We start from the raw sequence: 111,604 nt of genomic DNA, 5'->3' as shown, positions 1-111,604 counted from the left end.
CACCGCGTCGCCCGCGTCATGGCCGAAGCAGTCGTTGATCTCCTTGAAACGGTCACAGTCGAGATAGAGAACGGCGACCCGCTGCTCCGTCACCGTGGCCTCGCCGAGAGCACGCTTGAGGCGCGCCTCGAACTGCAAGCGGTTGGGCAGACCCGTGAGCGCATCGTGGGTTGCCTTGTGTTCGAGCGACGCGTTTTCGTTGCGCAGGTGGTTTTGCCAGTCTTCGAACTCATCGAGCAAGGCGTTGAAGTCGTCGCCGAGCTGGTTCAGTTCAGCAATCGCCGCGGGCTCGACCCGTCGCTCGAACGCGCGTTCGCGCCGCACTGCGTGGGCGACACCGGCCAGCGCGCGCAGCGGGGCAACGATGTTGCGCACCACGCGCTTCGAGCTGACATAGGCGCCAAGTACGCTAACGGCGAGGCAGGCCAGGATGCCGCCGACGCCGCCGAGCAGGAAGCCGAAGAACTGATGCCCCTGGCCACGCATTTCGACGTAACCGACGACGAAGCCGTCGTGCAGCACCGGTACGGTGACGGGTCCGGGCAGCGCAACGTCGGCGACTGCCCGCTCGAGCCGGGCGATCGCACCGGCGGCTGGCGCGCGCCAGGCCGCGAACGGGCGGCCCCTGCTATCCGTGACGACGATCTCAGCCACGTCCTCTTCCTTTGCGATCAGCTCGATCGCCTGGGCCGCTGCGACACGGTCGCCGAATACCAACGCCGCCTCGACCGTATAGCCGAGCGAGCGTGCCAGCAGGTTCAGGTTGTTGCCGGAATAGGCCCGCAATGCGATCACAGCGACCATGATCAACGATACCGTGGCCATTGTGACGGCGACGAACGCGAGACGCAGGTGCGCGCGGCGCAACACGGCTTGCAGCGTCGGGCGCGGCGTGGGCGAAGGGGAAACGGGGGGCGCGGGCTGTGTCATGGCGTCACCGGCCGCCGCGCGAGGTTGAGTACATTCGGGTGGACTCGTACGCCGCTACGCGCCACGGCATCGAGATTGATATCGAACGTGACGCGTTCGCCGTCGACATTGAGACAGAACATGCTGCCTGCGGTGCAGGACGGATCGTGTTCCGCAATCGTCAGGACAGGATGGCCAGCCACGGCAACGCCGACCTGCTGCCGCTCAGTGTCGCTCAGATCGCCTAGATACACGACCTGGCAGGTTGCGCCGAGGGTGGAATCATCAAACTGGACGTGCTGCACCTCGAGCGGCGTCGAGCCGGCGTGCAACGTGTCGACGAGGCCCTGCGCGTAGTCGGGCCGGCCCGTCACGCACAGACGCAGGTGCGCGGGCGGCGTCGGCCAGCGCGTAAAGCTGATGATGCCCAGCACGACCTGGCGCACGGCGGCGTCGCGTGGCGCAATGGCGGGATCGGTACGGCTCGCGCCAGTAACGGCGTGCGCCGTGCTGGCTGGATCGATTGTATTGGCGGGTGTCTCGGCGGGCACCGCCGGTGCCGCGCCCAGCGCGCAAGCCACTGCAAGCAAGACACGGCGAAGCGAGGCCGACCGGCCTGGCCGCCCGGACACTCCCAGCGCGGCGATCTCCGTCGCGCACCCTGGCGTCATTGCAGACGCGCGACAGGCACCCGCCGCGCGCACGCTCGCATTCATGATGGAAACACCTGTTGGCGTCGCTCCGCGCGCTGCCTTCTGGCTCCTGCCATCTGCGGGCCTGCACCAGCTTGTGCGCATAGAAATGCATCTTAGGCGCAAAGTCACACAATCAACCAGTTGTAAGCACCGGTTTTCTTCGTAGCCATCGACGATTGCCGCTGTGCAGCGAATTGATCTGCACATTCGCGGGTTAAAGCGGTCAGTGCAGGTTGCCGTGCAGCCCGTTTGAGGCGCCGCATTCGCGTAGCCAGGCGGAATTTTATGGCTCACCTCGTTTGGAAAATGAAGACCCCGCCACATCTAACCGCGTAACTGGCTAATGGGAGTGGGCACCGTTCCGGCGCGGCCCCGGACCACCCGGCTTCAGGACCTGTGTTTTCGCTGCGCAGTCTGACCCCAGGTGGCGCTCAAAGAGATCAGCAGCGCAAGTCTTTGCGGCTCCGTGTCCCGTATCCGGTCGTTAAACCGTCCTTACGCACAGATATCCATCGGGCGATGGCTACGCCCGGATGGCCCGATCGGCCGGATCGGATTTGACGTTTTCCCGGCTGCCATTCGCTGTGGAAGTTGCACTGCAACAACCTGCTTGTATGGGCCACCTGACAACGCCGGTCAATACCGACGCAGAAGAACGGACTCGCGAAAATCTCGTGCAGCTACCCGTCATGACACCGCGAATAGAGCACGCGTCTGATGGTTTCCCGGTTGTCGAACATGCCGATGTCCGTAAGCTCAAATGCTGATATCACGGCACCGGCGAGAGGCGCCGTACATCGCTGTTCCCGTCCTCGGTGACATAGAGGTTGGCGTTTGAATCCATGGCAATGTGCGCCGGGGTATCGAATAGCGCGGCCGGGCCGACGCCATTGGAAGTGCCCCACGTTTGATCCGGCTGGCCGGCGAGCGTGGACACCACGCCCGAGGGCGTAATCATGCGAACCTCGTTGTTGCCGCGGTCAACAACAAACATGTAGCCGAACTTGTCGACTACGATGCCCGCCGGGCCGTATTGAATCGGCGCGTGTAGCGGATCGTACGGGCCCGTGGAACCGAACGTCGCCGCGCTGGCGGCACCGTTGGTCGAACCAGCACCACCGGTTCCTGCCACCGTTGTGACCCCGGCCTGCGTAACCTTCAGCACCTTGTTGGCCCCGACGTCCATGACGACGACGTTTCCAGACGGATCCACCGCGACGCCGGTGGGCCAGTTGAACGTCGACGTCTTCGGACCACCCGCGAGCGTGGTGACGGCACCTGCTGCCGAGATCTTGCGGATCGCGCTGTTGCCCCCGTCGGCGACGATAATGTTGCCGTTCGCGTCGACCGCAACGTCAACCGGTGCGCTAAAGGTTGCCGCACTGCCGGAACCATCCGCGCTGCCTCGCGTGGGCGAGCCGGCTACCGTCGAGACAGTGCCAGCGGGCGTGACCATCCGGATCGCGTTGTTACCACTGTCCGCAACGAGGAGATTGCCATTGGCATCGAACGTCATGCCCTGGGGCGCATTGAACAGAGCCGATACGCCCTGACCGTCGGCATACCCCGCGCTCACCCCGCCTGCGAATACCGACATCACCCCCGCCGGCGTGAACCGGTAAATCGCATTCCCACCCGCGACATACACGTTCCCGCTCGCGTCCAGTGCGATCCCCGTCGGCCCACAGATGACCGCCTGAGGACTACAGTTCTCGTTGAGGATAATCCCCCCGGCCCCGCAGGGGACTTCGATGCCGCAGGACGTGTTGCTCCCGACGACACCGGGATCGACCACCGTCGCCGCGCCACCAAAATTCGAGACCTGCGCCTGCGCGCTCGCCCACGGATCCGGTGGGTCGTTTGTCGAAGTCGACGCACTCTGGGACGTGGCGCCGGGCGGGTCGCTGCCTCCACCGCCTCCGCACGCGGCCAGCAGCATGACAACGACAGCGGCCTGGGCGAGGTTCATGAGCGGGCATGTGAGACGGTGCGTTGATTGCCGCATTCCGGCTTTGTGCATTTTGGTCTCCTCAGCGTTTTCCGCCTGCATTCGACATGCGGCGAACGTTGAGGATAGTGGGCGCCGCACGGTCTGCGCATGATGCATTTGCACCATTGTGTGTGCCGGCCTCTGACGCACAGCGACATGGGTTGAATCTGTGGTCGATGCCGGACATTTCGTCCAACCGGAGCGACCTGCCGCGCGGGTGGACGACGGACTAGAAGCCGGCGCGTCGAAACTCGTCGGTCAATTCCACGTTGTTGCGCACACCCACGCGATCGTGTATCGCTTGCAGATGATTGCGAACCGTCGCAGGCGAGAGTGTTAGCGTTTTGGCGATGTCCTTATGGGTCAGGCCGGAGACCACGAGCTTCGCCACTTCGAGCTCCCTGGGCGAAAGGTAGTCAACCGGCATGCGTGCGCGCGCCCGCACAAAGACCATGTCGTGCAGCACATCAATCAAGGCAATCACCGCGCGACCCTGAAACCGTGACGGCACGCGCGAATTGATCAGGCCCACCAACGCCGCCGGCAAGGCGCGGTGCATGAGGGTTGGCCACTCGTGACGCAGCAGGTCGCGGAACCCCGGTTCGACAAAATGGAAGTCACCCACCGCATCGCTGATCGCAAGATGCCACGCGACACCACCCGCGTGCGGGCGGATACGCTCCATCTGGAATGTGAGGCTCGTGTTCAATGCCTCCCTGAGATGGGGAAAGACGAGTTCCAGCCGTCTTCGCTGCGTTTCGTCGAACCGTTTGTCCGGATACGCACCGTAAAGCGAAATGACCTGCAACAGGCCGTTCTCGCCCGTCCTGCTCGCGACAATCAGTCCCTGCATGTGACGGTATCGGCGTACATAATCCAGCATCCCTGGGTCATGGTTGCGCGCGCAGACTTCGTGTAGCTCAAAATTCGACACCTTGTCGAGGTGCGTGAGGCACCACGCGGCCACCGGGTCATGTTCCCTCACGGCCTCGTAGTCTCTCAGGCTCTCGGGCGAATCGTTATACAAAAATGGTGCGTGATACTTCGCACCGCGCTCGTCATGGCGCGTGGTTCCCCAGCGCGCCGCGTCAAACGGCACCACGCGCTTGAGCAGCGTAAGCGCATGCTCCTGGAAGGACTCGAAGGGTAGCTCGCGGGCTGCGCGATGCAACAAAACAAGCAATGCGCTGAATTCATGCACGGGTGCCTCCGTTATCAACTCCAGCTTTCCCCCGGCTGAAAACGGCAAACACCGACATCGAATCTTGTATTCGGTCTCTATCTTGATAGCAGAAAAATGACGACACCCCAAGCACTTGCCGCTCGTCTCGCTTTGCGCGCAGACGTCTGAACGGGTAGTGGACAAATCAACACTTCCATCAGAAGATTTCGACCTTAACGAGACGTGCCCCTGGCACGATGGCCCGGTTCGTCCTTCCGACGCATGCGCCGACCCGATCGTCAGGAAAATGAATGAAACAGCGACCCGGAATTCGACACGATTCTTCCCAGACTGCCAATGAGGCGATCCAGGCCGAGAGGCCGTTTTGGGTCGGCCGGTTTGCGTCAGGTGGCCAGGTCAGGCGCCCGAGTCAAGTGTCCAATAATGGCCGGTTTGCTCATGTTTTCGATCATTGGCGCCCTGCGGGGCCGGCGCAGTTCGCTATCGCAACTTGCCGAGCCACAGCGCCGTGAGTGTCGAGCGACTCCGAACGTTGAATTCAGTGTCGACCGATTTGATATGGACATGCGGCTCGTATGCTGTTGGCTTACCAGGTCCGGGTTCGCCTGGCAAGCGTTCATTTGCCCGATTTTCCCTCCGGCCCGGCGGCCGCGTTGGCCGCATTCTCCCCGCCTTCAGGCTGTTTCGGTGGAGCGACGTCACCGCCACGCACTTCACCTGCCCCTTTCGCCTTTTTGAGTTCGGCTTCCATCTTGCTGTAGATCCTGTCAATCGCATCGCCCCCTTGCGCTTCGGCGGGCCAATGCAGCAATTGCCCCCACAACGTGTTACGGTCCGCGGCCTTGCGCCATGCTTCTGACGTGGGGAAATTGGCTATCTGCTCGTCCCACTCCGTCAACATGCCCCACTGTAAGCACTCGAGCTCCGCAAAGCGGCCGACACCTCGAATGCCCCTGAATTCATCTTCGGGCAGGAAATCGGGCTTCCAGGGAACCTTCGCAAGGCCGTAAATATAGCCAATGGGACGCTCCTTCAAATCGCCAGGATCGTTCGCGCGAAACATGCCTGCCGCCGTAGCCGCAGTCATGCCGATCGAGCTGGTACGCGCGACCACCTCCATCAGGCACTCCGGCGTGAATTTCGCCTTGTCCCACTGGTGCGAATCGGCAAACATGCCAGCGATGCGCGCGAAGTATCCAGCGCGCGAAAGCGGGTCAGGCGGATACACGCCAACGACTTCATCGAAGCGTCCCTTGCGGATAGCGGGCAGGTCGAGCGTACCAACCAGATTGGTAATGAGCGCGTACACGAATCTGCGCTCCACCGCGCTCTCCTGCAAGCCTTTGAGCTTGGGAAGCATGCCCGGCGTCACGAACGTATAGAAGTTGGTCTCCTTCTCGCCGGATTCATCGCGACGCTTGAGAATCGGATCGAACTCGTCGAACAGAATGACCACCCGCGAGAGCATCGCCAAGGCGTCGAATACGGCGCGGGCACGCCCTTCGACGTTGGCCTCGCCGCTCTTTGCCAGATCGCTCGGCGTCACCTCCACCAGCGGTAAATCGCAGGTGCGCGCAAGCGCTTCGATCAACATCGTTTTTCCTGTTCCACCAGGACCGTGCAGCACCAGCGAACTCCTCACGTCACTACCGGCTCGCGTCACATGCGCACGCATCTTCTGCATCGTCATTGCCAGCGACTCACGGCCAATATCATGCTCATCGCGCTCCAGCTCGCACACCCCTTGCTGGGCGAATCCATAGTCCGGGTAAAAGAGCTGGCCAAGTTTCAGGCCTTTCGAGGTCGGATGGCGCACGGTGAAATGATCGAGAATCATGTCGTTGATGCCTTCGTCCAGCATTCGATTCAACGATGCGAGACTTTCCACCGCGTCGACCGTGGCGTTCACGTCTTCTTTCGCGCGCCGGTGATCGAACTCCTTGTACCAGCCTCTGATCGACTCTTCTTCGCCGTAGGCGCACTGGCGTTTGAAATAGTGAAACATATGGCTCACGCGCTGCCGGTCGATAGGCACATGGGCAACACGAATGAGTTCCGCCACTGCGCCCAACTGTTCCTCAGTATGGACGGTGTACATGCACTCTTTGTGCTCGTGGAAAGGGATGAGGCCGGTGAGCGTGCCGTCCGCCGACAAATCGGAGCAGATCAGGCCCGCTGCGAGCTTCAGGCGTTCGAGCTCACTCGACTCCGGTTTCTTGCCGAGCGTGAGCGCATAGGCAGGCGCCGCGTATGCGACTTCACCCGGCTCCCACGTTCGTGTGTCGGTATGATTGGCTGCGGCAAGCTGCGTGTCGATCACCGACGACAAATACCGTTTGCTCGCGCCCATGCTGTGGCGCACCCCCTCTGCCGCGTCGCGAAACAGCTTCGCGACTTCCTTCATCCAGTCCGGGCCGACGAATTTTTTGTGCGCATCCTGGGTCAATGCACGTCCACGTCCGATCGCATTGAGCGCGAACGCATGCCCGGTCTGCGACGGCCAGTCTCCCTCGTTGGGCGCGTGGGTGGGGAGTTCCTCGGCAACGATCTTCAGATTCTCCGCCAACGCTTCGAGGCTACTCTTGACGATGCCATGGAACTCTTGAGTCAGCGTGTCCAGATTGAAACGGCGACCGATCAAGGGCGTGATGTTAAACACCACGTTGTGCTCGGCTAACGACAGTTCCGTTTCCAGTTCCCGCAGAAGCCTTGCCTTGTCGAGTTCCCGCCACGCTTCCGGGATGCCCGGATAAGCCAGTGTGCCAAGATAAGCGTTGGTACGGTCCAGATACTCCAGCAGATCGGCCGTCTGTTCGAGCACCTTCGCGAGATCGCAGAGCGCGCGCACACATTGACAGGTCGAATACGCCGTCACCCAGCCGTCATCGCCACCACGCGCCCCGCCGATGCACCAGTCCGGTTCGGCCGCCGTGAAAATCTCGCGTACGACCCAATACCACGAGCGCATGGTCGCCCCTGAGGTCGCCAGGTGGCCAGTCGCAATGCACATACGCATGCCTTCCGCCGCGGCCAGCACGGGCGCGTACTCCTCCTTCAACTCTTCGATCGAGACGTCCTTGACACGGTCCTCGATGTTTGCAACGCTGACTTCGACTTCCTTTCGATTCCGTGCATACTGCAAACGCACGCGCGCACATTTCCAAACCTCATAGCGCTGCTTTGCGGCGGGCTCCAGAACCGTCAGCGCCTTTCGCCCCTTGTTGCGCATCTCCGCGCTCGCTTTCCTGATCTTGTCGAGTGCCCGCAAGTCGTCCATATGCGCTTCGAGATCGTGCGGCGGCTCGACACGCGACTCGCGGCGCTGCGCGTCGCTCATTGCGCCAATGGCGCTCGACCACGGCACTACCGGCTTTGGCATAACGCTCTCCTCCGGCGCGCGAAGCGCCTTCGCAATGAGTCTGCAACACCTCGTGAACGAAGCCGTCGCTCGCCTTCTCTGCAAAAGTACGCGAGAGCGCGGACGACACTTCGCAGTCCTGCTTATTCGCCCCGATATGAATGCCGTTGCGCAGCGTCGCATACGCGAAGTATTTAAGCGCGCGTTCGCGCAACCCGCCGGGTTCGGCGGTCTGACCTGAACGCTGCAAAAACGTTCTCGCGACGAGACCGCCTGTTGAGTGAGCGGATAGACAGCGGCGGAAATCGTTCTTGCGCGCGTCATTGAAGCCGCAAAACGGATCGGCGGTGGTTTCACCGATATCCACCTGATTCGTTGCGAACCCACGCATAGGGATGATGGGGTCGTACGAATCCGGGCTCACGTTGGACATGGGCATGCGCTTCTCCCGCGCGGAGCCGCGCGACATCGCTCACGTGAAGAGCGTGTCGATGGGAAATGCGGCTTTCACTCGATGGCGAGCGGCGCGCGGACTGCCTTGATGCCCGAAATTCGCGAATCGGGGCAATGAAACGACCCGACGCGACGCGTCTGATCCTAGTATCGAACGGGAAGCAGACCTGAAATGTGCGGTAGCGCACATTACTCTCGCGCGTTTTCCGGCCCTAAGCGCAATTTCAGGCGCTGCCTGTGGGTCTGCGGGCCTGCGGGCCAGGACATCCCGTCCGCCAGAATTGCACGTGGTTTACGCAACCGCCGGATCAAAGGCCAACGGTCAGCGCCAACCATCGGCCACTATTGCCGCGTGAGCATCAGGTTCAGGTTCTGAACCGCAGCGCCGGATGCCCCTTTGCCAAGATTATCGAAAACCGCGGACAGCAGAACGTGCCCGTGTTCCTCGTCGGGAAATACGCTTAAACGCATGTCGTTCGTACCGTTCAGCACCTGCGGATCGAGGTGCTTCAAACCGCCCGATTCGTGCAGTGGCAAAACACGCACATGGGCCGCCTCGGCATAGTGGCGTGCAAGGCATGCGTGTAACGTGGCGCCATTCACGCCGGGGGCCAGCAACCGAAACGCCAGGGGGACCGTCAGCACGATGCCCTGGCGGAACGAACCATACGCGGGAACGAAGATGGGACGCTGCGCGAGCCCGGCGTGCCGCTGGATCTCCGGGGTGTGCTTGTGCGCGAGTTCCAGACCATAGACCTGGTATGAGGGCGCGTTGGCAGCGTCCGGTCCCTCGTGTTCCTCCACACCGGCACGCCCGCGTCCGGAGTAGCCGGATACCGCATGAATGCTGATCGGGTAGGTGTCCGGGATCAGCCCGGCCTGCGCCAACGGACGCAGCAGACCGACTGCGCCGGTCGGATAGCAACCCGGATTGGTGACCCGACGGGCGTTCGCAATCCGCTCGGCCTGCCCCGGCGTCATCTCCGGGAAACCGTAAGTCCAGTCCGGTTGCGTGCGGTGGGCGGAGCTTGCGTCGATAACCCGGACAGCAGGATTGACGATGGCGCCCACGGCCTCGCGCGCGGCGGCATCCGGCAAACAGAGGATGGCGATGTCGCAGGCGTTGATGGCTTCTGCGCGACGCCGCGGGTCTTTACGTTCCGCAGCGGCCAGGGTGAACACGCTGATGTCGGTCCGGTTGCGCAGCCGGTCGTGGATTTGCAGGCCGGTGGTGCCCTGGTCGCCGTCGATGAAAACTACGGGAGAGCTCATACGTGGATGACTCCGCTGACTGTGAGTGGTAACGGGGGAAAACGAGGGGGAAAGCGAACCCCTATGTTGCGCGGACGGTTAGAATAGAGAAAGTTGAATTTCATAACGTTGATATTCAGGTTTTCTGAATCTGGACGCCCACATGCGAGAGATCAGCCTGGACCGCTTGCGCACGCTGGTCGAAGTTTCCGACCGTGGTTCGTTCGTCGATGCGGCGCGTGCGTTGCACCTCGCGCCGCCAACGGTCAGCCTCCACATCGCCGAACTCGAAGACCGCATTGGCGCTCCGCTCCTGTCACGCAAGCGCGGACATGTGGGGCCGACGGCGATAGGCGAGGTGCTGGTGGAGCGTGCGCGCCGACTGCTGGCCGACGCGGAGCAGGCCCTGGACGATATTCAACGCCAGGTGGAAGGACTCGAAGGGCGCGCGCGGCTGGGCGCGTCCACGGGTGTGATCGCGCACTTGCTGCCGCAAGCGCTGGAGGTCCTGCGCGAGCATCATCCCGCCATCGACATTCAGATCGCAGTGCTAACTTCGCAGGAAACCCTGTCCCGGCTGGTGGACGGGACGCTGGATGTCGGGCTCGTCGCACTGCCTCAGCCCCCGGTGGCCGGGCTCGTGATCAAGCCCTGGCGCCGCGACCCCGTGATGGCCTTCGTGCCGGCGCATTGGCGGTGTCCGGCCCGCGTCACGCCTGAATGGCTCGCCGCCCAGCCGCTCATCCTCAACGACGCGACCACGCGTCTCTCGCGCCTCACTACGGAGTGGTTCGCGACCGCGGGGCACCATCCCGCGCCGCGCATTCAGCTCAACTACAACGATGCGATCAAGAGCCTGGTAGCGGCAGGTTACGGTGCAACGCTCCTGCCCCACGAGGCCACGACGCCCTTACCCGACGGGCGCATTGTCATGCGCCCGCTGCGCCCGGCGTTGTGGCGACGGCTCGGTATTGCCCATCGTGCAGGGTACGTCGAGCGTTCCACGCAACATGTGCTGGACGTGCTGTGGGATTTGCGATTGGCGTAGGCGTTGCCATTTTCTGCGCAGGTGCCGCCCATGACGCCTCCGACGCGCATCACAAGCGACCTATCCTGAGCCATTCGAGAGCGGGATGCTCGCCGGGTACCGCTTGAGGAACGACTTCATGCGCCAGTCTCAAGCCTCGGGCCGAGTTGGCGAACCAGACGACCGCATCCTGCGTCGTACGGTTGGCGAGAACGAAAGCCCGGAACCCCGGATTGTTTCCCCAATGAAAGAAGCCATCCTGGAAGGGTTCGAGACCCCAACCCAATCCCCAGGCAACGTTGGGATCGGGCGGGTTCCGGCCGTGGAGGTGTAGCGGCGCGGCGGTTTTGTCACCATTTCGCGTTGGTTTTAACACCGTTGGCCACAGTCAGCTTTGCGAGAGATTTGACACTACTTGGGCTTACCGTCGGCAGTCAGGAAATCAGCGCCGCTGGACAGGGATAGCCCTTGGGCTGCCATACCGTCTGAGGTCAGTGCTCTGAAGCGACACCTACAGCCGGCGTGAATCGGTGGAAGACGCTCCCAGATCTTGTCGGTGTAGTGAAAAACGCGCTGATGCCTTTTTCGGCATAGCGCGCAAGTTTCGGCATCGTCGATGCATATCCATTGCCAATACGGCCGGGTATCGATTGACTCTAAGGCTCGTTCTGCTCGGCGTTTCATTGCCGACCGCATCTCTGCGTCGAATCCCGGAGGTCTGCGCGCCATCTCCATCTCCTTTGCTCTGAAGTTTGGATGATGCCATGCCTCTAAGAGCAGCCGCCAGCACGCTTGAGCCGCCTGACCGGCTCAGATGGCGCGCGGCGTCGGATCGATCGTTGCGTTCGCCAGACAGTGCCCCTTCCCGAAAATCGCGTCGATCAGCGGCGCGACGATCTTCGCCCAGCGCTTGCCCTCGATGAGCGCATTCCCTGTCCGCGTCGAGATGGTCTCGGTCGCAGGCCCCCCGAATAGCGCGTTCCCACATTCGTCGTAGGCGACGGCCATGCTTTTCGCGCGACTCTCGGCACCGAAGCTGGCCTGCGCCAGCATCGCGACGAGCAGCACGGGAGTGACGACGAGGCACATCAACCACAGACCCACGAGTTGCAGGCGGCTCATTGTGCTTCTCCCTGGAGGATGGGCTGGATTCGGTCGGCCGCAATCACTGCGGGCGTCGGCGCGGTGGGGTTGGCGAGGTATGCCAGTGCCTCCTGAATCGACGGGAGGTTCGGATCGATGCTGGCTTTCGCGGAGACAGCCATCTGATAGGTGTTCCAGAACTCCGCGATGATCGAATCTGGCGGGATCTCTACCGTCGGCACGGGATTGACCAAAGCGCTGCCCACCGGGACGCCCGAGGTAGCAAGCGCCTTCAGCAGCATTCGCTCGCTCGTCGTGAAGGCCAGATAGAACTGCATCGGCGTGAGCAGGCTGTAATAGCCGCCCGCCCCAACCCAGGCACCGTCAATGAACTGGGGAGTCACCCCAGGCGTCATCGTGGGCTCGATCAGCGTGCTGTTGTCGTGGATAAAGGGGCTGTCGACGACTCCCGTCAAATACCCCTTGGCATCGTATAAGAACTGAACCGGCATGATCTCCCTCACTGGACACGAACGAACTGACCGGCATTCCCGGTCAGGTACACGTATTGGCTGGTCGGCGCGGCCCCCGTCCATACAGCGCCCGTGATCACGGCCGCCGCCGCGCTGGCCACGGTCAGGCCCGAAACCAGCACGGCGATGGTGCCGTTGCTGGCAATCCCCGTCCACGCGTTGGAAGCGACGGCCACAACCGACCAGTTGATCCCGTTGGTGCTGATTGCCACCACCGTATTGCCGGAACCCGCCAACGACGCGCCGATAGCGATGAACTGACCGTTGGTGAAGATGATTTCAGACCATGCAGCATTGCCGGGCAACGTCCCGATCTGCCAGCCGCCAACCTGCGCATCGTTGCTGGCGTTCAGGCTGCCGACCGTGCCCGTCCAACCGGCCGGCGTTGTGGGATCCAGGCGGTACATGAAGTTACCGCTGGTCTGGTAGCCCGTCACGTTGCCGTAGCTGTTCACGATCGGGGTCGCGCAGGCCGGGTGGGCGGCGCTTGACCATGTGTTGTTGGTCGTGATCGAGTTGGCGATAGCCACGGTCACACCATTGCCGTAGGCAACACCTGTGATGCCGCTAATCAGGGGAATGGCCGAGCTAGCATTGGCATAGTTGCCGTTGCTGTCGTACAGGTTGTTTGTCTGGGCCTGCCACGTATTCGGATACGCATTGATGAGGTATGAGAGGCCGATCCCCCATAGATTCCCATGCAGGCTGTCGTAGATGAACTTGCTGCCATTGCTGCAAGCCCACAGGCCGCCAGGTGCAGTGTAGTAAGGCACGTTGCTGCTGTCCTGCGGCAGCCCTGCATTGGTATACGCGTAGATACTCCATGTCGTACCGTTCGCGCTGGTGTAAATCACATTGCCAGTACCCGATGCATACGCGGTCGTGTAGTAAAACGCCGCCGAGACCGGATCATAGGAGACGTAGCCGGACGCGTTTGCGACCGGCAGCGTCCGCGATGTCCACGTCTTTCCATCCGTACAGGTTGCGTAGGTGGCCGAACCTACCGCGTGCGCCACGAAGATGCCAGCGCCGAATGCGATCGATTGCCACTTCTGGGACGACGGCAACGTCGACGCGGTCCAACTGGTCCCGTTGGCGCTGTAGTTGGACACCGTCGATGCTACCGAGCCACCAGCGACCGCGCACCACACGCTGTTACCGTATGCCACGCTTTGCCACGTCGCGGAGGTCGCCATTGACGCGGCCGTCACAGATGTGAATGGCACGACCTGGGTTACCGTCGACGTGTATTCAGCCCAGACGGCTGCGATGGTGGCCGCTGGTGTCGAAGAGTTCCACTGCGTCAGGATAAAGAGGCCCAGCCCGAACGCAATCGATGTCCACAGCCCCGATGCAGCCAGCGCGCGCGAAGTCCACGTAATTCCATCGGGGCTGGTGAACATCACCGCGTTCGCGGTGCCATTCTGGACGAGCGCGAACAGACCGTTTGCATACGCCAGCGAACTCGGGGTGCCGCCCGGACTGCTGATTGCGGTGTATGCGGTCCATGAAACGCCGTCCGGGCTGCGCAGGACTGCGCCTGAAGTGGAGACGGCCACGAAGATGCCGTTGCCGTACGTCACCGCCGCGAAAGTCAGATATGTGGTCGGGATGTTGCCCGCGCTCCAGGCCGTTCCGGTTGCGCTGTAAGCCGCGTACATGCCGGATGACGAGCCCTTGCCAATCATCGTGAAAACGCCGTTCCCGTATGCGCAGCCCGTCCAGATGGCCGAGTTTGGCAGCGTGGCTGTCGCCCACGTAAAGGAGGCACCCGGCCCGATCGGCAGGTAGTAGGCCGTGCTGGATGCCGTGGCGATCGTGCCGATCACCATACCGTTACCGTAGACGACACTGGAGAGAACGGCCGGAGTTGCAAGCGACGTCCAGTTCACACCGTCCGGGCTGTACGCACACACTGCAGACGTGGCACAGAACGCCACGAAGTAGCCGTTGCCGAAGACGACATTCGTCCACTGCTGGCTACTCGGCATCGCATACTGGTTCCAGGTGTAGCCGTCGCTGCTCACCTGGCAGTTCGCCTGGGCCGAACCGTTGGCCCCGACCGCGACGAAAATGCCGTTGCCGAAGGCGATTGACGAGGCATAGACACCCGCAAACGGCGCAGTGTTGTAGATCGCCTCATAGGTGGTGGCATTGGTCGGGTAAAGCCCCGAGAGAATGCTGTAGATCGCGCGTGCGACCGGCGTCTTCGTTGCCTTGAACGTCGCACCACCTTCGAACACCGTGGCGAAGCCGCCAATCGGGATGTTGGTCAGGCCGATCCCGTTTGTCAGGAAATCGCTAAGTAGCATTAGACCAGCCTCCAGGTTGTTCCGTTAAACCAGATAGTGAATTTCTGATCGGCGACGTTAATCGTGAGGCTGGCGTTGTAGCCCATGATCGTCGATCCGTTGTTACCGAGAACCCACGGGTTTCTTCCCCAGCTCCCGTTTACGTCCTCAAAGGTCAGCGACTGACCTAACGTTGGGCTGGCCGGCAGCAGACATGTGAACCGGCTGTTGGCGGTGTCCACCAGATACTCGCCCTTGGTCAGAATCGTCGCCGCATTGATGTACTGCGCGCCCGAACTCGACGCTGCGGTGGACGTTTGATACAGGAGCACCCAGTTGCCTGCACCGTCACACACAAATTCAGCGCTGGTGGCCACTGGCAACGTGAAGGACGCGCCAGCCGAGCCGCCAACGAACTTGTCAGCGGCGTTGGGTGTCAGCGTGATCGTGCCGCCGTTTGCGAACGCAGAAAAACGGAAGCCGTTCCAGAGTCCCGCCGTCGCTGCCAGGTTCAGCGTGCCGGTTCCGACGAATTTTTCAGTGTTGCTCGATGCGGTAACCGCAACCGTGCCTGAGAGATTCGCAACCGGTTCGCTCGACTGCACGCCAGAAGCGCCGACGCGCAGACTGCTGTCTGCCAGTTGCAGCCCGAGGTTTCCATTCGTGACCTGAAAACCGTTGCCAGCTCCGAATGCAAGCTCACCGCTGCCGTCGATCGACAGGGGGCCGGCGCTAGCAAGCTTCAATGCAAGACTGCCGGCAGAGTTCTGCAAACCGCTGCCGATGCCGAGCGTGAGATTTCCATTTGCATCGGTCGCGAGTGGGCCGAGCAGCTTCAGCGCGAGGTTGCCACTTACGTTCTGAAGCCCGGCACCGATACCCAGGCGCGCGAGCGCGCCGAGCTGCGACAGCACGATGCTGTTCACGAGGAAACTGTTGGTCGGCGCATCGTAGGTCGCCGTAACAATCGACGCGGGCGCGATGTCCCCCGATTGAAGAGCGGTGCCGTCATCGCGCACGAGCGGCACGGCGCCCGCGCCAGCGTTAAGCGTGCATGCGCCCGTGTTCGCGTGTACCGCGCGAAACTTGACCGTCTGCCCGGTGGGATATGAACTGACGGCTGGATTCAGCGCGACGACGTAGGCATTGACGGTGCCCGTGTCGATCAGGTATTCACCGGCACGCGCCTCGATCAGCGTTTCGATGGCCGTGAGCAACTGATTCGTTTTCGAGCTGTCGAGCGTGAAGCCCAGACCCTCGATCACCCCAGCGACTTCCTGCTGTATCGAGTTAAGCCAGGCCGCCGTGACCAGCGTACCGAGAATATCGTTGAAGGGATCGCCGTCGACGAACAATCCGTCTGGCGTGTCGATGCGCTGCATGTCAATCTCCGATCGTGAAGTGCGTGCCCGCCGCGACGATGTCGTTCAGCCACGCCGTCAGTGTCGCGATCTCGTCCGCGCTGAGAGCCGATCCATCGCTATGGCGAATCCGGATGCGCAGGTAATACATCACGGCACTGGGAATCACCAGCAAGTCACCGGCTCGGCTCGTTCCCGCACGAAAGCCCCGCGGTTCGTCGAGCACGGCGACGTAGCCGAGCGATGCCAAGAGGTTCGTGATGTACGGCAGGGACAGGCCGCCGGTCGCGTTGATGCGGGCATAGACGACCGTCTGCCGTTGTTCGACGGTGGCGCCCGCCGGCGGCGTGATCTGGTAGAGGCGCTCCCAGTCGGCGAGAAACGCCTCGCCACCAAAGAGCCAGGGATCTGGCGAGAGGATCGCATCTGCGCTGGCCAGCGCATCGTCTAGTGCGTTGCCGTCGCCAGCGAGCTGGGCGGTGATTCGCGCGCCGGTCGCGTCATAGCTCACCGGCGGCAACAGACGGGCGAGCAGGTCTGCGTGTTTCAAAGCGGCACCACCTGCACATTGCCGAGTTGCAGCCACTCGATCGTCTCCCCACTATTTTCGGGAGTGACGTTCGCCGTCGGTGTCTGGATCGCACGATCCACGACACCGTTGAGCGTGCTGATGAGTGCCTCGGCCTGGCTGCGGATCATGGGATCGGCTGGGCGGAACGCTGCCATCCAGTTCGCGAGAGTGGTCTGCACGGTTGGCTGCATGTCTTCAGGCTCGCCGCTTGAAACCTGAAGCGCGACGAGGAAATCGATGCTGCGGATCACCGGACCACCGACCCATACATCTGCGATGCCAGCCGGGCGCAGCGTGTCGATATGGGTCTTCACGGCGTTAATCGTGGAGGCAGACGGGAGACCACTGCCGGACGTGATGAGCACGTCGACCGTGCCGGGACCGCGCCGTAACGGATAGACGTAGGCCGCTGTAACGCCGCTCACGTCCATCGCCCAGCGGCGATAGTCGTAAGCATTGCCACCGGCCGGCGGGTGGCGCAAGAGATCGAGCAGGCGGGCCAGCAGCTCATCGTCGGTCTCGACATCGGTGCCGCCCACCATCGAAACGACGCTGGCCACGCTGGAAAAATTCTGCGGGGGCGACGAAAGCGCGAGCGCAGTACCCTCATCAAGATTGCCGGCGCTTCCCGCAACTACCGCAATTGCGCTCACAGTGCCGGTGCCATCGGCACCGAGCGCGGCGGCAGCCGTGGTCTGGTACTGCGTCCCATCGGGTGCGAGCACAATGAGACCCGAACCAGCCTGCTCGTTCGGCTGGCCGTTCAGCAGAATGGTGCCTTCGGCCGCCTTGGCCTGCTTTTTCGACAGGCCGTGCAGCGTCGCATGTCGCGCGAGCATGTCCGGATCGGCGCTATCGGGAAAGATCTGGCGCGCGATCCATTGCTGATGGTCGTAGAGCCCGGAGACGGCGCTCGCGGTGGCCGCAGCTCGAATGCCATTGTCCGAGTCTGTCGTGGTGTCCGCATCGGCATCCTGATTGGCGATGTCGCGCAGGATGTCTGCCTCGATTGTGGCGAGGTCCGGTACCGGGTAGCTCATCAGATCACCTTTACCGCGTGCTGGAACGTCTGTGTGTCGCCTGTCGGATCGACGACAGAAATCGAGAGCACAAGCCAGCCGCCCTCGGGCTGGCTCGCGGTCACCGTAATGTTTTGCGCGCGCGCGTCATCGAGGAGCGGCTGAAGCGCCTGCTCAGCGTACTGTTGCGCGAGCATGGCAATGCGCGGGACGTCCTTTGAACGCCTGAGCGTATAGAGCAGCGAGCCCAGCGCGGTATCGCGCCAGTACGAGCCAAGGGGAGTCTGAAGGCGCAGGTAGACGGCGTTCGCGAGCGTGGTCGTTCGCGTGCCGGTGTAGTCGCCTGTGGAGGGATCGAGAAGCGCGTCCATGCGGCCATTCTCGGCGCATGGACCTCTGGGATATCAGGTGAAAGGCGTCAGTGCTCGGCTCTTTCCGGAAACTCCGGGTACTTGCGTCGCAGCTCTTCGAGATACTCGTAGCCCTTCCATGTCATACGGCTCACATAGACCTTGGCGGGTTTTTCCTTGGGATCAAGATGGCCGTGAACGAACTCCGCTTCGAGGAGGAGTACATAGTGGAGAAGGACTACGTCAGGCTCAATGTCGAGATAGTCGTTCAGATCCCGTTCGACCGCCTTGTCCTTGAATATCGAACTCTGCGCCTCGATGTTCTCAAGCAGCGACAAAAGGAGTTCCTCGTTTCGTTTAGCGTCCATATCGTTACCGTCGTTGTGAAAGCAACATTATGCCGATAACGGTGGTGTCGTTCTTCCTCCCAGACTGTCGATGTGGGGATGGTCCACAAGGCTCTTGTCGCCAGCTACAACGTCACCCGTTACCTCCACCGAGCCATCAACGGACATCTGACCACTCGTGTTCATGTGCGGCGTGTTGACGGTGAATGACGTCGATGCATCGATTGTGGCGGTCTTCGTTGTAATGTTGACCGCATCTTCAGCATTGATGTTCAAGGTCTTCGTGGTGAGGTTCATCACCCGGTTGCGGTTCAGGATGATTGAGTCGCCTTCGTCCGTGTAGATGGCCACTTCGCCGCCCTTGAGCCCCTTGATGCGATACGAACCATGTTCGGTCGCGACAATGATGCCGTGGGCCGTGCGGCCTCCGATCGGGAGCACGACTGCCATCGTGCCCGCGAGTGGCACGGACGTGAAGCCATAGTGCTGGAACAGCTCGTTCGCTTCGAGCTGCTCGCCAGCGAGACCCGTACCGTCGACGAACTGCACGCCAGATGGCGTGCTCACGTCGGCGATCACAGCGCGGAACGCGAGGCGAACACGCGCAATCGCCCGGTTGATATAACCGTCAACCTTGTGCCACATTGATGATCTCCTCCGCTGCGCTCTTCTTGCCGCCTCGACGCTTTTTCTGGTGCGGATGTGCGTCAAGTGTCCACACGCCGTCTTCCTTCAGCGTGAGCGTGGTCGTGGTGCCCATGCCACCGCGCCCCTTCGAGAAGCGCCGCCCCATCATGAAGAAGATGGCGTCGATGCCGTGCGGCTCGGAAATGACGTGCACCCGTTGGCCCGGCTTCCAGAGCACACCATCTGAAGTGCGATGGCCACGAACGTGCGCGGTCAATGTCAGGCCGGACAGTCGCGAATCCATCAGCAGCTTTCGCGACCGCGATTGCGCAACAGCAGCGCTGTCACATTCATGGTCGACCACGATATGCGGCCGGTACACGCTCACACTGCTGTCGGTCGCCGTCGCCTTCAGTGCATTGCGCCCGGCTTCAACGGATGTTCCGTGAGCCTGCCCAAGGACCGTAACCTGTGAGTAGCGTTCGGCCATGCTTCGGTTGCGGCGCAGGCTGATGACGTTGTTGCCGTCGCCGTTGCGGCGCAGGATCAGCGTTGCTACCGGCGGCGTCGTGTAGTCGGGTCCGCCGATGACGAGCGTGCCATCCGGGTCGCACCACGGCCACAGACCGTTTGCCTCGGCGACATTGGCGAGGACGTGCCATGCTGTGTCACCCGGTTCAACGTTGATTTTCTCGGTCGTGTAGGTCGAATCCGCATCAACGCGAATTTTGGTGAGGCCGAGTGGCCGCACAACGTTGGCCATTACCTGCTCAAGCGTCACTTGCCGTGATACGAAGATAGGCGCACTGGAGTCCACGAGGATCGCCGCGTTGTCGCGGCCCGCGAGCGCGAGCGTGTCGCGATTCTTGCCGACTTCCTCATCGATCGTGTCGATGCGGCCGGCGAGGACCGTGTCACTGCCGAGGCGCAGCTCGATCGTTGCACCTTCCACGACTTCGGACGGAAGCGTACCGCGCGGATGCGCGAGATCCACCCGCCAGGCATCAGCGGGCGTGAGAAGCTCCGAGTCGATCTCGTAGCTTGTCCAGTCGTCGTGGACATGGCCGCCGACGAGCAAGCTGATCTTGTCGTTGTCTGCTGTCGGATTAGCTTGCGTAGGCATTGAGCACGGTTCCGGGAAGGACGAAATTTGGATTGCGGATGGACGGATTCAGGCGGGCGAGTTCGTCCGCGCGCGTGTAGTCGCCGTACCACTGGAATGCGAGCAGCGTCAGATTTGCAGGGGCGTCAACAGCGCGCGTGGTGAGCGCGGGTTGCGCCTCGATAGCGTTAATCCCGGCCGTCTGAACTGCGAGTGCGATGCTTTTTAACGCATCGACAATGGGCAGCGCAGTGGGCGTCGCATAGACCGAGCGGTGCTGGACGATCGTTGCTTCGATCGCGGTGCGCGTATCACTGACGATCTGCTCGATGTCCGGTGGCGAAAGCGTTGGATCGTCGTACTCGGCAATCAGGATGTCGGAGGCAGTCTGTGCGAGCTGCAACGCAGCAGCGAGCCGGACAACGGTCTCCACCAGCGCCACGTCCGCTTCGTTTGCTCCGGCCGGCGAGAAGGACGCGGGCACGGTCGAGGCAGCGTCGTAGCCGCTCGCACCGGTGACAACGACAGCGGCTGGAACGAGGGGCATCGCGGTGCCGCCTGCGATGCTGTTGCCTGGCGTGGCACCTCCGCCTGATGAGCCGCTGCCCGACGAGCTGCCGTCGGATGAGCTACCGCCCGAAGAACCACTGCCGGAAGAGCCACTACCTGAAGAGCCACTGCCTGACGAGCCGCTCCCGGAGGAGCCACTACCGGACGAACCCGTGCCCGAAGTTCCGCCGGCCGACGTGCCATCGCCAGACGAGCCGCCGCTCGATGAACCGCCTCCGGATGAGCCGCCACCCGACGAGGAGCCACTGCCGGACGATGTCGTCGTCGTCGAGCTGGAGCTGCCACCGACGCCTACGCTCATGACCCCGGTGGCCGTGTCAACCGATGCCGTGCCGTCGTTGATGCTGCTCGGCAACTCTACGATGGTCGAAAACTGGCTGGCCAATCCCTTCCACTCGGCCGCGATGGTATCGCCGTCGAAATCGCGCAGATCCGCAATGCCCGACAGGCAGCTCATGACATCTGCGGCGAATGCCTGCGGGTAGTTGATCAGGTCAAGCGCAGTGCCGATTACGCCCTGGACCTGCGTGCGAATCGCGCCGAGCGTACCCGTCACCACCGCGCGCAGCGCATTCAGTTCCTGCATGCCACTCTTGACGGCCGCGATGGCGTTGGCGAACGCCGCGAAGCCGCCCGACTGTGCAGCGGCGGCCAGCGCACCGATCGACTGCGCCTGCTGGGCAGGCAACTGCTTTACAAAGAACGGATTGCTCGGCGTCGACTCGTCGAACCGGAGATGGACAAGGCAGTGGTCCGGGTTGTCCGCGTCGTGCTCGACCTCATAGTCGTCGAGCTGCGCATTCGCAATACTGCCGAACACGGGATGAATCAGCTCTCCGGAGCCTGCTGTGTCGAGCGCCTGAAGGAACGTCCGCAGACGGTCGTCGTAGTCGTCGCCCCAGAACACGGCAACGAGCGAGCAGCGGCGCGCGCCCGCGCCCATGTCTTCGATGTCGGCACCGTCGATGTACGGGTATTCATGGTGCGCCGTCGAGCGGCGCCGCGCGTCGCGCGTGCGCAGTACGTCGAACTGCACGCCGCGAAACGACGCGGTCTGAAGATTGTTCTCCCAGCTCATCAGTGCCTCCGCGCGGCTTCGAGCGACATCTGGTTAATGCTCTCGTAGATCTGCCGGCCGTCCAGCTCGACCTTCACGTTCACGCTCGCGGGTTGGGGCGCGGGCTTGGCCGCCTCGGCCTTGAAGATCGCATCGCCGAGCATCTTGCCCAGCTTGTCGCCAAGCAGGTCGCCACCCAGACCACCAAGCAGACCCCCGATGATGCCGCCGGCTGCCGTGCCCACAACCGGGAATGCCGACCCGATTGCGGCACCCGTGGCGGCGCCACCGAGCCAGCCGCCGATGCCGCCCGCAGTGTGACCTGCAATGCGCGTGTATTCGCTTTTCTTTTCATTGCTCGAAAGCGAGTCGTTGCCTGCCGTCTGCCACGCTTCCGCGCCACCGATGAGCATGGACAGCGCAGCGGAGCCAGCGGGACGCAGAAAGCGCGCGAGCAGCCCACCTTCACCGACCGTGCCGCGCGCGACGGAGCCGAGCACCGACGAACCAGCCTTCGCTGCGCCACGCTCGGCCGCGCCCGCACCATGACCTGTGACAAAGCGCATCAGGCCGACTGCCATCAGCACGCTGGTCAAACCCTCAAACGCCACCTTCGTGCCCATGATGGCCGACATGAGACCGGGGTACTTCTCGGCGTACTGTGAGACACGATCAGCGGCATTACCCACGACCTTGTCGAACCCGCGAAGCGAATCGAACTCACCCAGCTCGGCGAGTGATTTCGCACGCTGCGTCTTGAACGAATCGGTGCTTTCCATCGTCTGCGCGTCAGCCTCGCCCATACCACGCGCGTTGAGGACCGACGCCTTGATCTGGTCGTAACGCTCCCGGTTATTCAGGTAACCCATCATCGCGAGCATTTCCTGCCGGTTGTGGATCACCTTGCCGATTGCCGAGCCCGCGATCACCTGTTCCATGCGCTCGTACAGCTCGCGCTTTTCGCCGTCGTCTTTCGTCGTCGCCAGCTTGCCCTGAATGATCTGGTAATTCTTGTCCTTCGCCATGACCTGATTGATCAGTCCAGCGAATGCCTCCAGCGGCCCCTTTCCGTGCTGGATCGCTTCGGCGTAGCGCACGGAAAGCGTGGCACCGAGTTCCTTCTTGATCTTGCGAGACGTGTCCTGCGCATTCAGATGCTGGAGCAGGTCGAGCGTATTGTTCCCGGCTTCATCGGCGGTGCCGGCCGTCGTCATCGAGACTTCATTGAGCGCGATGAGCGACGCAATGCCATCCATGCCATTCATGCCAGCGTTCTTCGCGGATGCCATTTGTTGCGGCAGCCACTTGGCCATCTGGCGAAGGTGGAAGCCGCCCATGTGGCCGCCCTTGATCGAGGCGTCGAGCACATCCTGAATCTGGTCTTCGCGAATGCCGAAGGTCTGGATGCTGCGCATGGCCACATCGCCCAGCTCGGTCGTGTCAGAGCCGGTGCCCGTGGCATAGCGTTGCAGCAACGGCATGAGCCGGAAGACGGACTCATGCGAAATTGCATTCTGGCCGAGCATCTGCGTCATCGCTTCAACGACCTGTTCCGGCGTACCACCACCGGCCGCGATTGTCTTGCGCACGACTTCGTTAAGCTCTTTCATGCCACGAATGCGGCCGGCTGAGTCCTCTTCGTTAAACGCCGTGTTAGCCATCAGCGCCAGGCTGCGATCGTAGTCCATCGCACGCCCCGCAGGACCTGCGACGGCGTGGGTGGCGGCGGCGCCCGCAAGCGCAAGCTCGCCCGTGCGCACCAGGCCGCCCCCGATCCGTTGCCCGAACTGGATGCCGCGTTCGGCGCGCGAGAGGCGGCCGATCTCGGCAGTCAGCTCGGCCACGCGCGAGCGCATGCTGCCGAATGCACGGGCCTGCTCCTCGGCCGAGAGCTGTCCCGATTCCGCGAGGCGTTCATAGGCGCGCTGGGTGCGCTCGATCTCGCGCTGGATCTCGTGTTCGGTGCGCACGCCAAGCGTACGCAGTGCCTCATTAAATTCAGACTGCGCGCGCAAACGCTCATCGATCGAACGGTTGGCCGCGCGTGCGATCGCATTCTCGGCGGCGATCGCGGCTCGCTCTTCCTGGTAGTATGCGGCTGCCGTGCCGGCGATACCGCGTTGCACCGCAAGCTCCGCGCTGGCTGCGGCTTTTTCCTTCGCGGCATAGGCGGCCACCGAACCGGCGACGCTATGTTGAACCGAGAGTTCGGCGCTGGCCGCTGCCTTTTCCTTCCCGGCATACGCCACCGCCGATGCCATGACGCTGCGCTGGATCGCGCGCTCACCGGTGACCGCCACTTCCTGTTTGCCGACGTAGGCGCTCGCGGAAGCCGAGACGCTCCGCTGGATGATGCCTTCCGCAAACGCGGCGGCGTTGCCGCCCTCGGCATACGAGGCGGCCGAGGCCGAAACACTCTGCTGGATCGTGCGCTCCGCGAGCGCAGCGGCGCGGGCACGCTCGACATATGCGCTCGCCGAGCTGTTCAGGACCTGCTGGACAGTACGCTCCGCGTCGGCCGAGCCGGAGACGCTGCGCTGGACCGTACGCTCGGCGCTCGTGGCCGCTTTTTCCTTTGCGGAGTAGGCAGCGGCGGACTCGTCGACCGACCGCTGGATGGCGCGCTCAGCCTGCCCGGTGGCCTGTTCACGCGCCACCGCGCCGCGCAGGCTCGCATCCGTGACGGCATCGACGCTGCGGGTCGCCTCGCGGCTTTGTCCGACCACGCCACCGAGCGTGCGACGCAACGGGCCGGACAGCTCGTCGCGCTGCCGGAGCAGAAGGGATACCGAAAGATCGCCGGACATGACTAGTTCTCTTTGCGCCGGCGCTGGGACTTGATCCGGCGTTGCTTGATATCAACCCGCTCACCAGACCTGCTACCTGCCGAACTGCGGAGGGTTACGAGGCGGTGTACGGCAGCCACATAACCCTCCAGTTCGACTGGCGTCATGCCACGGATGCGGGACTCGTCGATTCCGTGGCTAGCGAGGAAGGCAACGGTGAGGCGGTATCCCGCGAGGGCTGATTCAATGCCTTCCGCTTTTTTTTGAGGTCCTTCTCCGCTGCCGCGAGCACATCGAAGTCGTCGTCGACGAGATTCTTCGAGAGGAAGTCGTACGTCATCACTTCGGCCGGGATTGTGCCGACGTGCACGATGGTGCGTGCGAGCATGGCCGCGTGCAGCTTCAGCGGAGCGTCCGCTCCGACTTCTTCGAGCGCGGCAATGTTGTCGCCGATCATCGGCAGACGGATTTCGAAATCCGTGTGCACGGCACCTTCGTATTCGATGCCAAACGTCAGGGTTCCGGTTCCGGTAATCATTCGTCGATCTCCCGCAGTGCGTTCATCTTGATGTCTCGACGGCCTTCATTCTCGACCGTGTACTTTGCGCCCACGCTGGTGCTGAAGCAGTCCTGGTAGGTGGTGCGCGTTCCGCCAGGCGCGTTGGGATAGATCGTGATCTTGGCGCCTTCGATGCTGCCCCAGTCCATCTCGCCGGACACCGGGATGACCACTGTGACGGACAGCTCGATTTCCTGAATGCCCTTCGAAAAACCCTTCGGGCGGCCGGTGCTGTTCATCGTCTTGACGAGCTTGCGGCCCGTCTTCGTCTGGACGTCGATGTCGGTCACCTCGACCTCGGTACCATCGACTTCCATCACGATCGCGCCAGCGTATTCTTCCAATGCCATGTCGGTTCTCCGGTTGCGGCGTTACAGGATGAGGTCGATCACGGCCGCGAAGACGTGCAGACCGGACACCACGTTGCAGGGAATCTTCGCGTTCATCTGGCCGGCGTTCTGCAAATCCTGCTCGACGATGAACGCATCCTTGTACGTGTCGACGTTCTGGATGATCTCCAGCGCTTCGGCCTTGTAGGCGACGTCGAGCAACTCCGAGCGCACCTTCACAGCCGTTTTCGCGTCGTTTTTGGCACGCGGGAAACGCAGCGCGATGCGTTGTCGCCATGCCTCGCGCATGTAGTCGAGCGTGCGCATTGTGGTGATGTCGAGCAGAGCCGGATCGGCAACGCCCTGCGCATTGACCGTATACGTCGAGATCGCGCGCACGATCTGCACCACGTTGCCGGGACCGATCTCGAACGGCGTCACGCCGTTCCAGAGTGCACTCTCCTGTTCCGTACGGCTCGGTCGCGCCGTCACATCGGTCACGTCCAGTCCGGCCAGCGGCAACGTATCGAGCGGCATGGCCGGGTCCTGCTCGGACGCGATCTCGGCAGCGTACGCAGCAGCGATCTGCCACGCGGGCAACACGGAACCGTTGTGCCAGCCCAGCGTGATGCGGCCACCATTGATGCTCGTCGCGAGCGTGGTGGCGGTCGCGAGCGTGCCGGGCCAGCCCGCGACGCCAATCGCGCCGCGCTGTTCCATCGGCCCCGACACTGCGTCGAGGTGTGAACGCAGTGCGGTGAGCGCGGTGGTGGTCGAGAACGGGCTCGCGATAATGTCGTGCCCAGCCGCGAACACAGCGGCGAGCGCGTCGCTGATATCCGGGTCATTCTGGCCGCCCGACATGGCGGTCACGGTCCCGGTGATGCCATCGGTTTGCGACGTGAAGGACAGGCCGATCGCGTTGCTTGCTGCGCCCTTGTTGCGCGCGGAGATCACGACCTTCGCCGGGGTTTGCGCGTCGACGCTGGCCGTCACCGGCAGGTCCGGCTGGTTCGCGAACTGGGCCACGAGTGCCGCCGCGATCGCAGCGGGGGTATCGTTGCTGTTGACCGCCACCATCGCCGGGACACCGGCAACCGTGATGCTCACCGAGCCATTAGCCGTCGCGGTGCCGTCGAGGACCACAGAGCCGGTCGCGAGTACGCCGGCCGCATCGTCGTCGACCGCGATCATCGTGAGCGCGACATAATTGTTCGCGGTCAGACCCGCCTTTGCCATCAGGTGCGCGATCGAGCCCCGGCCGAAATACGCCGCCGCGTCGTCGGACGAGAAAACATTGACTGCCGTAAGCGCGGGCACGGAGCCCGTGGTCAGCCGCTGCCCGACATAGAGCACGAGCTGGGGATTGCCCGGCAACGCGTTGACCGCGTCGCTCGTGTTGAATTCGAAATAGTCCCCCGGCTTGCGCGTGCTCGACGGGATGCTGTTAAAACTGATGTTCGCGCTGGACATGTCTGCTCCTTTTTAACGGCGAACTGCCATCAGGCTTCGGACGCGACACCGCGCGCCACGGCGGGCGAGCTGGTATTCGCATTCGAAGTGCTCGACGACTTGCCGGCGGCGGCCGTCGTCCCGACCACCACCAGATCGCCCTCTGCAATCCGGCGACGGTAGTAAGCCGACGCAGGCACTTCCTGCTCCTGCACGTCGGTGATGTACTTGCGCGGGGAACCTTCCATCGGAACGTTCACACCAGCGGCTGCTTTGACTTTCATTTCGACTCCTGTGAGGGGGGCAAGGTGACGATGTCCTGCGCCAGGGGCAAGCCGGATTCCGGTGCACCATTAACGAAGGTGTTCAGCTCGACAGCCGTAAGATCAGGCGTGGCCGGATCGAGCTGGCCCTTGTATAGGGCGAACAGCGCATCGAGGCCGCAAGTCGGATCGCTGGCGACGACGGTGGCCGGATCGACCGGCTGGGGAAACGCGTGGCCGGCGAGCGCATGCTCGATCCACGCCGTATGGAATTCGAGTGCGAATACCGAGAATGCGTCGCGTTGGAGCTTCGTGTTGAACAGCGTTCGCACGGCGCCGGGCGCAAACTCCTGGATGGGCAGGGACAGGTCTTGCTGCGCGAGCAGGCGACGCACGGCCCAGATCAGCATGTTGGTGCCGACCTCACCCATACGCGCACCGCCCTGGCGGCTCGCCGCCTCGCTGCGCACGCTGTACGCACCCACCATGACGATGAACGTGCCTTCGGCTTTCCAGCTCTTTCGACGAGCGTCGACTGCCGACGTCTTGCGCACGCCCCCAAACGTGACCCATGCAGCAGGGAGATTGCGCACGACATCGGCCAGTCCGTCGTCGTCGAACTCGCCCCCGTAAGTGCTCACCTGTCGCACCATCTGGCCGAGGCCACGCTTCAGACGATCGACCATCGCATTCTCGACGGCCGTGATGATCGGGACAGGCGTGACCATCAGAACGCTCCGCGATCGCGCTGGCTGAAGATCTTCGTGCCAACGTTGAACTCGACAGTGTTCACCGGCTGCACCTGACCCACGGCCGTCACGCCAAGCGTGACCTTGCCAGCCGCAGCCAGTTCGAGAAACCGCACGGCGTCGCGGTAGCGGTCGCGGATGTCGTCGGACAGGCGCGTGCCACCTACGCAGAGCTGATAGCGCGCGATGTCGCAGCACAAGGTAACGAGAAACCGGGGCACGGGCGCGAGCGGCAACTGATAGCGACCCGACAGATACGTATCCATCTCGGCGCTTGCGGTGTCGAGCGCATCGCCGAGAGCGTCCGGATCGATTGCACCGGACATCTGGCGATCCGTGATCGCGACCACTTCGTCTTCACCGAAGCGGCTCACCATGTCGGTCTGCGCGGCGTAGGCCATCGCTTACTTCCGGCCCGCGTGCGGCTTGCTGGCTGACGTTCCGCCATGCGACTGGGCCGATTCGGCGGCGGCAGCACGAAGGGTTTCCACCTCGGTAGCCGCTGCGGCCGCTCGCTCGGTCTGGGCGCGCAACTGTTGCTGGAGGCTCGCGACGTATTCCACGGGACTCTCGGTCCAGACGAAGTCAACCGGCAGTGCCCCGATCAACTCGTCGACGATCGATTCCTTGCGGCGCAGCTCCAGCAATTCGTCCGCACTGGGAACGTCCAGTTCGACCTGACGCACCTGAAGCATGCGATCGTGGGCGAGTTCCTTGATCTGGTGCTGCGTGAGCGCCGACGCGGGAATATTGACGGCGGTTTCACCGAACAGAAGACCGGCGCGACGGTAACCGTTGCGCTTGGCCGCGACGACCACAACCTTGATTTTTTCCGACACAGGTAACTCCTGGGTGATATTCGGGATATGCACCGCCGCCCAGACATTGCCCGGCGGGCAGCGGATCGCTCTTCCTCCGCGCTTACCGGCTCGCGCGGCAGTGCTCGCTCATAGGGTATGGGTTAATCCGTACCGTCCGAGCCCCACGCGAGCTGCCAGAACCCGTAGGCACCGGCCGCGCGCGCTTCCGCGCCGAACTTGAACTTCTTGCGCATGAAGACGCCCTCGATTTCCGGGTCGGTCTGCTGCACAAAAACCGGTGCCTTGCGTTGCTGGTAGATGAACGGCTTGACCGGCTTGGTGGTGTCGAGCAGATACCAGGCGGTGTCCGAGGTCAGTCGTGCGTCGCACACGACCTTCATCGTTCCCTTGTACGGGTTCGGCATGCCGTCGTTCAGACGGTCGTTGATCATCAGCGCGTTACCGATGTCTTCGAGCGCGGGCGGAACGAGCAGGACGTTCGGGCTGACGTTCAGCGGCCGGCCTTCGTTGTCGGTCACCTTGCGCAGCTGCGTGCGGCCGACGCCAAGGCTTGCGATCGCTGCGGCCTGCGAAGCGATCGAAAGTTTGACCGTGCCGCGGTTGGACCACGGCTGACCCATCACCGGGTGCGCGTTGGAAAAGAACGACTGGCCGTCGTAGCACGCGTTTTCGAATGCGCCGTTGACCACGGAGAAGATGATCTCGTCGGGCAGTTGCTTGGCCGAGTAGCCGGCGCTCTGCGCCATCGGCGCATAGATGCCGAGGTTGTCGTCCTCGATGTCGTTGCGCTCGACCTCGACGGTGGCTTCCCAGTCGTCGTTGACGACGGTGTAGCCGTGGGCGATCAGTGCCTTCACTTCCTTGTCGCCGATCCACTGCTTCATGCGCGGGAAGTTTTCGAGCCACGCATAGACGTTCTCGCGGCTGCCCGAGGGCACGAGCATCGCGATCTGGTCCCACACGGTGGGCGCGGCCTCGAAGGCGTTGTTGAACGTGGCGTTCAGGTTCAGAAAGACGGCCTGAATCGTACTGGCATTGACGAGCATGCTTTAGCTCCCTCTAGATGAATGTCGACGGGTGGGTTGGCCGTTACAGCACCCAGACGCCGCCCGCGTCCACGCCGAAGACGAGGCCGGCCGCCGAGCGGGTATTGGTGCCGTTGGTGGCCGCGACCGTCTGGTTGTCCTCGACGTAGCAGAGCTTGCCGAAGCTCGCCTGCGTGACCGGATCGTCGGCGGCGTTTGCCCACTGGAACAGGAGGCCGCGACGCACATACACGCTGATGGCGCCGGCCGCGCCACCCGTGTTGTCGACCGAGACTTCGGAGCGGCCGAGGTAAGTCAGCCCTTCGGCGGTCTTGCCCTCGATAGCGTTGCCGTTGGCATCCGCGCAGACGAGCACGCCGGCTCGAATCACGGCGTTGGCCGCGACGGGCACGGCGACGATTTCACCGTCCTTCAGCGGTGTGTTGCGATCAGCGGTCGTGGCGGTCATTGCGCAGCTCCCGGAGCGGACTTGAGAACATCAGCCGGCTTGTTGCCGAACTGCCGGCACACGGCGACGAGCGTGGGATCGGATACTTCCGGTTGTGCGCCGCCGTTCGGCTCGCGGCCACCGGTCTGCTGGCCCGTGAGGGCAGCGAGTTTGGGGGCCGATTCGACGAACGACTTCAGCGCACCGAGGTTGCTCTTGCCCAGTTCGCGCGCCCACGCTTCCTGGGTGGGCAGCAGCTTGCCGGCCGTCAGCGCTGCCTCGATCACTTCATCGAGTTCGCGGCCCGCGACCTGGCTCGTGAGCACAGCCACTTGCGACTGAAGGTCGGTCAGCGCCGACAGCGGGACGTACTTCGACGGATCGGGCTTGCCAGCGGCAGCCGTCAGCGCGGCGATCTGCGCCTGTGCATTGACCTTCTCGGCGGTGAGTGCCGCCACCTGTTGAGCATCGCTCGTCGCTTTCGCGAGGTGCGCGTTCAATGCGGTGACAGCCTGGTCTTCAGACGCCTGCGCATCGAGCCCGAGGGCCGTGAGCAGTGCCTGCAACAGCTTGTTCATCTGAGGCTCCTGAATTGAAGGAAAAAAAGCGGAAAGTGCAACGGCCTGCATACCGTCCAGACCGGGGTTGTTCGTGAGCGCAGCCATGCGCATACGTTGCACGTCGCCGGTCCGGGCGTTGAATTCAAAAACGGGAGAGATGAAGCGATACTCGCGATCGGCGATCGCGCGGGCGGCGGCTGGCGTCCATTCGACATCCGTGGCGAACAGGCCCTGGCCTTCGCGCCATTCGAGGTTCTTGAACCATCCGGCGGCAGGCGCAGGCTGTCCGTTCTGCTGCGCGTTCAGCGTCTGGTGCTCGTAGTCGATCACCATCGGGTTGGCCTGTTGCGCGGCAAGCGCGACCACCGAAGCGGCCTGATCAGCACCGCAAACCCATTGCGTACATGCGGCGAGCGACGCCGGCCGACCATCGACGGACGAGAAGCGGCCAGCCGGAAGCAACTGGATCGACCGGCCAGTGAGGTCGGTGATTTCGACGGTCAGGGCGGCGACTACGGAGCCCGAGGTGCGTTTCTTAGCCATGCCGTCATTCTGTTGATCGGCACGGCTTCGAAAGAGTGGAACGGTGTCAGTTTGGAGGCGTCACCCGGCTATCGGGTGAGCGTGCGGAATCTGGATGGTGATCCGGCGCGTTTTAACGGGGGTTTAACGGGGTCGGCGCTACCAAGGATGGGGAATGGCGCATCTGGCACCCTCCAGCGGCTCAAAACGGCTGTTTTCGAAACCGGTCAGCCGACCACGTTGCGCAGATAGTTTGCCATCGCTTCCTCGATCGCGACACCGTCTGAAGGCGTGATGGCGAGAAACGGTCGCGCGGGGATTTTCGAGCCGGGATGGTTGACCTGTTTCGCGAAGATCCCACCGAAGTGGAGCGCCTTCGCATTCTTCGGCCGGATCACGTGCGCGCGCGTCTGGCCTCCAAACTGGTGGATCGCCGCGTAGACGACATTGGTGCCCACGCGCGCGCTGGTCGCGTCGTAGGCCGGGGTGATGCTGGAGGCGAGCCGCCCGGACGCCTGAAGGATCTTCAGCGAGCGGGCGACGCGCTGTCCGATCTGCAAGCTCCATGCGCCAGACTTCAGCACACCGCGCCCCTTGCCGAGCTGGCCACCCACGCGCTGCTGCAACGTGGACGGCTTCAGGCCAAGCCAACGCGGCCGGCCCTGCTGGGCAAAGTTCTCCTCGACCGCATCCCACATGATGTCCGATATTTCCCGCATCACGGGGCTCGCATCGGCGACGGCAGCAACCAGGCGGTCGAGGGTGGCCTCCAGCCGGCTGGTGTCAATTGTGATTTCGATCATGGGCTATACTCCAGTTACACCGATTGCAGTCGTACAGGCTTCCGACTGACGCGTCCAAAGGAACTGCACGGTGGCCCGCAACGAGTCGGCGTCGCGGGCCTTTCTATTTGCGGTATGCCAGAAAGCCGTCGCGCTGCTTTTCAATGTAGCGCCGACGCGCGTCCGGGCCGCGATCGGCATTCGACATCATTGCGGTCGACGCTGCCCAGCCATCCTGCCCAAATTCGAACACGCTCAGCCCGTATTGCGGACCGTGCTGTCCGTCGACGAGCCACGACTTGATGTAGCGACGCTTGAGCAGCCACTTGTCAGGCTGACTGCGACTTTGTTCCCAGCGCAGCCAGATTTCGTCGGGGGCCTGTACGGCTCGGGCGAGCAGCGCCATGTACGGGCCGCGACCATCCTTGTCCGCTTTCCAGCTGCCATCCCCCGCCTTGAACAGATCGTCGGAGATGGCGAGCCGGGCATGAGTGGCGTCTTCATAGACTTTCGTCTGGCCGTACCGGACACCGAACTCGTGGAGGAACGCGTGCGCGTACTGCTCGGGTCCCAGATCACCCGGCAGCAGGCTGGACGCCGGCACGTGCGTCGGCACAGGCAACTCCGGCAGGTCGACGCCCACAGGAAATGTGCGCGGCAGCGTATCGAGTGGGGGCGGCGTGAAGGGGCGTTGCCATTCGCGACCCGGATTGAAGCCGAAGCCGGGGTCGGGCAGCACCTTCTTTCCGGTCGCCGGGTCGGAGTACGCGAGCGCCGGCCGCTTCACACCCGTGCGATCGACGATCTCGACCTCGACGATACGCCCGTCGCTGTTGCGCACCGGCACGCCGTTCTGCTCGACGTACGCTCGTGCACGCGTACGCACGCGGCACCGGCAGTTGTAACCGTTCGGCGGATAGAACGTCGCCCAGAAAGGGTCGTCGTACCGGTAGATCGAGCCGGACAGCGCGGCGTGGGCCGGGCGCGTGCGGTTGTCGAGCACGGCCACATACTCCCAGTATGGCCGCTCGCCGACGCTCTCCATCTGCGCCGCGAACCGGCCGGCCATGTACGACGACTGCATGTTGGTCTGGAAGATCGTATTGAGCCGGCGCGGCGTCAGACGCCGCCCCTGGATCTCGCCCGTGGCGTCGTCAACAACGTCGCCGCGCCCCAGCCATCCTTTCTTCTGCAACACGGGCATCAGCTCGTCTTTAAACTGCGTCAGCGTCTTGCCGTTTTTTAACGCATCCGTGAGCGCCGCGCGAACGTCCTGGAGCACGTCAACCTTCATTACGCCAGCCACGGTGAACGCGCGGGCATGCGCCTCGGCCCACACGTCCTGCCACTTGAACCCGAGCTGGTATCCCTTCGATTCGAAGTATCGGATCGCCTGCTCGGGCGGCAGGCCGATCGCATACTGCAAGTCAATTCCCGCCATTGACGCGGCCCCAGATGTCGGCGACGAACATGGCGCGCGCCAGCAGCTCGGCCAGCGCACCCTCATCCATGTCCGGCTGCGCGGTCAGCAGCGCCTCGATCGCACTGTCCGGCGTCTCGCCGTTCCGGATGGCCTGAATGACGGGGGCAAGGAGCTTGTCCATCCCTGCGGCGAGAGGCGCAGCGGGCAAGCCGCTGATCGTGTCGTCGAGCTGGGCCTGATCGGGGTAGATCGTCTCGCCATGTGCATTCTGGACAACGGGACGATAGGTCAGGCGAACCTGCTTCGCAGGCGGCGGCGTTTCAGGCGCTGGTGCCGGCCGGAACTCAGGCGGCAGCGCCTGAAGCGGCTGCGGGATCACGAGCACGTCATCGCCGTCCTGCGCCGCCGGGATCGAGAGCTTTTCGCGCGCCCAGTCAACCGGCACGGGCAGGCCCATCGCGACGAGCTTCGGCAGCGAGTCCGCGTACAGCTTCATGTCCTCGGGTTCGCGCGTCTCGAACACGAGTCGCGGGAGCCGGCGAAGATCGGTCACGCCCTTGTTCAACGCGACGATCGGATAGATCAGATCGCGCGTGATCGTTGCTTCGAGCTGGCGTGCGTCCGAGACCATCAGATCGTGCCGGACCTCGTTATGCACATTGCCGAGCGCATGGGTCGACGACTTGCCATCGGCCTGGCTCGTGAGCGTGCCGCCGAGGATCACCTTCGACTGTGATCGCTCCATGTAGTCGATCAGCGATAGATGCGGCGCATGGCCAGAACCCGACGACGCTTCCTTGAAATCGATCTGCATTTCCTGCGGGATGATGCCGGCCGCGTTGTGTCCGATCCCGGTCACCGCACGCAGCAACGTGCTCTTCTCATCCTCGCTCGCACCGGCTGGATATTTCCCGAGCCGCAGCGGAATGCCATAGATTTCGAGAAACTCCATGATGTCGCGCACACCGTAATTCTTGAACAGGTACGGCCAGACGAGCACGCGATGCAGGCCGCTGCGCGAGACGTACCCCGACTTGGCGCGATGGCGGTGGAGAATCCAGCCAAACTGCCACAGCGGCTGCCCCATCACCTCGATACCTCGCAGACGGATATCGTCGCGATCGTCCCACGGCGTCATGAACCACCGTTGCGGCCGTCGCGTGATGGCCTGTGGCAACCACATACCCTCGACGCGCTCCCATGTGATTTCCAGTGCCGCAAAGCCGTGCCCGATGCCGTCCAGGCTGTCCAGCAGCATGTCCTCGAAGAACGTCATGTCCTGCAAGCATTCACGCACCCATTGCGCCAGCTTCTTTTCAGTGGCCGACGCGTTGCGCGGTGGCTGGACATCCCAGTCGAGCGTGAGCAGCACGCGCTTGCGCTTGCTCATCTCGGCGAAGATGTGCGCATCCTTTTCCTCCATGTCGGTGAACAGATCCGACTGCGGCAGCAGGTATCCCAGCTCGGCCGATTCAAGGATGCGATACAGCTTCTGCGGCGTGAGCCCCAGCGAAGGATGCTCTTCGTAGCTCGACTTCAGCCAGCCGAGCTGCGCAGTCTGCTGCTGGTCGAGCACCTTGCGCTCGATCGGGTTGCCGTTGATGTCGACGATCTGGCCCATGTCTTCCTCTTACCAAGCGCCACCGCCGAAGCGATGGCCGTCCGTTTCATTTCGCGCACCCTTTGTCGCAGGGGTGTATTCGAAGGTGGCGCCGCCGCGAGAGACCGCGATCGCCCACAGCAGATGCAGCCCGCAGAGACCGTCGTAGTGATGCCCGCTCTGTGGTTCGGGCCACGCGTCCAGCTCGGCGAGCAACGCGGTGAGCGCGGGATGCATCAGGATCGACGGCGCGAGCCGGTCCGTGACGAACGGCTCCAGCGAATCGATGCGGACCTCCTGCGGGACGCTCGCCGTCATGCCGACGAGCGGCAGCGGCACGCCGACATCGAGGCCGGCCCGGATGAAGCTCTGGCGCGAGTGCTCGTACGCGTTGTTGTTCTCAAACGCGATCGACAGACACCGGAACTCGCGCTGTAGCGCGATCAGGTCGGACTCCAGCTTCGACGGCACACGGCGTTTGATTTCCGCGTGCATCACGTGGAGCTTCTTCGCGACCGTGTCCCAACCACCGACGAGGAGCGAAGAAGGGTCGGACGTTTCACCCCGGCCCATTGAGGGATCGCATGCCCCGAAAATGCGCCAGTACGGCGAGCGCTGCGCCCAGTAGGTAATGTGCCCGAACACACGATCCTCGTCGGCGCGCGGGTCGCCCTGCATCTCGGTTGCGAATGCGCGTGGCGACTTTGCGCGCTGGCGCATGAGCCAGTACAGCGATCGCACGGAGGGCCATGATGTCACCGCGCCTTCGTCCATCGCGGTGCGGTGCTCAATGTAAAACCGGTGTGACGGCAGCTCGGCGTCAGCGACGACGTCGCCGCGCGTGGCCGCCTCGCTGATCGCATCCTTGTCCGCATTCAGCATCAGGGCCTCGCACTGCTCCCACAGATCCATGTGCGTGGGCATCGTCTCGATTGCCCGGAAGTGATGCACGACGTGCCCGATGCTGCGCTTCGCGCGCGAGATCGGATCATCCTTGTCGAGCACCGTGCCCACCCCGACATACTTGACCGTGCCGTCGGGCGGCCCGAGGTAATCGATGGCCTTTTCGAGCCACGTCCACCGGTTCTGCCGCTCGGTCGGGCTCTTCGCTTCAGAGTCGGTGATCAGATCGTCGCCGAACAGGACCTTCGGGCGACTCGCGCCGTGGAACGTGCCTCGAATGGCCTGCTCGGCGCCGAAGGGTTCGACCTTCACGCCCGTGCGCGAAATGAACTCCCCGACCTTCCACATCGGCCCCTTGCCACAGACCTCGGGGAAATCCAGCGCGAGCGCAGCGTTAGCGGTCAGCTCGGTTTTAACGACTTCGAGCAGCTTGGTCGGCAATGACGTCTCGGCCCCGAGCAGGATCAGGTAGTCGAGGAACGCCGGGGCATTGCCGGTCCATCCGGTCTCGCGTCGCACATCCTCGCGTTGCAGCAGCGCCTGCACGATGATGTATACCGGGCCGATCTTGGTGGTGAGCGACGATTTCGCTTCGCCACGAGGCGCTACCCACCACTCGCGCGTTCCGCCGGGTTGACGCAGCAGCTTCGCGAACCGGTTGCAGAAGTGCCCCTGAAAGAGCGACGGCGTGCCCCGGATGTGATGGGGAAAATACGTGTAGGCGAAGAACTCGTAATCGCCGTCGACGAGCACGCGGCGGCGGCGCGCGAGCCTGGCGTCCGGCGAAGGGTCGAGGCCGGTGGCGTGCGCCTCGATGTCAAGCCGCAACTGGGTGGCCAGTTCGGACAGCTCATCTCGAAACTGCTTCTCGGTAAATTTTGTCGGCATGTCAGTCGACCCTGCGAGGCTTGTCGATGCGCATCACGACGTGCTGCGAGCCGCAACCCAGCTTCGCGCAATCGTGGTCCTGCGGCAGCTCATCTTCAGGCGCCGCGCAAATGACGATCTGGGACGGCGTGTCATACGCCGTCCCGAGCCGTCGAATGCCTGTGGCCAGCGTCCACCAGTTAGCCATAGGCGATGGCCAGCTCATCACCAAACGGGCCGAGGATCTCAGCGAAGGTGGCAATGTGGTCGGGATGCCGTTCCTTGATGAACGCAGCGAGGCGCTGCACGACGCCCATAGCTACGGCCAGCTCGTTCGTCTCGGGCAACACCCGCTTCGATGCATTGATCGTCTTGTTGTATGCGTCAGCCAGACTTGCCAGCATCGAGACTTTTTCCGCTGGATTGATCTCGGCGGTTTCGAGCTGATAGATGGTCGCCTGATACTGCGCGATCAGTCCGGCGAGCATCTGGCGGGCGGCGCTTTCGACGCCGCCACCCGCCATCAACTGCGCGGCCTGTGCCTTCTCCCAGTTGTCGCCATTTGACTGCGCGTCGTCTTTCCAGCGGCGCACGGTCGAATAGGACACGCCATGCATCGACGCGGCGATTTCAAGGGACAGGCGATCGAAAACAAACGAGCGCCTGACCTTGTCGCGAAGTTCCTTGGGGTGCGCCATGTGCCTTTACAGACCGAACTTCGCACGCACGAGCGAGATGCCGGTGGCGACGATGCCACCCGCGACACCACCCGCCACGCCACCGGCAACGGCACCATTGCGGATCGCTGCCTTCTCGATCGTCGACATGCGTGCGGACAGGTCCGTCAGGTTCGTGTCGATCTTCTTGAGCAGCGTGAGCGATTCGGTGTCGGAGCCCGTCGCCGCAGTGGTGGGCGAAGCGCTGCCGGGAGCCGCAACGCCTGTCGCACCGTTCGTTTCCACCGCCACCGTTGCGGCGGCGGCCGGCACGGCGACGCCAGCCGCCGCACTGGTGCCCGCTGCCGGGGTACTTGCGTCGACGGCCGGCGCTGCCGCAACGGTCGAGACGATTGCTGCGGGCGCGTCGCTTGCCGGTGCGGCGACGGCTGCGGGCGCGCTGGCCGTCTGCGCCTGGCTGTTGAGCGCATTCGCGGCTGCGATCATGATCGCAGCGAGTTGCTCCGGCGCGATCGCGTTGCTGGTGGTGCTCGTGTTGGTCGTGTCGCTCATGAGGTTTTCGCCTTCATCAGATAGGCTTGCATTTGATTGATCTTCGCGTCGATCTGCTCGAAAAGCTTGCGCGTCTCTTCGCGTTCGTCCTTCACTTCGTCGCGGCTTGCGTACTTCATCGCCACGGCCTCGCGGAAGGATGCGAGGTCTCTGGCGAGACCCGCGATCGCTTCGCGGGCCTCCCGGTTGTCACTCTGGACACGCTTTACCCATATGCTGCATCCGGCCAGCGCCACCGCCCACAATGCGGCAACGATGGCGGTGATGATCGTGGTACCGTCAAGGGTGAATTGCATATTTCAACCGTTGTCTCTTTTCGCGTCGTGTTTGGCACTCGATGCAGAACCGGCATCCGGGTACTGCATCGCGGCGCGCCTGTGGGATCTCCACACCACAGCTTTCGTCCGCGCAGAACTGCAATGACTCGACGTGCGGCTGTAGCGGGCGTGTACCTGCTGCGATCACGAGTTCGCGGTATAGCTCCTCGATGGCGCTCGCGTGATCGAAATCGTCTGGCATAGAACTCCCTGCTAATGGGTGGCCGACGTCGTGTCGGCCGCTTGCGATGCCGCTTGAGGCTGGAGATTGCGGATCGCCTTCAGTTTGTCTTCGGTGTTGTGGGCGCGGTTGGCGTAGTCAACGAACCAGTCGAGGATGTCGGCTTGTGATACCCCGGAGTCAACGGTGGCATCGGTGGCGGATCGGCCAGGAGCGTTGCTGGAATGGGTGCCTGCCTGCAAGGCGGCGTCACTATCGTCGGCAATGCCGGCGGCTGCGTTCCACAGCCGCACAAAACCACGAGAGAAAGCGCAGTCATAGGCAGTAGCAGCAGGCGCAGCAACCAGAGCTGTGCCCGAGTGCGGTACCTGTGCAACGCGAGGTTGAGTGACGTCATCGATTTGCTCCTTGATGGCCGTGGCGCGCACGGCGCCGTTGGACTGGTCATTGAGAAAGCCCGCTTCCGCTGCCTGCCCACGCGTCACGTCAGCGGCGTACCGCCCGAATGCATCACTCGCCGCCGATGCCGAAGCCTGCTGGCTGGAAGCCTTGAAGTCGGCGAGATTCTTTTCGCCAATGGCCTGCGCGACGCTGTAACCGTGCTCGTAAGTTTTTGCGAAAGCAAAAGCGAGGAGGACTGCGAGCACGATGCCCGCGACCAGCTTTGCGTATTTACTGATCATTTCCATTCGGCTCTTCCTTGATGGGACGACCACGCCATGCGCCAAGCGCCTGGATGATTGCGGAATAGCCACCGACGCAGCCGAGGTAGACAAGCCAGATGTCGAACGTGAGCTGGTGGGTGAGGCCCTGAAAGACGAACATGGCAGTTGCGGTAGCGGAGGCCACATTCGGCCAGAGCTTCGCGTGCGAGAGCTTGCCGTCTGCGCCCTTGACGAGATCAAGGATGGCCATCACTTGCTCCGGGCACGATTGCGACGCTTCTCAGCGGCACGGCGTGCAGCCCGCACACCGGACGGCTTCCGACCCGGCGCGGCGGGTCGCTCTCGCACGTCGTTCACGGCAGGCACCGTGCGCGAATAACTGGCTGCCACGCCGATCATTCCCGCGACGAGTGAGAAGAGGCGTCTCATGCGAGCGCTACCTTGCCGCCCGCCTCACGGTACGCGGCGACGAGCATCGAAATCGCGTTCTGATGCTGGCCGTAGCTGTTGCCGGGAAGCGATGCCCAGATGGGCGAGCACGCATAGATAGCGAGCGTGATCTGACCGTCGAGGATGAGCGGGATGGCCTTGCGTTCGCGGATCTGCTGGATCGCGATCAGATCCTGTGAGACCGGACTGAAGTCCGGAAGGTGCAGTTGTGTCGCGTAGGGCTGGAAGTAGCGCGCGAGCAACTGATAGCGGCCCGCTGCCGTCGAGTTCAGCTCACGGTTGAGGATGTTCGGATGCGCGACATAGTTGCCGAAGAGGCGCACGTCCGGCGCGATCGACTTCCCCTCGCGAATCATCGGACCGTGCGAGCCGACCAGCACGTTGTAGCCGTCGTCGCTATGCGCAAGCGTGTACGCGTCGATCTCGCTCGCGGCAATCATGTCGAGAAATGCGACGATGTTCGGACCGCCTGCGGCGTCCGCTGAAATACGCGCCATTGCGCTCTCCTTCAATCGGTGTGTCGATGAGGAGATTTTCGATACTGGGGGCTTGATACGACAGGCTGGTCCCTGTCAGTAGAAAAGCAAACGCCCCGCACGAGGCGGGGCGTCTGATCGAGCGCAGCAAGGTCAAGTCAATACATGCCGAACACGAGATAGCTCACGAGGAGTGCGAGAGCCGTGCATAACAACCAGATGATGGTGGCGCCGTCCTTCGAGTAGCCATTCGCCACGAAGCGTTTCGTGGCAACTGGGAACAGGCTAAGAAATATCACCAGCGTCATGATCATGAATTGGTCCTCGCGTTTCTTTTTGCTGGGAACCAGATCGTAACTCAAAGGCAATCTCACAGAAACGTTAAGGACGGTGAGATTTTTAACGGTCAGAACAGCGCGCCCTGTTCGGTCGGCGTGCCTCCATCGTCGTCGTGCTTCTTCAGGATGCGCCAGACGTGTCGATCCGAGAGCCGATACTTCTTCGCCAGCTCGGCCACGGCATGCAGCGCGCTATGCTCCCGCGTGATGCCGTCAAAGTCCGCGCGGATCTCCCGATAAAGCAGCTCACGCGCAGCCGCCTCGCATTTCGGAATGTAGAGCATGTCACCGCCGAAATGCTGCGTGATGGCATCGGCCGCTTCGCCGCCCACGATCTCCGAAAGCGCTTCGTACCGGATCTCGCCCAGCCGCGACTTTCGCAGCGCCACGGGAAAGGTTGTGCCACCGAGCTGCTCGACGAGCCGAACAGCAGCCGGGAGACCGATCAAGCGCACGAGCACCTGCACGACGTCGGGCAGCAAGTGCTTCACGTTGTCCAGTCTCATCGCCGTGCCTCCCTGCGCTTCGAATCGATCTGGAGCGCCGCGATCAGTTTCGCCAGCGCGTCGCCGTTACAGAACTCAATGGCGTCGACCTTGCAGATACGCTTGACCATGCCGTTGACGTAGTCCCACGACCGACCCGCATCAGCGAGCAACGCCTCGATCTTGGCCAACTGGGCAGCGCGACCAGCAGCGACGCGCGGGCGCCGGCCGCCACCGGTCGGTTTGAAACCGCTACGTTCAAGGTGCGCGAGAACGCGGGCCGCCGACGCGGGCGTGAGATCCCTGGCAGAGTCCACATCGCCCACACTGCGTAGCATCACACGATACGTTTCGTCGTCGAGCCCCAGTTGCTGCTTGGCGATGTGAATCTTCGCCAGGGTCGATTTGGCGATTGCCATTACGACCTCCACCAGCGTCGCAGTTCCTTGCGGCAAAGGCACACGAAAAAGCCGATGCCGAACAGGATCACGAATGCGTCAAACATGGCTGGCTTCCTCCAGATTGACGTCGACTGTGATCGTTGAGCTTCGCGCGCCAATTGACACTAGCGATACCGACGTGTTTTCACGATGAAAGTGACGAAGCATCGACGACGTTGCGCTCCATGTGGGCATGTAATACGTGAACGTCTTGTCGAGATCAGGAAAGAGGCGCGCGGCGCGGCGCTTGCCGAAGTCTTTCAGGATTTCCGCGCGTTGGCTGGGTTTATACAGGCTGGCTCTCGTGGGGCGGTAGAAGCGACGGCGCTCCTGAGTGTCGTCACGCAGCCATTCGCCCCTGAACCAGCCGTTCACATACACCATCAGATCAAACTTTCGAGCCTTGACCTGCTGGACATAAATCGTTACGTCGTATCCGTCGCATTTCAGCGCGACGGCCCCGTACGGATACGATAGCTCCTTCTCGATACGCTCGATGTCGTCTTTCGAAAGCTTTGTCATTTGAATTCTCAGTAGTTGATCACGAGCTAGGTACACGGCTATGGGGGCCGTGTACCTATTCATCCGTTCAACGGATACGGTGTTGGGTTACGCCAGTGATGCCAGGCGGGCAAAGCGGTTGGGCTGGCGTGATAAATCCGGTTCCCTTTTCTCCGGTGACACGCATGTGCTCGACTTCCACCTTTGCCGAATTGATGATGACCTGCGCAACCTCCGCGACGACTTTGGCTCTCTCGATATCCATCGGGTTGCTTTTGTCGTTAAGCGATTCAAGGGTGGAAAAAAGCTGTTCACGTAGTTTGGCGATCGTGCTCATTGATCCTCCTTACAAGGTTTCGTTTCAGCGCAATCACTTGCTGTAGATCTTCAGGCAGATTGGTGAGCGACTCCCGACCAATCGCCCACAGATACATTTCGGATTTCGCAATCCCGCTCACGCTTGCCTTGTGCTCGATGCTTGCCCTCGATCGGCCAAGTACGCGTACAAGCTCGTCGATGTGCGCATCCGGATAGAGCCGTCGAAGTGTCTCGACTTCCTGTTCCGTCCACGCGCGGCGGCGCCGCTGTTTGCAACGCACGTCCATTGCGTCGTGCGCTGTTGACCCCGCAAGCCCCAATTTGCGAGCCTTACCGCCGATGCTCTTCACGGTTCGCCCGATCGTGCGCGCCATGTCGACGGTTCTCATGACGGGAAACATCTCGCGCAGCCACTGGACTTCTGCCTCGCTCCACTCGCGGCACCCACGACGCTCGCGCCAGTCCGTGGTGAGCCCAAGACTTCGCACCTTGAAACTCACCGAACTCTGCGAGCGGCCAAGTGACCTTGCCAGTTCTGAAAGGGGAACCACCCCATACCCCTCACGAATAAGGCGAACGTCTTCCACTGAATAAATTCGCATGGCTTTTGTCACCGTCTGGCTCAGATGGCCGCGAGGTCAAGGCTGATCGGCCGATACTGCTCGGTGCCTTCGTCGCGTTCATAAAAACGCACATATGGCTTGCTGCCCGTGATACGAATGCTGTCGACGATGGCGCGCATGGCAGTGGCCCATTTCGGGTCTTCGATTGCGAGCCGACGCAGGCCGAGGATGCGCCCGGTGTTCACGTTGCCTTCCTTGTCGACCTGGAATGCTTCGTTGATGAGTGCCTTGATCTTGTCGCTGCTGCCAGCCGTCCATTCGCGGATGCATTCGTCGATCAGTTCCTTCGCGGCCTGAAGTCGCTCGTCGAACTGGATGTGCTCAGCGATCTGCCGCACAATCTTGTAACGACCGTCGAACGTAATGAGCGTGATGTTGCCCTTGTTGCCTCCGACCTTGACGCCGTACTGTTCATTGCTCGTCTCGACAAAGGCTGCAATGTCGGTGAATGTCCGGTTCTTGAACTCGGCCAACGCGGACTGAAGGCGCTTCGCCTCGCCGATGAGGCTCCCAATGGTCTGGTCGCGGAGTTGGTCGACGGGTTTGACCATCGCTTCGGGAACCAGACGGCCACGTGCATCAGTAACGTAGCCAGCGGGAATGTGTTGTTGCGTCATGGTTATTTCCTCGTATTGAAAAAAGAGTTCATGTCTTTGGTGAGTGCCCGCATCTTGCCGAGTGCGTCCTGGACCGTGGGGGTGACCGTCCTTTCCTCCTCGGACCTGGGAGGCGGGGGTACGATCTCCTGTGCTGGCGTGATGCGAGCGAGAGGCGTGCCGAGTCCTGCGTGTCCCTGGCGCTGTCGTTCGGTTAGTGATTCGGCCCGTGATTCCACGCGGTCGATGAGCCCAGCCAATACTTCGAACAGATAGCCGTGGCTCTTCAGGGGCAGATTGAGCCGTCCGTCATCGCGCATGACGATCATGTGTTCGAACCCCTGACGCCAGTATTCGATCGGGCACACCCACGTACGGCCGTTGCGTTCGAACTGGGCCGCGCGAATCAGCGGCGCCAGTTCGCGGATCAGCGTGGCCATACGCGAGTGGCTCATCTGACTCTTAGGCGGCGCGAACAGCCCGACGTAGCGCAACATCGGCTTCACGAACGAATCGCCGGCCGGGTGCACCTCTATGATTGCCGCGAGTGCGTCGCGCGGCGCGTCATCGGCCAGGACAACGTCCAGGCTCATCGACGCGCGGCAGTTTGGGCAGCTGAACAGCGGCATCGGCATCAGTGCACCTGTCTGCTTTGCTCAGATTCGAGCTGCTCTTCGAGGTGCGCTCTCAGCTTCGGACGGTCCGCGAGATACTCGTTAAGTCGCTCGACAACTGCGATCGCATCATTCTGGATATGCGCGCGCAGAACGCTTTCCATTGCGATTGCGATCTGCTGGCCAGCCTCGTCGGCCGACGTGAGCCTGGCGAATTGCGAAAGCAACGATTCGTTGGCGATGTGAAGCGCGCGGCGCAACTCGTCGATAGTGTCGAGATCGTCCGGATTGACGATGGTCGGTCCAGTAACGATTGTCAAATGCATTGTAATCCTAATAGAAATGAATATTTCGCGTTCCTTTTGTCACGATGGATTTGGCGTTAGTGGCCCGTCTCCTGCCAGATCACACGAACATCGCGTACGTGAAATTGGCCTTTTCGCATGCGGCTCGGGCCAGTCCCAGCCTCGTAGTAATACGTCGCATCGCCGCGTGCGATCAGTTCGGCGCAGCGGGTGCACGTCTGAATCTGGACAGTCGGAATAGCGCTGCTGGAATGCTCCGTGCCGATCACAACGTAGCCTTGCTCGGTCAGCTCCTCGATCGCGCAGGCGATCTTCAATGCGCCTTTCCACATCTCGCCGTTGAGCGGCGGAGTCTGCGGCTGTATTGCCTGAATGGTGCTGTTCATTGCTTTTCTCCTTTGACGGGGCGATTCGGACACGTACGGCACGTGCGCCAGTGGCTCAGTTCGAGCGGATTGTTGAGCGGTGCCCGTCGAGCGGCATAGGACACGCATACCGTCAGCTCGATCTGCTGCCCGGTATGCGTGCACTGCACCTGGCCGAACACGCGCAGGACGCGTGCGGCGACTCGATCGGTTTTTCCAGCGTACTTCCCTGACAGCACCAGTGATATCGTCGTATGAGATACCTCAAGGCGCTTCGCAACAGCTGATTGCGACGATGCACCTACGGCGTCGCGGAGCATCTGGAACCAGTCGGCATTAGCACGCGTCATGGTCAGGCTCCTCTTGCCAGACAATTTTTCCGATATTCGGGTCATAGAGGCTTTTCGTGCTCTGGATCATCGGCGGGCGTGGACCGGTGTATTTCGATTGCAACAGTCGATACCTCGTCGCCTTCGCGGCTACGCCTTGCTGGCGTGAATGCCCCATTTCGATCACGGTGATGTATCCGGCGACGCAAAGCAGTTGCAGGTACTTCTTGGCCGTGGCTTCCGCTACCGTGGTTTCACTCGTCGACGCACGCATTGCCAGTTCGGCGGCCGTGAAGTCGCCAATGATGCGCATGGTGCGCCACATGTTTTCATTGCCAGTCGTACGCAGGACGTTGCCCTTTTTGTCGAGGCGCGGGGCTTCGACGCCGACGTCGCGAACCAGCTTGTAGAGCTTTTCAGCGAAGCGCTTCTGCGCCTTGTTCGTGTGCTCGATGAAGCCGCCCTTCGCGAGGCCCTGGACATAGGTGTAAATGGTGTAGCGGTCGGCTTTCGTTGCGCGCTCGATGTCCGTCACTTCGAAGCCGTCGCGACGTTTTCGGATCGCTTCCCATATACGTTGTCGAGGTCCACGACCCCCTATCAATTCAAGATGAGCCGGTTTTCTAGCCACCGAAACGACCTCCAATATGGTGGGCTGCGACCGCACAGATGATCACGGCGATTACCGAGCAGAGAATAAGAATGGTGTACTCCATCAGCTCGACCCAGTCGTGCGCGAACACAAGGCACGCGGCAATCGCAACGAGGCCAAATCCGGATGCGAGCATGACGACGGTATTCAGGCGTTCGGCAGCGCTCGCGTCGACCTGCGTGGGAGGCATATAAGGTTTAACCATGTCCCATCCTCACGCGCGGCGCTTGGGCGCTTCGCCCGTATACAGTTCGCGCTTGCCCCAGGATGCGAGATCCATAACATCCGTTCCGGCGAGCATGGACTCCTCCTGAATGCGCTCAAGATTCACGCACACACGACGAACCGAGCCGTGGGCCAGTTCCACGAGACGCGCGAGCAGGTCATCAGTGATCTGAACTCGCGGGCAGTAGAAGCTCGTGAGCTGACGGGCATCAGCGAGGGTCACTGGTTGCGCAGGAACCCATGCCAGCACTCGGCCATGCATGCGCTCCCACTTCTTGAGCTTCGCGGGCAATCCTTCCTCACCGATCATGAGGATCGGTGCCTGGCTCGACTCGTAGAGATCGCGAACCAGTTCGACGGCGTTGCGGTCGACGAGGTGATCCATCTCGTCGATGATCAACGGGCGGCCACTCGCCGCGAGTTCTTCCGACACCTGATCCGCCATTTCAGGGATAGTGCGGGCTGGCTTGATGCCCATCTCGAACAGTACGGCAGTGAGGAAGTGCTTCTTTGTCCAGACCGATTTCGCCTGAACGTATCGGGCACGACGTGCGTTCGCAACGTAGTTTGCGGCCATGCTCTTGCCATAGCCTGACGGCCCGTAAAAGCAGACGAGACCCGGCAGGTTCGCGCTGCGGGAAAGAGCGCGTTCGATCGCGAGATCGCAGAGCCCGAGGTTGGTGATCTGCGCGATGCCGCCAGCAGCGGGTTTGAGGGTTGCTTCGTGTTGTGTCATTATTCGTCCTGTCAGGTATTACCGTTGACCGGCGAGCTGCCACTCGCCAGCTTCTTGTTCGCGGCGCTTACGCGCCGTGAATTCCTTGCTTTCCCCGTAGAGTTCGTGGAACTTCATGTCCTTTTCGGTGGGTGTCCCCCCTTCGTTAATGAGTTGATCGATCGCGTGCCAACGTCGGACGCGCTGCTCCTCGTCTTCTGGCATCTCAATGACAGTCGCCACAGGCATGGCGAGAACCGGCTGAAGTTCAGGTGTGACCTCCACGGCCTGAACGTCAATGACTCGGGCGTCGAGCGCTGCGCGTGACACTTCGCCGAATCCTGGAATCGTCAAGGTGTCCGGCGTCTCGATGGTCAGTGCCGGAGCACCATGCCGCTCGGCCTCGATCTCGTCGCGGTGTGCGTCGAGCCGCTTCAGACGGGCGTCGGCACGCTTCTCGCGGGCCTGTTCAACGAAAGACATCGGCATGTAGTGGCGCTGGTTAGCGCCGAATTCCGCTGTGCAGATGAACCGGCCATCGATGTCATGGACCCACACGTGCTGTGCGTCGTGAATATCGAAAGCCACCTGGACCTGCTCGCCGTGGAACTCTTCAAGCAGACCGCTGAAGTAACGGTTATTGAAGAGCGCGATCTCGCCACGCGACACCGTGCGTTCGACGCGCGGGCGGAAGACATTCTGCGTTTCAGCAGCAGTCAGCATGACCGGCTCCCAGCCGCTTGCCCGGTGACTTTCGTATGCCTCGCGTGGCGACATGTGACGGCGCTTGCCGGTGACCGGATCGTTGATCTGCGCCAGCGAGCGATGCGGCTTGTCGTTGTACTCGTCGACTCGCTGCGTGCAGAACTGGACGAAGCTTTCCCAGCCCATCAGTGGCATTACGCCGCCCTTGCGAACCGCTGCGCGCGTGATCTTGTACTGGGCAAGCCGCGCCTCGCGGTCCATCGACGCGCCGATAAAGCTCGGCAGTAGCTTCGCGCCCTGAATCCAGATCGTTTGATGCGAGCGTTCGATCACACCCTTGGCCTGCGAGTTGTACGGCAGCGAGTGGGTGACCTCGAAACCGAGCAAACCCTTCAGGCCGGTACCTTCGCGCTTGAGCAACTGGTTGTCATAGCCCGAGCCGTTGTCGACGTAAAAGATGGCCGGTGCCCCGCGATTGATGGCGGCGTGACTGATCGCCTCCAGCACCGCGAGGCTCGACTCTGCGAGGCCGACCGAAAACCCGACAGCCATGCGAGTCGCAATGTCGATGATCGTCGTGATCTCGGGGCGGAATGGCCGGCCATGCAACGGATGCTGCACTTCCGCATCGAAGGTGTGACCGTCAGCGCTCCAGACATCATTCGGTTGCAACTGATCGAACGTGCGGCGCACGAATGGGCGAATGTTCTTCAGCTCGCGCGGACCCATGCGGCCGACCTCGCGCGAGACGTTGCCGAGCTTGCCCAGGAACCTGCGCACCTGGTGGATAGTCGGGAACGACCAGCCGTTATCGCGCATACGGTAGGCTTTTTCGAACTCGCGATATGCCAGTTCGACGGACGGCTTTTGCGGCAACTGATAGAAGCCGAGGAACGGCTTTGCCCACGCGGGAATCGTGAAGTCCGGCTGGACCTTCTTCGGCGCCAGATCGCCAGCCTTTCCCATCGCAAGCCAGCGCTTGAGCGTGCGCACGCTCGGAAAGCCGTCGCCCTTGCGGCCGCGTTCGTCGCGTGCGGCCTTGAGCATCATGACCATGTGATCGTCGAGCTTTCCAGCTTTCGCTTCCGTGAGGAGCGTGATCATCGCGGCTTCGCGCGAGATATGGCACTGCGCGGTCAGCCGGTCGAGCGTGGTCAGAATGCCTTTGCGCGCGTCGGCGGTCAGACGTTGGGCGTCGGTTTCCAGCAGTTCTCGTTGGCTCGGTTTTGCAGACGGACGATCAGTGGCGGTGATTGATCCCGCACCGATCAAATGCTGTGCCGCTTGTGTCCTGATCGCCGCCATGATGTCGGCCGGTGGAAAATATTCGCGCCGTACACCTCCTCGACCATTCGTTTCCCTGTATTGCCAGCCAGATCGCTCGGCGAAGAGAATGACGTTCGCTTTGGTCGTTGGAAGGCCGGGGAGTCGCAACGTGGCGATGTCGGCTGCCGTGTAATGCGTCTTCACGGTACGGCTCACTTTGCGTTGCGGCGGATGCGATGGAGCAACTGACCGAGAACCTTCTCGTCCATCTGCCCCTCGATAGCCCGCGACTTCGCCTTGATGTGTCGATCGAGCACAGCCATAGCGCCAAGCTCTGCACACAATGCCTCATCGACAGTCAGCACGCGGCGATCGAAGTGCAACGCCATCCATTCGAGCGGTCCGACGTCATCACAGATGCTCATCAAGGCCATCCACGCGTCTACCGGAACTCGCCTGTCCGACTGGCTGGGCGCTGCCCATTGGTCAAGATGTGCCTTGGTGACGGGGCGGCCCAGTTGCTCGGTAAGCCGGTCGGCCAACCGCTCCCGTGAGAGCCCTTTTCCCGTAGCGCTGTCCATGAGAGCGGCGAGCGAAGCACGTACAGCACTATCCAACGGATTGCGCGCATTCGTATCGCAGTCTGCGGCGACCGGCGCCACCGAGAAAACCTCAAAGTTCAATGCCATCTGACCGGGCAATGCTGCGGGGGCGTGAATTCGTCTCTTGTTCATTACATTTTCCTCACATCGATACAGTTGAAGGCGTGACCGAAAACTACGCGCTGCAATTAACGTCGGAAGGTGTATCGGAGCCGCTATACTTCTGGGCATAGCGCGGGCGGATTCGACGGCCATCGGCAGTCCATCGGTCCGGCCAGAGTTCGTGGGGGGGCACCTGCAAGAACTCGGCGATTGCGACCTCACCGGAGAACACGGGGCGCACTAGGGCATTGCGTACGGTGGATGCAGGAAGGGCACACTTAAGCGCGAGCGCGTTCATCGTGATGCCACGTTTCCGGATTGCCGCTTTGATGTCCTCCTTGTGCCAACCGCGCTGTTTTTCGATGCTCATGACTGATCCCTTTCCGGCGGTAGCCGGTTTTTTTGGCGTCCGTTAGTCCCGAACGTCACGTTTAACGGGATCATAAACGTATCGATACGCTTTGGCAATACGCTTTTAATCGATACACATGGCAGAGAGGGTGGATCTGAGCGATGTCAGTGGAGAGCCCGTCGCTAAAGGCGGGGATGGGTTTTTGGGTGTTTTCGAATACTGTATCGAGGAGCAATACACATTGAGCGCGGCAACTGTATCGAAATCTGGCCTGCTCACAGCTGCCGAGATCGCCCGTCTGCAACTACCGGGGTTGCCGACCACCAAGGCCAACGTGATCGTTCGTGCCGAGAAGGAGCATTGGTACTTTGAAGAGGCAACGGGGCTTGGTGGCCGCCGAAAGCTCTTCGCAGTGCCGGAGCGCTACTGGCAGGGCGTCGCAACACCTCACGGCGCCCAAAACGAGCCGGGTGCGCCGACGCCAGTGGATCAAGAGGGGCAGTCGCACGGGAAGGACGTGGCTCTGCGTGAAGCAACGGATTACGTTCGCAAAGCGCGGGCGCAGGGGGGCATGAGCGACGCCGAATTGGTCCAAGAGATCGTCGTTGGCGTCGAGCGATGGCTTGAGCGGAACAAACTGAGCCCGTCCGCTGAAAAGAAAGCTGCGCTTATCTCTTTGTTATTTAAGTATTTTCAGACTGAGGGCGCACTTGATGAAGAGAAGCTGGATCAACTCCTCACTGCTGTTGCTTAATGCCGCACCGTGACGCCCGTCACAGACATCGGTGAAAGCAGTTCGCAATCTCGATGCTCCGAAAAATGAAAGAACGGGGTCGCGGAATGACGACGGCAGTAAAAGGTCAGCTTGCCGTGCTGATCGAAGAAATTTTGCAGCAAAATCAACGAGAGCCGCTTGATTGGGGCTCTACGCAGCAACAAATGCTTTGCGAGGTAGTGCAGGCGGAGCGAGACCCAGCTAATGACCCCATCTATAGGTCACCCGGCCGATTGAGGCCTGCGTTCGCAAGCGCCGCCGTTTTTTTTGCACTCTGTGCCAAATTTTGCGCGAAATTTGGGCGGGAATTGCCGACTTCAGTTAGTTTGACCGATGTGGATAAGCGGCTGCGCGCGGCGCTAGCCGCTTGTTTTTTCGCGTTTTTTTCGCTTTTTCCGTCTAACACTCACTGTGCCAATCTGAGCACCACCCCATAGGAGGTCTTCCGCGTCGTCGCCCTGCCGCGTATGGATGCGCGGCAAAAACCACTGAGCGTAGCTTGCGGCCGACAATCCTCCGCGCGCCAGTACGTGTCGAACGAAACCGATGTAGTCGGACGCCGTGGTCAGCAGGGACCACGAGGCATGGGCCGTTTGCACGCGACGCTTGGGCACCGGCTCGCCCTCCCATTCGTGCCCCTGCGCGTGATTGCCCGCGAAGCGTTCCTGCCACGCCAGGCTCGAGTGGCGCATGCCCAACGGCTCAAACACGCGCTCTTGCGCCAAACATTCCAGCGAACAGGCGCTGACGGTCTCCATCGCACGCTGAAGCCACGCAAACGCGCTGCTGCCGTAGCTGAACCGTTCGCCAGGCGCGAAGTACGTGCGAAGTGGCGCCTCGTCGCGCACGATATTCGGCAGGCCGCTCGTATGGGTCAGCACATGCGAAGCCGTTATCCTGCGTGAATCCGAATCGCCGGGCACATACTCGCCGCAGATGTCGAACAGCGGTTGTTGCGGGTCCAGCCGCTTTTCTTCGAAAAGTTGCAGGGCGATGAAGGCAACAAGGGGTTTTGTGAGCGAGGCCGCCTCAAAGACGGTCGCGGCGTCCACCGCAGTATGGTCGTGGGCCCCGCGAATGCCGCAGTGATATTGCGCGCCCGGCAATCCTGCGCGAAGAACCGCGAGCGACACACCGGGAATTTTTCCGCTCGCAGTGGTTTGCGCAAGGAATCGTTCGAGATCAGTCATGGGTTCACCCCCGGCAGCATTTTGGCGGATTGTACCGACCGTGGCATGGGCGAGACAAACATCCGGCGCGCGAGGCCGTCGATTGTCACCGGTCTGCAATGTGGGCTGGCTACGCTAGCGGCTTCTCCCCGCGCGCCCGCCTTTCGCACGCGCCCACAACAAAAGCGCCCATGCAAGTCACCTGCGTCGCCGTTCTCGTCAATGTCGTGTTGATGGCGATGCAATTCGTCACTGGCTGGATTTCCGGCTCGGATGCCTTGCTGGCCGATGGCGCGCATACCCTGGTCGATGCGCTCGGCGACGGGGTCGTTGCGGGCGCAATCTATTTCGACCAGGCCATGCGAGCCGGGCGTCCGCACAAGCTGACGCCGGTCGCCATCGTGCTTGCCAACCTGCTCATCGCGGCAACCGGCGCCGAACTCCTGAGCGCGGGCATGCTCCCGAATGCAGTCCAGGGCGCCGGCGCGCGCCCTGCCGCCGCTTTGGCCGCATTTGCCGTTTCCGTCGCGAGTGTCGCCGCCAAGGCGGGGCTGTTCCTTTATTTACGAGCGGCGGCGGCGCGTGTGAAACCTCACGACGGCGACAGTCTCGCGAGCGCGCTCAATGCCGGCGCCTGGCATGCGTGCGCGGATTCGGTTTCTTCCGTTGTCGCCGCGATTGGCGCAACCGGCATGCTGCTGGGGCTGCCGGCCCTCGACCGAAGCGCAACGGCGCTCATCGGCGCGCTGATACTCATGGCGGGCCTGCAACGCAATGCTTCGGCACTGCGTTCGCTGTTCAGGCGTCTCGCCCGCATGGGCAGGACGAGGCGCGCCCAGGCGCACGCGGGCCAGCCTGAGCCTACGTCGTCGCAAGCCTGAACGTCAGGTCCGGCGAACGCTGGGCGATCGACGTCAACACCGCCACCCGGGATGCCCGTTGCGGTCATCTGGCATGGCCCGATCGATTCAACTGCATTCACGCTCGATGTGCGCACTCACCCTGTACTCCTCGGGCGTGCAGTTTCGCTCACGGCGAAAAGCCCGCTGAAGCGCATCGACTGAGCGGAACCCACTTTGCACAGCGATCTTTTCCTGCGGCCATCCGGTTTGCTGGGGCAACGCTGCGCCACGCTCCACGCGCCCCCCGGCGACATCGCATATCGGTATCCCTTGCGCGCCGACACCTCATCGGCCAACGCTATCGTCCCTGTTGCGAGTCTGAAGAGGTCCATAGCGCCTCCAGGGCTTCTCATCCGGGAGAAGACTGCGGGCACTCCGTGTTGAACCAATAGTCGACCAGGCGCTGCGCCGCCTGTAGATCGTCCGGATAGTATGGGTCGTCGTTCCAGGGTGATGGGTCGTAGCCCGCTTTGCGCAGCGCCGCAAGCTCGCTTTGGTGTTGCGCCATCGTCACAGGCGCATTGCTTCTCAGCGCGGCCAGGTCACGACACTCCGTCGGACTCAGATAGGGGCCGCCTTGTGGCATGCCTGGGGCGGCGCAGCCCGCCAGCAGGAGCGCCAACGCAGCAAGCGTCGAGCGGTTCGTCGGGCGTTTTTCCATCGTGCATCTCCAGGCGTCGGACAGGCGCAACGCAAGCGGTGCGATACCCGTGGTCGCGCGATCTCCAGCATGCACGCATTCGCGCCTGAGCGCGCAGACGGTGAGCCGTCTCGCCTGATTGAATGGTCACTGCCGTCGCCCTCGTGAAAATCCGCGACGTCACGCCGCTCGATGCGAAAAGCGATCCCCGAGTTCGCGCAGCCAAGCGAGAAAAGTATGGATTGCCGGGTCCTTGACCCGCGCATTGCGGACATAGCTACAGTAGCGCCAGGCGGGCAAGGCCGGGCCGTCGAACGGAAACACGAGACGGCCCTCTTCGACATCGAGCGCGACAAGCGCGGTGGGCCCCATGGCAATACCCAGGCCGTCAATGGCGGCCTGCAAGGTCAAATAGAAGTGGTCCAGTTGCTGCGAATGGCGAGCCGCAAGCCCGGGGTTGCCGCTCGCCGCCAGCCATTGCGCCCAAAGGCCGGGATAGGTCGCCGTGTGCAGCAGGGTGTGCTGCGCCAGGTCCGACACGTGGCGTATCGGGTGAGACTCCAATACCTTGGGTGAGCACACCGGCAAGCGGACTTCCGATAAAAACTCGCTGACCGCATATCCCGCGGACTTCTGCTCGCTGCCGCGAATCGCCACGTCGCATTCGTCGCCGAGCTTTTCGATCGGCTCATCGGACGTCGTCAACCGCACCTCCACCGCCGGATGGGTGAGCTGGAAGCCGGAAAGCTGCGGCAACAGCCAGCGCAACGCGAAAGTCGTTGGCGCGTTGACCCTCACGATCTGTTGCCGCGTGCTCCGAAGCTGCTCGTTGGTCGCGAGCGCAATGCGGTCCAGCGCCGCCGAGATCTCCGCCAGGTACGTGCGTCCCGACGCCGTCAGCAGGACCCTTCGGCCGCGGCGCTCGAACAGGTCGTGTCCGAGCCAGTCTTCCAGTTGCCGCACCTGCCGGCTGACGGCCCCGTGCGTGACGCAAAGCGCCTCGGCCGCCGCCGAAAAACTCTCCGCCCGCGCGGCGGCTTCGAATACGCGCAGCGCGTTCAACGGCGGCAGGCGACGGGACATAACGAGATTTCCTATGTGACTTTTCCTGACAAGCCACGTGAGTATACATCGCTTTTCGGAGGCGCTTTCGAACCTTATATTGAGCCACGTCGCAGCAGCTCCGGTTCTGGATCTGTTTGATTAACTCACCAGGAGAATGGTCGGATGTCGAATGTCGTCGTGGTCGGTGCACAATGGGGCGATGAGGGAAAGGGCCGGATCGTCGACTGGCTTGCGGAAAAGGCGGACATCGTCGTCCGGTACAACGGCGGGCACAATGCCGGGCACACGCTGGTGGTGGACGGGCAGACCTACAAACTGGCGCTGCTTCCCAGTGGCGTGGTGCGCGGCAAGCCTGGCCTGATCGGCAACGGCGTCGCGCTCGACCCCGAAGCGCTGCTTGCGGAGATCGGGCGCATGGCGGCGATGGGCATTCGCGTGACGCCGGAGGTGCTGCAAATCGCCGAGACGGCCACGCTCGTCCTGCCGGTCCATCGCGCGATCGACGCGGCCCAGGAACGGATGCGCGCGAAGCCCATCGGCACCACCCTGCGCGGCATCGGCCCGGCGTACGAGGACAAGGTTGGGCGGCGCGGCTTGCGCGTGTGCGACCTCGCCGAGCCGGCACTGCTGGCCCAGAAACTCGAGGCCCTGCTCGCGCACCATGCGGCCTGGTTTCGCGGATTGGGACTGGAGCCGTTTCCGCTTGAGCCGATGCTGAGCGACCTGATTGCCATGGCGCCAAAGATCCTGCCCTTCGTGGGCCGCGTCTGGGAGCAACTCGACCACGCCCATTCGTCGGGCAAGCGCGTGGTATTTGAAGGCTCGCAAGCGGTCATGCTGGACGTCGATTGGGGTAGCTATCCCTACGTGACCTCGTCGAGCACCATCGCCGCCGGCGCGGCCAGCGGCACGGGCATTGCCCCGTCGCGCGTGGGGCGTGTGCTTGGCGTCAGCAAGGTCTACGCGACGCGTGTTGGCGAAGGCCCTTTCACGTCGGAGGTGACCGGCGCACCCGGCGACGTGCTCAGGCAGCGTGGCGGCGAGTACGGGGTCAACACCGGCCGCCCGCGTCGCTGCGGCTGGCTGGACACCGTGCAACTGCGCCAGAGCAGCAAGGTCGCGGGCATCGATCTGCTTGCGCTGACCAAGCTCGACGTGCTCGACGGCTTCGAGTCGGTCTATCTGTGTGTGGGCTACCTGCTCGATGGCGTGCGCATCGACTACATGCCGGCCACGAGCGCCGAACAGCAGCGACTTGAGCCGGTCCTCCAGCGCTTCGACGGCTGGGACGGCTCGACACGAGGCACGCGCGCGTATGGCGATCTGCCGAAGCAGGCCGTGGCGCTGATCGAAGCGATTCAGCGCGAGGTCGGCGTTCCCGTCGCGATGGTCACCACCGGCCCTGAACGCGACGATGCGATTGTCCTGCAATCGCCATTCGCATAAGCGTGCGGCCTGAAAGCCTGACCGGATATGCCGGCAAGCAGGACGGCGGGAACGGGACGCCATGAGCGGCCGTTGTCGGGCAAGGCGAAAACCGGCAGCCATTCGAGCGGCCGCTTATCGCCGTCTATACTGGGCGCTGGAAGGGTCTGCGCGGGGATTGTGCCTCTGCGCAGCAAATAACGGCGCAAGCCGTCGTGCTCAATCGACAGTCAGGCTTCGCTATAGGCGCGGGAGTTTCCATGGAAATCAAATGCATCGCTGGGTTCGCCGTAATTACAAAGCAGCCGGATGCCAGTGCATCCCTGTATCAGGAGAAACTTGGCTTGCCGCTGGAGCGGTTTGACGCATCGCCCGATTATCGTTTCATGGACAAGTTTCCCGGAGCCAATCACTTTGGCGTGTGGCCTCTGAATATGGCCGCTCAGTCATGCTTCGGGCAGGATGCGTGGCCGACTGCTATTCCCGAGCCAACCGCAACGATTGAGTTCGAACTCGCGGATGCCAAGGCAGTCGAGTCGGCCGTTCAGGAAATGAAGGTCAAGGGTCAAGTTTTTATTCATGAAGCAAGGACAGAACCTTGGGGGCAAACAGTCGCGAGATTCATCAGCCCCGAAGGCGTGCTGGTCGGGTTGAGCTTCGCGCCATGGCTGCATGAGCCAAAGGCCTGACAATGCATCTCCGGACGCCCTCCGAAGCACAAGAAACGGGTCGCTTGAGATCACATGAGGGCGCAGCCCGCGGCAACATCGGTGACCTGCTTGCGCTGAGCCTGGACGTTGAGCGGCAGCGCGCCGCCTTGCCGAAAGGCCGCTAAGGGTCGATTGCGAACGACCGCGCCGGACAGCGTGCGGCGATAATGTGCCCCGGCCAACACGAGACAGGCAATGACAACGACATTCGACGAGGCAACCACAGCGGCGATCGCCGCGTTTGCCCAACTGGACTTCTACACGGCCGTGCAGGCGATGCGCGCCGAGGCCGACTACGACCGCGAACGTGACGAGTGGATCACGCGCTACATCGACGAGCACGGCGGCGGCGCGGACGACGCGGCATACGACGCCTTGCACGCGCAGGCCCAGACAACCCCGGAATACGCGCAGTTCGTCGATGCCATTCGCAGGGAGATCCAGGAATACTTCGGCGTGACCGACAATCAACTGGACTGCATGGTCCTGCTGCGCAATGACGACAGCGATGAGCTTTGGGCGGAGGTCAACCGGCAGCGGACTGCGCTGGGAACCGGTGAAGTGCGCGGAGATCTCTGAACACCGGCAACGATGTTCGCGAGCGTCAAGAGGAACGCGCGCGGGTAGTCCGCACGGGTGTCCCGATAAGCGATCGGCGAACGGAGCCGGTCTTATCCTCGTCGCACCTCATCGCCTCAAGCTGGATCGCCAAGTCCTGGTACATGCCGCGAGGATGCGCAAGCGGCCACCGGAACCACGACTTCATTCAACCGGCCACGCGCGGTTTGATCCGGCGAAGGAACGGCACGGAGTCGATCCATCAGATCGGTGGTGAGCTTGCGAGCCGACGATACATCGCCTCGCAATCGTTCGGCGGCAACCATGCCCCAAGGAACGACAAGGACGAATACCGCGCATCCCAAGCCAGTCAGCATCGCTGCAATCGTACGGTTTTCCGGCGTACCGTCATGCGGCAGCATATGGCGAAGCCATGCGAAGGCCGGCTCGATCCCGACATCGAAAATCATCGCCAACACCAAGGTCAAAGCGACGTGCAACGCCAGCCGCATTTGCTGGAAAGCCGTGCCACGGTCATTTGCCTTGTGAATGAGCACGACCATCCGGCTAGCGATAGCAAGTGTCGCGAGCGTTAGGGCGAAAAAACAGGTCGAATCCAACATTGCGATTCCGTCGTCCCAGACTTTCCGCTTGATCGCGCCTGTTCAATCTGGCCAGCGCGAGTAGGCATGCCGCAGCCACGGAATGAGATGAGCCCAGGGCGAATCATCCTTGACTCGCCTTCACGTCAAGTGTTGCAAGTGCCATGCCAGTGCGTTTCGCCTGTCTCGGGCGTGGGTATCGCCGCACGGTAGCGCAACGGGGCACGGTTCTGGTGCGCAACAGCACTCATGGAGCATGATCATGCCCGCGTGCGAGGCAAATGGCCGTGCCGCCGCTCCGCCGGCCTGCTGACCGCAGTCACGCGCCGGGAACCGGCGTTCGAGGGATGTACGCGGCGAGGACGGTTAGTTGCGCGATGAGATAGAAACCGCGCCATCGATTGCCGGCGCGAACACGCCCTTCCGCACGGACCGGCTCGCCCATCAACGCTGCGCTTCGGCCGCACACCTTGCGGCCTTCGCCGGCCTCGCGCCCGCCGTTCGCTCCGCCCTCCTACGTCAAGTCGACAAGCGCCTGCTTGCGCGATTTCACTTCCTTCAGGACAAACGCGGAATAGACCTCCTTCACGTTCGGCAAGGCGCCAATCTGATGGCGGGCGAATTCGCCGAATTCGTCGAGCGTGCGCGCGACCACAGTGAGCTGGTGGTCATAGCGGCCCGAGATACAGCTACACGCGATGATCTGCGGACTCGTAATCACGGCATCTTCGAATGCCTTGACGTGCTTCTCGTCCTTCTTGTCGAGCGAAACGTAGACATACGCTGTCACGTGAAAACCCAGCTTCTTCATGTCCACGTCGGCGTGATACCCGCAGATGATCCCCTCCTGTTCAAGACGTTTGACCCGCCTCCAGCACGGCGACGTCGTCAGATCCACGCGTTCGGCCAACTCGGCGCTCGACAGCCGCGCGTTGAGTTGCAGCGCTTTCAGAATCTGAAGGTCGACGCGATCGACCTCATGTTCTGCATCGTTCATTTCAAATTCAGCCTGTTGACGAAACGTTCATTTTAAACAAAAGCCTCGCGGCGGCAATTTCCGCCAAACAATTTCTACCCATGACGGATATAGTTTGCTTGCAAAATGACCATCGCGCGACGCGCGGCGTCGACCCGCGCAGTGAACGTCCGGCACGTCGATCGTGCCGATGGTCGGGCTTACTCAGGAGAGCAATGCATGGATCTTGGCTTGAAAAATCGGCACGCCGTCGTCTGCGGCGCGAGTAAAGGACTCGGCTATGCCTGCGCCGAAGCGCTCGCGCGCGAGGGTGCGCGAGTCACGCTGATTGCGCGCAACGAGACGGAACTGATCGCCGCCGGCAAGCAACTGCGTGAAAGCAGCGGCGCGCAGGTGGAGGTGATTGCCGCCGATGTTTCGACCGAAGCCGGTCGTGCGTCGATCGTCGAACAAACGAAACATGTAGATATCCTGATCAATAACGCAGGCGGTCCGCCGCCGGGCCAGTATGCCGACTGGTCGCGCGAGGACTGGATCGCGGCGCTCGAAGCCAACATGCTGAGCGGCATTTTTCTGATCAAGGCGTTTTTGCCGGCCATGCTGGAACAGCGTCATGGCCGCATCGTCAACATCACCTCCGTCACGGTCAAGCAGCCGCAAGCCCTGCTCGGACTTTCCACGGCGGCGCGCCTGGGTCTGACCGGCTATGTGGCGACCGTGGCGCGCGAGGTGATCGCACGCGGCGTCACGATCAACAATCTCCTGCCGGGGTATTTCCTGACCGACCGACTCCGCTCGATGTTCGAGAGCTGGGACAGTCAAGCCGGAGAAAACGTGCCCGTATCCGAGCAAAAGCGCCTGGCCATTCCCGCACAGCGTTTTGGCACGCCGTCGGAATTCGGCGACGTGTGTGCGTTTCTTTGCAGCAGGAGCGCGGGCTACATGACCGCCCAGAACATCCTGCTCGACGGCGGCCTGTACCCCGGCACGTTCTAGCCTCGGGCCCGAATCGCATTCAACCTGATCGACGATCTCGACATCCCTATGAACTCGACGAAACAGCAACTCGCACAAGCGCTCTTCGAGCAACATGCCGCGCGCACGCCTTTCAGCACGCTTCGGCGGGCAGGCGAGGTTCTCGACGCCGCGGCAGCCTATGACGTGCAGGACGAACTGGTGGCGTTATTGCGCAAGGCGCGCAATGCCGACATCGTCGGCTACAAGATCGGGCTCACGTCCACCGCCATGCAAACCATGTGCGGCATCGACAAACCGGTCTTCGGCCGCGTCCTGAGCGACCAGGTTCACGCAGGCGGTCTTCGCATCGATCTGAATCGATACGTCCATCTGGGTCTGGAATTCGAAATCGCCGTCAAGCTCGGCAGCGATATCGTGCCCGACGGCAAGCCCTTGTCGACGGCGGATATCGCGGCCTGCACCGAGGCGATCTGCCCCGCACTCGAACTGGTGGACGACCGCCACGCGCAATACAGCACGCTCGATGCCGGCTCGCTGATCGCAGACAACGCGTGGAATGCGGGCGTGGTGCTGGCCGACTGGCAACCGCTTCCAGATGAATTTACCGTTCGGCAAGCGCGCGTGTTTTCGCAGCACCCGCCAGCGGAAACCGGCGAAGTCGATTATCGGCACGTGCTTGCGTCCGTCGCCTGGCTGGCGCAAGAGCTTGCGTCCAGAGGGTTGCATCTCCGTGCGGGCGAGATCGTCATGACGGGAAGCGTGGTGCGCACCCGCTTTCCTGTCGAAGGTGAAGTCTGGCACTACGAAGTGGACGGTCTGGGAACAAACGGCGTGAACTGCGCATAAGCCGGGACGTGAGGCACCGGCAGCTTCTCATCTATCAAGATTAAATCAGGAGACACAGTGAAACTGAATCCATTGGCTGCCATGACGGCCCTGTGCTTTGCGGCGGCGAGCGCGTCGGGTTATGCCCAGGTCAACGTCAAGATCGGCGTGGTGGGCCCGTTGACCGGGTCGGGCGCCAGTTACGGCAAGGACATGGAAAACGGCGTGCGGATTGCCATCGAAGAAGCCAACGCGCAAAAAATCACGCTGGGCGGCAAGGTCGTCCAGTTCACGCCCGAATACATGGACGACCAGGGCGACCCCCGCACCGGCGTGCAGGTCGCGCAACGGCTGGTCGACGAGGGCGTGAGCGCCGTGATCGGACATGTGAATTCCGGCACGACCATCCCGGCATCGAAAATCTATGCCAGCGCGGGCATTCCGATGATTACGCCTGCGGCTTCGAATTCGATCATCACGAAGCAAGGTTTCAATACGGTGTTTAGCGTCGTGCCGACCGACGCGCAAACCGCCGGGAGTGCCGGCACCTACGCCGTCAACTCCCTCAAGGCCCGGCGGATCGCGATCATGGACGACCAGACCGCCTTTGGCCAGGGCGCTGCCCAGGAGTTTCGCAAGGCCGTGCTCGCCGCCCACGGGACCATCGTCGACCAGCAGTACACGAGCGATAAAGCCATGGACTTCAGCGCGCAGCTCACGCATATCAAAAGCGTGAATGCGGATCTCCTGTTCTTCTCCGGGCTCGGTCCACAGATCGCAGGCATCGCGAAGAAGATGAAACTGCTCGGCATGACGACCCGGTTGATGGGTGGCGGCGGCACGGTATCCGAGGATTTCATCAAGATCGCCGGTGCCAGCGCCGAGGGCGTCGAAGGCCTGGACTACGGGCTGCCCGTCTCGCGGATGCCGCGCGGACCGGAGTTCGAAAGCAGGTACAAGAAGACTTTCAACGCCGATATGCAGGTCTATGCGCCTTTGGGATACGACGCCACCTGGGTGGTGATCAAGGCCATGCAGGAAGCCAACTCGTCGAAACCGGCCGATTATCTGCCGAAACTGCGCACGGCCAGATACCAGGGGGTGTCAGGGCCGATCGAGTTCGACAGCACCGGCGCCTTGAAGGCCGCGGCAACAACCATCTATCAGGTTCGCGGCGGCAAATGGGAAATACGGGAGACGGTCGTGTCCCGATGAAAGCTGCCGGGAGATTGCCGGCCTGAACGGGGGCGTGAAAACGGGAGCGTGAAGCGCGATGAGGCAGCGTTCGTGCTAGCCTCATCGCGCGAACCTCATTGCCGCCCCGTTCAGCGAACCGCTCCGTCCATGACGCATATCCTTCATTCCACCGCGTTGCGCTACTTCGTCGAAGTGGCGAACACCGGGTCGATTGCCGAAGCTTCGGTACGGCTGCACGTCGCGTCGTCAGCGATCAGTCGTCAGATTGCCAAACTCGAATACGAGGTGCACGCCCAACTGTTCGACCGGCAGTCGCGTGGAATGATATTGAGCAGCGCAGGCGAGGCGCTCCTTGGCTACGCACGCAGAAGCTTGCTCGAAGCCGAGCAGATCGTGCACGATATCGACAGTGCGCAGAATTCGCTTGCCAGTGTCGTGAAACTCGCCTGCTCCGAAGGCTTTGCCACCGACTTCCTGCCCTCACTGATTCATGTGTTCAGGCAGACCAATCCCCGCGTGCACTTCGAACTGTCGGTCACTCGCCCCGACGACGCCACCCGGCTGGTGCGTATTGGCGACGCGGATCTCGCGCTCACTTTCAGCCTCACGGTTCAGACCGGCGTGAACATCATCCACGCGTGCCGGGCGCCCGTGTTTGCGCTCATGCGCCGCGATCATCCACTGGCCAGGCGTCGGCGGCTGACACTTTCGGAAATCGCGGAACACCCGCTCCTGTTGTCGGAGCCCGGCACCACCATTCGCACGCTGATCGATGTGGCCGCGGGCGCGGAGGGCATCGCGCTCACGCCCGTATTCGTGACCAACAATAGCCAGGCGCTCTACCGGTACGCCCAGTTGTCCGGCGCTATCACCTTCTCCGGCGCGCTGACGGTTCGAGGCAAGCAGCAAAGCGATGCGCTCGTCGCGGTACCGCTGGCGGGAAAAGTGCAGCAGCGCCGCGTCGAGGTCCAGACGATGATGGGTCGCGCACTGCCCGCCGCAGTTCGCGAGTTCGCCGACTTTCTGGTGGCCGAACTCAAGCACGTGCCCGGCATGGTGCGCGAGACGCGCGCATCGCGACAGGCACGCGAATAGCAGGTATCCCCGCAGGCAACCGGCTGGCCTCAAGCGAAGCTTCAGCCATGAGCAGCAGGCACCCTCGCCGTGCCGATCTCACCAAGATCCCAGAATAGCCCGGCCATCATTCGCAACGCCTCGCGGGCGACGGTACCGAGCATATGTTCGTTCGGTGCGTGCTGTGCACAGCCCGGATAGGAATGCGGAACCCAGATGGTCGGCAAACCGAGCACATCGGCGAACGCATCGTTTGGAATGGTGCCGCCCAGATTGGGCAGAATGGCGACTTTCTTTCCCGTTGTTTGCGTGATCGAGCGCACGGCCCAGGACACCCACGGATGATCGGGTGCGAGACGCGTGGCAGGCGCCACCAGCGTCACGCGGACGTCTACATCGTGAAACCCGTGCAGGTCGAGATGCTTGCGAAGATGCGCTTCGAGTCCCGCTATATCCGTTCCCACAACGAAGCGTAACTGGCAAAACACACGCGACGTAGCCGGAATCGCCCCGACAGGAAGCGCCGGATTGCCCGCCACCATCGCCAGCACCTCGAACGTATTGCTGCCGAACACACGTTCGGCCGGCGTGAGACCGGGTTCTCCCCATTCGGTATCGATGACAGGGTCGCCCGGGTCCCCTCCGACTTCGAGATCGGCGATGGCCGCCGCCACCGCCGCATCGATCGCCGGCGCGCGCAGGCCCTCGACCTGCACGCGCCCTTTTTCGTCGACGATACTCGCCAGCGCATGGGCGAGGCGAATCGCCGGGTTGCTCAACAGACCGCCCCAGTTGCCCGAGTGATAGGCCTTGTCGCGCGCTGTCACCGACAGTTCGAAGTTCGCCGCGCCCCGTGAACCGAGAAAGATCGTCGGCCGTGCCGCGCCGATACGCGGACCGTCGGACGCAATCAGCACGTCGGCGCGCAGTTCATCCTTCAACGCCGCACACAGATCGTTGAGTCCGGGAGAACCGACTTCCTCACCCATTTCCATCAGAACCGTCACGTTAAAACCGAGCCGTTTCCCCGCTTGCGCACGCGCTTCGATCGCCGCGCCCAGTGCGCCGAGATTGACGGTATGCTGCCCCTTGTTGTCCGCAGTGCCGCGCCCGTACCAACGGTCGTCCTCAATGGCGATCTGCCAGGGGCCCGCCCCGTGCGTCCACTGCTCTTCCTGACCGCGCACCACATCGCCGTGCCCATAGACCAGAACCGTGGGCAGTGCCGGATCCTCAATGCGCCGCGCGACCAGGAACGGGGCCCCGTTTGAAACGGGATTGTCGTGCAGCTTGCTGACAAAACCGAGCTTGCCCAGCGCGGGCTCTATTTCCTCGCTCAGATAGGCTCGCAGCGCCGGTGCGCTTTCGGCATGCTGGCTTTGCGTGCGCCAGCCGACACGGCGCCCGAGGTCGTCGAGAAAACGTCCGTTGTCGAAATAGCGTTCGGCACACTCGATTGCGGTCTTTCGGGTCATGCAGTTTCTCCAGTCCATGATCAGGCGATCTCGATCGCCGCGTGAGCCAGCGACTTCACTTCCTTGAGCACGAGTGAAGTATGAATTTCCTGGACGTTCGGCAAGGTGCCGATCTTGAGCCGGATGAAATCGCCAAAGCTGTCGAGCGTTTTGGCGATCACCGTCAACTGGTGATCGTAGCGCCCGCTAATGCAGTGACAGGCGAGAATTTCCGGACACGCCCTGACGGCATCTTCAAACGCGCGGACATGCACCGCGTCCTTCTTTTCCAGTGCCACCTGCGCGAATGCCATGACGTGGTAGCCCAGTCGCCTCGGGTCGATATCCGCGTGATAGCCGCGGATCACGCCGGTTTCCTCCAGACGCTTGACACGCCGCCAGCACGGCGACGCCGTCAACGACACCCGCTCGGCCAGTTCCTGGCTCGATAACCTTCCGTCACTGCGCAAGGCGTTGAGTATCAGGCTGTCCGCCCGGTCGATCCTGACCTCTGCTTCATTCATTTCACGTTTCCGTTTATCGCGCATTGTTCATTGCGCATGCATGCCTTTTTACCGTCTCACTTCAGCAAAATGCGCCTCGCTGCTGGCGGTATCGTTAAGACCGTCATCAACCGCAGTCCATTGACGATGCCGCACTTCCATCCCGTCAAACAAACCCTTCAGCCGTTCAACGCAAACCGATCCTGAGACTTCCCATGTCGACGACACCCTCCCTTTCCCAGCACGCGCGCAGCGCCGTGCAAGCCCTGCGGTCCTCGAAGATCCGCGAAGTCGCGAATGCCGGCATGGGGCGCACCGACGTACTGCCGTTCTGGTTCGGCGAACCCGACGAACCCACGCCCGCCGACGTGCGCAGCATTGCCGCGCAGCGACTCACTGACGGCGACACGTTCTACGTGCAGACCCTCGGTCTGCCGACGTTGCGCGAAGCCATCGCCGCTTACATCAGCCGCCTGCATCGGCCGCACGCGCCCTTCGACGCCGGCCAGGTCGCCGTCACGAGTTCCGGCACGACGGCGCTGATGCTCGCGATGCAGGCGATCATCAATCCGGGTGAGCGCGTGGTCGCCATCACCCCGCTCTGGCCGAACCTGGTCGAAATGCCCAAAGTTCTCGGCGCCCAGGTGGAAACCGTGTCGCTCCACTTTTGCGCCGACGGCTGGCAACTGGACCTCGACGCCCTGCTCGATGCGCTACGCCCGGGAACCCGCGCACTGCTCGTCAATTCGCCGAACAATCCGAGCGGCTGGGTCATGAGCGCTCAAGCCCAGCGCACCGTCCTCGAACATTGCCACAAGCACGGCATCTGGATCGTCACCGACGATGTCTACGAGCGCTACTACTACGACAACGCGCACTGCGCCCCCTCGTTCCTCGATCTGGCCGACGCGAGCGATCGCGTGATCAGTTGCAACTCGTTCTCCAAGGCGTGGCTGATGACCGGCTGGCGCATCGGGTGGATCGTCGTGCCCTCGCCGCTCCTGCCGGAGATCGGCAAGCTCATCGAATTCAGCACCACCTGCACGCCGGGCTTCCTCCAGCACGCCGCGCTGCATGCACTCGAACACGGCGAGCCGGTCATTGCGCGCACCGTGGCCCGCCTCAAACAATCGCGCGACCTGCTCGCGGCGCGTCTGGCCGAAGTCCCGCGCGTCCAGCTTGCCGCGCCCTCGCCGGGTGCGATGTACACGTTCTTTCGCGTCGACGGCATCACGGACAGTCTTGCGTTCTGCAAGCAACTGGTCGCTGAAGGCGGGCTCGGACTGGCGCCGGGCGCGGCGTTCGGACCGGAAGGCGAAGGCTTTCTCCGCTGGTGCTATGCGAGCACGCCGGAACGTATCGAAGCGGGCGTGGAACGGTTGACCCGTTATCTCGACAAACATCGCTGAACGCGAAACCCACGCGGCGGACCGCCGCCGCGTTGTCATTCGATTCGATAGAACGCTTGCGCCGTGGCACCGAAAACATTCGCGTGAGCCGATTCGGGCACGAGCTGACGGGCGACCCGCAACCAGTCCGCGTAGCGACCGTTGCGTTCGAGAATCGGCCAGTCGCTCGCCCACATCAGCCGGGTTTCACCGAATGCCGTCATCAGGACTTCTACATAGTCAGCGAACGTCGCGGCGCTCCAGTTGGGCGCCGACCGCGTCGGCAACGCGGAGAGTTTGCAGAAGACATTCGGATGACGCGCCAGCTCGGCAATGCCGGCCTGCCAGGCATTGAAACGGGCGTCCCCCACCTGCCAGTCGCGAACCTCCGGTTTCCCGCAATGATTGATCACCATGCGCAGTGACGGATGCCGCCCCACCAGTTCGATCAACGCGCGCAGATGGCGCGGCTGAATCAGTGCGTCGAAGCTTAGGTCCCGCTGTGTGAGCGCGACGAACGTGTCATTCAACTCCGGGCGCAACATCCAGTCGTCTTCCGGAATATCCTGGATCATCGGCCGCACGCCACGAAAGTGTGAATGCTTCGACAAGCGGTCGAGTTGTTCCGGCGTGTCCCGAGCCGAAAAATCCACCCACCCGACTACGGCGCCAAGATACGGATGCGCCTGCGAGAGCGACAAGAGAAAGTCCGTCTCCGCCAGCGTTGGCGCAGCCTGTATCACGACCGCACGCTCGATGCCGTGCGCGTCGAGTAGCGGCTTGAAATCCGATGGCTCGTAATCGCGGTAGAGAAAGCCCGTTTCCGGGGTCAGCCAGCCGTAGTCGTTCCGGGCGATACGCCACAGATGGTGGTGCGCGTCAATCAGCATCAATCGTCCTCAATACTCAAGCGGGATTCGGCTAGCCGAGCGTCGTGTCGCGCGTTTCGCTCAACAGCGCCATGCCGACGAGACCCAGCGCGCAGGCGCCCATGATGTAAAACGCCGGCGAAAGCGGGTTGCCCGTCATGCGCAACAACCAGGTCACGACGAATTGCGTGCTGCCGCCAAATATCGTCGCGGCAATTGCATAACTGATCGAAAGGCCGGTGCTGCGCAGCGCCTTCGGGAAGGTTTCCGGAATGATGGTGATGACGGCCGCGGCGTGCGATCCGGTCAGCAACGCAAGCACCGCAGGCACGGCGAACAGCGTGATCAACGAATGCCAGCTATTCAGTACGACGAATGCGGGATACGCCACCAGCATCAGCAGCGTGCACGGCACGATCATGACCACCTTGCGCCCGAACTTGTCCGCCAGAACACCGCCCGCCAGCGCGGCAACGACCATGCATGCGCCCACCATCATGGTGACGGCAATGGACATCGTCATCGGAAAGTGCAGGAGCGTCAGCGCGTAGCTGGTCATGTAGTTGTTGACGTAGACCGTCACGGTGCTCGGAATAATGATCAATGTGGCAAGCGTCACGCACTTCACATAGCGCCCTTGCATCGATGCCGTCGCCGCGGCGAACGTGGGCGCGGTGTCGGCATGGGGCGCTGTCTCGTGCATATTGCGGCGTAGGATCAGCCCGACCGGAATCACCGCGAGCCCGAGCGCGAAGGGAATGCGCCAGCCCCAGGCCTGCATGCGTTCGGCGGACAGCGATGCGGAAGCCAGCACCCCGATCGTGCCTGCGACGAGCACGGCCAGTCCTTGACTGACCACTTGCCAGCTCGCGTAACGGGCGCGCTTGCCTTCGGGCGCGGTTTCGACGAGGAAGGACGTGGTGGGCCCGGCCTCGCCGCCCCACGCGAACCCCTGGATGAGCCGGGCCAGCACGATCAGGCACGGCGCGGCCAGACCGATCGATGCGTAAGGGGGCGCAATCGCAATGATTGCCATGCCCACCGCCATCAGCGCCAGCGTGAGGAGCATGGCCGGCTTGCGGCCCGCGCGATCGGCATAGCGCCCAATGACAATCCCCCCAAGCGGGCGGGCCAGAAAGCCGACGCCGAATGCCGCGACCGACAGCAACAAGGCGCCCAACGGGCTATCCGACGGAAAGAATTCTCGACCGATGATCGCGGCAAAGAATGCATAGACCGTGAAGTCGTAGAACTCGAGCGCATTGCCGATCACGGCCGCGACCACGGCGCCTCGGGATGCTTCGTGTTTGCTGCTCGCGGCCTCGCGACGCATCGTCACTGTTTGCATGGGAATCCTGTTGTCGTTTGACTCCCAGCGCGCACGCCATGTCTCCAGAAGCGAGGCAGTGCAGGAGTTTGCCCGATTTTAGGAAGCCAATTCTCCGGTGACAATTGCCGTGTTTGGCCGGAAGCGTTGCCGAATTGGCAATGGAGCATCACGGCGCGCCGGGGTGCCCCGTTCCAATGCGAACGGGCGCCGCGAGACAACTTCGCGGGCATCGCTTCGCTTGCGGCGCCGCTGCTTGCACCGCGTGGCCGCCCTTCCGACACATCGACCGAATCAACGCGATTGCAGAAATGATTCGATGTCCATATTTTCCGGCACCGAAATGCAAATATCGAATCGATATTAGCCGTACCTCAATGCCACAACCATAATGGACACGGAGCACCATGCAGCGGCCAATGACAACACGACGGCGTGCCAGAGGTTCGCCCTCGCATACAGGAGGTCATGTTTTGAGTACCACACTGGAACCCGAAGCGCAGCAGTCGTTCCTCACAGAACAGGCGAGAGCGCCGCTCCTTACAGAACCTCTGCTCGAACGCATTGGCGCGCGCGCAGCGCAATACGATCGCGATAACGCTTTCTTCACCGACGATCTCGCGGATCTGAACGCTGCCGGCTTCTTGCGTGCGAGCGTGCCGCGCGAATTCGGCGGACTCGGCTTGACGTTGCCCGAGTTGCTGCGCGAACAGGTCAGGCTCGCTTATCGTGCGCCCGCCACGGCGCTCGCCCTCAACATGCACCTCTACTGGGCTGGCGCGGCGTTGCATTTGTGGAGGCGTGGCGATCATTCGGCCGACTGGATCTTGCGCGAAATCGGCGCAGGCAAAGTGTTCGCCGCGGGCCACGGCGAGCCCGGCAACGACGCGGGCCTCGCGGACTCGACCGTGCGAGCGACGCCGCTGCCAAACGGCGCCTGGCGCTTCGAGGGCCACAAGATCTTCACATCACTCGCACCCGCGTGGGACTGGCTTGGCGTGCATGGACGCGACGACAGCGATCCGGCCAATCCGCGCATCGTGCATGCGTTCATTCGCCGTGACGCCGCCGGCCATCGCACCGCGCCCACATGGGACGCGCTCGGCTTGCGTGCAACGAGCAGCCACGACACCTGGCTCGAAGGCGCCGTTGCGCAGCCCGAACATGTCACGCGCGTTTTGCCCGCGGGACCGCCCGACGACCCCTTCGTCGACGGCATTCTAGGCGCGGTGCTGCCTGGGTTGGGCGCCGTCTATTACGGCCTCGCAAAGCGCGCCTTCGATCTCGCGCTGGAGGCGGCGCGAACGCGGCGCTCTCTCGCGCTGGGCGGGCGCACCTATGCATTCAAGCCACTCACGCAGGCTCACGTTGCGCAAGCCGCCATCGAACTGGAAAGCATCGACGCGCTGCTGGAGCGCACGGCGCAACGATGGTGGGACGGATACGCGCCGGGCGAACCGTGGCTCGCGCAACTGCTTGGCGCCAAGCAGCATGCCGTGGACGGCGCGCTGCGCGTGGTCAATCTCGCCTTGCAGGTGGGCGGCGCGGGCTCGCTTTCGCGCAGGCAAGAACTTGAAAGACTATTTCGTGACGTGCGCGCCGGTGCGTTCCATCCACCCAACGGCGATGCCACGCACGAACTGATCGGTCAGATCTGGCTGGGCGTGCTCGGGCAGACCTGATATCGCATCCGTCCTTGCGCAGCGGCGCCAGAGCGTGGCTGCGCGATCGGTCTTCGAAGATTTTCCACTCAGCACCCGCACCGAGGGCGTTCCTTCATGTCCACTGCCGCCTCCACTGTCGAAATTGCTTTGCGCCGTCCGAACGCCGTTACCCATCACGACAGCACGCACGAGCCCGTCTCCCGGCTTGGCCTGCCTGACGAGTCGGCGCTGCCGCCGCATGCCGCCCAACTCTTCGAACGCTTTCGCCGCCAGTATGGATTCGTGCCGAACTGGCTTGCCGCGCTTGCCGTCAACCCCGACACGGCGTGGCGGCTCGTGGCGTTCTACGAGCATCTGTTCGACCCGCATCGCAGCCGCCTGACGGCCACCGAGCGTGAACTGATCGCGGTCGTGACCTCCGCGGCGAACACGTGCAGCTATTGCGTCTTCAACCACACCCAGGCGCTCGCGGCGGCACTCGGCGACACCGTGCGCGCGCAGCGCATCGCGCAGGGCTGGCACCATGTGCCGCTGGCCCCGAAAGAAGCCGCGCTCGCCGAGGTTGCGGAACAACTCACGCGCGAACCAGGCCTCGTCGACGAAAGCGCATTGCAGCGTCTCCACGACATCGGTTTTACGCGCGAAGCCGTCGTCGAGATCCTCGAAATTTCAGCGTTCTTCAATTACGCAAACCGGCTGACGATCGCCCTCAACGTCGTACCCGACAATCAGTTCTTCTCCGGACGCGATCTCCCGTCCGATTGAGTCCCGGCCCTGTCCGCGACGCTTCTTGAGGTGTGAAGAAGCGTGCGTCTTCGGGGCAAGCTCGCCCACATCAGGCGTCATCCTGACGCAAGCGCGTGTGGGTATCCCCGTTCGAGTCAGACAATGTGTCACGACGTGACAAGTACGACTTGCATGCCGCCTCGACCGCCGAAAAAATTCTTCAGCGCCCACTAAAGTTGCCCTGATTTCCGCCGATACCCATACAGGCGATCATTTCTGCCCATGCCCATATTGTTATAATTTTTATATCGATTACCTTTCGATGTTCCCTGACACGCAGTCCTTCGCAAGCCGGCGCACCTCCCGGCAAGCTGCATCCGCCAGCGTCAATAAGACGGGACAGCCGCCCCGCGTGGCCGCCAAAGCTGGTATCCCGCAAGTCCTGCTGTCATGCTTCTTTGGCTGGGGCTTGCTGCTGTCGGGATGCCATTCCGCAAGCGACTCCGCGCCAGCCACCGCGGGTAGCGTAGCGGTCACCGTCAAGGACGTACGCGACGCGCTCGACCAGAAGAACTACGGCCAGGCCGCGACACTGGCCAGGCAATTGACCGATGCAAATGCGCACGACGTCGACGCGTGGATGGCGGACGCCGACGCAAACGCCGCGGCGGGTAACCGGCTCGAAGCGCTCACCGCACTCTCGCACGCGTTCAGCAACGGCCTGCGCGATACGACGCGTCTCGACGCGGACGGCTACCTCGCCCCGCTGCGGACATCGGACGAATACAACCGCCTGCTGGAGCAGTACGGCCTTACGCGGCCCATTGCCCAGGCGGGTGACACCAGCATCAGCGAGACGTCGAACGGCACCGTCGTGCGCGCGGGCGACGTCTCTGTTTCACTTCCCGATTCCAAATGAACATCCCCATGAAATCGTTCACCACGGCACTGCTGATTTCCTCGGCGGCAGTGATCGCCGCCGCGCCGCTCACTGCCAATGCGCTCGATATCGAAGCGCGCGGCGTGGGCACGTCCGCGATTACCGGCGACATCAATTCCGTTCGCACCACGGCGCTCAGGCAAGCCAAGCGCCGCGCAGTGCTCGCCGCACTCGACAAGGTCGTCGGCGCCGGGACCAGCAAGAATGCAGCCGTGCAGGACAAGCTCGACGATCTCGTCGAGCAGATCGGCGAAAACGTGTTCTATGACGTGACCCCGAGCAGCGCAGACGGTCAGTACCAGGTCAGCGTGACCTTGCGCATGGACGACAAGGCGTTGCGCAGCGAAATCAGTGACCTGGGTCTCGCGCTGAACACGAACACCACGCGCAACCAGCCCATCCTCGTGATGATGGATGAGTTCTATACGACGCCCACCGATCTGCATGCGCCGCTCGAAGAACTCACGGAATTCCGTCACGAGGCCGGCAATCACTACAACGAAAAGGACGCGGCAGCGAGTTCGAAAAGCGCTGCCTTCGCGGCCAGCAGCAAGGCCGCCTATGCGGCACGCGACCGTTCCGCGTACGCGACGAAGGACGCCGCCGCGGGTAGCGTGAGCGGCGCCTATGACTCGCGTTTCGCGGGCGCGGCACAAAACGGCTATGGCGATCAGGCCGCCGTCGCCGCCCGCGACTCGGGACGGTTCGACGCATCCGGCTCCAGCAGCCATCAGGCGGCAGGCATGCGCGACACCCAGGTCGCCGCGGCAGCGAGCAGCAATGTGGCGGCTGCCTCCTCCTCGAAGTCGGCTTACGCGCATAGCGTATCGTCCGAGGATCACGACAACACCTACTACAAGAAGCTGGTCAAGTATCAGCCGCAAAACAAGGGCCCGGACCGCCAGAACTTGACCTACAACGCTCTCAAGGGCCAACTGGGCGATCTCGACCTCAACGTGATCGACAACTCGCTCTTTCGCAGCAAGTATTTCGGCAATCGGGCCGTCACGCTCGACCAGCTCGAAAACAGCAGCGAACTCGCCAAATACGTGGATTTCGCGCGCCAGGATGCGAGCGCCGATTACGTCATGATCGGCTCGTCGGTGATCTACGATCTCGGCGTCGACAAGAATACCGGCCAGCAGGCCTGTACCGGCGTCGCCAGCACGAAGACGTTCTCAACCCGAACCGGTGCGGATATCGGCTCGGCCACGGAATCGGAATCTTCATTCGGCGCTTCGTCCGATGACTGCCGTGCGCGCCTCGCAGGCAAACTCGCGAGCAGCCTGGGCGCACAGGTTGGCGAGCGCATCCAGAACTTCGTGAAGAAGCGCTCGATGTATGGCGCGCAGTACGTCGTGCGGCTCACCGGCAACAATCTCTCGCTGATGAACCGCACCGCCTTCACGCGCGCCATCAAGGCCGTCCCCGGCCTCGAGGACACCACGCAACGCCAGGCCGCCAACGGCCAGCTGGAGTTCGTCGCCACCTACAAGGGCAGCGACCCGCTCGACCAGTCGATTGCGACGGCATTGTCCAGCCAGCCGCAGTTCGCGAATCTGGATTCGGTCGTGGACGGCAATGTGGTGACGCTGTGCATGGACGGCTGCAACAAGGGCAAGGCGGTTCACTGACATGCGCATCAAACCTTCCATGGCAGCCGCACTGGCCGCGATGTCCTGCGCGTGCGCGCCGGCTTTCGCCGCCGCCGGAGCGGGGCTCTACGTTGTGCCTGGCGTCTTTTTCAGCGATGTCGCCACCGGCAAGCCGGGCGCCGACAACGCACCGGACAGCAAGATCGATCCGGCGTTTCGCAACGCGCTCGACATGGCGGCAGCGAGCGCGCTGGTCGATCAAACGGCGCATGCTCGTTTTCCTGCCATCACGAGCACGATCGACAGCGGCAACCGCCAGCGTACGCTCGCGCTGTCCGTCCAGGTGACGCGTGCGTCCCGTTACAACATTGCGAAGACGGACGGCACGACGGACATCTATCAGCCCATCACGCTCAGCGCCTACGTGAGCAACCCGATGACCGGCGAAGTCCTCCAGTCGTTTGCGCAGACGCGCTACAGCGTGCAGACCGTCTCGGGCGACCCGGCCTCCCAGGACAACGCGGAGAAGGTGCGCGCGGCCTATCGCAGCGGTTTCGCCGCCCTGCTCGACAGCGTCCTGAGCGACGCCGCGAAAAACTTCAAACCCTATGTCGTCGAAGCCAAGGCCGCCGACACGTGGCACGGCTACGTGATTCTCGACAAGGGTTACGAGGCCGGCATCGGCAAGGGCGACGTCATGGATAGCGACAACGCGGAAGTCCGCGTCGAGTATTCCGGCGCACACTACGCCGTGGCGGTGCCGGTGCTGGGCACGCCCCAAAGCGGCACGCTCTTCAGCCGCCCGACGACCATGGCTCTGTCCGACGTGCGCAAGCCTCGCGTGATCACGCTCGTGAGCGAACACAACCCCGATCTCTCGGCGGCGGTCAGCACGCAGCTGTTTGCGGACCAGCTCGGCACGAGCGCGTCGTTCGCTACGCTCCCGCTGAACACCAACTACAACCAGGTGCAGGCGTCGATCGACCGTCATACCCAGATCGGCCACCAGGTGAGCGGGCAGCGCACGCTGCCCGACTATTTCATTCGCATGGTGCTGCCGCCGGCGAAGCAATACACGCTACCGACCAATCTCGCGTACAAGACGCAGCAGGTGTCGCAGGCATGGGCCTTCGCCGAGCTTGTCGCGCGCGACGGGCGTGTGCTGTACGCAACCGACGTCAACGACCGCATCGACGATACGGTGACCAATGGCTCCGGCTTCGATCTCGCGGACCGCCGCGAAATCGTGCTCAAGAACGCCCTGACCGACCTGGCCGCACGCTTCGCGAAGGACATCCAGTTCCGCCCCATCTCGCTGAAACTCAGCGACGCGGACGGCGACACATTCAAGGTCGACGATCCCGGCGTGAGCCTGCCGGCCGGCGCAAGCTTTCGCGTCTATCACGACATCGGCCATGTCGCAGGCGTGGCGGACGACGTGTACGTACCGACGTGGGAGGCGAGCGTGACGGGCCGCAGCGACGGCGGCACCCTCGTCGCGGCAACGGTCCTCCCCGTTGCGGGCAAGCCGCCCAGGCCAGGACGCGGCGACGTCGTTCTCATGGACGGCATCGCCAATACCGCCGCCGGCGGCCAGCGGACCGCTTATTGCCCTGCGGAGAAGAGTCAGATGGGCGCGACCGCACTCGATCATTTCGATGCGCTCGCCTATGCCGCCGCCGCGCGCTCACACCTCTTCCTGGTGGACCCCGGTATCGCCGCGCTCGCGCGGGGCAAGATCGGCGGCCAGTCGGGCTTCGCCTCGGACCTGAGCCTGCAACCCGCCGCGCATGACCGCTGCCTCGTCGGTCTGTATCGCATCGACCCCGCCGACCCGCAATGCAACGCCGGCGCATGCACCAGCACCTACAAGATTCGTCTCGGCTATCAATTGAAAACCGACGCGCAGGTCACGAGCCAGATGATCATGCAGCACGGCTTCACGTCGAGCGGCTATCCGGCGTCGACCACCGCCACGGACAGCACGTCGCTTCAGGCCGTCGATCTTGCGGGCGATACGCGAACCAATCTCGATGTCGTACTTAAACAGCTTTTGAGCAAGAACCCATAAAAAAAGGAATCCTCATGAAAACCACGCGCAACGTTATCTGCACCCTCGCAATCGGCGCGGCCTGCGCAGGCCTCACCACGCAGGCTTCGGCATTTGGCCTGAGCAACCTGACGGCCGCCGTGCCAGGCATGGGTGGCCAGAGCGCCTCCGCAAGCGCCGTCAACGGCGGCAATATCGACACGTTCATCAAGACCGCGCACGATGCCGATCAGTTGATCACGACGTCGACGCAATACATGCTCAACGGCGTCGCGGACCAGGACGTGATCGAAGACCAGAAGGCAAAGCGCGACGCAGCGAACAACATTGCCGATCCGAAGGAACGCGACGCCGCGCTGGCGAAGCTCAATGCTGACGACGCGACCATCGTGCAGAAGGCCCTCGACAGCGACAAGGTGCAGGCGAAAATCTCGGCCATGAACAAGCACCAGCTCAGCCAGTTCAGCAATGCGGCGTTTTCCTTCATGGTCGGCGTGCTGAAGGACAAGCAACTGGCAGGCGAAAGCTCCTCGCTGGTTTCCGGCGTGACCGCGAATCCGACGCTGCTCCCCCGCCTTTCTTCGCTCAAGGACGTTGTCTCGTCGGTCTCCTCGCAGGCGAACAATTCGGCGAAGATCGCCGATGGTCTGGTCAAACTGGCCCAGTCCGGCAAGATCAGCAAGCTGCCGACCTCTGCCTCGGATGCACCCAAACAAATGGACAGCATGACTGACTAAGGCATGACGCCCGGTTCTGCGCAAGCCGTCGCGGGTTTGCGCGGAATTTCGCAAGCTGTCGCTGGTCTGACCGCTGTCATCGACGAATATAACCGGCAGCGCTGCTTGAATGAAACTTGCGCGTACCACAACCATTCGTTATTATTTTTATAACAAATGGAGGAGACATGCCTCTCGTCGAACCACGCCTGGCCGCCCTGACTTCCGTAGCGCGCCGGGTGGACGCTTCCCATGAGATCTCCTGGCTCCTGGCCTATCCCATGTTTCAAGACGCGTTACGAAGGGAAGAGACGAGTTTCGAAGCGCTGGCGGCTTACGTCAAGCTTCCGGCACTGAGGAGAATCGCGCAGGATGGAGATCCGCGATCGGCTCGATGGACGGATCTCAGCAGAGTGCGCGCGTCATACATCGAAGTCAGCACGACCTGTGTCGTGGACGCCATACGCGGCCAGTTGTCGACCCATCTCGCGACTGCCTGCGAACCGTCGGATGCACTCGAAACGCTCTCGCTCACATTTCCTGCGGAAATGGTTCCATTCGTCGCGAGACCGCCGTGCTTGCTCAGCCCCGGCGACGGCATCTTCCTCGATAGCTGGCAACGCTTCTTCGCGTACTGGTCCCGTCACGACAGGACAATCCCGCTGCTAGCGGTCGATTGGCCCATTCTGTATGGATGCATGGTGAGGATGGCGCCCTGAGGCGGCCACCTTTTTTATTTGGCGACAGCGCTTGCGCGCTACCGTACCTGATTGTTATAAGCGCTGTCCAGCGCCGCCCGCACCAGGAACATGCCGCCGGTCGTCCGCGAGCCGCTCGCCTGTTTCGGCAGCAAGGCCAGGATGCCCTTCATCGCGTACAGCATGATCAGCGCGCCCGCCAGGTCGCCGACGAACATGCTGAAGAAGCTCTCGAACCAGTCTTTCGTCGTGCCGGTCAGCGCGAACCACACGTGATGGAACAGCGGATTCGCAACCGAATACGCAATCGCCATGATAAGGAGCCGCTTCGGCGTAAGGTTTGTCAGCGACGCACGCAGGTCGTAATATTCAAGCGCGAGCCGGTAAACCACATACGGGGCGAGTGAGCCAAGGACCGCTCCCGCGATTGCTCGAACCGGATCGTGAGGAAACCAGTAGAGGAAGTCCACCAGCAGGCCCGCAATCAGCAAGCCAAAGAAGCCATCGACACCCACCAGCAGCGTGCCCAGCAGACGCACTCCCGATGGGAGATAGATCCAGTTTACGCCCCGTACAAACGACGTGTGCGTGAACACCTCCTGATTGATCCACAGAGACAGCAGAAACGCGACGGCCGTGCCGGTGATCGACCAGACATGCAAACGTAAGCTACCCACGGCGGTATAATCTCGTCATTCGTTTTGATTGGCCGCATCATAGCTCACCGGAGCATCGTCTCGCGCTCCGCCACCTTGAACGTTGCGCAAACGATGAAACGTCCCGCTGACATTTATCTTCGATTTCTGCAATTGGCCGAAGCGCTGCGTGGCCTGCCAGCGCTGCCGGTGCTCGATCCGCTCGAAGAAAAAATTCTGGAGTTCGTGGCTCGCGCGACGCAAAAAAACGATCGACTTTCCGTTCGCGACATGATGGCGCACAGCGAGCTGGGTTCGCCGGCAACGCTCCATGCGCGCGTCACATCGATGCGGGAAAAAGGCTGGCTCACGCTGACCGACACGGAAGACGCACGTCGCAAGCAGATCGAGCTGACGCCCGCCGCGCTCAAGCATTTCGACAAACTCGCAGAAGCGTTTGCAAAAGCCGCAAAAGGCTCCTAGCTTGCCCGAAAGCTCGATTGAATCGACATGTCCGATGATCGGATTTGCGAGATCAGGAAACTTCGCATACCTAAATCTATCCGCCAGCCAGCGCACGCGCCTCAACAATCGGCAATCAAATGGCGCTTGAACCACTGCGCAGCGCACTGGCTGGTCCTCTCGAAGTGCTCCACATAGGGCGTAAAGTGTCCGCCTGAAATCATCACGAGTTCCTTCGGTTGCAGCGCTTCCTCATACGCACGCAGGCACAAATCTGTCGCCGTCAACGTGTCCGCTTCCGCGACAATCATCAGCAGCGGCGTCGGGCTAATGCGCGCGATGTAGATGCCAGGTTCGTTTTCACGTGAAAGCTCGGCGCTACGCAAGGTCACTTCGTTGCGCCAGTTCGGCGCGAACGTTGCGGTATCCGCGAAAAACGCGTGACTGTCGGCTCCCGCCATCGCGCAGGGCTCGGCCGGATCGGCGCTCGTCGCGGGCAGCATGGCCGGCACGCCGCCTGCGAAGCGGCGCGCCCGGTCCGCCTCGAAGCGACCCAGCAGCGCCGGAACATGGTCGGCGCGCGTGCGGCGCAATGCCGATTGATAACCGCTGATCTGGGGCACCTGCGACACCACACACCTTACGCGCCGATCGATCGCGGCAATTTCAAGCACGTGGCCGCCGCTGAAACTCGAACCCCAGATCCCGATGCGCGTCGCGTCCACCTCGGGCCGGGTCGCCACGAAGCTGATCGCATCGCGATAGCCGCGCTTCTGCAAAGCCGGATCGACTTCCTGGCGCGGCAGCCCTTCGCTCTCGCCGAAATTGCGGTGATCGTAGACGAGCACGACGAAACCCGCCCCGGCGAACACCTCGGCGTAACGATCGAGATACTGTTCCTTGACCGCCGAAAAGCCGTGCGCCATCACGATGGCCGGGTGTCCCCCCGCACGCGGCGACGGCACCGGCAGATAGAGCCAGCCGCGCAGCCGCGCGCCCTCGGACAGAAACTCCACGTTTTTGCGTTCCATTGCGTATCCCTCTTCAGTCAGGTGCGCGCAAGTGGCGGCGCACGTGTCTCACGATACGCAAATACCGCGCGTGGCGCGCCGCAAGTCAGGACATGCGCTACGCCGTTTCGGACAACCTGAAATACGCGCTCGGCGTTGTGCCCGTCACGCGACGGAACATCGCCGCAAAGGCCCCCGGCGTTTCGTAGCCAAGCGCGAGGCTTACTTCGGCGACGGGCATCCCGCCGGCCAGCAACGGCAGCGCATGCTGGACACGCATGAGTTGACGCCAATGCACGAACGAGACGCCGGTTTCAGCGAGAAAGAGGCGCGCGAGCGTGCGCGTCGATGCGCCCGCTTCGTCGGCCCATGCGTCGAGCGTGCGCGCATCGGCCGGGGCACGAAGCATCGCATCGCAAACGCGTTTGAGGCGCCGGTCGCCGCCACCCGGCATACGCAGCGGGTACCCCGGCGCCCATTCGATTTCGGCGAGCAGATGCGCAATCACGAGCGCGTCGCGCCCGGCAGGCTCATTGTCGAGCGGTATCGAAACGGCGCGAAGAATCAACTCGCGCAGCAGCGGCGTCACGTTGACGGCATGCGGCGTCTCGGGGAAACCGTGCGGGCAGCTTTCGGCGCGAATGTACGGGCTGCGCAGCGACACGGCGCCGCGCGCGCGCATCGAGTGAGGCATACCGGCGGGCATCCAGAGCGCACGCTGTGGCGCAAGCAGCCACAGCGACTGCCCGACCGTCACTTCGATGGCGCCGTGCGTCGCGTAGATCAGTTGAGCGCGGACATGCCGGTGCTCGCCCACCGTCAAGCCGTCCGCATATTCCTTGGCCATCACGGAGGCCGGACCGGCCGCGCGGTCATAGTCGGCGGGATTCGTACTGCGGGTCGCGGGCAGTGCGGACGAGCATCGTGGCGCGGCATCAGGCGACATGATCGGGCGGGAAGCGAAAACGAGTCAGTATAGTTCGCCCCGCATCTGGCGGCGCCATTCTGCGATCGGCTTACGGGTCATTGACGGTTTCATCACACAGACTCATGCCCACCGGATATCGATTCACGGAGATCCGGTATTTGGCCGCAGCAGGCCATTTGAGGTTTGAAACAAGGATGCTAAAGTCACCCGGAACCCGCGGTTAGCTGGGCCCGACCGCAAGTGGATGGCGACGCTCGACATGCCCGGGCCTGCTTGCCGCCGTCGAATCGACATTCCGGATACGCCGCGACGCACGGGATCGATGCGCCGTCATCGATCGCAGTCCGCGGGACATTTGCCATGACAATGCCACGCGTTCATCTGGAGCCCACGAGGCAATGAATACCCTTCCCTTCGCGGCGCCTGCCGGAGCCGGCGCGGACGACGACGCGTTCATTGGCGAGGCGCCTGCGTTTCGCCAACTGGTCAGGATGATCGATCGCGTCGCGCCCACCGATCACGCGTTGCTCATCATCGGACCCACCGGGTCGGGCAAGGAACTCGTCGCGCGCCGCGTGCACACGCGCAGCCTGCGCCACGATCAACCGTTCGTCGACGTGAATTGCGGTGCGATTCCCGAGCATCTGGTCGAAGCGGAATTGTTCGGGCACGTCAAGGGCGCGTTCACCGGCGCGGGCGAGAGTCGTCCGGGGCTCTTGCAGCAGGTCGGCAAAGGCACGCTGCTGCTCGACGAGATCGGCGAGTTGCCCCTCGCGCTCCAACCCAAACTGCTGCGCGCACTTGAAACGCGGACGTTCCGCCCGGTCGGCGCTTCGTCGAGCCTGCGCTTCGAAGGGCGCGTGGTCGCCTCGACTCACCGGGATCTGCGCGAACTGGCCCACCATGGGCTCTTTCGCGAGGACTTGTTTTACCGGCTCGCGGTGTTCGTGCTGGCCGTGCCCGGGCTCGACCAGCGCGTCGAAGACATCGCGGCGCTCGCCGCCCATTTCGCCTCGCAGCAGGCGCGCCGCATCGAGTTTTCGCCGGCCGCCATCAGGCGGCTCGGCCGGCATGCCTGGCCCGGTCATATCCGGCAATTGCGCAATCTGATCAGCCAGTTGAGCGTGCTCGCCGAACACCCGCTGATCGATGAAGACACGCTCGAGCCGTTTCTGCGCAGCGAAACGGCCGGCTCGGTTTCGCGTGCCGCGCTCGCGGACATGCTGCTGCAACTCGAAGGACGGGACAAACTCGCCGCCGCCGAAGACCTCCTCATCGATCGCGCGCTGGAGCGCAGCGCAGGCAACAAGAGCGCCGCCGCCAGCCTGCTCGGCGTCGGGCGCAAGACCGTCGAACGCCGCCTGAAGTCGCGCGAGGCGCACCATCGCGAAGCCCACAAGAGCCTTGAACTGGCGAGCGCGCTTGTCGATGCCTCGCGCTTCGCCGAGGCCATTCCTCATTTGCGGCGTTGCCTCGAAGCGGTCCAGACAAACCGCGACGAGGCCACCGCGCGCCGCACCCAGTTCGACGCCTACCGGCTGCTCGGCATGAGCCTGCGCAGCGTGCACGGCTGGCTGTACGCGGAAGCGACGGCTTGCTACGCGGCCGCGCTCGAAATCGGCGCGGGGGTTTGCGAGCCCGGCGAAATCGCAGCGATCCAGTTCGGGATCTGGACCACCCAGTTGACGACGCTCCAGCTCAAGCAGGCGCGCGCGAGCGCACAGGAGATGTTGCAACGGGCCCAGAACAGCGGGGAGCGCGTGTCGCTCGACGAAGCGCACGTCGCCATGGCCAATACCCTCTACTGGCTCGGCGACAGCGAAGAAGCGCTCGCCTGCCTCGCGCGCGGCAATCTGCTCGGCGTGACGCGAGACGATGTGCGCACCGGTTCGCAGGGCATCGATCTGGCGAGCCTCGCGTTGACATTCGAGGGCCTGGCTGCCTACCAGATCGGCGAGTTCGGACAGGCCCGGCGCGCGATGGAAATGCTGATCCTGCGCGCCGGCGAGCCGGGTCCGCACGCGCTGGCGCACGCCGTCAATCTGCAAGGCGCCGCGTGGCTGGCTTGCCTGTTCGACGATCAGACGCGGCGCGGGCCGCTCGCGAGCGAGCTCGAATCGGTGTCGATCGCCAACGGCTTCGCTTTCTATCGCGGCATGGGCCAGATATTTCGCGGCGCCCATCTCAGCGCGCAAGGGTTGAACGCGCAAGCCGAAGCCGTCATGCTCGACGGTTACGACAATCACATGATCTGCAACGGCGGCGCGCTGTTCCATTCCTTCAAGATGTGGCAGCACGGCGAACTGCTGCTGCGATCCGGCCGCGCGCAGCAATGCGAAACGATGCTGGCCGCGGCGGTCGACGAGACCCTCGCCCGCCAGGAGCGCGCCCATCTTGGCGAACTACTGGTCACGCGCGCGCGGGCGCAGTGGGCGCTCGGAGACTTGACGTCCGCCGAGCAGGGACTACGCACCGCCCTTTCAACGGCGCTCGCGTTCGGTGCGGTGCCCGCGCGCGTGGATGCCGCGCGCTATCTCGCCGAGTTCCTGCGCGCCACAGATCGACGCGCCGAAGCGATCGACACGCTCGCTCGCGGGTTGCGGGAGCAGTCGGCCGATTCTACCCGCCGCATTGCAGACGCCATCGCGTTGCTGGCCGAACTGCGCCACGACGCTTCTCTCGAACCGGGCGCCCAGGGCTCCGTCGCAGGCAGCTAAGTCACCCGACTCAGTCACCCCGCCAGATCGGACCGGAGTGGTCGAAATCGTCCACTCCCCGCTGTTTACGCGGACGGAATCGTCCTGCTCCGCCCGCTCGCGCGCCGCCCCCTCCCACCGCCACGGGGCCGTGGAACGCTGGCGCAATCGTTGCTTACCCTGTGCTATTCGGCACCGGGAAAAGGTCGACCCGCCCGCACCGAACTCACAACGGGGGACGCCCTGCGATACGCAATTCGCGTGCATGGCGTATCGATTCGACCGTAAGGCAAAAATAATGATAATCGCAATTGAAGAAGCAACACTTCAGCATCCAAAGCACGGCAATCCAGATACGAAGCGGGTGACAGCACGCCAGGAGGCGAAAACCGGGGCGCCGGGAGAAAGTCCCTATACGGCGAAAAATCTCGATGGCGCCATCACGCATCTTGAGATCGCCGTTGCCGTCGATGACAACATCGCCGTGTTCGGCCGACGCTATTGGCTCGATCGCGTGCAGCGAATGGCGTCCACTCCTCAGATCATGCCCGCCCAGGCTCGGCGGCTTCGGTCTTTGCTGGATCAACTCAAAGGCGCCTGAGCGCCCGGCCTCGGCGCAGCATGCGGGCCACGTCGCGCGGAACATAACGGCAACGGAATGGAGGGCATGCTCCAAACCGGACTGACTCCGGCGACGGCAAGCGTAGTATACGGGTCACTACATCGCGCGGCACGACATCGACCGCCTTGCTCACCCGTTTCGGCCCGGAGCCCCATCCATGGACATCGCAACCGCCCCCGCCCCTTCGGCTTCGCCTGTCGTCGACAATGCCGCCATGCAGCCCGGCTGGTTGCACCTCTCGGGCAGCCTCATGCGCCCGATGTCACTCTCGCTCGACGCGCTCAGGCAATACCCGGCCGCCGTGTGCAAGGCGTTCGATCTGCGCTGCTACACCACCGGGCGGTTCATCCGGACGGTCGCACCCTATCGCGGCGTGCGCCTGACCGCATTGCTCGAGCAGGCGGGTCTGCGCAACGACGTGCACGGCGACTTCAAACGCATGGTCTTTCTCGCCATCGGTCACGACGGTTACTTCGTGACGTTCTCGTGGCACGAGTTGTTCAATACGCCAGTGGGCGAGCAGGCAATCGTCGCGTACGAGTGCGGCGGCGCGGCGCTCGACGCGCACGACGGCGGCCCGGTTCTGTTCTGCGGCGCGGATCGCGTCCCTGCTCCGCGACACGTCAAACGCCTCGCGCGCATCGAAGCCCGCGTGCTGGCGCTCTGAGCGCTGCCGATTACGCCGGCTGGCGCAACACAACTTCAAAGCGCCGGAAACGATCGGGATCGCGCCGGGCCCGCTACGCCTGGCGCGGCGATGTCGCGTCCACGTACACCCACGCCGAAATACCGGAAGCGAGCGTGACACGATCGCGCCGATAATCGTCGACCTCGTATTCGTCAGCGTGTGCGAGTTCTTCCGCGGTGATCGCGAACACCGTCCCCGTCACCCGTTGCGATGCGTTCCCGGTATAGGCGACAACGGGGTGGTGCGTCTTGCCGCTCGTCGCAACGACCGCCGGGTCGTCGATCTTTAGCATCGTGAGCGAGTAGCCCGGCATTTCGTCGGCCTGGCCATCGAGCTTGCGGCCAAAGGTTGCCAGTTGCACCTGTTCCAGTTGAAGCGTGCCATAGGAAAACAGGTACTCGAAGGATGTGGGGTCAACGGTGAGCATGAGGCGTGTCGCGGAGCGTGTGAAAGTGACGGAGATGGCAGTCGCGGGCGGGCACCAAGCCAACCGGGCGTCCGGGCGCTAGCGGCTACCCTGCACAGCGCCTGCAAGCCCGGCAATGGCGATCAACAGCAGCAAGCCTGCCGCCGATGTGGAAATCCACCGCTGCTGCCGGTGAATCAGTGGATGCCTGAGCGCAGTAATGTAGCAGCTCAGGATCGTGAAATCGACAACGATCCAGAGTGCGGCCAGGATCACCAGGCTCGCGCGGACGTCCGATGTGATCCCGGTGAACTGGGGAAAGAAGGCGACGAAAAACAAAATGTCCTTGGGATTGGCCATGCCGACGAAAAAGCCGCGCAAGGCCGAGGGCAAACGCTGTGGCATGGACGCTGCCTTGTGCACGGGTTGAGGATCGGCAGGGCTGGCGCCACGCCATTCGCCATACAGCGTCCTGATCGCCAGAGCGGCAACGAACAGGCAACCCGGTATTTGCAGCCAAACGAGCAGACGGTCGCTGACGAGCACCACGCCGAACACCATGAGCGTCGCCAGCGCGATCAACAAAAGGCTTGCGGCATTCGCCCCCACCGCGGTCAAAACGCCTTGACGAGCGCCGCGTCGCGCTGTCGTCCCGACCACGAGCATGACAACCGGGCCCGGTGTCGCGACGAGCAGAACGATCGCGACCAGATAGGCAAGCAAGAGCGTGTAGTGAACAGACATGAGTAAAAGTTGAAATCGATACGGGCCCCACTCACTGCCAGTCCGAACAGATTGCGGCCCAGCATCGAGAAATAAGGGTTCATAGGTATAGTATTGCCTCACTGCGCGGCAGACGAAAAACGGAAAATACTGCGCGCAACCATGACTTTTACTCATGTGAATGCCCACGATGAAGGCGAAATCGCTTCCCCCTGTTTATGCATTGCGCGCGTTCGAGAGTGCCGCACGCACCGGCTCGTTTACGCAGGCGGCCGAGGAACTGAGCCTCACGCAGAGCGCGGTCAGCAAGCACGTCAAGACACTGGAGGAGTATTTCGGCCGAAAGCTGTTTGTCCGGCACGGGCCAAGATTAAGCGTCACGACGCAAGGCCTCGTGTTCGCGTCGGGGCTCAGGCGCGGCTTCCGGCAAATCGAGGAATCATGCAGGCTCTTTCATGCTCGACACGACGTCCTGCGGCTCAAGGCGCCCTCGACGCTGACGATGCGGTGGCTGCTCGATGCGCTCGCCGCCTTTCGCAAGACCCAGCCCGGATTCGAGGTGCAGATCACGAGCGTATGGATGGACGTCGATACCGTCGATTTTCTCAGCGAACCCTACGATTGCGCGATCCTCCTCGGCGCCGGCAGGTTCGGCGAAGACACGCACTGCATCAAGCTTTTCGATGAGTGGTTGATCCCGATCTGTTCGCGCGCGCTGGCGCCCGCGGCCCGCGCCAATCTTGCGGCATGCGATCTCATCCATCCGTCACCCGACCGCCGCGACTGGCGCCGCTGGCTCAAGGCCAGCGGGCACGAAGCCAACGTGGACATCACCGGCGGCCAGGTCTTCGACATGCTCGAACAGGGTATCGCCGCGGCCGCAGCCGGGCACGGAATTTCGATAGGGGATCTCGCGCTCTGCGCCAGCGCCATCGACGCGCGGCAACTCGTCTTGCCGTTCAAAACCGCCGTCGGCAGTGGCGACGCGTATTACCTCATCGGGCCGGAAGACTCGGAAAAGGCGGCGCAGGTGCAAGAACTTCACGCGTTCCTCGCAGGTAGGCTGCCGAGACTGGATTATCCGGACATCCGGTTCAAGGTTTCGCGTTAATTGCTGCGCGCGGGTCTACCTGCGAAACAGTTGCGGATGCCGGTCGATGCGTCGAAAATGCGCGCCTCCTTACCTTCGGCAATGACCGTACCGACGCCCGTGTGCGTGAAAAACGCGGGAATGCCCACGCCAGCCGGACGCAGCCGCTCGGCAAGCGTGCCTTGAGGCGTGAACTCCAGTTCGAGTTCGCCGGACAGATATTGCCGCTCGAACTCCTTGTTCTCGCCAACGTACGACGACACCATCTTCCTGACTTGCCGCGTTTTCAGCAGCATGCCCAGGCCAAAGTCGTCGATGCCAGCGTTGTTACTGATGCACGTGAGGTCCCTCACGCCGCTGTCGCGCAGCGCGAGAATCAGTTTCTCCGGAATCCCGCACAGTCCGAAGCCGCCAATCGCAACGGTCTGCCCGTCACCCACGACGCCGGCGAGTGCATCGCCGGCTGTCTCATACACCTTCTCCATTTCAGTCTCTCTGTTATGTGCAATCGCCTCTGGACTTGATGAACCCGTCCAGCGTTGCTTGCGTTCATTCGCGGTCTTTTCCCTGAATTCTGGCGTTATCCGGAAGCCCAGGGCAATGGCGATCGGCGCACGGTCTACGTGCGCAAATGCACAGCCACTTCTCGCGTCCCACGCTCGCCGCGCGGCGCATGGAGACCTGGCAGGCCGCCCTGCTGTGCAAATGTGCACACTCACCTTGCGCGCATTGCATTTTTCCGCTGTGCCGCGACGCGGATAATTTGATTGAACCGAGGCGCATCACGCGCCGGCATCCGGCAAGTCAATCAGCGAGACCGGTGTTTCCGTTGATACGAAGCACCGCTCGCACGATCGAGGAAAAGAGATCATGGCAATCAGAACAGTGGCGTTCATCGGCATCGGCAGCATGGGCGCGCCGATGGCGCGGCGCGTCAGCAGGGCGTCCGGATTGCCTTGCGGTGCGTTGATCGCGTCGAACCACTGGCTGATGACGGCATTGGCGCGTTGCTCCGGCGCGTTGTCATCGTTGCCGGCCGAAGCGTGCTGCGAACTCTTGAACACGATAAACGCCAGTGCACCTGCGGCTGCTATGCCGAACGCGATGAATGCGCGGCTTCGACGTGCCTGCGCCGGCGTCGGGCGCGACGGGGAAGACGGCCCCGGCGAGACCGGCGTTTGGTTGACCTTGTCCGAACCAGGCGCCTCGCGCGCCGACGCGCACCACGGACAGCCGCCCTCCATATCGGCGCGGTATGTGTGCGTGTTGTCCACCTCGCATGTGCGCATCGACGCTGCCATTGCCGCCAGTTCGCGCGACCAGCGTTCGGCGTCCGGGCGCGGCGTGGACCGCGTGCTGGAGGGGTCGGCAGCCCGACGGAAACAAGCGACGAGGCCCGGTGACAGCATGCTCGGCGTCACACGTTGCGCGCCGCCTGCGGGCGCGTTGCGCGCGTGTTCGCCGTTGAATAGCGCCGCCCAGTCACCCACGCTATTCTGGGTCTGGCCGTCATCGAGAAACACGAGTTTGAAAATCAGCCGCGCCAGCGTGAAATTGTCGTGATCGATCGTTCTCACCGTGCTTTCGCCTCGCCCGGTTTGCAACTCCGGTGGCGGGCATTGCAGTTCGGCGGCTGAATCCGATGGATCGATCGCTTCTCCCTCGAGGAGAAAACTATCGCAGCGCGTAAGTATTAACTCGTTATGCGAATCGATTAGCACATTGTGCAAATCGAGGTCGCCCACCAGCATATTCTCGGCATGGACGGTCGCAACGCATTGCGCCAGTTGGCCGGCGAAGCGCACGACGCCGCGCCAGTCGAGATCGGGAAGACTCGCTTGACGCTTCGCCAGCGGTATCCGTTGCGCAAGTGTCGATTGGTGCGCGACGAACGCAACGGCGACAGCGTCTTTTTCCTGGAACGTAAACGTTTCCATGGGCCACGCACATCGCGCGCGCAGCCGGGACGAGCCCGACGAGATCAGGCGGCCGATGCGTTCCATGCGGGCCTGACTATGTGGCGTCCGATAGATTTTTAGCAACCTGTCGTCGTTCTCGATACGATATGAATCCGACTGCCTGCCTGCACTCACGCGCTCGCGCAACTTCGGATGTTCGTTATCAAAACCCATATGCGGCGGCTCCAATACGGTACCGATTTGCCACTTGCGAACCACGGAACGGCCAGCAAACGCAGTCCGACCCGGCTGTTGCCAGCCCGGTCGTCAAATCAGTCGACATCGCCGGAGAATTCACATCGAAAACGTGAGCACGTTCCCGCATTAGAGTACGAGTATCGGTTCGGTCAGCAATGTGCGGCAACGCACATCCACGGGCAGCGAAGCGCCCTCCCCACACCATGCGCACGAGATGCCTTCAACCTGATCGTGTCGAATCGGCGCTGGATCCGGGAACGCGGCTCCAGGGTGCGCGCCTGCTAAAGCGCAAAAGAGAATACGTAGTCCACGGCGCACAGCACCCCGACGAACAAGATCGCCATCGGCAATAGCCTCCTCTTTTGCGTTTCCCAATCGCCTAGCCTTTCGGACGCCTCGCGCCGAGTCACCCCCCGCAGGGCAAAGGGATCGCTTTCGATCGCCTCCTTCATCCTCTTGATGTGCAGGCACAAACTGACATGTGACACCAGCGCGAATGTCCCGACAACGCCGAGGATGCAAACCAGGTCCGCTATCTTCATCTGCGGTCCTGCGAAGATTCGACGGCAGTGGCCTGCTTCGGCAGGAACACCGCGACGAAGCCCAGCACCGGGAGCCACGCACAAAGTGTGTAGACTGCCGTAATACCGAAGTGGTCCGCCATCCAACCCAACGTGGCTGCACCGATTCCGCCCAGACCGAACGCAAAGCCGAAAAACAGGCCGGACACCATGCCGACTCGTCCAGGCATCAACTCCTGCGCATAAACCAGAATGGCCGAGAACGCCGACGATACGATCAGGCCAATCAGCGTGATCAGGATCGTTGTCACCGCAAGATTGGCGTAAGGCAGTGCAATCGTAAAAGGCGCGGCGCCCAGGATCGAAAACCAGATCACGGTCTTTCTGCCGAGCCGGTCTCCCAATGGGCCGCCAATCAACGTCCCCAACGCCACCGCGCCGAGAAACACGAACAGGTGCAACTGCGCCGCACGTACGCTGATTCCGAATTTCTCCGTCAAATAGAACGTCAGGTAGTTGCTGATGCTCACCGTGTAGAAATACTTCGAGAACATCAGGACCACCAGAATCCCGACAACCGGCGCCACCACACGCGCGTCGATTGGGGGGACGTTAGCCTTTGCCTTGCGGAGTTTTCTCTGCGCGAGCTGGTCGTCGTACCACCAGCTCACGTGCCACAGCAAGATCATCGCCAGCAGGGCCGCGATCGTGAACCATGCAATGCTACCCTGACCGTTCGGCACGACGACCAAAGCCGCAAGAAGCGGACCAATCGCACTACCGGCGTTGCCGCCCACCTGGAAGATCGACTGCGCAAGTCCATGACGTCCGCCGGACGCAAGCCGCGCCACGCGTGACGTCTCCGGATGAAATACCGATGAGCCGACGCCCACCAGCATCGCCGCGCCAATCAACGCGAAGAACCCCCGTGCAGCCGACAGCGCGAACAGCCCGCAGAAGCTGAATATCATCGCGAGCGGCAATGAATACGGTTGTGGCCGGCGATCCGTGAAGCGCCCGATGAGCGGTTGCAAAAGACTGGCGGTGAGCTGGTAAGCCAAGGTGACAAAGCCGATCTGCCAATACGAAAGATGCAGCCCAACCTTGAAAACCGGATACACGGCAATCATCAAGGATTGAATCATGTCGTTGAGCAAATGCGATGCGCTCGTGACGCCGAGTATCCCGAATGCCGTCTCGTGTCGAACCTCGCTGGCCGGCTTCGATCTATCGATGCTGTGAACTGGAGTGGGCGCGATCTTCATGGCGTGAAAGAGGGTGAAGTTGGCAGCCCAGTTTAGGGATACACTGATCACCTGTCTCACGAGAAATTCCGCCCAATCGTCGCAAAACGGACATGCCACGCCACGCTTCCACCCAACGCGATCATCACCGCGACACGGTCCCGGTGAGCAGCCGGGCCGTTGATTTTCCGGCTGGCCATATCCGCCCGTTACACCATCATTCCGTCGCACAACTGATTTATGCGGTCGATGGCGTCATGGTTGTCAGCAGCGAAGCCGGTCAATGGATCGTGCCGCCCACTCAGGCCATCTGGATGCCGGCTCACACGGCGCATACGGTGCGCATGGTGAATGCGGTGACGATGCGTACGCTCTATATTCAACCGGACGCCGCGCGCGGTTTGCCGCAGCGTTGCCACACCGTTGCGATCCCCGACCTCCTGCGGCAGTTGATTCTGAGCGCCATGGACATAAAAGGCGACTACACAGCGGATTCTCGCGACGGGCGGCTGATGGGATTGCTTCTGGATGAGCTGAACTTTCTGCCCGTGCTCCCCCTGCATCTCCCGCTTCCCACCCATCCGTATCTCGTCGAAATTTGCCGACAGCTACTCGATGCGCCGGACGACAAGCGAACGCTGCTTGAATGGGCGCAGGTCGTCGGCGTCGATCCCAAAACGGTCCAGCGCACCTTCGCCCAGCAACTGAGCATGACCTTCGGCCAGTGGCGGCAGCAAGCCCGCCTGCTGATGGCGCTGGAGCGGCTTGCGACGGGTCGGAGCATTCTGGATGTCGCCCTCGGCCTGGGCTACGACAGCCCCAGCGCATTTACCGCGATGTTCAAAAAGCAGCTTGGCGTGGTGCCGAGCGAGTATTTCCGGCTCAGCGAGTGACCATGGTGAACGGCAGGATGCGCGGCGGCATCCGTTTCGCCGCGGCCTCCTTGTCCGGATGCTCGACCGGCAAACCGGGTTTGACTTCGACTTTCGGTGAACGCGCAACGAAGCCGCCCAGTCGTGCAGGACCACGTTGAATCCCCTTGTCACGTGGTCACGTGGCCCACAACAACGCTGAACGGCCCCGAAAATCACCGGCATCTCTACGCTATACGCTCCAGTTCGCGAGAGTACTGTTGCCCCCGCTCGTGATACTCCAGCGCATTCGCATAGATGCCCTGTGCAACGTCCGCCGTTACCGCGCGATGAAGCCTTGCGGGCGCGCCGATGAGCATGCTCTCGGCGGGAAATATCTTGCCCTCCCCAACCAGCGCGCCTGCGCCCACAAGGCAGCCATCACCGATCGTCGAACCGTTGAGCAGCACCGCCTGTATGCCGATCAGGCATCGGTTGCCCACCGTGCAGCCATGCAGCATCGCTTGATGGCCAATCGACGTCCACTCGCCTATCGTCGCCGGAAACCCCGGATCCGCGTGGATCACGGCGCCGTCCTGCACGTTGGTCCCGCGTCCGATGACAATGCGTTCGTTGTCACCGCGCAGGATCGCACCCGGCCACACCGACGCGTCCTCGTGGATTTCGACATCGCCTATGATGACCGCGTGTTCGGAAACGTAGGCCCCACGGTGCAAAGACGGCGTCTTCTTCCCCAATCGATAGACCGCCATCTCAGACCTTTTCCGCTTGATCGGCGCGGCTCGCCTCCCAGTCCGCCGCAAGCATCGCGCGCACATCCTTCTTCGTGATCTTGCCGTACGCCGATTTCGGCAATGCCTCCCAGAACACAAAGTGTCGCGGACACTTGTAGCGCGCGAGCCTCCCGTCGAGATGCTCCAGCAGCGCCTCGGGCGTCACCTCGCATCCCGCGCGGCACACAACCACGGCCACACCCATTTCGCCCCATTTCGGATCGGGCATGCCGAGCACCGCGACCTCGTGCACGGCATCATGAAGCAGCAGCGCCTCTTCGACTTCGCGCGGATACACGTTGGAGCCGCCGGAAATATACATATCCGATGACCTCCCGGTGATATACAGGAATCCTTCACGATCCAGATGGCCGAGATCGCCTGTGTGGAACCAGCCGTGCTTGAACGCCTTGGCATTCGCCTCCGGGTTGTTGTCGTACCCGCTCATCACGGCCGGCCCGCGCACGCAGATTTCGCCCGTCTCGAACGCTTCGAGCCGGTGGCCGGCGTCGTCGATAATCGCAATTTCGATGCCCGTGCGCGCGTAGCCGCACGTGCCGGGGCGGCTGCCGGGGCTGTCGTCGTCGGCTTCGTGCAGATGTGGCGGCAGCACGGTGATGTTGCCGGTCACTTCGCCAAGGCCGTAGTACTGCACGAGCACGCACCCCAGCTTGCGCAGCGCGTGCTTCTGGTCGGCGCGATACATCGGCGCGCCGGCGTAGATCACGAACTTGAGCGAGCGGTGATCGTACTGATCGACCGCAGCGTGTTCCGTGAGCATCTTCACGATGGTGGGCACCGTGAACATGTTGTCGATACGATGCCGCTCGACGAGCGCCCACACTTCCTCGGGATCGAGCTTTTCGCTGTTCGGCAGCACGCTTGCCGCGCCGCGCGCGGTATTGACGATGGCATGAATACCCGCGCCATGCGAAAGTGGCGCGACGACGAGCGAGCGCGAGCGCGCATCGAGGCCCGGCATCAGATCGGCGAGATGGTTCGTGACGACGAAAGCCATTTGCCCGTGCGTGAGCGTGCCCGCCTTGGGGTGGCCGGTCGTGCCCGAGGTATAGAAGAACCACAGCGGATCGTCGCGCTCGACTTCCTCCGCCCTGAAGCTGCCGCCTGGCTGCGCCGCCAGCGCTTCATACGCCAACTCTCCCGCGCGCGGTTCGCCAAGCGCCACCACGTGTTCGAGCGTGGGCGTGGCGGCGCGCACCGCATCGACATAGTGCTCGAAACCGTGGTCGTACAGCATCACGCGCGCCCCGCTCGAACGTCCGAGATACGCCGCCTCGGGCGGCGCGATGCGGTAGTTGGTCGGCACCCAGACGGCGCCCAGCTTGAACGCGACCCATGCGCTTTCGAACAGCGGCAGGTTGTTGCGCGAGTGAACCAGGATGCGGTCGCCCTTGCGCACGCCGCGCTCGCGCAGCGCGGCGCAAACGGCATCCACGCGGCGGTTGATCCCGGACCAGCTCCAGGTCGCGCCGTGCGCGATGAAGCCGGGCTCGTCGGCGTGGCGCTGCGCCACCTGGGTCAGCAGGTCGCCGAGATTCATGACATTCGTTAGCATGCTTTAACCTATGTTCGGATGACGAAGCCAATCGCCTTCAAAATTGCCGTTCGAGGATGCTCAGATAATTCGTGACTGCCGCGCCGCCCATGTTGAACACGCCTGCCATCGCCGCGTTGGCGATTTGCATGTCGCCGGCCTCGCCCGCGAGTTGCATTGCCGCCATCACGTGCATCGACACACCGGTTGCGCCGATTGGGTGTCCCTTCGACTTGAGGCCGCCAGAAGGATTGACCGGCAAACGCCCGTCTCGCGCACTCACGCCGTCCAGAATCACGCGCGCGCCCTCGCCCGGTTTCGCGAGTCCCATGGCTTCGTATTCGAGGAGTTCCGCAACGGTGAAGCAATCATGCGTTTCCACGAGCGCGAGATCATCGAGCGTGACCCGGGCTTCCTCCAGCCCGCGTTGCCATGCGCGGCGCGCGCCCGCGAACTCCGTGCGGTCGCGGCGCGAAAGCGGCAGGTAGTCGCTCACCTGCACACTCGCGCGAAAGCCGATGCCGCGCCGTGCGCCCTGGGCGCTGTCCGCGGCGGCGATCACCAGGGCCGCCGCGCCATCGGAAATCAGCGAGCAGTCGGTGCGCTTGAGCGGCCCCGCGACAAACGGATTCTTTTCCGACGGCGTGCGGCAGAAGTCGAAACCGAAGTCGCGCCGCATATGCGCATAAGGATTCGCCGTGCCGTTTCGATGGTTCTTCGCCGCAATGGCCGCGAGCGCATCGGACTGGTCGCCATAGCGTTCGAAATACGCCTGCGCAATGGTGCCGAAGATGCCCGCGAAGCCGCCGGGCACGCCGGCTTCCTCCTTCGCGTACGAGCACTTCTGCAAGATTTCGCCCACTTGCGCGGTGGGCAACCCGTTCATCTTCTCCACGCCGATGACGAACGCGACTTTCGAGCGGCCCGAGCGCACCGCATCCAGCGCCGAATAAACGGCCGCTGATCCGGTCGCGCAAGCGTTCTCGCAGCGCACCGTGGACGCATAGCGAAGCTCGGGAATGGCGTTGAAAACGAGAGTGGACGGAAAGTCCTGGTACACGAAGCCGCCGTTGAACATGCCCACATGCACCGAGTCGACGAGCGCGGCGTCGACGCCCGCATGGTCGAGCGCACCGCGCGCGGACTGGGCGATCATGTCTTCCGGCTCCAGCGCATCGAACTTGCCGAACGGCAGGTGGCTCCAGCCTACGATTAGAGGTTCTGCTTTCACGAAATATCCTTGATCATTAGCATGACTAATCACTACGGCGTCATTGACTTCGTAGCATCGCGTTGAAACCGCTCAGATTTCGAGCACGCCTGCCGCGACGAAGCCGCCGTCCACCGCGAGCGTCTGTCCGGTGACGTACGAGGCGTCTTCGGAAGCGAGGAACGCCACCGCCCCTGCGATCTCGTCGGGCGTGCCATAACGGCGCATCGGCACCGCGCGCAGATAGTTGTCGCGCGCCACGTCCGAATGCAGCGCCGCCACCATCGGCGTTTCGATCGGCCCCGGCGCAATGGCGTTGGCGGTGATGCCGTGATCCGCCAGCTCGATCGCCATCTGGCGCGTGAGCCCGATCACCGCCGACTTCGAAGTGCCGTAGGCCGTGCGCCCCGCGCTCGCGCGGATGCCGCTCACCGAGGCGATGTTGATCACGCGGCCCCAGCGGCGCTTGATCATGTGGTGCGAAACGCGCTGCGCGAGCAGCATCGGCCCCGTCACGTTCACCTCCATCACGGCGCGCCAGTGGTCGACGGGATAGCTTTCGAACGGATAGGTCTTCGCAATGCCCGCATTGTTGACGAGCACGTCGCAGCGCTCGAAGCGCGTGCCGATCTGCTCGACGAGCGACTCGATCGACGCGGCGCTGCCGACGTCGAGCGCCATCGCAACGGCTTCGTGGCCCTGCTCGCGGGCTTCGCGCGCCGTGGCCTCGGCGGCCGCGACGTTGAGGTCGGCGACGACGACGGTGAAGCCGTCGTCCGCGAGGCGGCGGGCGATGGCGGCGCCAATGCCCATGGCGCCGCCGGTGACGAGTGCGACGCGTCCACGCGCGTTGTTGACACGGCGGGCGGCAGTTTCGGAAACGGTGATATCTAGCATGAACGACTCCGGATTGCGGATCAGAAAGAAGGAGCGGCGGAAAGGAAGCCGGTGGAAATCCACGGCACGAACGTCACGACGACGAGCGCCACGAGGAGCGCGAGCAGATAGCGCCAGACGCGGCGGCCCACACCGTCGGGCGAGACCTTGCCGATTGCGCAGGCCGCATAGAAGCCCACGCCGAAAGGCGGTGCGAAGAGGCCCAGGCCCATCGCGAGGATCACGACCATGGCGTAGTGCACGTCGTTGATATGCAGCGCGTGCGCGGCGGGAAACAGCAGCGGGCCGAACAGCACGATGGCGGGAATGCCTTCGAGCACGCTGCCCAGAATGGCGAAGCAGACGATCGTGACGAGCAGGAAGCCGGTCTTGCCGCCGGGCACGCTCTGCATCATGTCGACGAGCTGGCCCGAGAAGCCCGAGCGCGTGAGCGCCCATGCCATCGAGGTCGCGAGGCCGATGATGAGCAAGATCGCGCCGGAAAGCGCGGCCGCGTCCACGAGCATGCGGTACAGGCGGCGCAGTGGCACGGGCTTGCCCGCCGCGCGAGCCGCGAGCGCGAACAGCAGCGTATAGGCCACGCCGAGCGTCGAGACTTCGGTGGCGGTGGCGATGCCTTCCACCACGGCCACGCGAATCAGCACCGGCAGCACCAGCGCGGGCAGCGCCACGACGAAGGTGCGCGCGATCTGCGCGAACGGCGCGCGGGCGGCACTGGCCGCGCTCTCGCGGCGTGCGCGCAGCCAGCACACCGCGCCGATCAGCAGCGTGGCGACCACGGCGGGCATCAGGCCGCCCACGAACAGCGCGCTGATCGACACGCCGCAAACCGCGCCGATCGTGATGAGCACGAGGCTGGGCGGAATGGTCTCAGTCATGGCGCCCGATGCGGCGAGCAGCGCGGCAAGCTCCTCGGGATCGGAGCCCCGTTTGCGCATCTCGGGAAAGAGCGCGGGCGCGACGGCGGCCATGTCGGCGGCCTTCGAGCCCGAAATGCCCGAGACGAGGAAGATCGCGCCGAGCAGCACGAATTGCAGACCGCCGCGCACATGCCCGAGCAGCGCGCACATGAAGTCGATGAGCGAGCGCGCCAGCCCGCTCATTTCGAGCAGCGAGCCGAGCAGCACGAACACGGGCACGGCAAGCAGCACGAGATTGGCCATGCCCTCGTCCATGCGGCTCACCACGATGCCTAGCGGCGCATGCGTGACGAGCGTGAGATAGCTCACCGTGGCAATGCCAAACGCAAAGGCAATGGGTGTGCCCACAACGATCGCACCGGCCACGAGCGCCACGAAGAACACGAGCAGATTGAGGTTGCCCATGGCGAGCAGCGCGGGCGCGGCAAGCCAGAGCGCGACAGCCACGGCCCCTACCGTGACGATGGCCGCGATCCGCGCCCTGATGCCGGGCAACGCAAGCATGCGCGCGACGGCCACGCAGAACATCAGCGCCGCGCCCACGGGCAAGGCCATGGCGCGCCAGCCGTCGGGCATGTCGAGCGCCGGGGTGGATATCTCCATCTGGCCGCTCGCATGGTGCGCGGCGGGCACGACGATCATGGCTACGAACACGCACACGACGAGCGACGCAACGCTCTGCGCCCACGCCTGCCACGCAGGCGACCAGCGTTTGACCACGGCGGTCATCTTCATGTGCTCGCCGCGCAGGAGGGCGAGCACCGAGCCGAGCATCGCGAGCCAGCTAAAGAGCGCCGAGGCCAGTTCGTCGGACCACACGAGCGGCGAGTCGAGCGCATAACGCCAGATCACGCCGCACAGCAAGATCCCGACTTCGGCCACCAGCAGCGCGGCGGCGGCGAACTCGACGAGATGAATCACGGCGCGCGACACCGCGCGGGCCGGACTGATGGGCGCGCCCGCCTGCGAGCCGCCCTGAGCGAGAGTTTGCGAAGTCTGCATGGTTCACCCCAGCTTGCCGGAATACTTTTCCAGTAGCGCCCACGCCTGCGGGCCGAACTTTTTCTGCCAGTCGGCGTAGAAGCCCGAGGCCTGCAACTGCTTGCGGAACGCTGCCTGATCCACTTCGTTGAACTTCAGCCCCACGCCTTCGAGCTTCGCGCGCAGGTTCTGGTCCATCTGGACCACGTCCTGACGCTGCTTGACCGCCGCGTCGTTCACGGCGTTGCGCACGATGGCCTGGAGGTCGGGAGGCAAACGCGAGAACGAGTCCTTGTTGCCGAGGAACCAGAACCCGTCCCACATGTGGTTGGTGAGCGAGCAAAACTTCTGCACTTCGTACAGCTTGCCCGTGTAGATGATCGAAAGCGGGTTCTCCTGGCCTTCCACCACATGCGTCTGCAAGGCCGAATACACCTCGGCGAAATTCACGCTCGCGGGCGAGGCGCCAAAGTCCTTGAACATGGAGGTCCAAAGCGGGCTGGGCGGCACGCGCAGCTTCACGCCCTGCAAGTCCTTCGGCTGCGCCACCGGCTTCGCGGCCATCGTGATCTGGCGAAAACCGCCGTTCCAGATCTTGTCGAACGCGAAGATCGAGGTGGCGCCGATCTGCTTGCGCACATGCGCGCCGAGGTCGCCGTCGAGCGCGGCCCAGACGTTGTCGTAGTCCTTGAACGCGAAGCCCATGCCGCTGATCTGCGCGGCCGGAATGAAGGTGCCGAGAATGAGCGGCGAGAGCGTGAAGAAGTCCACCGCGCCCGAGCGCAATTGCGAAAGGGTGTCGGTGTCGCTGCCGAGCTGGTTGTTCGGGAACACCTGGAGTTCCACGCGCCCTTTCGACTCCGCGAGCACGCGCGCGGCCATCTCTTTCGCGCGGGCGTTCATGGGGTGCGCGGCCGGCAGATTGTTCGCGTAACGCAGCGTGAATTCGGCGGCGCGCGCGGGCCGCGAGACGAGCGAAAGCGCGGGAGCCGCGGCGGCGAGCGAAAGCGCCTGAAGGAACGAACGTCTACTGATGTGCTGCATGGTTGTCTCCTGTTGAGCCGGTGTGCCGGCCTTATGTGAAAACGGCGGTGAGAACAGCAGTCAAAACGGCGGCGCTCACCACTTGAACCTGCGGAAATGACGTTGAGTCGCCAAAGCGCTGGCGTGCGCCCCGGCGCTGCGGGTCAGGCGAACCGGGGGCGACCTGGCCTGCCGAGGCCGGCTTGCGCCCGTTCGCTTTCGAGAGCGTCGGACAGCGCGAGCGATTCGCCATCGACGAGCGTGGCGCCCGAGTCGCGAATATGAGGAATCCCGAGCGACTTGAGCTGACGATAGAGCGTCGATCGGCAGATGCCGAGATCGCGCGCAGCCACCGAGAGGTTCCAGCGCGTATGCGCGAGCACGCGAAGCACGCGTTCGCGCTGCGCGCCGCGCTTCGTATGCGGATCGGCACTGACCTGAGGTGGCGCGCTACGCGGTGCAGATGCGTGGAGGCGTGATTCGGCATGCGCCCGCACGCGCAGCAGTTCGTGGGGAAGATCGCCTTCCTCGATATGCGCGTTGCGAGCCACCGCGCAGGCGTAGCGCAGCGCGGCGCGCAACTGCCGCACGTTGCCGGGCCACTCGCACGCGAGCAGGTGCTGCCATGCGGCCGATGTGATCGTCACCGCACGTCCGCTTTCTTCCTGCGCGATGGCGAGGGCCAGCGCGCGCAGATCGCTGCGCTCGCGCAGCGGCGGCAGATGCAGCACGCCCACGGCAACGCGGTAATAGAGGTCGGCGCGAAAGAGCCCGGCTTCGACGAGCGCATCGAGCCGCTGATGCGTCGCGCAAATGAGCTGGAAGTCGAGCGCGACGGGCGCGGCGGCGCCCAGCGGCGTGATTTCGCGTTCGGAGAGCGCGCGTAGCAGGCGCGCTTGCTGTGCGGCCGGCATGTCGCCAATCTCGTCGAGGAACAGCGTGCCGCCGTGCGCCTGAGCGAGTTTGCCCTTCATGCCGCCTGGCAGCGCGCCGGAAAACGCACCGCGTGCATAACCGAAGAGTTCGCTCTCGATGAGCGTCTCGGGAATCGAGGCGCAGTTCAGCGCCACGATCGGTTCGGCACGGCGCGCGCCGTACGCGTGCAGTGCGCGGGCGAGCAGCTCCTTGCCGGTGCCGGTCTCGCCGAGAATCAATACGGGTAAGCCACGATCGATAAAGCGCTTGCCGCGAATCATCACCTCGCGCATGGCGCTGTCCATCTCTGCCTGCTCGTCCAGATCGTGGCGCGGGTCGTTCCCTTGGTGCCAGACTGGGACGTGGTGGGCTGCTTTGTGGGCGCTCACGAATGTCTCCGTTCTTGGGGGCGGCGGCCGTGGCCGCCTGCTTTCGGTCTTCGCATGCCTGCCCGCTTCGGCTTGTGGCGCTCGCGTGCTGCATTGCTGTAGCGGTGAGAGTAGTGCGCGCGATTAATATTTTCCAATACAATAATCGTCACGCTGTAATACCTCTTGGGTATCAATGCATTCGCACGGGCATCAGAGGCTTGCACCGCAGCCGGCAAGGCGCAATCGCAGGCCCGCTATTCATGGAGACAGGCCCTCATATGGAATTGCGGCATCTTCAGTACTTCGCGGTGCTGGGCGAAACCCTGCATTTCGGGCGCGCGGCCGAACGCCTGCACATCTCACAGCCGCCGCTGTCACGCCAGATCGCGTTGCTCGAGGAGGAGTTGGGCGTCGTGCTACTCGATCGCACGCGGCGCTCGGTCAAGCTCTCGGCGGCCGGCGAACGCTTTCTTCAGGACGCCAAGGACATCCTCGCCTCGGTCGAGCGCGCCAAGCGCAACGCGCTCACGGCAAGCCTCGGCCATAGCGGCTCGCTTTCGGTGGGCTTCATGTTCGCCGCGGCCTATAGCGTCGTGCCGCCCATCACGCGGGCGTACACCTCCGAGTTTCCGGGCGTGGACGTGCACCTCACCGAGTCCATTCCGCGCCTGCTGATGCAGGACATTCGCGAGAGCAACACCGACGTCGCGATCATGTATCCGCCGAGCGAGCTCGAAGGGCTGGAAACCCGCACCGTGTTCAGCGAGCCGCTCGTGGTCGCCCTGCCCGCCGAGCATCCGCTCGCGCGGCGCACCGGCACGCTCGACGCCGCCCAGTTGCGCGGCGAGTCCTTCCTGATCTCGCCGCGCGTGGCCGCGCCGTACATCTACGACGCGATCGTCTCGCACTGCAAACGCTGCGGCTTCACGCCCAAGATCCGGCTGGAAACCAACTATCAGCAGACAATAGTCAACCTCGTGGGCCAGGGGATAGGCGTCGCGCTCGTGCATCGTTCGATGAAAACCGCCCGGCCGATCAACGTGAAATTCCGCACGCTCGCGAATCCGCCTTACGTCGACGTGAACGTGACCTGGAACGGGCTCAACCACAATCCCTGCATTCAGACCTTCGTCGCCCTCTCGGAAAAGCTGGGCGCGGAGCTGAAGCCCGGCGGATAAAGATATGCGCGGGCATGCGCGGGCATGCGCGACAGGTGTCGCGTTTTCGCGCGACACCTGTCGCATGGCGGGACACACGCTGCATGCCCGCGCGCCGCGCGTTCGTATCGGCGCAACGCGCGCCGCCACGGCCTTCGCATTCGTTGCGCACGCATCGTTTTCACACCGGCATCGTTCTTGCATGAAGGCAGCCGCCCTATCCGGGCATTGCCAGGAGAACCCCTTCCATGCTTCAAACGATGTTTCCACCGGACGGCCTTGCGGCACAAGCGCAAGCCGCGCGCCGGAATCTGGCCGGCACGCCGGTTTTTGCCGCTCCCGTCACGCATCCGGGTCGCGCGCAAGCGCCCCGCGTGCTCGACGCCACAACCGGAAATCGCACGCGCGAGTTCAACGTCATCTTGCCCGGCGGCACGCGGGTTGGCGCCGCGTTGCGCGGCCTGCTCGATGGCTGGGGTGCCGGCGCGGGCTGCGGCCGCATCGTGGCCGGCGCGTGCGCGCGGGTGCAGTACCACGTCATGACGCACGCCACCGAAGGCCCGCGCCCCTATGTGTATGGACCGCCCATCGTCACGAGCGGCGAGAACACGCTAATCGGCGCGGCCATCACCATCGGCCGGCGCCAGGATGGCGTGCGCATTCTGCACTGCCACGGCGGCTTCGTCGACGCGCAGGGACGACATCACGGCGGCCACGTGATTCTCGATGAAACATTCGCGGCCGCCACGGGCCTGCATATTCGCCTGTGCCTGTTCGACGGCATCGATCTGGTGGTCTCGCCCGACGCCGAAACAACTTTTGATCTGCTCCAACCGGTCTGAATCCATGAACACATCCGCCTCTCCTGCCATCACCGTCGAATCGGGCCACTACGGCCGTCTCGTTGTCGCCCGCCTCAAACCTGGCGAGGATCTCGTCGAAGCGCTCATTCAGTTGTGCGAGTCGCATGGAATCCGGCGTGCTGTTGTTCGCAGCGCGGTAGGCAGTCTGCTGGAAGCACGACTCGCGCACGGGTCCGCAGAGGCCGCGCAATCGGTCAACGTGCCAGGGCCGGGCGTGGAAATTCTCAACGCGTTCGGCGAAGTCTCGCTCGACGACGGCGCGCGCACGTCCATTAGCGGCATGGTGGCCGACACGCAGGGCCGCATGTACGCGGGCTATTTCGTGCCCGGCGCGAACCGCTCCTTCATTACCATCGAGGTGACGTTGCAGGAATGGATCGTGGAGGGATGGACGCAGGAGAGCGTGCCTGCGTGATCGTGATCGCCGCAGCGCCTCGCCTGGTTGCGCCGTGCGGCATGCGCAATCAGGTGCTGGCTTCAGGCGTAGCAAGCGGAATACCGAGCGCGGCTCGTCTCGACAACCAGGGGCTGGGTCGATAACGCGGCTCGCGGTAACGTTCGTGCAGCGCCTCAAGAATCCGCAACACCCCCTTCGCGCCAAGCGAATCGCCAAGCGCAAACGGTCCTTGTGGATACGCCAGGGCCAGCTTTACCGTGTTGTCGATATCGGAAGGCGACGCGATGCGCTGCTGCGCCATATTGCACGCCACATTCACGATCGACGCGCAGATTCGCTGCGTGACAAAACCGGGACTATCGTTGATCACCGAAACAGGTATTCCGTCTGTCGCCAGAATGGCCTTCGCCTGATCGCGAAACAAGGCGTCCGTGACCGGCGTGAGCATCACCGTGCGGCGCCGGTCCAGGAATAGCGGGTCGACCGCCACCGTATGGCGCGGGTCGGTTTGCTGGCGAACGCAAGCCGCCGTCGCGTCTTCGCCAATGGGAAGCAGGATGGCCAAAGCCCCGGCGGAGGGCTTTTCGCCCGCTTCCAGATGGACGTTCGACGCGCGCGCCAACGCGCGTATCGCATCGTGGCCGGACGTGTCGCCTGCCTCGACCCAAACCGGAATGTCGCGAAGCGCGGGCGCGCTCGCGGGTACGCCAGGGTTGCGCCTGCCGCTTTCGTCGTACTCGTAAAAGCCCCGCCGCGTCTTTCGCCCGAGCAGCCCGCCCGCCAGGCGCTGACGCGTGATCAGCGAAGGCTGAAACCGCGGCTCCTCGTAAAACTGCCGATAAATCGATTCCCCGGCGACATGCGACACATCGAGACCGGTCAGGTCGAACAGTTCGAAAGGCCCCATGCGGAACCCACACGCGTCACGGAGAATCTCGTCGATCACGGCGAAATCCGCGACGCCTTCGGACGCAATGCGCAACGCTTCGGGGCCGTAGCCCCTGCCCGCATGATTGGCGATAAAGCCCGGGCTGTCCTTCGCGCGAACAGGCTCGTGTCCGATCCGGCGAACGAGGTCGACGAGACGATCGCAGACCCACGGCGCGGTTCGCACGCCGTCAATGACCTCGGCGATTTTCATGCGCGGCACGGGGCTGAAAAAGTGCAGCCCGGCCACGCGCTCAGGATGCGCGCACCCTGCGGCGACTTCCGTCACCAATAACGAAGACGTATTGGTCGCCAGCACACAGTGCTCGCCCACGATCGACTCCAGCCGCCGAAGCAGTTCCTGCTTGGCGGGAAGCGATTCGATGATCGCCTCGATAACAACGGAGCACGATGCCACCTCCTCGAGTTGCATGGCTGGCGCGAGCCGGTTGCATGAGCGCGCTGCCTCTTGCGGATTCAACCGCCCCTTGTCGACCAAAGCATCCCATGCGTGTTTGATCTGTCCGCAGGCTTCGACGGCAGCGCCGGGCTTCGCATCGTACAACCGCACGCGGATACCGGCCTGAGCGGCGACTTGCGCAATGCCCCGCCCCATCAGCCCGGCTCCGATCACGCCGATTTCGAAGTCACTATCGAACACAGGCTTCATTGCCTTCATTCCTCGTCGTTGTTCAACGTGCACCGGCGATCACCGTGGCCTGATTGAGATGATCGCGGCCGCTCCGCAGAACAGCACCGCGGCAGCAACGTACGACCCCGCGCTGAGTTGATGCGTGACGCTCGCCATCCAGCCAATGACAGACGGCGCGATCAATCCTCCGATCTGGGCAACGCTGCTGATCAGCGCGATCGCCCCTGCCGCCGCCGTCCCGGTCAGAAAGCCGGTGGGAATGGTCCAGAAGATCGCCACGCACGACAAATAACCGACCGCCAGCACGGCAAGGCACACAATCGCCATGACGGTGTCGCCATGCAACAGTCCGAGGCCGATCGCACCGAACGCCGAGAGCGACGCCAGCGCGCCGAAGTGAAAGTGTCGTTCTTCGGTCGCGTCCGAATGACGCGAGAACAGGATCATGCCGATCGCGCCGACAATGAACGGCACCGCGGACAGCAAGCCGATGTGCCAGGCGCCCGTCACGCCCGACTGGCGGATAATCGCCGGCGCCCAGTAATTGAGGATGCTTCCGGCCCACGTGAGCGAAAACCAGCCCAACGTGCAGATATAAACCTTCGGATTGCGAAGCGCCTCGCCAAAGTGATGCGTCGCCTTTGTCACACCCGCCGCCACCTGGTGGCGCGCGAGCTCGCCTTTAATGGCTTCCCGCTCGGCCGCTGACAACCAGCGCGCATGGTCGGGACTATCCGGCAGATACGCCAGCGCAAAGAGTCCGGCAAGCACCGCCGGGATCCCTTCGAGCAGGAATAGCCACTGCCAGCTGCGCATGCCGTGCAGGCCTTCGGTCGAAGAGAGTATCCACCCGGATATCGGGCCGCCGACGATGCCCGCCACCGCAATGGCCAGCACGAACGTCGAGATGATGCGGGCGCGCAAGTGGTCGGGGAACCACGAGCTCAGGTAGAAGATGATGCCCGGAAAAAAGCCCGCTTCTGCGATGCCGAGTACGACGCGCGCCGTGTAGAACTGCATTGGCGTTTGCACGAACATCATCCCGGCCGACGCGATGCCCCACAAGATCATGATCCGCCCGATCGTCTTTCTCGCGCCGATCTTGCGCATGAGAAGATTGCTCGGCACTTCGAACAACACATAGCCGACGAAGAAAATGCCGACGCCGAAGCCGAACGCCGCTTCCGAGAGGTTCAGATCGGTGCGCAGTTGCAGATGCGCGAAGCTCAGATTCACGCGATCGATGTAATTGATCACGTAGCAGAGAAACAGGAACGGCACGAGCCGCGCCGCCACTCTCCGGAAAACGGATGCCGTCTGCTCGGCGGAGAACGCCGTGCCCGAAGGCTGCCCGGACGCCACCATCGGGTCGTTCGGGTTGTCTGCAAGTTGATGCGTGCTCAATGGGGTCTCCTCTATTAGTCTCGTCTGGTGGGCCGCCCGCTGCGCGCGGCGGCCCTCGTCAATGCGCGCCTAGTCGAGCGTCTCGACAGTTGGCGCGAACGCGAGGCGCGCGCCGGATGCGGCCTGAAGCGCTTCCCGACTGATCCCGCGTGCAAGCGCGCGGACCACGAAACCGCGCTCGCGCTCCACGTCGAGAATCGCCATGTCGGTGTAGACCGTGCTTACGACGCCCTTGCCGGTCAGCGGGAACGTGCAGGCGTCGAGCAGACGCGGCTCCCCTTTACGGGTCGTATGCTCCATCGCCACGATCACACGCCGCGCGCCGGCGACGAGGTCCATCGCGCCACCGATGCCGGGCACGCCGTCGTCGCCGGTAGACCAGCTCGCGATATCGCCGCTGCTCGACACCTGAAACGCGCCGAGCACGGTCGCGTCGAGGTGGCCTCCGCGCATCATCGCGAACGACAGTGACTGGTCGCTGATCGAGGTTCCCGTGACCATCTGCACATAGCCCTTGCTCGCATTGATCAGGTCCTGATCCTGCGGCTGCCCCGGCTCCAGATCCCTGAGCCCGAGAATGCCGTTCTCGCTGTGCAGGACGATTTCCTTCGTGGGATCGAGATAGCGCGCCACCAGCGTGGGAATTCCCAGTCCCAGGTTCACATAGCTGCCCGGTGCAATGTCCTGCGCGATGATCTGGGCAACGCGCTCCCGGCTCAATCTGTTCTCAGCGCCCACGCCCGCTCTCCTTTTGAACGATGGCTTCGATAAAAATGCCGGGGGTCATCACCGACTCCGGCGCAATGGCGCCGAGCGGCACGATGTCGTCGACCTGCGCAATCGCGTGCTTCGCCGCCATGCACATCACCGGGCCAAAGCCGCGCGAGGCGAGGCGCCAGGTCAGGTTCCCCCAGCGATCCGCGTGACAGGCCTTCACCAGCGCGAAGTCCGCATGCAGCGGCACTTCGAGCACATAGCCCTTGCCGTCGTATTCACGCTGTTCCTTGCCCTGGGCGATCGGCGTACCGTAGCCCGTCGGCGTGAAAAACGGGCCGAGCCCCGCGCCCGCCGCGCGCATGCGCTCGATCAGCGTGCCCTGCGGCACCAGTTCGAGTTCCACCCGCTTCGCTTTGTACAGCTCGGCGAACACGTCGGCACCGGACGATTTCGGATACGAGCAGATCACCTTGCGCACACGCCCCGCGAGAAGCAGCGCAGCCAGCCCGTTCGTGCCCGTTCCGGCGTTATTGCTGATGACGGTGAGGTCTTTCGCGCCGTGCTCGACCAGCGCGTCGAGCAGCTCGAATGGCAGCCCCGAGTCGCCGAATCCCGCCACCATCACCGACGCGCCGTCCGTGATCGGCGCCACGGCATCGCGCAGGGTGGGAACAATCTTGTTGATCATTGTCTTTTGGTCCGTCTTTTCAGAATCGCTTTCGCGTCCCTATGGATTGCATCGTTCACAACGCGGCGGCCGAACCGAGAATGGCGGTCGACTGACTCGACAGGGTCGCGCCGTTGCCGTGCACGAGCGCGATGTCCACCGGCCGCTGGCGCCCGCCTGCATCGCCGCGCAACTGCGTGACCGCCTCGATGATCAGGAACACGCCGTACATGCCTGGGTGTCCAAACGATAAGCCGCCGCCGTTCGTATTCACGGCGAGCGAGCCGCCTGGCGCCAGCGCGCCGCCCGACACGAAACGCCCGCCCTCGCCCTTCGGACAGAAACCGAGGTCTTCGAGAAAGAGAATCACGTTGATCGTGAACGCGTCGTACAGGCAGGCAAGATCGACGTCGCGCACGCCGACGCCCGCCATTTCAAATGCACGCCGGCCCGACGCACTGGCGGCAGTCACCGTCAGGTCGTCCATCGACGAAATCTGCCGGTGCCATACCTCGGTGGCATTGCCCAGCACGTAGGTCGGCTTGTGCGGACCGTGGCGCGCGCGGTCCGCACGCATCAAGACGAACGCGCCCGCGCCGTCGGTCAGCAGACAGCAGTCGCGCACGGTCAGCGGATCGCACACGGGACGCGCGTTCAGCACGTCGTCGATCGTCAGCGGGTCGCGCGAGTACGCGAGCGGATTCAGCCTCGCCCACTCGCGCGCGGCCACCGCGACTTCCGCGAGCTGTTCGCGCGTCGTGCCGTATTCGTGCATATGGCGCGCCGCGGCCAGTGCATACGCACTGATCGGCTGCATCGGCTGATATGGCGTTTCGTAGGGCTGGGGGTCGAGCACCTGGCGCATCTTGCCGACGGCCGCGCGATCGACCTTGCCGGTGCGCTGCGTGCTGCCGTAGCAAACGAGCACCGCATTGCAGGTGCCGTCCATCAACGCATGGATCGCCGGCCACAGATGCGCGACGAAGCTCGACCCGCCGAGCATCGTGCTGTCGATGAACGCCGGGCGGATGCCGAGATACTCGGCCACCGGCATCGCCCACATGGTGGCCGACGCGCTGCACGTGCAGAGGCCGTCGATATCGGCCATCGTGAGCCCGGCGTCGGCCACCGCGTTCATGGCGGCTTCGGCCAGGATTTCCATTTCGCTGAAGCCGCGCGCCGCGCCGAGCCCTGCCATACCGATGCCGGCAATCGCGGCCGCGCCGCGCAACGGGGAAGTCGTACTCATGCGTTGTTCTCCTCGCGCCGGAACAGCACCAGCGGCGTGTCGCCCGTCATGTCGACGAAGGCGCGCACGCGCTCGCCGCAACGCGGCGCACCCGGATCGACGCCCACCACACGCGACATCATTCGCACGCCTTCGTCGAGATCGACGAGGCACAGGTTCAGATCGCCGCCCGCTTCGGCGGGACGCCGCATCGCCGTGCTTGCGTAAATCGTGCCGAGTCCGCTCGGGCGTTTCCAGTCGAACGCACGGCCGCTACAGAACGGGCAGACGATGCGGGGATAGAACACCGCACGCGAGCACGACGTGCAGTGAGGAATGCGCCATTCGCCGGACGCCAGCCAGTCGAAATAACGCTGCTCGGGACCGCCCGGCGCATCGACTGCGCGCCCGCTCCCGTTCAATTCTGAGGTCATCGGTTCATCACCTTGCTTGTGTTGGATCGGTTCCCGGCCGAACGCGGCGAATCAGGCCGCCTCGTCCATCGCCCGCGAGAGGGCCACCGCGCGGTCCGCGAGCTGCGGCGCGAGGCCGAGATAGTTCGTGGGATCGGTCATCCGTTCGATCGCCGCGCGGTCGAAGTGCTGAGCAACCGCCGGCAGCGCGATCAGCGCCTCGGCAAGCGTGCCGCCCTTCCCGGCTACCGTGCGGCACGCGTCGTAGACGATGTCATGCGCCTGTTGCCGCCCGATGGCCGGCGCGAGCGCCATCATCACCGCCTCGGCAACGATCAGCCCCTTCGTGATGTCGAGGTTGCGGCGCATTTGCGCGGTATCGACGATCAGCCCGCCGAGCGCGAACTTCGCCTGATTCAGCGCGCCGGCCGTCAGGATGAAACTTTCCGGCAACGCAACCCATTCCGCGTGCCACGGCCCCGTCGCGCGCTCGAAGTCCTGCACCATCGCGTCGATCATCAGGCCTGCATGCTGCCGCACTGCTTTCGCCGCCGCGAGCATCAGTTCGCTGGAGATCGGATTGCGCTTCTGCGGCATCGTGCTGCTCGCGCCACGCCCCTTCACGAACGGTTCGTAGATTTCCGCGAACTCGGTCGACGCCATGATCATCAGGTCGTACGCGACCTTGCCGAGCGAACCGGTAATCAGCGCGAGCAGGTTGACCGCTTCCGCGAAGCCGTCGCGCGCGACGTGCCACGTCGTCGCCGGCATGCCGAGGCCGAGTTCGTCCGCCAGCGCCCGCTGCACGTCGAGCCCTTTGTCGCCGAGCGAAGCCAGCGTGCCGGCCGCGCCCGCGAACTCGACGAGCAGCACACGCTTCCTTAGTTCAGCCAGGCGTTCCTGATGACGATCGAACATGGCGAGCCACACGCCCGCCTTGTAGCCGAACGTCACCGGCAGCGCCTGCTGGAGATGCGTGCGCCCCGCCATCGGCGTGTCGCGATAGCGTTGCGCGAGATCCGCCAGATGGCCGCGCACGGCACGCAGATCCGCTTCGACGAGCGCGAGCGCGTCGCGAATCTGGAGCACGTTCGCAGTGTCCATGATGTCCTGGGTCGTCGCGCCCCAATGAACATAGCGACCGGCTTCGCCGCACATAGGGACCAACTGGTGCACGAGCGGCAGGATCGGATAGCCGACGATATCGGTTTCGTCGCGCATCAGGTCGAAGTCGATACGCTCGATGCGCGCCGACTCCGCGATGGCATCGGCCGCTTCACGCGGAATCACGCCGCAGCGCGCCTGCGCACGCGCGAGCGCGACTTCCACTTCGATATAGCGGGCGACGAGCCGCTTGTCGGAAAACACGTCGCGCATCTCGGCGGTACCGAATGCGTTGCGGAACAACACGGAGTCGATGACGGTACTGCTGCTCATATTGTGAATGTCGGTAGGCATATGTTATATTTAAACGGACATATCTACATGTCCGAACATATGCATCGTAGGCACCTCAGCACCTCGTCACTATGAGGGGAAACCCTATGCATTTACCCGAAGGCCAGTCCATGTCCGGAACGACAAAAATTCGACATAGCGAAATCGCGCGGCAGCTCACGGAGGCGATCCGTTCGGGCCGGTACCAGGTCGGGGCGCTGCTGCCCACGGAACTCGAACTGTGCGAGCAGTTCGGGACGAGCCGGCACACGGTGCGCGCCGCGTTGCAGGAGTTGCAACAGCTCGGCTTCGTGTCGCGCCGCAAGAACGTCGGCACGCGTGTCGAATCGAGCCGGCCGACCGGCGCCTATCAGGCGCTCGCGACCGTCGACGACCTTGCGCTGTTTGGCGCGACGCACGTGCGTGTGGTCCGCAACATCCAGCAGACGGTCGTGGATCTCGACACCGCGCGAGAGCTCGGCTGCGTCGGCGGCTCGCGCTGGCTCCAGATTTCAAGCCTGCGAATGGACGAAGCGAATTCCGGGGAGCCGATCGGCTGGACGGATGTTTATATCGAGCCTGGCTACAAGGAAGTGGGCGACATGATCCGCGCCGCGCCCAATACGCTGATTAGTTCGTTGATCGAAACGCACTACGGGCGGCAGATCGCGCACATCCAGCAGGAGATCCATGCGGTTGCCGTCGACGCGACGCTCGCCGGTGAGCTGAACGTCGATGCGGGCACGCCCGCGCTGAAGATCATCCGGCGCTACATGGATTCGTCAAACCAGATCTTCGAGATCAGTGTGTCGATTCACCCGGCCGACCGCTTCACGTTCTCCATGCAACTGACTCGCGACGCGCGTCGCTAACGAATCGAGCCGGCGCATGGGTGCGTGCGTGCATCACGACAAGCTCGAATGATGGCGTGGCATTGAAGGACGATGTCATGCGCACACGCGTGCTCCACAAGGATTCTCCTGCACGCCCTCGACGCATGCACTACGATGTATTGCGAAGAAGGCGTATTCCACACAGGAGCCGCTCATGCCCAACGTAACGATCGATTCCGCGCGTACGTATCTGCTCGGTGTCACGCTGCCGCCCGTCGACAAATCGCATGCATCGCTATTGCTCGACGACACCACGCCCAGTTTCGACGCGAGCAAGGACCAGGCCGTCGTCGTGGGCTCGGGTGTCGTGACGTTCGCACAAGGCGTGCCGCCCGAGCGCCGGCTCGCCGTCACGAACTCGCTGTTGCTCGCGCAACTCGTTGCGCGCCGCGCGGTGCCCGACGGCGGCGACCTCGACGACTGGTACAAGCAATACACCTCCGTGCTCGCGAACATCGGCTGGCTCGTGCAGACAACCACGACGACTCACACCGCCAACACGGCGAACGAATTCGAAACGCACGAAGCGATTCTCGCTGTCGCGACGCTATTGCTCGGCCCCGGCGCGGTGAGCGCCCTCGCGCTGATCACCACGACGCTCAACGCGCTCGCCAGCATGGACACGAGCAAGCCCTGGATCACGATCTTCGACCGCGAGACGCAGGCCGTGAATGCTTCGAGTTTTCAGGTCGCGCTGGCCCAAACCGAGCCCGACGGCAGCTTCGTCGTCTCGCTGATGGCCTTCGTCATCAAGGCCAACGCCGTCGTCACGCAGGTGCTCTTTTTCAAGGCGAAGCAGGAGGACGTTCAGTTCTCACACTACGCTTCGCAGGCGCAGATCGACACCACGATTCTCGACTCGCTCGAACCCGATCTCAGCAATCGCGTCGCGCAGCACAGCAAGAGCTATATCAGCCAGTTGCCGGACCTTTGACGGCGCATGCCGGGAGCGCGGCCATTACGGCCCCTGTGCCGTATCGGTCGCGGTCCAGTCGTGCAGTTGCGTGAGCAGCGAGTGGGCCGCGTCGCGTTCGGGGCTGGCCGACGCCTGCGCGTATTCGGCCAGCACGAAATCGCACTGATCGTAGAGCGCGCTCCAGTTGTTGCGGGCAGGCAGGCAGCGGTGCAGATCCGCGAGATCGCTCATCACCTGCTGCATGTTTTGCGCCAGCGCGCAGTGCGCGACGCTCTGATAAATCCAGACCGTACTGCGCGCCGAACGGCTCCAGAAGTCAGGCTCGGTCTCATCGTCCTCCGGCGAATCCGCGCCGATCAGGTTCCAGTCGGGCTCGCGGTATTGCTCCAGTTGCCCGGCGAGATGGGCAACAAGCTCGATCGCACAGCGCTGAATACGTACGTAGTACACCCTGGCATCGCCTGTGTCGCTGCCTGTCGCCTCCGCTCTCGCGTAGTGGCTCATGGCCTGGGCGATCGCGGCGAGTTGCGCGTCGCGGCAGCCTGCGAAGCGCTCGACCATCGCCAGCCGCATGCATGCCGAGCCGCATAGCGCAAGCCGCTCCATCGACGGGTACAGCGTGACGAGGTGCCCGAGACTCGAGGTCGTCGTCACGTAGATCCTGCGCGCCGCCTCGACGGCCGTTTGCAGTC

120 protein-coding genes and 1 pseudogene (2 of these 121 running past the window's edge) are annotated in these 111,604 nt (G+C 63.1%); 29 read left to right on the top strand and 92 right to left on the bottom strand.

The genetic code is table 11. From position 1 onward, the window contains the following. The 7 genes from dgcN to argC all read right to left on the bottom strand — a co-directional run. Window positions 1-930, bottom strand: partial view of a diguanylate cyclase DgcN/YfiN gene (gene dgcN, locus C7402_RS25335; RefSeq protein WP_116612608.1) — the 5' portion only. 339 nt of this gene lie to the left of the window's left edge; 930 of the gene's 1,269 nt are visible here — the first part of the coding sequence; it begins with the start codon at window positions 928-930; the stop codon falls past the left edge of the window. After that, window positions 927-1,625 carry a regulatory sequestration protein YfiR gene (gene yfiR / locus C7402_RS25330; RefSeq protein ID WP_116612607.1) on the bottom strand — a complete coding sequence of 233 codons (699 nt, stop codon included), beginning with the start codon at window positions 1,623-1,625 and terminating at the stop codon, window positions 927-929. Before yfiR ends, dgcN begins: the two co-directional genes overlap by 4 nt. A gap of 748 nt (window positions 1,626-2,373) precedes the next feature. Beyond that, window positions 2,374-3,624: an NHL repeat-containing protein gene (locus C7402_RS25325; RefSeq protein WP_208948999.1), complete on the bottom strand. Its 1,251-nt coding sequence runs from the start codon at window positions 3,622-3,624 to the stop codon at window positions 2,374-2,376. Window positions 3,625-3,823: 199 nt separating this feature from the next. Then, window positions 3,824-4,795 (bottom strand): helix-turn-helix transcriptional regulator, encoded by a 972-nt coding sequence (locus C7402_RS25320; RefSeq protein WP_112176869.1) that lies wholly within the window; start codon window positions 4,793-4,795, stop codon window positions 3,824-3,826. A 598-nt stretch (window positions 4,796-5,393) separates the two neighbouring features. After that, window positions 5,394-6,452 carry an AAA family ATPase gene (locus tag C7402_RS47790; protein WP_224044100.1) on the bottom strand — a complete coding sequence of 353 codons (1,059 nt, stop codon included), beginning with the start codon at window positions 6,450-6,452 and terminating at the stop codon, window positions 5,394-5,396. 1,492 nt (window positions 6,453-7,944) lie between these two features. Further along, window positions 7,945-8,574: a hypothetical protein gene (locus tag C7402_RS47785; protein ID WP_244314938.1), complete on the bottom strand. Its 630-nt coding sequence runs from the start codon at window positions 8,572-8,574 to the stop codon at window positions 7,945-7,947. A gap of 356 nt (window positions 8,575-8,930) precedes the next feature. Continuing rightward, window positions 8,931-9,860, bottom strand: a complete 930-nt coding sequence (gene argC, locus C7402_RS25305) for an N-acetyl-gamma-glutamyl-phosphate reductase (protein ID WP_116612604.1) — start codon at window positions 9,858-9,860, stop codon at window positions 8,931-8,933. Between the two features lie 142 nt (window positions 9,861-10,002). Between argC and C7402_RS25300 the strand changes: the two genes are divergently transcribed. Then, entirely contained in the window at window positions 10,003-10,887 is an 885-nt protein-coding gene (locus C7402_RS25300) for a LysR family transcriptional regulator (RefSeq protein ID WP_116612603.1), read from the top strand. A gap of 390 nt (window positions 10,888-11,277) precedes the next feature. On the opposite strand, the gene C7402_RS48335 is transcribed toward C7402_RS25300, so the two are convergent. From C7402_RS48335 to C7402_RS25035, 52 genes are all read right to left on the bottom strand, one after another. Next, the gene (locus C7402_RS48335) at window positions 11,278-11,550 is read right to left on the bottom strand and encodes a phage minor head protein (protein WP_425273802.1); all 273 of its coding nucleotides are present in this window, start codon (window positions 11,548-11,550) and stop codon (window positions 11,278-11,280) included. A 126-nt stretch (window positions 11,551-11,676) separates the two neighbouring features. After that, a complete protein-coding gene (locus C7402_RS25285; protein WP_116612600.1) occupies window positions 11,677-11,988 on the bottom strand; it encodes a hypothetical protein in 312 nt (103 codons plus the stop codon). Continuing rightward, complete coding sequence (locus tag C7402_RS25280; protein WP_133254550.1) at window positions 11,985-12,461, bottom strand: hypothetical protein; 477 nt, start codon at window positions 12,459-12,461, stop codon at window positions 11,985-11,987. The genes C7402_RS25285 and C7402_RS25280 overlap by 4 nt, the downstream gene beginning before the upstream one ends. 8 nt (window positions 12,462-12,469) lie before the next feature. Beyond that, window positions 12,470-14,794: a hypothetical protein gene (locus tag C7402_RS25275; protein ID WP_116612598.1), complete on the bottom strand. Its 2,325-nt coding sequence runs from the start codon at window positions 14,792-14,794 to the stop codon at window positions 12,470-12,472. Continuing rightward, window positions 14,794-16,155, bottom strand: a complete 1,362-nt coding sequence (locus C7402_RS25270) for a hypothetical protein (protein ID WP_116612597.1) — start codon at window positions 16,153-16,155, stop codon at window positions 14,794-14,796. Before C7402_RS25270 ends, C7402_RS25275 begins: the two co-directional genes overlap by 1 nt. Window position 16,156: 1 nt before the next feature. After that, entirely contained in the window at window positions 16,157-16,684 is a 528-nt protein-coding gene (locus tag C7402_RS25265) for a putative phage tail protein (protein WP_165841991.1), read from the bottom strand. Beyond that, window positions 16,681-17,745 carry a baseplate J/gp47 family protein gene (locus tag C7402_RS25260; RefSeq protein WP_116612595.1) on the bottom strand — a complete coding sequence of 355 codons (1,065 nt, stop codon included), beginning with the start codon at window positions 17,743-17,745 and terminating at the stop codon, window positions 16,681-16,683. The genes C7402_RS25265 and C7402_RS25260 overlap by 4 nt, the downstream gene beginning before the upstream one ends. After that, window positions 17,745-18,095 (bottom strand): phage GP46 family protein, encoded by a 351-nt coding sequence (locus C7402_RS25255; protein WP_116612594.1) that lies wholly within the window; start codon window positions 18,093-18,095, stop codon window positions 17,745-17,747. Before C7402_RS25255 ends, C7402_RS25260 begins: the two co-directional genes overlap by 1 nt. A gap of 47 nt (window positions 18,096-18,142) precedes the next feature. After that, window positions 18,143-18,442 carry a DUF2513 domain-containing protein gene (locus tag C7402_RS25250; RefSeq protein ID WP_116612593.1) on the bottom strand — a complete coding sequence of 100 codons (300 nt, stop codon included), beginning with the start codon at window positions 18,440-18,442 and terminating at the stop codon, window positions 18,143-18,145. A gap of 27 nt (window positions 18,443-18,469) precedes the next feature. After that, a complete protein-coding gene (locus C7402_RS25245) occupies window positions 18,470-19,066 on the bottom strand; it encodes a phage baseplate assembly protein V (protein WP_116612592.1) in 597 nt (198 codons plus the stop codon). Continuing rightward, entirely contained in the window at window positions 19,050-20,171 is a 1,122-nt protein-coding gene (locus C7402_RS25240; protein WP_116612591.1) for a phage baseplate assembly protein, read from the bottom strand. The genes C7402_RS25245 and C7402_RS25240 overlap by 17 nt, the downstream gene beginning before the upstream one ends. Beyond that, window positions 20,155-21,798: a DNA circularization protein gene (locus C7402_RS25235; RefSeq protein ID WP_116612590.1), complete on the bottom strand. Its 1,644-nt coding sequence runs from the start codon at window positions 21,796-21,798 to the stop codon at window positions 20,155-20,157. The genes C7402_RS25240 and C7402_RS25235 overlap by 17 nt, the downstream gene beginning before the upstream one ends. Further along, complete coding sequence (locus tag C7402_RS25230) at window positions 21,798-24,584, bottom strand: phage tail tape measure protein (protein ID WP_116612589.1); 2,787 nt, start codon at window positions 24,582-24,584, stop codon at window positions 21,798-21,800. Before C7402_RS25230 ends, C7402_RS25235 begins: the two co-directional genes overlap by 1 nt. A 142-nt stretch (window positions 24,585-24,726) precedes the next feature. Next, window positions 24,727-25,101, bottom strand: coding sequence for a hypothetical protein (locus C7402_RS25225; RefSeq protein WP_116612588.1), 375 nt, complete (start codon window positions 25,099-25,101; stop codon window positions 24,727-24,729). Beyond that, a complete protein-coding gene (locus C7402_RS25220) occupies window positions 25,098-25,472 on the bottom strand; it encodes a phage tail protein (RefSeq protein WP_116612587.1) in 375 nt (124 codons plus the stop codon). The genes C7402_RS25225 and C7402_RS25220 overlap by 4 nt, the downstream gene beginning before the upstream one ends. Before the next feature lie 21 nt (window positions 25,473-25,493). Next, entirely contained in the window at window positions 25,494-26,924 is a 1,431-nt protein-coding gene (locus C7402_RS25215) for a phage tail sheath subtilisin-like domain-containing protein (protein ID WP_116612586.1), read from the bottom strand. 29 nt (window positions 26,925-26,953) lie between these two features. Then, on the bottom strand, window positions 26,954-27,187 hold the full coding sequence (locus tag C7402_RS25210; RefSeq protein WP_116612585.1) for a DUF2635 domain-containing protein: 234 nt from the start codon (window positions 27,185-27,187) through the stop codon (window positions 26,954-26,956). Continuing rightward, complete coding sequence (locus C7402_RS25205) at window positions 27,184-27,894, bottom strand: DUF1834 family protein (RefSeq protein WP_116612584.1); 711 nt, start codon at window positions 27,892-27,894, stop codon at window positions 27,184-27,186. Before C7402_RS25205 ends, C7402_RS25210 begins: the two co-directional genes overlap by 4 nt. After that, window positions 27,894-28,316: a gp436 family protein gene (locus C7402_RS25200; protein WP_116612583.1), complete on the bottom strand. Its 423-nt coding sequence runs from the start codon at window positions 28,314-28,316 to the stop codon at window positions 27,894-27,896. The genes C7402_RS25205 and C7402_RS25200 overlap by 1 nt, the downstream gene beginning before the upstream one ends. Before the next feature lie 3 nt (window positions 28,317-28,319). Next, window positions 28,320-28,787, bottom strand: a complete 468-nt coding sequence (locus C7402_RS25195) for an HI1506-related protein (protein ID WP_165841990.1) — start codon at window positions 28,785-28,787, stop codon at window positions 28,320-28,322. 89 nt (window positions 28,788-28,876) lie between these two features. Then, window positions 28,877-29,782, bottom strand: coding sequence for a Mu-like prophage major head subunit gpT family protein (locus C7402_RS25190; RefSeq protein WP_116612581.1), 906 nt, complete (start codon window positions 29,780-29,782; stop codon window positions 28,877-28,879). 43 nt (window positions 29,783-29,825) lie between these two features. Then, entirely contained in the window at window positions 29,826-30,230 is a 405-nt protein-coding gene (locus tag C7402_RS25185; RefSeq protein ID WP_116612580.1) for a hypothetical protein, read from the bottom strand. Beyond that, window positions 30,227-31,312 (bottom strand): phage protease, encoded by a 1,086-nt coding sequence (locus C7402_RS25180; RefSeq protein WP_116612579.1) that lies wholly within the window; start codon window positions 31,310-31,312, stop codon window positions 30,227-30,229. Before C7402_RS25180 ends, C7402_RS25185 begins: the two co-directional genes overlap by 4 nt. A gap of 206 nt (window positions 31,313-31,518) precedes the next feature. After that, window positions 31,519-32,094: a phage virion morphogenesis protein gene (locus C7402_RS25175; protein ID WP_116612578.1), complete on the bottom strand. Its 576-nt coding sequence runs from the start codon at window positions 32,092-32,094 to the stop codon at window positions 31,519-31,521. Window positions 32,095-32,197: 103 nt separating this feature from the next. Next, a complete protein-coding gene (locus C7402_RS25170) occupies window positions 32,198-33,499 on the bottom strand; it encodes a PBECR2 nuclease fold domain-containing protein (protein ID WP_244314937.1) in 1,302 nt (433 codons plus the stop codon). Window position 33,500: 1 nt separating this feature from the next. Continuing rightward, on the bottom strand, window positions 33,501-35,117 hold the full coding sequence (locus C7402_RS25165; RefSeq protein ID WP_116612576.1) for a DUF935 domain-containing protein: 1,617 nt from the start codon (window positions 35,115-35,117) through the stop codon (window positions 33,501-33,503). 9 nt (window positions 35,118-35,126) lie between these two features. Further along, entirely contained in the window at window positions 35,127-36,752 is a 1,626-nt protein-coding gene (locus tag C7402_RS25160) for a hypothetical protein (RefSeq protein WP_244314936.1), read from the bottom strand. A gap of 136 nt (window positions 36,753-36,888) precedes the next feature. Next, window positions 36,889-37,074, bottom strand: coding sequence for a hypothetical protein (locus C7402_RS47460; RefSeq protein WP_116612575.1), 186 nt, complete (start codon window positions 37,072-37,074; stop codon window positions 36,889-36,891). Beyond that, complete coding sequence (locus C7402_RS25150) at window positions 37,067-37,564, bottom strand: DUF1804 family protein (RefSeq protein ID WP_116612574.1); 498 nt, start codon at window positions 37,562-37,564, stop codon at window positions 37,067-37,069. Before C7402_RS25150 ends, C7402_RS47460 begins: the two co-directional genes overlap by 8 nt. Before the next feature lie 6 nt (window positions 37,565-37,570). Further along, on the bottom strand, window positions 37,571-38,095 hold the full coding sequence (locus C7402_RS47455; RefSeq protein WP_208949005.1) for a hypothetical protein: 525 nt from the start codon (window positions 38,093-38,095) through the stop codon (window positions 37,571-37,573). After that, on the bottom strand, window positions 38,092-38,391 hold the full coding sequence (locus C7402_RS25140) for a hypothetical protein (protein ID WP_116612573.1): 300 nt from the start codon (window positions 38,389-38,391) through the stop codon (window positions 38,092-38,094). Before C7402_RS25140 ends, C7402_RS47455 begins: the two co-directional genes overlap by 4 nt. After that, window positions 38,375-38,614 (bottom strand): TraR/DksA C4-type zinc finger protein, encoded by a 240-nt coding sequence (locus tag C7402_RS25135; RefSeq protein WP_116612572.1) that lies wholly within the window; start codon window positions 38,612-38,614, stop codon window positions 38,375-38,377. Before C7402_RS25135 ends, C7402_RS25140 begins: the two co-directional genes overlap by 17 nt. Window positions 38,615-38,625: 11 nt before the next feature. Then, a complete protein-coding gene (locus C7402_RS25130; RefSeq protein ID WP_116612571.1) occupies window positions 38,626-39,282 on the bottom strand; it encodes a hypothetical protein in 657 nt (218 codons plus the stop codon). Next, window positions 39,266-39,508 (bottom strand): hypothetical protein, encoded by a 243-nt coding sequence (locus C7402_RS25125; protein ID WP_116612570.1) that lies wholly within the window; start codon window positions 39,506-39,508, stop codon window positions 39,266-39,268. Before C7402_RS25125 ends, C7402_RS25130 begins: the two co-directional genes overlap by 17 nt. Window positions 39,509-39,683: 175 nt before the next feature. Further along, window positions 39,684-40,205 (bottom strand): glycoside hydrolase family 24 protein, encoded by a 522-nt coding sequence (locus C7402_RS25120; protein WP_116612569.1) that lies wholly within the window; start codon window positions 40,203-40,205, stop codon window positions 39,684-39,686. 137 nt (window positions 40,206-40,342) lie between these two features. Beyond that, the gene (locus tag C7402_RS47070) at window positions 40,343-40,498 is read right to left on the bottom strand and encodes a hypothetical protein (RefSeq protein ID WP_165841989.1); all 156 of its coding nucleotides are present in this window, start codon (window positions 40,496-40,498) and stop codon (window positions 40,343-40,345) included. 92 nt (window positions 40,499-40,590) lie between these two features. After that, a complete protein-coding gene (locus tag C7402_RS25110; RefSeq protein ID WP_116612567.1) occupies window positions 40,591-41,028 on the bottom strand; it encodes a Mor transcription activator family protein in 438 nt (145 codons plus the stop codon). Next, window positions 41,025-41,426, bottom strand: coding sequence for a gp16 family protein (locus C7402_RS25105; RefSeq protein ID WP_208948998.1), 402 nt, complete (start codon window positions 41,424-41,426; stop codon window positions 41,025-41,027). The genes C7402_RS25110 and C7402_RS25105 overlap by 4 nt, the downstream gene beginning before the upstream one ends. A 78-nt stretch (window positions 41,427-41,504) precedes the next feature. Next, the gene (locus C7402_RS25100; protein WP_116612565.1) at window positions 41,505-41,969 is read right to left on the bottom strand and encodes a hypothetical protein; all 465 of its coding nucleotides are present in this window, start codon (window positions 41,967-41,969) and stop codon (window positions 41,505-41,507) included. Between the two features lie 67 nt (window positions 41,970-42,036). Next, entirely contained in the window at window positions 42,037-42,285 is a 249-nt protein-coding gene (locus tag C7402_RS25095) for a hypothetical protein (protein ID WP_116612564.1), read from the bottom strand. After that, entirely contained in the window at window positions 42,260-42,880 is a 621-nt protein-coding gene (locus tag C7402_RS25090; protein ID WP_133254549.1) for a hypothetical protein, read from the bottom strand. The genes C7402_RS25095 and C7402_RS25090 overlap by 26 nt, the downstream gene beginning before the upstream one ends. A gap of 8 nt (window positions 42,881-42,888) precedes the next feature. Next, window positions 42,889-43,506 (bottom strand): DUF3164 family protein, encoded by a 618-nt coding sequence (locus C7402_RS25085; protein WP_116612562.1) that lies wholly within the window; start codon window positions 43,504-43,506, stop codon window positions 42,889-42,891. Between the two features lie 2 nt (window positions 43,507-43,508). After that, complete coding sequence (locus tag C7402_RS25080; RefSeq protein ID WP_116612561.1) at window positions 43,509-44,120, bottom strand: hypothetical protein; 612 nt, start codon at window positions 44,118-44,120, stop codon at window positions 43,509-43,511. After that, window positions 44,120-44,419 carry a hypothetical protein gene (locus C7402_RS25075; RefSeq protein ID WP_133254548.1) on the bottom strand — a complete coding sequence of 100 codons (300 nt, stop codon included), beginning with the start codon at window positions 44,417-44,419 and terminating at the stop codon, window positions 44,120-44,122. The genes C7402_RS25080 and C7402_RS25075 overlap by 1 nt, the downstream gene beginning before the upstream one ends. Window positions 44,420-44,481: 62 nt before the next feature. Continuing rightward, entirely contained in the window at window positions 44,482-44,790 is a 309-nt protein-coding gene (locus C7402_RS25070) for a hypothetical protein (RefSeq protein WP_116612559.1), read from the bottom strand. Continuing rightward, window positions 44,787-45,119, bottom strand: coding sequence for a helix-turn-helix domain-containing protein (locus C7402_RS25065; protein ID WP_208948997.1), 333 nt, complete (start codon window positions 45,117-45,119; stop codon window positions 44,787-44,789). The genes C7402_RS25070 and C7402_RS25065 overlap by 4 nt, the downstream gene beginning before the upstream one ends. Further along, window positions 45,106-45,729 carry a hypothetical protein gene (locus C7402_RS25060; RefSeq protein ID WP_116612558.1) on the bottom strand — a complete coding sequence of 208 codons (624 nt, stop codon included), beginning with the start codon at window positions 45,727-45,729 and terminating at the stop codon, window positions 45,106-45,108. Before C7402_RS25060 ends, C7402_RS25065 begins: the two co-directional genes overlap by 14 nt. Then, a complete protein-coding gene (locus tag C7402_RS25055) occupies window positions 45,722-45,955 on the bottom strand; it encodes a hypothetical protein (protein WP_116612557.1) in 234 nt (77 codons plus the stop codon). The genes C7402_RS25060 and C7402_RS25055 overlap by 8 nt, the downstream gene beginning before the upstream one ends. A 9-nt stretch (window positions 45,956-45,964) precedes the next feature. Further along, a complete protein-coding gene (locus C7402_RS25050) occupies window positions 45,965-46,711 on the bottom strand; it encodes an AAA family ATPase (RefSeq protein WP_116612556.1) in 747 nt (248 codons plus the stop codon). An 18-nt stretch (window positions 46,712-46,729) separates the two neighbouring features. After that, the gene (locus C7402_RS25045; RefSeq protein ID WP_208948996.1) at window positions 46,730-48,865 is read right to left on the bottom strand and encodes a Mu transposase C-terminal domain-containing protein; all 2,136 of its coding nucleotides are present in this window, start codon (window positions 48,863-48,865) and stop codon (window positions 46,730-46,732) included. 8 nt (window positions 48,866-48,873) lie between these two features. After that, entirely contained in the window at window positions 48,874-49,395 is a 522-nt protein-coding gene (locus C7402_RS25040; RefSeq protein ID WP_116612555.1) for a hypothetical protein, read from the bottom strand. A 43-nt stretch (window positions 49,396-49,438) separates the two neighbouring features. Next, window positions 49,439-49,735 carry a helix-turn-helix domain-containing protein gene (locus C7402_RS25035; protein WP_116612554.1) on the bottom strand — a complete coding sequence of 99 codons (297 nt, stop codon included), beginning with the start codon at window positions 49,733-49,735 and terminating at the stop codon, window positions 49,439-49,441. A 130-nt stretch (window positions 49,736-49,865) separates the two neighbouring features. Between C7402_RS25035 and C7402_RS25030 the strand changes: the two genes are divergently transcribed. Next, entirely contained in the window at window positions 49,866-50,471 is a 606-nt protein-coding gene (locus tag C7402_RS25030) for a MerR family transcriptional regulator (protein WP_133254547.1), read from the top strand. Between the two features lie 380 nt (window positions 50,472-50,851). Here the strand turns inward: C7402_RS25030 and C7402_RS25025 are convergent, their stop codons facing one another. After that, window positions 50,852-51,682 (bottom strand): serine hydrolase domain-containing protein, encoded by an 831-nt coding sequence (locus C7402_RS25025; RefSeq protein ID WP_116612552.1) that lies wholly within the window; start codon window positions 51,680-51,682, stop codon window positions 50,852-50,854. Window positions 51,683-51,852: 170 nt separating this feature from the next. Between C7402_RS25025 and C7402_RS25020 the strand changes: the two genes are divergently transcribed. Continuing rightward, a complete protein-coding gene (locus C7402_RS25020) occupies window positions 51,853-52,542 on the top strand; it encodes a cation efflux transmembrane domain-containing protein (protein WP_165841987.1) in 690 nt (229 codons plus the stop codon). Between the two features lie 370 nt (window positions 52,543-52,912). Here C7402_RS25020 and C7402_RS25015 read toward each other — a convergent pair whose 3' ends face one another. Both C7402_RS25015 and gcvA read right to left on the bottom strand, forming a co-directional pair. Next, entirely contained in the window at window positions 52,913-53,224 is a 312-nt protein-coding gene (locus C7402_RS25015; protein ID WP_112176876.1) for a DUF4148 domain-containing protein, read from the bottom strand. A 159-nt stretch (window positions 53,225-53,383) separates the two neighbouring features. After that, window positions 53,384-54,286: a transcriptional regulator GcvA gene (gcvA, locus tag C7402_RS25010; RefSeq protein ID WP_116612550.1), complete on the bottom strand. Its 903-nt coding sequence runs from the start codon at window positions 54,284-54,286 to the stop codon at window positions 53,384-53,386. A 144-nt stretch (window positions 54,287-54,430) separates the two neighbouring features. Here gcvA and C7402_RS25005 point away from each other — a divergent pair, with 144 nt between their 5' ends. The 3 genes from C7402_RS25005 (at window position 54,431) to C7402_RS24995 (ending at window position 56,982) form a co-directional block, all read left to right on the top strand. Next, complete coding sequence (locus tag C7402_RS25005) at window positions 54,431-55,714, top strand: adenylosuccinate synthase (RefSeq protein WP_116612549.1); 1,284 nt, start codon at window positions 54,431-54,433, stop codon at window positions 55,712-55,714. A 239-nt stretch (window positions 55,715-55,953) separates the two neighbouring features. After that, a complete protein-coding gene (locus C7402_RS25000; RefSeq protein ID WP_116612548.1) occupies window positions 55,954-56,382 on the top strand; it encodes a VOC family protein in 429 nt (142 codons plus the stop codon). 216 nt (window positions 56,383-56,598) lie between these two features. After that, the gene (locus C7402_RS24995) at window positions 56,599-56,982 is read left to right on the top strand and encodes an ATP-dependent protease (protein ID WP_112176880.1); all 384 of its coding nucleotides are present in this window, start codon (window positions 56,599-56,601) and stop codon (window positions 56,980-56,982) included. 116 nt (window positions 56,983-57,098) lie between these two features. Here the strand turns inward: C7402_RS24995 and C7402_RS24990 are convergent, their stop codons facing one another. Together C7402_RS24990 and C7402_RS24985 are read right to left on the bottom strand one after the other, a co-directional pair. Then, window positions 57,099-57,584 carry a hypothetical protein gene (locus tag C7402_RS24990; protein WP_116612547.1) on the bottom strand — a complete coding sequence of 162 codons (486 nt, stop codon included), beginning with the start codon at window positions 57,582-57,584 and terminating at the stop codon, window positions 57,099-57,101. Between the two features lie 493 nt (window positions 57,585-58,077). Then, window positions 58,078-58,560: an Lrp/AsnC family transcriptional regulator gene (locus tag C7402_RS24985; RefSeq protein ID WP_112176882.1), complete on the bottom strand. Its 483-nt coding sequence runs from the start codon at window positions 58,558-58,560 to the stop codon at window positions 58,078-58,080. Window positions 58,561-58,758: 198 nt separating this feature from the next. On the opposite strand from C7402_RS24985, the gene C7402_RS24980 reads away from it, so the two are divergent. The 4 genes from C7402_RS24980 (at window position 58,759) to C7402_RS24965 (ending at window position 62,634) form a co-directional block, all read left to right on the top strand. Beyond that, window positions 58,759-59,535 carry an SDR family oxidoreductase gene (locus C7402_RS24980; protein WP_112176883.1) on the top strand — a complete coding sequence of 259 codons (777 nt, stop codon included), beginning with the start codon at window positions 58,759-58,761 and terminating at the stop codon, window positions 59,533-59,535. Window positions 59,536-59,583: 48 nt separating this feature from the next. Then, window positions 59,584-60,363, top strand: coding sequence for a 2-keto-4-pentenoate hydratase (locus C7402_RS24975; protein WP_116612546.1), 780 nt, complete (start codon window positions 59,584-59,586; stop codon window positions 60,361-60,363). Window positions 60,364-60,420: 57 nt separating this feature from the next. Beyond that, the gene (locus C7402_RS24970; RefSeq protein WP_308012611.1) at window positions 60,421-61,557 is read left to right on the top strand and encodes a branched-chain amino acid ABC transporter substrate-binding protein; all 1,137 of its coding nucleotides are present in this window, start codon (window positions 60,421-60,423) and stop codon (window positions 61,555-61,557) included. A gap of 129 nt (window positions 61,558-61,686) precedes the next feature. Then, on the top strand, window positions 61,687-62,634 hold the full coding sequence (locus tag C7402_RS24965) for a LysR family transcriptional regulator (protein WP_112176886.1): 948 nt from the start codon (window positions 61,687-61,689) through the stop codon (window positions 62,632-62,634). A gap of 41 nt (window positions 62,635-62,675) precedes the next feature. On the opposite strand, the gene C7402_RS24960 is transcribed toward C7402_RS24965, so the two are convergent. Together C7402_RS24960 and C7402_RS24955 are read right to left on the bottom strand one after the other, a co-directional pair. Then, window positions 62,676-64,088: a M20 family metallopeptidase gene (locus C7402_RS24960; protein ID WP_116612544.1), complete on the bottom strand. Its 1,413-nt coding sequence runs from the start codon at window positions 64,086-64,088 to the stop codon at window positions 62,676-62,678. A gap of 20 nt (window positions 64,089-64,108) precedes the next feature. After that, entirely contained in the window at window positions 64,109-64,615 is a 507-nt protein-coding gene (locus tag C7402_RS24955; protein WP_224044004.1) for an Lrp/AsnC family transcriptional regulator, read from the bottom strand. Between the two features lie 170 nt (window positions 64,616-64,785). Between C7402_RS24955 and C7402_RS24950 the strand changes: the two genes are divergently transcribed. Next, window positions 64,786-65,979, top strand: coding sequence for a pyridoxal phosphate-dependent aminotransferase (locus C7402_RS24950; RefSeq protein ID WP_116612543.1), 1,194 nt, complete (start codon window positions 64,786-64,788; stop codon window positions 65,977-65,979). A gap of 35 nt (window positions 65,980-66,014) precedes the next feature. Here C7402_RS24950 and C7402_RS24945 read toward each other — a convergent pair whose 3' ends face one another. Further along, entirely contained in the window at window positions 66,015-66,848 is an 834-nt protein-coding gene (locus C7402_RS24945) for an amidohydrolase family protein (protein WP_116612542.1), read from the bottom strand. Between the two features lie 31 nt (window positions 66,849-66,879). Continuing rightward, window positions 66,880-68,175 (bottom strand): MFS transporter, encoded by a 1,296-nt coding sequence (locus C7402_RS24940; RefSeq protein WP_112176891.1) that lies wholly within the window; start codon window positions 68,173-68,175, stop codon window positions 66,880-66,882. Window positions 68,176-68,627: 452 nt separating this feature from the next. Between C7402_RS24940 and C7402_RS24935 the strand changes: the two genes are divergently transcribed. The 7 genes from C7402_RS24935 (at window position 68,628) to C7402_RS24905 (ending at window position 76,564) form a co-directional block, all read left to right on the top strand. After that, entirely contained in the window at window positions 68,628-69,836 is a 1,209-nt protein-coding gene (locus C7402_RS24935; protein ID WP_244314935.1) for an acyl-CoA dehydrogenase family protein, read from the top strand. A 96-nt stretch (window positions 69,837-69,932) separates the two neighbouring features. Then, window positions 69,933-70,583: a peroxidase-related enzyme gene (locus C7402_RS24930; RefSeq protein ID WP_116612540.1), complete on the top strand. Its 651-nt coding sequence runs from the start codon at window positions 69,933-69,935 to the stop codon at window positions 70,581-70,583. A gap of 373 nt (window positions 70,584-70,956) precedes the next feature. Beyond that, complete coding sequence (locus tag C7402_RS24925; protein WP_133254546.1) at window positions 70,957-71,463, top strand: hypothetical protein; 507 nt, start codon at window positions 70,957-70,959, stop codon at window positions 71,461-71,463. A gap of 8 nt (window positions 71,464-71,471) precedes the next feature. Next, a complete protein-coding gene (locus tag C7402_RS24920; RefSeq protein ID WP_116612538.1) occupies window positions 71,472-73,118 on the top strand; it encodes a hypothetical protein in 1,647 nt (548 codons plus the stop codon). A 19-nt stretch (window positions 73,119-73,137) separates the two neighbouring features. Beyond that, window positions 73,138-75,150: a hypothetical protein gene (locus C7402_RS24915; protein WP_133254545.1), complete on the top strand. Its 2,013-nt coding sequence runs from the start codon at window positions 73,138-73,140 to the stop codon at window positions 75,148-75,150. Between the two features lie 14 nt (window positions 75,151-75,164). Beyond that, window positions 75,165-75,866, top strand: coding sequence for a hypothetical protein (locus C7402_RS24910; RefSeq protein WP_116612536.1), 702 nt, complete (start codon window positions 75,165-75,167; stop codon window positions 75,864-75,866). A 167-nt stretch (window positions 75,867-76,033) separates the two neighbouring features. After that, window positions 76,034-76,564 (top strand): hypothetical protein, encoded by a 531-nt coding sequence (locus tag C7402_RS24905; RefSeq protein WP_116612535.1) that lies wholly within the window; start codon window positions 76,034-76,036, stop codon window positions 76,562-76,564. 38 nt (window positions 76,565-76,602) lie between these two features. Here C7402_RS24905 and C7402_RS24900 read toward each other — a convergent pair whose 3' ends face one another. Then, entirely contained in the window at window positions 76,603-77,220 is a 618-nt protein-coding gene (locus C7402_RS24900; RefSeq protein WP_112176899.1) for a hypothetical protein, read from the bottom strand. A 93-nt stretch (window positions 77,221-77,313) separates the two neighbouring features. Here C7402_RS24900 and C7402_RS24895 point away from each other — a divergent pair, with 93 nt between their 5' ends. After that, window positions 77,314-77,661 (top strand): winged helix-turn-helix domain-containing protein, encoded by a 348-nt coding sequence (locus C7402_RS24895; protein WP_112176912.1) that lies wholly within the window; start codon window positions 77,314-77,316, stop codon window positions 77,659-77,661. 101 nt (window positions 77,662-77,762) lie between these two features. On the opposite strand, the gene C7402_RS24890 is transcribed toward C7402_RS24895, so the two are convergent. Together C7402_RS24890 and C7402_RS24885 are read right to left on the bottom strand one after the other, a co-directional pair. Then, window positions 77,763-78,671: an alpha/beta hydrolase gene (locus tag C7402_RS24890; protein WP_116612534.1), complete on the bottom strand. Its 909-nt coding sequence runs from the start codon at window positions 78,669-78,671 to the stop codon at window positions 77,763-77,765. A 97-nt stretch (window positions 78,672-78,768) separates the two neighbouring features. Continuing rightward, window positions 78,769-79,497, bottom strand: coding sequence for an AraC family transcriptional regulator (locus C7402_RS24885; protein WP_116612533.1), 729 nt, complete (start codon window positions 79,495-79,497; stop codon window positions 78,769-78,771). Between the two features lie 479 nt (window positions 79,498-79,976). Here C7402_RS24885 and C7402_RS24880 point away from each other — a divergent pair, with 479 nt between their 5' ends. The 3 genes from C7402_RS24880 to C7402_RS24870 all read left to right on the top strand — a co-directional run bounded on the left by C7402_RS24880 (window position 79,977) and on the right by C7402_RS24870 (window position 83,563). Continuing rightward, window positions 79,977-82,295 carry a sigma-54-dependent transcriptional regulator gene (locus tag C7402_RS24880; RefSeq protein WP_116612532.1) on the top strand — a complete coding sequence of 773 codons (2,319 nt, stop codon included), beginning with the start codon at window positions 79,977-79,979 and terminating at the stop codon, window positions 82,293-82,295. A gap of 277 nt (window positions 82,296-82,572) precedes the next feature. After that, window positions 82,573-82,875 (top strand): hypothetical protein, encoded by a 303-nt coding sequence (locus C7402_RS24875; RefSeq protein ID WP_116612531.1) that lies wholly within the window; start codon window positions 82,573-82,575, stop codon window positions 82,873-82,875. 178 nt (window positions 82,876-83,053) lie between these two features. Then, window positions 83,054-83,563 carry a molybdopterin-dependent oxidoreductase gene (locus C7402_RS24870; protein WP_116612530.1) on the top strand — a complete coding sequence of 170 codons (510 nt, stop codon included), beginning with the start codon at window positions 83,054-83,056 and terminating at the stop codon, window positions 83,561-83,563. Between the two features lie 73 nt (window positions 83,564-83,636). Here C7402_RS24870 and C7402_RS24865 read toward each other — a convergent pair whose 3' ends face one another. Next, window positions 83,637-84,011 (bottom strand): gamma-glutamylcyclotransferase family protein, encoded by a 375-nt coding sequence (locus C7402_RS24865; protein WP_116612529.1) that lies wholly within the window; start codon window positions 84,009-84,011, stop codon window positions 83,637-83,639. 78 nt (window positions 84,012-84,089) lie between these two features. Further along, a complete protein-coding gene (locus C7402_RS24860) occupies window positions 84,090-84,890 on the bottom strand; it encodes a LysE family translocator (RefSeq protein WP_244314934.1) in 801 nt (266 codons plus the stop codon). 13 nt (window positions 84,891-84,903) lie between these two features. Between C7402_RS24860 and C7402_RS24855 the strand changes: the two genes are divergently transcribed. Beyond that, window positions 84,904-85,824: a LysR substrate-binding domain-containing protein gene (locus tag C7402_RS24855; RefSeq protein ID WP_116612657.1), complete on the top strand. Its 921-nt coding sequence runs from the start codon at window positions 84,904-84,906 to the stop codon at window positions 85,822-85,824. Between the two features lie 50 nt (window positions 85,825-85,874). On the opposite strand, the pseudogene C7402_RS24850 reads toward C7402_RS24855, so the two are convergent. From C7402_RS24850 to C7402_RS24835, 4 genes and pseudogenes are all read right to left on the bottom strand, one after another. Beyond that, window positions 85,875-86,288: pseudogene (locus C7402_RS24850) on the bottom strand (CoA transferase subunit A); the annotation flags it as partial. Between the two features lie 297 nt (window positions 86,289-86,585). Beyond that, window positions 86,586-87,935 (bottom strand): hypothetical protein, encoded by a 1,350-nt coding sequence (locus C7402_RS24845; RefSeq protein WP_133254544.1) that lies wholly within the window; start codon window positions 87,933-87,935, stop codon window positions 86,586-86,588. A gap of 305 nt (window positions 87,936-88,240) precedes the next feature. Then, complete coding sequence (locus C7402_RS24840) at window positions 88,241-88,501, bottom strand: hypothetical protein (RefSeq protein WP_116612525.1); 261 nt, start codon at window positions 88,499-88,501, stop codon at window positions 88,241-88,243. Then, window positions 88,498-89,745, bottom strand: a complete 1,248-nt coding sequence (locus C7402_RS24835) for an MFS transporter (protein ID WP_116612524.1) — start codon at window positions 89,743-89,745, stop codon at window positions 88,498-88,500. Before C7402_RS24835 ends, C7402_RS24840 begins: the two co-directional genes overlap by 4 nt. Window positions 89,746-89,837: 92 nt before the next feature. Between C7402_RS24835 and C7402_RS24830 the strand changes: the two genes are divergently transcribed. After that, the gene (locus tag C7402_RS24830) at window positions 89,838-90,617 is read left to right on the top strand and encodes an AraC family transcriptional regulator (RefSeq protein WP_116612523.1); all 780 of its coding nucleotides are present in this window, start codon (window positions 89,838-89,840) and stop codon (window positions 90,615-90,617) included. 206 nt (window positions 90,618-90,823) lie between these two features. Here C7402_RS24830 and C7402_RS24825 read toward each other — a convergent pair whose 3' ends face one another. From C7402_RS24825 to C7402_RS24795, 7 genes are all read right to left on the bottom strand, one after another. After that, the gene (locus C7402_RS24825) at window positions 90,824-91,348 is read right to left on the bottom strand and encodes a gamma carbonic anhydrase family protein (protein WP_116612522.1); all 525 of its coding nucleotides are present in this window, start codon (window positions 91,346-91,348) and stop codon (window positions 90,824-90,826) included. A gap of 1 nt (window position 91,349) precedes the next feature. Beyond that, entirely contained in the window at window positions 91,350-92,945 is a 1,596-nt protein-coding gene (locus tag C7402_RS24820) for an acyl-CoA synthetase (RefSeq protein WP_116612521.1), read from the bottom strand. 37 nt (window positions 92,946-92,982) lie between these two features. Beyond that, window positions 92,983-94,155: an acetyl-CoA acetyltransferase gene (locus C7402_RS24815; protein ID WP_116612520.1), complete on the bottom strand. Its 1,173-nt coding sequence runs from the start codon at window positions 94,153-94,155 to the stop codon at window positions 92,983-92,985. 72 nt (window positions 94,156-94,227) lie between these two features. Beyond that, complete coding sequence (locus tag C7402_RS24810) at window positions 94,228-95,031, bottom strand: SDR family NAD(P)-dependent oxidoreductase (RefSeq protein WP_116612519.1); 804 nt, start codon at window positions 95,029-95,031, stop codon at window positions 94,228-94,230. A 20-nt stretch (window positions 95,032-95,051) separates the two neighbouring features. Beyond that, window positions 95,052-96,953, bottom strand: a complete 1,902-nt coding sequence (locus C7402_RS24805) for a TRAP transporter large permease (RefSeq protein ID WP_116612518.1) — start codon at window positions 96,951-96,953, stop codon at window positions 95,052-95,054. A 3-nt stretch (window positions 96,954-96,956) separates the two neighbouring features. Then, the gene (locus tag C7402_RS24800) at window positions 96,957-97,976 is read right to left on the bottom strand and encodes a TRAP transporter substrate-binding protein (protein ID WP_112177925.1); all 1,020 of its coding nucleotides are present in this window, start codon (window positions 97,974-97,976) and stop codon (window positions 96,957-96,959) included. Between the two features lie 143 nt (window positions 97,977-98,119). Beyond that, a complete protein-coding gene (locus C7402_RS24795; protein WP_244314933.1) occupies window positions 98,120-99,259 on the bottom strand; it encodes a sigma-54-dependent Fis family transcriptional regulator in 1,140 nt (379 codons plus the stop codon). Window positions 99,260-99,519: 260 nt separating this feature from the next. Between C7402_RS24795 and C7402_RS24790 the strand changes: the two genes are divergently transcribed. From C7402_RS24790 to C7402_RS24780, 3 genes are all read left to right on the top strand, one after another. After that, a complete protein-coding gene (locus C7402_RS24790; RefSeq protein ID WP_112177927.1) occupies window positions 99,520-100,419 on the top strand; it encodes a LysR family transcriptional regulator in 900 nt (299 codons plus the stop codon). A gap of 227 nt (window positions 100,420-100,646) precedes the next feature. Continuing rightward, window positions 100,647-101,240, top strand: coding sequence for a PPC domain-containing DNA-binding protein (locus C7402_RS24785; protein ID WP_116612516.1), 594 nt, complete (start codon window positions 100,647-100,649; stop codon window positions 101,238-101,240). A gap of 4 nt (window positions 101,241-101,244) precedes the next feature. Then, a complete protein-coding gene (locus C7402_RS24780) occupies window positions 101,245-101,676 on the top strand; it encodes a PPC domain-containing DNA-binding protein (RefSeq protein WP_116612515.1) in 432 nt (143 codons plus the stop codon). 49 nt (window positions 101,677-101,725) lie between these two features. Here the strand turns inward: C7402_RS24780 and C7402_RS24775 are convergent, their stop codons facing one another. The 7 genes from C7402_RS24775 to C7402_RS24745 all read right to left on the bottom strand — a co-directional run bounded on the left by C7402_RS24775 (window position 101,726) and on the right by C7402_RS24745 (window position 109,103). Beyond that, window positions 101,726-103,255, bottom strand: coding sequence for a 3-hydroxyacyl-CoA dehydrogenase (locus tag C7402_RS24775; RefSeq protein ID WP_116612514.1), 1,530 nt, complete (start codon window positions 103,253-103,255; stop codon window positions 101,726-101,728). Window positions 103,256-103,294: 39 nt separating this feature from the next. Further along, entirely contained in the window at window positions 103,295-104,641 is a 1,347-nt protein-coding gene (locus C7402_RS24770) for an MFS transporter (RefSeq protein WP_224044070.1), read from the bottom strand. 69 nt (window positions 104,642-104,710) lie between these two features. Next, window positions 104,711-105,379, bottom strand: a complete 669-nt coding sequence (locus C7402_RS24765) for a 3-oxoacid CoA-transferase subunit B (RefSeq protein ID WP_112177930.1) — start codon at window positions 105,377-105,379, stop codon at window positions 104,711-104,713. Further along, complete coding sequence (locus C7402_RS24760) at window positions 105,369-106,046, bottom strand: 3-oxoacid CoA-transferase subunit A (RefSeq protein WP_116612513.1); 678 nt, start codon at window positions 106,044-106,046, stop codon at window positions 105,369-105,371. Before C7402_RS24760 ends, C7402_RS24765 begins: the two co-directional genes overlap by 11 nt. Before the next feature lie 55 nt (window positions 106,047-106,101). Beyond that, a complete protein-coding gene (locus C7402_RS24755) occupies window positions 106,102-107,274 on the bottom strand; it encodes an acetyl-CoA acetyltransferase (RefSeq protein ID WP_116612512.1) in 1,173 nt (390 codons plus the stop codon). Next, window positions 107,271-107,687, bottom strand: a complete 417-nt coding sequence (locus C7402_RS24750; RefSeq protein ID WP_116612511.1) for a Zn-ribbon domain-containing OB-fold protein — start codon at window positions 107,685-107,687, stop codon at window positions 107,271-107,273. The genes C7402_RS24755 and C7402_RS24750 overlap by 4 nt, the downstream gene beginning before the upstream one ends. A gap of 51 nt (window positions 107,688-107,738) precedes the next feature. After that, window positions 107,739-109,103, bottom strand: a complete 1,365-nt coding sequence (locus C7402_RS24745) for a class-II fumarase/aspartase family protein (protein ID WP_112177934.1) — start codon at window positions 109,101-109,103, stop codon at window positions 107,739-107,741. Window positions 109,104-109,210: 107 nt separating this feature from the next. Here C7402_RS24745 and C7402_RS24740 point away from each other — a divergent pair, with 107 nt between their 5' ends. Both C7402_RS24740 and C7402_RS24735 read left to right on the top strand, forming a co-directional pair. Further along, complete coding sequence (locus tag C7402_RS24740) at window positions 109,211-109,975, top strand: GntR family transcriptional regulator (RefSeq protein ID WP_244314932.1); 765 nt, start codon at window positions 109,211-109,213, stop codon at window positions 109,973-109,975. 175 nt (window positions 109,976-110,150) lie between these two features. Further along, window positions 110,151-110,930: a hypothetical protein gene (locus C7402_RS24735; RefSeq protein ID WP_112177936.1), complete on the top strand. Its 780-nt coding sequence runs from the start codon at window positions 110,151-110,153 to the stop codon at window positions 110,928-110,930. A 24-nt stretch (window positions 110,931-110,954) separates the two neighbouring features. Here the strand turns inward: C7402_RS24735 and C7402_RS24730 are convergent, their stop codons facing one another. Next, window positions 110,955-111,604 carry the final stretch of a CHAT domain-containing protein gene (locus C7402_RS24730; RefSeq protein WP_116612510.1) on the bottom strand. The gene runs 2,569 nt beyond the window's last position, so only the last 650 of its 3,219 coding nucleotides appear in the window; the start codon falls outside the window, past its right edge — the gene reads right to left on this strand; its stop codon occupies window positions 110,955-110,957.

The sequence above is a fragment of the Paraburkholderia unamae genome (genome assembly GCF_003096875.1).
GTDB classification, from domain to species: Bacteria; Pseudomonadota; Gammaproteobacteria; order Burkholderiales; family Burkholderiaceae; genus Paraburkholderia; species Paraburkholderia unamae.
This window is presented reverse-complemented; position numbering and strand designations above follow the sequence as displayed.

Bases quoted from the DNA above. Each gene is read 5' to 3' on its own strand.
- C7402_RS24875 (WP_116612531.1), top strand. From the start codon at position 82,573: ATGATAATCGCAATTGAAGAAGCAACACTTCAGCATCCAAAGCACGGC.
- yfiR (WP_116612607.1), bottom strand. From the start codon at position 1,625: ATGAATGCGAGCGTGCGCGCGGCGGGTGCCTGTCGCGCGTCTGCAATG.
- C7402_RS25040 (WP_116612555.1), bottom strand. From the start codon at position 49,395: ATGAACAAGAGACGAATTCACGCCCCCGCAGCATTGCCCGGTCAGATG.
- C7402_RS47460 (WP_116612575.1), bottom strand. From the start codon at position 37,074: ATGGCTAACTGGTGGACGCTGGCCACAGGCATTCGACGGCTCGGGACG.
- C7402_RS25210 (WP_116612585.1), bottom strand. From the start codon at position 27,187: ATGAAAGTCAAAGCAGCCGCTGGTGTGAACGTTCCGATGGAAGGTTCC.
- C7402_RS25300 (WP_116612603.1), top strand. From the start codon at position 10,003: ATGCGAGAGATCAGCCTGGACCGCTTGCGCACGCTGGTCGAAGTTTCC.
- C7402_RS25260 (WP_116612595.1), bottom strand. From the start codon at position 17,745: ATGAGCTACCCGGTACCGGACCTCGCCACAATCGAGGCAGACATCCTG.
- C7402_RS25070 (WP_116612559.1), bottom strand. From the start codon at position 44,790: ATGAACAGCACCATTCAGGCAATACAGCCGCAGACTCCGCCGCTCAAC.
- C7402_RS24800 (WP_112177925.1), bottom strand. From the start codon at position 97,976: ATGCAGCACATCAGTAGACGTTCGTTCCTTCAGGCGCTTTCGCTCGCC.
- C7402_RS25065 (WP_208948997.1), bottom strand. From the start codon at position 45,119: ATGACGCGTGCTAATGCCGACTGGTTCCAGATGCTCCGCGACGCCGTA.
- C7402_RS25105 (WP_208948998.1), bottom strand. From the start codon at position 41,426: ATGGCAATCGCCAAATCGACCCTGGCGAAGATTCACATCGCCAAGCAG.
- C7402_RS24810 (WP_116612519.1), bottom strand. From the start codon at position 95,031: ATGCTAGATATCACCGTTTCCGAAACTGCCGCCCGCCGTGTCAACAAC.
- C7402_RS24820 (WP_116612521.1), bottom strand. From the start codon at position 92,945: ATGCTAACGAATGTCATGAATCTCGGCGACCTGCTGACCCAGGTGGCG.
- C7402_RS24930 (WP_116612540.1), top strand. From the start codon at position 69,933: ATGTCCACTGCCGCCTCCACTGTCGAAATTGCTTTGCGCCGTCCGAAC.
- gcvA (WP_116612550.1), bottom strand. From the start codon at position 54,286: ATGTCCCGTCGCCTGCCGCCGTTGAACGCGCTGCGCGTATTCGAAGCC.
- C7402_RS47070 (WP_165841989.1), bottom strand. From the start codon at position 40,498: ATGATCATGACGCTGGTGATATTTCTTAGCCTGTTCCCAGTTGCCACG.
- C7402_RS25020 (WP_165841987.1), top strand. From the start codon at position 51,853: ATGCAAGTCACCTGCGTCGCCGTTCTCGTCAATGTCGTGTTGATGGCG.
- C7402_RS25245 (WP_116612592.1), bottom strand. From the start codon at position 19,066: ATGTGGCACAAGGTTGACGGTTATATCAACCGGGCGATTGCGCGTGTT.
- C7402_RS24880 (WP_116612532.1), top strand. From the start codon at position 79,977: ATGAATACCCTTCCCTTCGCGGCGCCTGCCGGAGCCGGCGCGGACGAC.
- C7402_RS24805 (WP_116612518.1), bottom strand. From the start codon at position 96,953: ATGCAGACTTCGCAAACTCTCGCTCAGGGCGGCTCGCAGGCGGGCGCG.
- C7402_RS25005 (WP_116612549.1), top strand. From the start codon at position 54,431: ATGTCGAATGTCGTCGTGGTCGGTGCACAATGGGGCGATGAGGGAAAG.
- C7402_RS47790 (WP_224044100.1), bottom strand. From the start codon at position 6,452: ATGCGTGCGCATGTGACGCGAGCCGGTAGTGACGTGAGGAGTTCGCTG.
- C7402_RS25165 (WP_116612576.1), bottom strand. From the start codon at position 35,117: ATGGGCCAGATCGTCGACATCAACGGCAACCCGATCGAGCGCAAGGTG.
- C7402_RS24775 (WP_116612514.1), bottom strand. From the start codon at position 103,255: ATGAAGCCTGTGTTCGATAGTGACTTCGAAATCGGCGTGATCGGAGCC.
- C7402_RS24755 (WP_116612512.1), bottom strand. From the start codon at position 107,274: ATGAGTACGACTTCCCCGTTGCGCGGCGCGGCCGCGATTGCCGGCATC.
- C7402_RS25235 (WP_116612590.1), bottom strand. From the start codon at position 21,798: ATGAGCTGGGAGAACAATCTTCAGACCGCGTCGTTTCGCGGCGTGCAG.
- C7402_RS25215 (WP_116612586.1), bottom strand. From the start codon at position 26,924: ATGTCCAGCGCGAACATCAGTTTTAACAGCATCCCGTCGAGCACGCGC.
- C7402_RS25280 (WP_133254550.1), bottom strand. From the start codon at position 12,461: ATGCCGGTTCAGTTCTTATACGATGCCAAGGGGTATTTGACGGGAGTC.
- C7402_RS24915 (WP_133254545.1), top strand. From the start codon at position 73,138: ATGGCAGCCGCACTGGCCGCGATGTCCTGCGCGTGCGCGCCGGCTTTC.
- C7402_RS25035 (WP_116612554.1), bottom strand. From the start codon at position 49,735: ATGAGCATCGAAAAACAGCGCGGTTGGCACAAGGAGGACATCAAAGCG.
- C7402_RS24845 (WP_133254544.1), bottom strand. From the start codon at position 87,935: ATGGGTTTTGATAACGAACATCCGAAGTTGCGCGAGCGCGTGAGTGCA.
- C7402_RS24750 (WP_116612511.1), bottom strand. From the start codon at position 107,687: ATGACCTCAGAATTGAACGGGAGCGGGCGCGCAGTCGATGCGCCGGGC.
- C7402_RS25185 (WP_116612580.1), bottom strand. From the start codon at position 30,230: ATGACCGCCACGACCGCTGATCGCAACACACCGCTGAAGGACGGTGAA.
- C7402_RS25220 (WP_116612587.1), bottom strand. From the start codon at position 25,472: ATGGCATTGGAAGAATACGCTGGCGCGATCGTGATGGAAGTCGATGGT.
- C7402_RS24890 (WP_116612534.1), bottom strand. From the start codon at position 78,671: ATGGAACGCAAAAACGTGGAGTTTCTGTCCGAGGGCGCGCGGCTGCGC.
- argC (WP_116612604.1), bottom strand. From the start codon at position 9,860: ATGAGCTCTCCCGTAGTTTTCATCGACGGCGACCAGGGCACCACCGGC.
- C7402_RS25135 (WP_116612572.1), bottom strand. From the start codon at position 38,614: ATGCCAGACGATTTCGATCACGCGAGCGCCATCGAGGAGCTATACCGC.
- C7402_RS25275 (WP_116612598.1), bottom strand. From the start codon at position 14,794: ATGCTACTTAGCGATTTCCTGACAAACGGGATCGGCCTGACCAACATC.
- C7402_RS24790 (WP_112177927.1), top strand. From the start codon at position 99,520: ATGGAATTGCGGCATCTTCAGTACTTCGCGGTGCTGGGCGAAACCCTG.
- C7402_RS25100 (WP_116612565.1), bottom strand. From the start codon at position 41,969: ATGACAAAGCTTTCGAAAGACGACATCGAGCGTATCGAGAAGGAGCTA.
- C7402_RS24780 (WP_116612515.1), top strand. From the start codon at position 101,245: ATGAACACATCCGCCTCTCCTGCCATCACCGTCGAATCGGGCCACTAC.
- C7402_RS24840 (WP_116612525.1), bottom strand. From the start codon at position 88,501: ATGAAGATAGCGGACCTGGTTTGCATCCTCGGCGTTGTCGGGACATTC.
- C7402_RS25000 (WP_116612548.1), top strand. From the start codon at position 55,954: ATGGAAATCAAATGCATCGCTGGGTTCGCCGTAATTACAAAGCAGCCG.
- C7402_RS24905 (WP_116612535.1), top strand. From the start codon at position 76,034: ATGCCTCTCGTCGAACCACGCCTGGCCGCCCTGACTTCCGTAGCGCGC.
- C7402_RS25085 (WP_116612562.1), bottom strand. From the start codon at position 43,506: ATGACGCAACAACACATTCCCGCTGGCTACGTTACTGATGCACGTGGC.
- C7402_RS24865 (WP_116612529.1), bottom strand. From the start codon at position 84,011: ATGCTCACCGTTGACCCCACATCCTTCGAGTACCTGTTTTCCTATGGC.
- C7402_RS24735 (WP_112177936.1), top strand. From the start codon at position 110,151: ATGCCCAACGTAACGATCGATTCCGCGCGTACGTATCTGCTCGGTGTC.
- C7402_RS24860 (WP_244314934.1), bottom strand. From the start codon at position 84,890: ATGAGTAAAAGTCATGGTTGCGCGCAGTATTTTCCGTTTTTCGTCTGC.
- C7402_RS47785 (WP_244314938.1), bottom strand. From the start codon at position 8,574: ATGCCCATGTCCAACGTGAGCCCGGATTCGTACGACCCCATCATCCCT.
- C7402_RS24885 (WP_116612533.1), bottom strand. From the start codon at position 79,497: ATGGCCAAGGAATATGCGGACGGCTTGACGGTGGGCGAGCACCGGCAT.
- C7402_RS25230 (WP_116612589.1), bottom strand. From the start codon at position 24,584: ATGTCCGGCGATCTTTCGGTATCCCTTCTGCTCCGGCAGCGCGACGAG.
- C7402_RS25110 (WP_116612567.1), bottom strand. From the start codon at position 41,028: ATGAGACTGGACAACGTGAAGCACTTGCTGCCCGACGTCGTGCAGGTG.
- C7402_RS25015 (WP_112176876.1), bottom strand. From the start codon at position 53,224: ATGGAAAAACGCCCGACGAACCGCTCGACGCTTGCTGCGTTGGCGCTC.
- C7402_RS24960 (WP_116612544.1), bottom strand. From the start codon at position 64,088: ATGACCCGAAAGACCGCAATCGAGTGTGCCGAACGCTATTTCGACAAC.
- C7402_RS25055 (WP_116612557.1), bottom strand. From the start codon at position 45,955: ATGGTTAAACCTTATATGCCTCCCACGCAGGTCGACGCGAGCGCTGCC.
- C7402_RS24830 (WP_116612523.1), top strand. From the start codon at position 89,838: ATGCCACGCCACGCTTCCACCCAACGCGATCATCACCGCGACACGGTC.
- C7402_RS48335 (WP_425273802.1), bottom strand. From the start codon at position 11,550: ATGAAACGCCGAGCAGAACGAGCCTTAGAGTCAATCGATACCCGGCCG.
- C7402_RS24920 (WP_116612538.1), top strand. From the start codon at position 71,472: ATGAAATCGTTCACCACGGCACTGCTGATTTCCTCGGCGGCAGTGATC.
- C7402_RS24990 (WP_116612547.1), bottom strand. From the start codon at position 57,584: ATGTTGGATTCGACCTGTTTTTTCGCCCTAACGCTCGCGACACTTGCT.
- C7402_RS24895 (WP_112176912.1), top strand. From the start codon at position 77,314: ATGAAACGTCCCGCTGACATTTATCTTCGATTTCTGCAATTGGCCGAA.
- C7402_RS24975 (WP_116612546.1), top strand. From the start codon at position 59,584: ATGAACTCGACGAAACAGCAACTCGCACAAGCGCTCTTCGAGCAACAT.
- C7402_RS25250 (WP_116612593.1), bottom strand. From the start codon at position 18,442: ATGGACGCTAAACGAAACGAGGAACTCCTTTTGTCGCTGCTTGAGAAC.
- C7402_RS24955 (WP_224044004.1), bottom strand. From the start codon at position 64,615: ATGCGCGATAAACGGAAACGTGAAATGAATGAAGCAGAGGTCAGGATC.
- C7402_RS25130 (WP_116612571.1), bottom strand. From the start codon at position 39,282: ATGGAAATGATCAGTAAATACGCAAAGCTGGTCGCGGGCATCGTGCTC.
- C7402_RS25095 (WP_116612564.1), bottom strand. From the start codon at position 42,285: ATGAGCACGATCGCCAAACTACGTGAACAGCTTTTTTCCACCCTTGAA.
- C7402_RS24760 (WP_116612513.1), bottom strand. From the start codon at position 106,046: ATGATCAACAAGATTGTTCCCACCCTGCGCGATGCCGTGGCGCCGATC.
- C7402_RS24835 (WP_116612524.1), bottom strand. From the start codon at position 89,745: ATGAAGATCGCGCCCACTCCAGTTCACAGCATCGATAGATCGAAGCCG.
- C7402_RS25140 (WP_116612573.1), bottom strand. From the start codon at position 38,391: ATGCAATTCACCCTTGACGGTACCACGATCATCACCGCCATCGTTGCC.
- C7402_RS25025 (WP_116612552.1), bottom strand. From the start codon at position 51,682: ATGACTGATCTCGAACGATTCCTTGCGCAAACCACTGCGAGCGGAAAA.
- C7402_RS25205 (WP_116612584.1), bottom strand. From the start codon at position 27,894: ATGGTCACGCCTGTCCCGATCATCACGGCCGTCGAGAATGCGATGGTC.
- C7402_RS24980 (WP_112176883.1), top strand. From the start codon at position 58,759: ATGGATCTTGGCTTGAAAAATCGGCACGCCGTCGTCTGCGGCGCGAGT.
- C7402_RS25270 (WP_116612597.1), bottom strand. From the start codon at position 16,155: ATGCAGCGCATCGACACGCCAGACGGATTGTTCGTCGACGGCGATCCC.
- C7402_RS24825 (WP_116612522.1), bottom strand. From the start codon at position 91,348: ATGGCGGTCTATCGATTGGGGAAGAAGACGCCGTCTTTGCACCGTGGG.
- C7402_RS24985 (WP_112176882.1), bottom strand. From the start codon at position 58,560: ATGAACGATGCAGAACATGAGGTCGATCGCGTCGACCTTCAGATTCTG.
- C7402_RS24855 (WP_116612657.1), top strand. From the start codon at position 84,904: ATGAAGGCGAAATCGCTTCCCCCTGTTTATGCATTGCGCGCGTTCGAG.
- C7402_RS25150 (WP_116612574.1), bottom strand. From the start codon at position 37,564: ATGGCGCACCCCAAGGAACTTCGCGACAAGGTCAGGCGCTCGTTTGTT.
- C7402_RS24940 (WP_112176891.1), bottom strand. From the start codon at position 68,175: ATGCAAACAGTGACGATGCGTCGCGAGGCCGCGAGCAGCAAACACGAA.
- C7402_RS47455 (WP_208949005.1), bottom strand. From the start codon at position 38,095: ATGAGCGACACGACCAACACGAGCACCACCAGCAACGCGATCGCGCCG.
- C7402_RS25190 (WP_116612581.1), bottom strand. From the start codon at position 29,782: ATGCTCGTCAATGCCAGTACGATTCAGGCCGTCTTTCTGAACCTGAAC.
- C7402_RS25285 (WP_116612600.1), bottom strand. From the start codon at position 11,988: ATGAGCCGCCTGCAACTCGTGGGTCTGTGGTTGATGTGCCTCGTCGTC.
- C7402_RS25175 (WP_116612578.1), bottom strand. From the start codon at position 32,094: ATGATCGAAATCACAATTGACACCAGCCGGCTGGAGGCCACCCTCGAC.
- C7402_RS24945 (WP_116612542.1), bottom strand. From the start codon at position 66,848: ATGCTGATTGACGCGCACCACCATCTGTGGCGTATCGCCCGGAACGAC.
- C7402_RS25050 (WP_116612556.1), bottom strand. From the start codon at position 46,711: ATGACACAACACGAAGCAACCCTCAAACCCGCTGCTGGCGGCATCGCG.
- C7402_RS24910 (WP_116612536.1), top strand. From the start codon at position 75,165: ATGAAAACCACGCGCAACGTTATCTGCACCCTCGCAATCGGCGCGGCC.
- C7402_RS25255 (WP_116612594.1), bottom strand. From the start codon at position 18,095: ATGGACGCGCTTCTCGATCCCTCCACAGGCGACTACACCGGCACGCGA.
- C7402_RS25125 (WP_116612570.1), bottom strand. From the start codon at position 39,508: ATGGCCATCCTTGATCTCGTCAAGGGCGCAGACGGCAAGCTCTCGCAC.
- C7402_RS24870 (WP_116612530.1), top strand. From the start codon at position 83,054: ATGGACATCGCAACCGCCCCCGCCCCTTCGGCTTCGCCTGTCGTCGAC.
- C7402_RS24745 (WP_112177934.1), bottom strand. From the start codon at position 109,103: ATGAGCAGCAGTACCGTCATCGACTCCGTGTTGTTCCGCAACGCATTC.
- C7402_RS25180 (WP_116612579.1), bottom strand. From the start codon at position 31,312: ATGGCTAAGAAACGCACCTCGGGCTCCGTAGTCGCCGCCCTGACCGTC.
- C7402_RS24950 (WP_116612543.1), top strand. From the start codon at position 64,786: ATGTCGACGACACCCTCCCTTTCCCAGCACGCGCGCAGCGCCGTGCAA.
- C7402_RS25200 (WP_116612583.1), bottom strand. From the start codon at position 28,316: ATGGCCTACGCCGCGCAGACCGACATGGTGAGCCGCTTCGGTGAAGAC.
- C7402_RS25240 (WP_116612591.1), bottom strand. From the start codon at position 20,171: ATGCCTACGCAAGCTAATCCGACAGCAGACAACGACAAGATCAGCTTG.
- C7402_RS25080 (WP_116612561.1), bottom strand. From the start codon at position 44,120: ATGCCGATGCCGCTGTTCAGCTGCCCAAACTGCCGCGCGTCGATGAGC.
- C7402_RS24740 (WP_244314932.1), top strand. From the start codon at position 109,211: ATGCATTTACCCGAAGGCCAGTCCATGTCCGGAACGACAAAAATTCGA.
- C7402_RS24995 (WP_112176880.1), top strand. From the start codon at position 56,599: ATGACAACGACATTCGACGAGGCAACCACAGCGGCGATCGCCGCGTTT.
- C7402_RS25225 (WP_116612588.1), bottom strand. From the start codon at position 25,101: ATGATTACCGGAACCGGAACCCTGACGTTTGGCATCGAATACGAAGGT.
- C7402_RS24785 (WP_116612516.1), top strand. From the start codon at position 100,647: ATGCTTCAAACGATGTTTCCACCGGACGGCCTTGCGGCACAAGCGCAA.
- C7402_RS25120 (WP_116612569.1), bottom strand. From the start codon at position 40,205: ATGGCGCGTATTTCAGCGGACGCCGCAGGCGGTCCGAACATCGTCGCA.
- C7402_RS24965 (WP_112176886.1), top strand. From the start codon at position 61,687: ATGACGCATATCCTTCATTCCACCGCGTTGCGCTACTTCGTCGAAGTG.
- C7402_RS25325 (WP_208948999.1), bottom strand. From the start codon at position 3,624: ATGCACAAAGCCGGAATGCGGCAATCAACGCACCGTCTCACATGCCCG.